93 protein-coding genes, 1 tRNA gene, 1 pseudogene and 2 riboswitches (1 of these 97 only partly in view) are annotated in these 115,343 nt (G+C 45.3%); of the genes and pseudogenes, 11 read left to right on the forward strand and 84 right to left on the reverse strand.

The genetic code is table 11. The features are described 5' to 3' along the window. Positions 1-116: 116 nt before the first annotated feature. Positions 117-1,475 (reverse strand): MATE family efflux transporter, encoded by a 1,359-nt coding sequence (locus AC4OGX_RS06550; RefSeq protein ID WP_493329261.1) that lies wholly within the window; start codon positions 1,473-1,475, stop codon positions 117-119. Further along, positions 1,468-1,905: a MarR family winged helix-turn-helix transcriptional regulator gene (locus AC4OGX_RS06555; RefSeq protein ID WP_493329263.1), complete on the reverse strand. Its 438-nt coding sequence runs from the start codon at positions 1,903-1,905 to the stop codon at positions 1,468-1,470. The genes AC4OGX_RS06550 and AC4OGX_RS06555 overlap by 8 nt, the downstream gene beginning before the upstream one ends. A 375-nt stretch (positions 1,906-2,280) precedes the next feature. Here AC4OGX_RS06555 and AC4OGX_RS06560 point away from each other — a divergent pair, with 375 nt between their 5' ends. After that, entirely contained in the window at positions 2,281-2,766 is a 486-nt protein-coding gene (locus AC4OGX_RS06560) for a hypothetical protein (RefSeq protein ID WP_493329265.1), read from the forward strand. A 104-nt stretch (positions 2,767-2,870) separates the two neighbouring features. Here AC4OGX_RS06560 and AC4OGX_RS06565 read toward each other — a convergent pair whose 3' ends face one another. Genes AC4OGX_RS06565 through AC4OGX_RS06575 form a run of 3 tightly spaced genes read right to left on the reverse strand, consistent with a single transcriptional unit; the run spans position 2,871 to position 5,072 of the window. Beyond that, positions 2,871-3,284 carry a cytidine deaminase gene (locus AC4OGX_RS06565; RefSeq protein ID WP_493329268.1) on the reverse strand — a complete coding sequence of 138 codons (414 nt, stop codon included), beginning with the start codon at positions 3,282-3,284 and terminating at the stop codon, positions 2,871-2,873. A 38-nt stretch (positions 3,285-3,322) separates the two neighbouring features. Beyond that, complete coding sequence (udp, locus tag AC4OGX_RS06570; RefSeq protein WP_493329270.1) at positions 3,323-4,120, reverse strand: uridine phosphorylase; 798 nt, start codon at positions 4,118-4,120, stop codon at positions 3,323-3,325. Positions 4,121-4,133: 13 nt separating this feature from the next. Beyond that, on the reverse strand, positions 4,134-5,072 hold the full coding sequence (locus tag AC4OGX_RS06575) for a ketopantoate reductase family protein (protein ID WP_493329272.1): 939 nt from the start codon (positions 5,070-5,072) through the stop codon (positions 4,134-4,136). Positions 5,073-5,365: 293 nt separating this feature from the next. Here AC4OGX_RS06575 and AC4OGX_RS06580 point away from each other — a divergent pair, with 293 nt between their 5' ends. Continuing rightward, complete coding sequence (locus AC4OGX_RS06580) at positions 5,366-5,986, forward strand: TlpA disulfide reductase family protein (RefSeq protein WP_493329274.1); 621 nt, start codon at positions 5,366-5,368, stop codon at positions 5,984-5,986. A gap of 145 nt (positions 5,987-6,131) precedes the next feature. Here the strand turns inward: AC4OGX_RS06580 and AC4OGX_RS06585 are convergent, their stop codons facing one another. From AC4OGX_RS06585 to AC4OGX_RS06645, 13 genes are all read right to left on the reverse strand, one after another. Beyond that, a complete protein-coding gene (locus AC4OGX_RS06585) occupies positions 6,132-8,039 on the reverse strand; it encodes a molybdopterin biosynthesis protein (protein WP_493329275.1) in 1,908 nt (635 codons plus the stop codon). Positions 8,040-8,068: 29 nt separating this feature from the next. Then, positions 8,069-9,301, reverse strand: coding sequence for a molybdopterin molybdotransferase MoeA (locus tag AC4OGX_RS06590; protein WP_493329277.1), 1,233 nt, complete (start codon positions 9,299-9,301; stop codon positions 8,069-8,071). After that, positions 9,298-9,903: an ATP-binding cassette domain-containing protein gene (locus AC4OGX_RS06595; RefSeq protein WP_493329279.1), complete on the reverse strand. Its 606-nt coding sequence runs from the start codon at positions 9,901-9,903 to the stop codon at positions 9,298-9,300. The genes AC4OGX_RS06590 and AC4OGX_RS06595 overlap by 4 nt, the downstream gene beginning before the upstream one ends. Beyond that, positions 9,890-10,573 (reverse strand): ABC transporter permease, encoded by a 684-nt coding sequence (locus tag AC4OGX_RS06600; RefSeq protein WP_493329281.1) that lies wholly within the window; start codon positions 10,571-10,573, stop codon positions 9,890-9,892. The genes AC4OGX_RS06595 and AC4OGX_RS06600 overlap by 14 nt, the downstream gene beginning before the upstream one ends. A 17-nt stretch (positions 10,574-10,590) precedes the next feature. Next, positions 10,591-11,514, reverse strand: a complete 924-nt coding sequence (locus AC4OGX_RS06605) for an ABC transporter substrate-binding protein (protein ID WP_493329283.1) — start codon at positions 11,512-11,514, stop codon at positions 10,591-10,593. A 124-nt stretch (positions 11,515-11,638) separates the two neighbouring features. Then, a riboswitch (molybdenum cofactor riboswitch) is annotated at positions 11,639-11,761 on the reverse strand. Positions 11,762-11,910: 149 nt separating this feature from the next. After that, positions 11,911-12,657, reverse strand: a complete 747-nt coding sequence (locus tag AC4OGX_RS06610; RefSeq protein WP_493329285.1) for a 2Fe-2S iron-sulfur cluster-binding protein — start codon at positions 12,655-12,657, stop codon at positions 11,911-11,913. Then, entirely contained in the window at positions 12,654-14,474 is a 1,821-nt protein-coding gene (locus AC4OGX_RS06615) for an NADH-ubiquinone oxidoreductase-F iron-sulfur binding region domain-containing protein (protein ID WP_493329286.1), read from the reverse strand. The genes AC4OGX_RS06610 and AC4OGX_RS06615 overlap by 4 nt, the downstream gene beginning before the upstream one ends. Continuing rightward, entirely contained in the window at positions 14,475-14,948 is a 474-nt protein-coding gene (locus AC4OGX_RS06620; protein WP_493329287.1) for an NADH-quinone oxidoreductase subunit NuoE family protein, read from the reverse strand. Between the two features lie 13 nt (positions 14,949-14,961). Continuing rightward, the gene (locus tag AC4OGX_RS06625) at positions 14,962-15,237 is read right to left on the reverse strand and encodes a MoaD family protein (protein ID WP_493329288.1); all 276 of its coding nucleotides are present in this window, start codon (positions 15,235-15,237) and stop codon (positions 14,962-14,964) included. Between the two features lie 56 nt (positions 15,238-15,293). After that, positions 15,294-17,096, reverse strand: coding sequence for an aldehyde ferredoxin oxidoreductase family protein (locus AC4OGX_RS06630; RefSeq protein WP_493329289.1), 1,803 nt, complete (start codon positions 17,094-17,096; stop codon positions 15,294-15,296). Beyond that, positions 17,093-17,572 carry a 4Fe-4S dicluster domain-containing protein gene (locus AC4OGX_RS06635; protein ID WP_493329291.1) on the reverse strand — a complete coding sequence of 160 codons (480 nt, stop codon included), beginning with the start codon at positions 17,570-17,572 and terminating at the stop codon, positions 17,093-17,095. The genes AC4OGX_RS06630 and AC4OGX_RS06635 overlap by 4 nt, the downstream gene beginning before the upstream one ends. 43 nt (positions 17,573-17,615) lie before the next feature. After that, positions 17,616-17,747: riboswitch (molybdenum cofactor riboswitch) on the reverse strand. Between the two features lie 100 nt (positions 17,748-17,847). After that, positions 17,848-19,080 carry a ThiF family adenylyltransferase gene (locus tag AC4OGX_RS06640; protein WP_493329293.1) on the reverse strand — a complete coding sequence of 411 codons (1,233 nt, stop codon included), beginning with the start codon at positions 19,078-19,080 and terminating at the stop codon, positions 17,848-17,850. Between the two features lie 76 nt (positions 19,081-19,156). Next, positions 19,157-19,462 carry a cysteine-rich small domain-containing protein gene (locus AC4OGX_RS06645; protein ID WP_493329294.1) on the reverse strand — a complete coding sequence of 102 codons (306 nt, stop codon included), beginning with the start codon at positions 19,460-19,462 and terminating at the stop codon, positions 19,157-19,159. Positions 19,463-19,662: 200 nt separating this feature from the next. On the opposite strand from AC4OGX_RS06645, the gene AC4OGX_RS06650 reads away from it, so the two are divergent. Next, entirely contained in the window at positions 19,663-20,595 is a 933-nt protein-coding gene (locus AC4OGX_RS06650) for an alpha/beta fold hydrolase (protein WP_493329296.1), read from the forward strand. A gap of 225 nt (positions 20,596-20,820) precedes the next feature. Here the strand turns inward: AC4OGX_RS06650 and AC4OGX_RS06655 are convergent, their stop codons facing one another. From AC4OGX_RS06655 to AC4OGX_RS06720, 14 genes are all read right to left on the reverse strand, one after another. Next, positions 20,821-22,083, reverse strand: coding sequence for an L-lactate MFS transporter (locus AC4OGX_RS06655; protein ID WP_493329298.1), 1,263 nt, complete (start codon positions 22,081-22,083; stop codon positions 20,821-20,823). 378 nt (positions 22,084-22,461) lie between these two features. Next, positions 22,462-23,022: a hypothetical protein gene (locus tag AC4OGX_RS06660; protein WP_493329299.1), complete on the reverse strand. Its 561-nt coding sequence runs from the start codon at positions 23,020-23,022 to the stop codon at positions 22,462-22,464. A 204-nt stretch (positions 23,023-23,226) separates the two neighbouring features. After that, complete coding sequence (locus AC4OGX_RS06665) at positions 23,227-24,660, reverse strand: 6-phospho-beta-glucosidase (RefSeq protein ID WP_493329301.1); 1,434 nt, start codon at positions 24,658-24,660, stop codon at positions 23,227-23,229. Between the two features lie 11 nt (positions 24,661-24,671). Then, a complete protein-coding gene (locus AC4OGX_RS06670; RefSeq protein WP_493329302.1) occupies positions 24,672-26,579 on the reverse strand; it encodes a beta-glucoside-specific PTS transporter subunit IIABC in 1,908 nt (635 codons plus the stop codon). Positions 26,580-26,900: 321 nt separating this feature from the next. Continuing rightward, complete coding sequence (locus AC4OGX_RS06675; RefSeq protein ID WP_493329303.1) at positions 26,901-27,308, reverse strand: type II toxin-antitoxin system VapC family toxin; 408 nt, start codon at positions 27,306-27,308, stop codon at positions 26,901-26,903. Then, positions 27,292-27,534, reverse strand: coding sequence for a type II toxin-antitoxin system Phd/YefM family antitoxin (locus AC4OGX_RS06680; RefSeq protein ID WP_493329304.1), 243 nt, complete (start codon positions 27,532-27,534; stop codon positions 27,292-27,294). Before AC4OGX_RS06680 ends, AC4OGX_RS06675 begins: the two co-directional genes overlap by 17 nt. Before the next feature lie 113 nt (positions 27,535-27,647). Continuing rightward, positions 27,648-28,358 (reverse strand): MurR/RpiR family transcriptional regulator, encoded by a 711-nt coding sequence (locus tag AC4OGX_RS06685; RefSeq protein ID WP_493329305.1) that lies wholly within the window; start codon positions 28,356-28,358, stop codon positions 27,648-27,650. Continuing rightward, positions 28,340-28,798 (reverse strand): aconitase X swivel domain-containing protein, encoded by a 459-nt coding sequence (locus tag AC4OGX_RS06690; RefSeq protein ID WP_493329306.1) that lies wholly within the window; start codon positions 28,796-28,798, stop codon positions 28,340-28,342. Before AC4OGX_RS06690 ends, AC4OGX_RS06685 begins: the two co-directional genes overlap by 19 nt. Before the next feature lie 18 nt (positions 28,799-28,816). After that, the gene (locus tag AC4OGX_RS06695) at positions 28,817-30,094 is read right to left on the reverse strand and encodes an aconitase X (protein WP_493329307.1); all 1,278 of its coding nucleotides are present in this window, start codon (positions 30,092-30,094) and stop codon (positions 28,817-28,819) included. A gap of 16 nt (positions 30,095-30,110) precedes the next feature. After that, the gene (locus tag AC4OGX_RS06700) at positions 30,111-32,165 is read right to left on the reverse strand and encodes an oxidoreductase (protein WP_493329308.1); all 2,055 of its coding nucleotides are present in this window, start codon (positions 32,163-32,165) and stop codon (positions 30,111-30,113) included. A 253-nt stretch (positions 32,166-32,418) separates the two neighbouring features. Then, positions 32,419-43,911, reverse strand: coding sequence for a SpaA isopeptide-forming pilin-related protein (locus AC4OGX_RS06705; protein ID WP_493329310.1), 11,493 nt, complete (start codon positions 43,909-43,911; stop codon positions 32,419-32,421). Between the two features lie 261 nt (positions 43,912-44,172). Then, the gene (locus AC4OGX_RS06710) at positions 44,173-45,489 is read right to left on the reverse strand and encodes a GHKL domain-containing protein (RefSeq protein ID WP_493329312.1); all 1,317 of its coding nucleotides are present in this window, start codon (positions 45,487-45,489) and stop codon (positions 44,173-44,175) included. Beyond that, complete coding sequence (locus AC4OGX_RS06715; protein ID WP_493329314.1) at positions 45,489-46,229, reverse strand: LytR/AlgR family response regulator transcription factor; 741 nt, start codon at positions 46,227-46,229, stop codon at positions 45,489-45,491. The genes AC4OGX_RS06710 and AC4OGX_RS06715 overlap by 1 nt, the downstream gene beginning before the upstream one ends. A 380-nt stretch (positions 46,230-46,609) precedes the next feature. Next, positions 46,610-46,969 carry a hypothetical protein gene (locus AC4OGX_RS06720; protein WP_493329316.1) on the reverse strand — a complete coding sequence of 120 codons (360 nt, stop codon included), beginning with the start codon at positions 46,967-46,969 and terminating at the stop codon, positions 46,610-46,612. 104 nt (positions 46,970-47,073) lie between these two features. Between AC4OGX_RS06720 and AC4OGX_RS06725 the strand changes: the two genes are divergently transcribed. Beyond that, positions 47,074-47,337, forward strand: coding sequence for a helix-turn-helix domain-containing protein (locus tag AC4OGX_RS06725; protein WP_493329317.1), 264 nt, complete (start codon positions 47,074-47,076; stop codon positions 47,335-47,337). A 27-nt stretch (positions 47,338-47,364) separates the two neighbouring features. On the opposite strand, the gene AC4OGX_RS06730 is transcribed toward AC4OGX_RS06725, so the two are convergent. From AC4OGX_RS06730 to AC4OGX_RS06750, 5 genes are all read right to left on the reverse strand, one after another. Next, a complete protein-coding gene (locus AC4OGX_RS06730; protein ID WP_493329319.1) occupies positions 47,365-48,978 on the reverse strand; it encodes an AAA family ATPase in 1,614 nt (537 codons plus the stop codon). Positions 48,979-49,100: 122 nt separating this feature from the next. Then, positions 49,101-51,842: a glycoside hydrolase family 78 protein gene (locus AC4OGX_RS06735; protein ID WP_493329321.1), complete on the reverse strand. Its 2,742-nt coding sequence runs from the start codon at positions 51,840-51,842 to the stop codon at positions 49,101-49,103. A gap of 102 nt (positions 51,843-51,944) precedes the next feature. Then, entirely contained in the window at positions 51,945-53,510 is a 1,566-nt protein-coding gene (locus AC4OGX_RS06740) for a DUF5060 domain-containing protein (RefSeq protein ID WP_493329322.1), read from the reverse strand. Positions 53,511-53,591: 81 nt separating this feature from the next. Then, a complete protein-coding gene (locus AC4OGX_RS06745) occupies positions 53,592-55,865 on the reverse strand; it encodes a glycoside hydrolase family 3 C-terminal domain-containing protein (protein WP_493329323.1) in 2,274 nt (757 codons plus the stop codon). Positions 55,866-55,906: 41 nt separating this feature from the next. Beyond that, entirely contained in the window at positions 55,907-57,295 is a 1,389-nt protein-coding gene (locus tag AC4OGX_RS06750; protein WP_493329324.1) for an MFS transporter, read from the reverse strand. A 376-nt stretch (positions 57,296-57,671) separates the two neighbouring features. On the opposite strand from AC4OGX_RS06750, the gene AC4OGX_RS06755 reads away from it, so the two are divergent. Beyond that, positions 57,672-58,634, forward strand: a complete 963-nt coding sequence (locus AC4OGX_RS06755) for a helix-turn-helix domain-containing protein (protein WP_493329325.1) — start codon at positions 57,672-57,674, stop codon at positions 58,632-58,634. A 485-nt stretch (positions 58,635-59,119) separates the two neighbouring features. Here AC4OGX_RS06755 and AC4OGX_RS06760 read toward each other — a convergent pair whose 3' ends face one another. The 15 genes and pseudogenes from AC4OGX_RS06760 to rpsB all read right to left on the reverse strand — a co-directional run bounded on the left by AC4OGX_RS06760 (position 59,120) and on the right by rpsB (position 76,377). Continuing rightward, positions 59,120-59,377, reverse strand: coding sequence for a hypothetical protein (locus AC4OGX_RS06760; protein WP_493329327.1), 258 nt, complete (start codon positions 59,375-59,377; stop codon positions 59,120-59,122). 321 nt (positions 59,378-59,698) lie between these two features. Continuing rightward, positions 59,699-62,119 (reverse strand): NB-ARC domain-containing protein, encoded by a 2,421-nt coding sequence (locus tag AC4OGX_RS06765; protein WP_493329328.1) that lies wholly within the window; start codon positions 62,117-62,119, stop codon positions 59,699-59,701. Between the two features lie 10 nt (positions 62,120-62,129). After that, the gene (locus AC4OGX_RS06770) at positions 62,130-62,480 is read right to left on the reverse strand and encodes a hypothetical protein (RefSeq protein WP_493329329.1); all 351 of its coding nucleotides are present in this window, start codon (positions 62,478-62,480) and stop codon (positions 62,130-62,132) included. Between the two features lie 65 nt (positions 62,481-62,545). Continuing rightward, positions 62,546-64,228 (reverse strand): annotated as a pseudogene (locus AC4OGX_RS06775) (AAA family ATPase). 572 nt (positions 64,229-64,800) lie between these two features. Further along, a complete protein-coding gene (locus AC4OGX_RS06780) occupies positions 64,801-66,735 on the reverse strand; it encodes a P-loop NTPase fold protein (RefSeq protein ID WP_493329331.1) in 1,935 nt (644 codons plus the stop codon). A 139-nt stretch (positions 66,736-66,874) separates the two neighbouring features. Then, a complete protein-coding gene (locus AC4OGX_RS06785; RefSeq protein ID WP_493329332.1) occupies positions 66,875-67,774 on the reverse strand; it encodes a tyrosine-type recombinase/integrase in 900 nt (299 codons plus the stop codon). Positions 67,775-67,815: 41 nt separating this feature from the next. Continuing rightward, the gene (locus AC4OGX_RS06790; RefSeq protein ID WP_493329333.1) at positions 67,816-68,124 is read right to left on the reverse strand and encodes a hypothetical protein; all 309 of its coding nucleotides are present in this window, start codon (positions 68,122-68,124) and stop codon (positions 67,816-67,818) included. A 103-nt stretch (positions 68,125-68,227) separates the two neighbouring features. Continuing rightward, complete coding sequence (locus AC4OGX_RS06795; RefSeq protein ID WP_493329334.1) at positions 68,228-68,413, reverse strand: helix-turn-helix domain-containing protein; 186 nt, start codon at positions 68,411-68,413, stop codon at positions 68,228-68,230. A gap of 32 nt (positions 68,414-68,445) precedes the next feature. Beyond that, the gene (locus tag AC4OGX_RS06800; RefSeq protein ID WP_493329336.1) at positions 68,446-68,958 is read right to left on the reverse strand and encodes a type II toxin-antitoxin system PemK/MazF family toxin; all 513 of its coding nucleotides are present in this window, start codon (positions 68,956-68,958) and stop codon (positions 68,446-68,448) included. Positions 68,959-69,023: 65 nt separating this feature from the next. Continuing rightward, positions 69,024-70,703: a thioester domain-containing protein gene (locus AC4OGX_RS06805; protein ID WP_493329337.1), complete on the reverse strand. Its 1,680-nt coding sequence runs from the start codon at positions 70,701-70,703 to the stop codon at positions 69,024-69,026. A 208-nt stretch (positions 70,704-70,911) separates the two neighbouring features. Next, positions 70,912-71,874, reverse strand: coding sequence for a ParB/RepB/Spo0J family partition protein (locus tag AC4OGX_RS06810; RefSeq protein ID WP_493329338.1), 963 nt, complete (start codon positions 71,872-71,874; stop codon positions 70,912-70,914). Further along, positions 71,828-72,673, reverse strand: a complete 846-nt coding sequence (locus AC4OGX_RS06815; protein ID WP_493329339.1) for a ParA family protein — start codon at positions 72,671-72,673, stop codon at positions 71,828-71,830. The genes AC4OGX_RS06810 and AC4OGX_RS06815 overlap by 47 nt, the downstream gene beginning before the upstream one ends. A 128-nt stretch (positions 72,674-72,801) precedes the next feature. Then, entirely contained in the window at positions 72,802-73,953 is a 1,152-nt protein-coding gene (locus tag AC4OGX_RS06820) for a hypothetical protein (protein WP_493329340.1), read from the reverse strand. Between the two features lie 574 nt (positions 73,954-74,527). Then, positions 74,528-75,448, reverse strand: coding sequence for a translation elongation factor Ts (gene tsf / locus AC4OGX_RS06825; RefSeq protein ID WP_493329341.1), 921 nt, complete (start codon positions 75,446-75,448; stop codon positions 74,528-74,530). Between the two features lie 173 nt (positions 75,449-75,621). Then, complete coding sequence (gene rpsB / locus AC4OGX_RS06830) at positions 75,622-76,377, reverse strand: 30S ribosomal protein S2 (protein ID WP_493329342.1); 756 nt, start codon at positions 76,375-76,377, stop codon at positions 75,622-75,624. A 358-nt stretch (positions 76,378-76,735) separates the two neighbouring features. Between rpsB and AC4OGX_RS06835 the strand changes: the two genes are divergently transcribed. Further along, the gene (locus AC4OGX_RS06835) at positions 76,736-77,104 is read left to right on the forward strand and encodes a VOC family protein (protein ID WP_493329344.1); all 369 of its coding nucleotides are present in this window, start codon (positions 76,736-76,738) and stop codon (positions 77,102-77,104) included. Positions 77,105-77,210: 106 nt separating this feature from the next. Here the strand turns inward: AC4OGX_RS06835 and AC4OGX_RS06840 are convergent, their stop codons facing one another. The 14 genes from AC4OGX_RS06840 to argS form a co-directional block, all read right to left on the reverse strand. Continuing rightward, complete coding sequence (locus AC4OGX_RS06840; RefSeq protein ID WP_493329346.1) at positions 77,211-78,371, reverse strand: C40 family peptidase; 1,161 nt, start codon at positions 78,369-78,371, stop codon at positions 77,211-77,213. 235 nt (positions 78,372-78,606) lie between these two features. Then, positions 78,607-79,788, reverse strand: a complete 1,182-nt coding sequence (locus AC4OGX_RS06845) for a coiled-coil domain-containing protein (protein WP_493329348.1) — start codon at positions 79,786-79,788, stop codon at positions 78,607-78,609. Positions 79,789-80,250: 462 nt separating this feature from the next. Further along, positions 80,251-84,687, reverse strand: a complete 4,437-nt coding sequence (locus AC4OGX_RS06850) for a hypothetical protein (protein WP_493329349.1) — start codon at positions 84,685-84,687, stop codon at positions 80,251-80,253. Next, positions 84,684-85,361 carry a hypothetical protein gene (locus tag AC4OGX_RS06855; protein WP_493329350.1) on the reverse strand — a complete coding sequence of 226 codons (678 nt, stop codon included), beginning with the start codon at positions 85,359-85,361 and terminating at the stop codon, positions 84,684-84,686. Before AC4OGX_RS06855 ends, AC4OGX_RS06850 begins: the two co-directional genes overlap by 4 nt. A 32-nt stretch (positions 85,362-85,393) precedes the next feature. Then, positions 85,394-85,726 (reverse strand): hypothetical protein, encoded by a 333-nt coding sequence (locus AC4OGX_RS06860; RefSeq protein ID WP_493329352.1) that lies wholly within the window; start codon positions 85,724-85,726, stop codon positions 85,394-85,396. 11 nt (positions 85,727-85,737) lie between these two features. Beyond that, entirely contained in the window at positions 85,738-86,211 is a 474-nt protein-coding gene (locus AC4OGX_RS06865; RefSeq protein WP_493329353.1) for a hypothetical protein, read from the reverse strand. A 20-nt stretch (positions 86,212-86,231) separates the two neighbouring features. Then, positions 86,232-86,399 (reverse strand): hypothetical protein, encoded by a 168-nt coding sequence (locus tag AC4OGX_RS06870; RefSeq protein ID WP_493329355.1) that lies wholly within the window; start codon positions 86,397-86,399, stop codon positions 86,232-86,234. 169 nt (positions 86,400-86,568) lie between these two features. After that, a complete protein-coding gene (locus tag AC4OGX_RS06875) occupies positions 86,569-88,074 on the reverse strand; it encodes a hypothetical protein (protein WP_493329357.1) in 1,506 nt (501 codons plus the stop codon). A 28-nt stretch (positions 88,075-88,102) separates the two neighbouring features. Beyond that, a complete protein-coding gene (locus AC4OGX_RS06880) occupies positions 88,103-89,161 on the reverse strand; it encodes an ATPase, T2SS/T4P/T4SS family (RefSeq protein ID WP_493329358.1) in 1,059 nt (352 codons plus the stop codon). Between the two features lie 18 nt (positions 89,162-89,179). Beyond that, the gene (locus tag AC4OGX_RS06885; RefSeq protein WP_493329360.1) at positions 89,180-89,350 is read right to left on the reverse strand and encodes a hypothetical protein; all 171 of its coding nucleotides are present in this window, start codon (positions 89,348-89,350) and stop codon (positions 89,180-89,182) included. Positions 89,351-89,453: 103 nt separating this feature from the next. Beyond that, complete coding sequence (locus AC4OGX_RS06890; protein ID WP_493329361.1) at positions 89,454-89,693, reverse strand: hypothetical protein; 240 nt, start codon at positions 89,691-89,693, stop codon at positions 89,454-89,456. Positions 89,694-90,134: 441 nt separating this feature from the next. Further along, a complete protein-coding gene (locus AC4OGX_RS06895; protein ID WP_493329362.1) occupies positions 90,135-91,067 on the reverse strand; it encodes a CPBP family intramembrane glutamic endopeptidase in 933 nt (310 codons plus the stop codon). Next, entirely contained in the window at positions 91,060-92,232 is a 1,173-nt protein-coding gene (locus tag AC4OGX_RS06900) for an alanyl-tRNA editing protein (RefSeq protein WP_493329364.1), read from the reverse strand. Before AC4OGX_RS06900 ends, AC4OGX_RS06895 begins: the two co-directional genes overlap by 8 nt. Positions 92,233-92,241: 9 nt before the next feature. After that, on the reverse strand, positions 92,242-94,008 hold the full coding sequence (gene argS / locus AC4OGX_RS06905) for an arginine--tRNA ligase (protein ID WP_493329366.1): 1,767 nt from the start codon (positions 94,006-94,008) through the stop codon (positions 92,242-92,244). Positions 94,009-94,177: 169 nt separating this feature from the next. Between argS and AC4OGX_RS06910 the strand changes: the two genes are divergently transcribed. The 4 genes from AC4OGX_RS06910 to AC4OGX_RS06925 all read left to right on the forward strand — a co-directional run bounded on the left by AC4OGX_RS06910 (position 94,178) and on the right by AC4OGX_RS06925 (position 97,038). After that, positions 94,178-95,092: a deoxyribonuclease IV gene (locus tag AC4OGX_RS06910; protein WP_493329367.1), complete on the forward strand. Its 915-nt coding sequence runs from the start codon at positions 94,178-94,180 to the stop codon at positions 95,090-95,092. An 81-nt stretch (positions 95,093-95,173) separates the two neighbouring features. Next, the gene (locus AC4OGX_RS06915; RefSeq protein ID WP_493329368.1) at positions 95,174-95,542 is read left to right on the forward strand and encodes a GntR family transcriptional regulator; all 369 of its coding nucleotides are present in this window, start codon (positions 95,174-95,176) and stop codon (positions 95,540-95,542) included. Beyond that, entirely contained in the window at positions 95,543-96,241 is a 699-nt protein-coding gene (locus AC4OGX_RS06920; RefSeq protein ID WP_493329369.1) for an ABC transporter ATP-binding protein, read from the forward strand. Next, positions 96,235-97,038, forward strand: a complete 804-nt coding sequence (locus AC4OGX_RS06925) for a hypothetical protein (protein WP_493329370.1) — start codon at positions 96,235-96,237, stop codon at positions 97,036-97,038. Before AC4OGX_RS06920 ends, AC4OGX_RS06925 begins: the two co-directional genes overlap by 7 nt. A gap of 140 nt (positions 97,039-97,178) precedes the next feature. On the opposite strand, the gene AC4OGX_RS06930 is transcribed toward AC4OGX_RS06925, so the two are convergent. The 17 genes from AC4OGX_RS06930 to AC4OGX_RS07010 form a co-directional block, all read right to left on the reverse strand. Further along, entirely contained in the window at positions 97,179-97,511 is a 333-nt protein-coding gene (locus AC4OGX_RS06930; RefSeq protein WP_493329372.1) for a branched-chain amino acid transporter permease, read from the reverse strand. Next, entirely contained in the window at positions 97,502-98,212 is a 711-nt protein-coding gene (locus AC4OGX_RS06935) for an AzlC family ABC transporter permease (protein WP_493329484.1), read from the reverse strand. Before AC4OGX_RS06935 ends, AC4OGX_RS06930 begins: the two co-directional genes overlap by 10 nt. Before the next feature lie 102 nt (positions 98,213-98,314). Further along, positions 98,315-98,386 (reverse strand) — tRNA-Arg (locus AC4OGX_RS06940). Between the two features lie 211 nt (positions 98,387-98,597). Further along, positions 98,598-99,419, reverse strand: a complete 822-nt coding sequence (locus AC4OGX_RS06945; protein WP_493329374.1) for a hypothetical protein — start codon at positions 99,417-99,419, stop codon at positions 98,598-98,600. 16 nt (positions 99,420-99,435) lie between these two features. Next, positions 99,436-100,443, reverse strand: a complete 1,008-nt coding sequence (locus tag AC4OGX_RS06950; RefSeq protein ID WP_493329376.1) for a DUF5688 family protein — start codon at positions 100,441-100,443, stop codon at positions 99,436-99,438. Positions 100,444-100,753: 310 nt separating this feature from the next. Next, on the reverse strand, positions 100,754-101,311 hold the full coding sequence (efp, locus tag AC4OGX_RS06955) for an elongation factor P (RefSeq protein WP_216243810.1): 558 nt from the start codon (positions 101,309-101,311) through the stop codon (positions 100,754-100,756). Positions 101,312-101,403: 92 nt separating this feature from the next. Continuing rightward, complete coding sequence (locus AC4OGX_RS06960; RefSeq protein ID WP_493329378.1) at positions 101,404-101,916, reverse strand: YqeG family HAD IIIA-type phosphatase; 513 nt, start codon at positions 101,914-101,916, stop codon at positions 101,404-101,406. Further along, positions 101,916-102,701: a shikimate kinase gene (locus AC4OGX_RS06965; protein WP_493329379.1), complete on the reverse strand. Its 786-nt coding sequence runs from the start codon at positions 102,699-102,701 to the stop codon at positions 101,916-101,918. Before AC4OGX_RS06965 ends, AC4OGX_RS06960 begins: the two co-directional genes overlap by 1 nt. A 105-nt stretch (positions 102,702-102,806) precedes the next feature. Beyond that, positions 102,807-103,493 (reverse strand): peptidoglycan recognition protein family protein, encoded by a 687-nt coding sequence (locus AC4OGX_RS06970; RefSeq protein ID WP_493329380.1) that lies wholly within the window; start codon positions 103,491-103,493, stop codon positions 102,807-102,809. Positions 103,494-103,711: 218 nt separating this feature from the next. Beyond that, entirely contained in the window at positions 103,712-105,166 is a 1,455-nt protein-coding gene (gene guaB, locus AC4OGX_RS06975; RefSeq protein WP_493329381.1) for an IMP dehydrogenase, read from the reverse strand. A 521-nt stretch (positions 105,167-105,687) separates the two neighbouring features. Further along, positions 105,688-107,313, reverse strand: a complete 1,626-nt coding sequence (gene groL / locus AC4OGX_RS06980) for a chaperonin GroEL (protein WP_493329383.1) — start codon at positions 107,311-107,313, stop codon at positions 105,688-105,690. 76 nt (positions 107,314-107,389) lie between these two features. Next, a complete protein-coding gene (locus AC4OGX_RS06985; RefSeq protein WP_216243840.1) occupies positions 107,390-107,677 on the reverse strand; it encodes a co-chaperone GroES in 288 nt (95 codons plus the stop codon). A 132-nt stretch (positions 107,678-107,809) separates the two neighbouring features. Further along, a complete protein-coding gene (locus AC4OGX_RS06990; protein WP_493329385.1) occupies positions 107,810-108,136 on the reverse strand; it encodes a hypothetical protein in 327 nt (108 codons plus the stop codon). An 83-nt stretch (positions 108,137-108,219) separates the two neighbouring features. After that, positions 108,220-108,999 carry a GTP-sensing pleiotropic transcriptional regulator CodY gene (codY, locus tag AC4OGX_RS06995; RefSeq protein WP_493329387.1) on the reverse strand — a complete coding sequence of 260 codons (780 nt, stop codon included), beginning with the start codon at positions 108,997-108,999 and terminating at the stop codon, positions 108,220-108,222. Positions 109,000-109,114: 115 nt separating this feature from the next. Further along, positions 109,115-111,187 carry a type I DNA topoisomerase gene (topA, locus tag AC4OGX_RS07000; protein WP_493329388.1) on the reverse strand — a complete coding sequence of 691 codons (2,073 nt, stop codon included), beginning with the start codon at positions 111,185-111,187 and terminating at the stop codon, positions 109,115-109,117. Between the two features lie 56 nt (positions 111,188-111,243). Further along, positions 111,244-112,329 (reverse strand): DNA-processing protein DprA, encoded by a 1,086-nt coding sequence (gene dprA / locus AC4OGX_RS07005; RefSeq protein WP_493329390.1) that lies wholly within the window; start codon positions 112,327-112,329, stop codon positions 111,244-111,246. Between the two features lie 5 nt (positions 112,330-112,334). Further along, positions 112,335-113,867: a YifB family Mg chelatase-like AAA ATPase gene (locus AC4OGX_RS07010; protein WP_493329392.1), complete on the reverse strand. Its 1,533-nt coding sequence runs from the start codon at positions 113,865-113,867 to the stop codon at positions 112,335-112,337. Between the two features lie 296 nt (positions 113,868-114,163). Between AC4OGX_RS07010 and sigK the strand changes: the two genes are divergently transcribed. Further along, positions 114,164-114,781, forward strand: a complete 618-nt coding sequence (gene sigK, locus AC4OGX_RS07015; RefSeq protein ID WP_493329394.1) for an RNA polymerase sporulation sigma factor SigK — start codon at positions 114,164-114,166, stop codon at positions 114,779-114,781. Positions 114,782-114,950: 169 nt separating this feature from the next. Here sigK and AC4OGX_RS07020 read toward each other — a convergent pair whose 3' ends face one another. Beyond that, positions 114,951-115,343, reverse strand: the 3' end of a protein-coding gene (locus AC4OGX_RS07020; protein ID WP_493329395.1) for a peptidase U32 family protein. Its footprint extends 834 nt past the window's final position; the window shows 393 of its 1,227 coding nt (coding positions 835-1,227); its start codon lies beyond the right edge, outside the window; its stop codon occupies positions 114,951-114,953.

Raw genomic sequence — 115,343 nt, forward strand, 5'->3', positions numbered from 1 at the left:
GTCCCTCCATCGATGTGATACAACGTGTACAATGAAAATCCCCCTGAGATATATCTTATCCTATCCAGGGGAATTCTACAATCTGAAAATAACTCCAGATCACCATATTATAACGTTTACTTATCCAGAAGACGCTTTGCCTTCCATTTTCCGCTTTTAATACGCAGAAATGAGAAGATGGCACCCACGCCCCAGCCAATCGGTATAGACCACCAGATGGCACTGGACCCGATAAAGTGAGCCAGCAGATATGCGATAGCCACACGCACAAACAGGTTGGAGATGGAGCTTAGCATGAATGCCCCCATATCTCCTGCCCCGCGGAGCAGACCGTTTCCCACAAACATGAAGCCCATCAGAACATAAAATACTGATACTGTTTTCATGTATTTCAGACCATACGCCATGGCACTGCCTGCAGATCCTGCATTCAGGAAAAGCCCCAGCAGATTCGGACCGAATAAAAAGATGATCACTGTAATGATCACGGAAAAGATCAGAACCATAAACAGGCTTGCTTTATATCCTTCTGTGACCCGCTCATCTTTTCCAGCTCCGATATTCTGCGCCGTATAACTGGACATGGCATTGGAAAAGTTCATATTCGGCATCATTGCCAGAGTATCGATCTTGGTAGCCGCCGTATAACCTGCCACAAACACCTTTCCATAAGAATTAACCAGTCCCTGCATCAGCATCATGCTCAGTGAGACAATGGACTGCTGGATCATAGACGGAACCCCCACCTTCGCGATCCGCTTTGCCGCTGCCATCTCGAACAGTCCTGGTTTTACATCTGCATAGATTGGTTCGTTTTCCATTCTTCCGATTCTTCGATACAGGACAAAGAACGAGATCACCGCACACATTCCCTGCGCGATCAGGGTTGCCCAGGCCACGCCTGCGACCCCCATATGAAAACGGATGACAAATAAAAGATCCAGTCCGATATTCGTCAGTGCAGAGACCATCAGGAATTTCAGCGGTGTATTACTGTCACCAAGTGCATTATAGATACCGTTTAGAGTATTATACAAAAACAGGAATACCGCTCCGCCAAAATAGATCCGCAGATAGGTCAGTGAATCTGCCATGATATCCGGGTCTGTCCCCAGGATTTTTAAGAGTGGGGAAGAAATCAGCTCTCCCACCCCCATGATCAACAGGCCGATCACACCTAACGCGATCAGAGCCGTGGAAATGGTCGTCTTCATCTCCTTGATCTGTCCTGCACCGAACAATTGGGAGATGACGACCGTACAGCCCATGGACAGCCCTGCTGCGACTGCTACCGCCAAGAATACCACCGGGAAGGAAGAGCCTACTGCTGCCAGAGCATCCTCACCCACGAATTTCCCCACGACCATCGAATCCACCATATTATAAAGCTGCTGGAACAGATTTCCCAGCACCATCGGCAGCGCAAAGAAAAACAAGAGCTTCAAGGGTCTGCCCTCTGTAAGATTTTTAACCATTCTTTCTTCCTCCATTCTCTTTCTTGTAATCCTGTACATTTTGAGAGATTCTTTTTATAAACTCATGATTCAGTCTCTTTTCTTCTTCTGTAAATCCCTGGTAACAAATCTGATTCCAGGCCTCATAGATCTCACAGATCTTACCATACATCCCGTCCCCCTTCTCCGTCAAAGAGACAAGCTTTTTGCGGCGGTTCTGGTCATTCGTATTTCTGCATGCCAGCCCCTTCGCCTCTAACATGGAAATCGCCCTCGCAATGCGCCCTTTATCCAGATCCAGACAAGTCCCCAGCTCCTCCTGACTGCAGCAGCGGTCCTTTAACAGACCAATCAGCCGCCCCTCCAGAGGGCTAAGTCCAAACTGCTCCAGCTCACTTCGTATGTAGGAAAGTTCTCCCCGCCTGATAATACTTACATAATGATTCTTCATGCTTACTCCTTCTATCTGTGTTAAATTTTCAATTCTATTGCTTCGGATTCTTAATTATAGACTTTCAATAACAGATTCCTTACAGAATAGCTGCAGATCTTGATTGTTGTAAAATACAACAGTTGCCAAACACAACTATTATATGTATATTTTCATCTCATGTCAAGAAAAGGAAGGAAAAATCCCCACATGTACCGGTGCCTTTTGCAGTGAACACGCAGCTCTCTATGGATTTTTATGGATTACGGAAATTAAAAGAACAAAAAGAGCTCATTTTGTGCTATAATATATAAATAAGCTACGTTTGGTTACTCTTTCGCAGTAACAACGCAGCTTATTCCTTTTTAGTCATTCTATAGAAAGTAAAGGTGAAGAATGTATCAGATCAATGAAATTGTAGTTTATGAAAATGGCGACCTGTACCAGATTAAAGATATCGGCATTCCTGATTTTATCACATCAGACCGAAAGTACTATACTTTAGAATCCATCGAGAATTCTAAAAATGTGGTTTATGTCACACTTGCCCACGAGTCCAAGCTCCGCCGGGTCATTTCGAAAGAAACGGCCAAATGCTGTCTGGCGAAGCTCCCTGGCCTGGAAGGACAGTACAATCCGAATGCAAAGCTGCGTGATAAGGAATATCTGGATGTCTTAAAGAACGGCTGCTGCCTCACAAGACTTAAGATGTTCAAAGGCATACTGCTGGAAAAAGACCGGCGTATCAAAAATGGAAAGCACCTCTGTGTCAGCGATGACAGATACCTCCAGAAGGTAACTAAGCTCATCGATTATGAATTTTCAGTGGCGCTTGACATCCCGATCAGGGAACTGCATGCCCGGATTGCTGATGCTATTTAACACGTAGACCAGGATCGTGTACTCCAGACTTTGTACATAAAGATTCCGTATATAAAAATACCGGTACAGGGCAGAAATCACCTGCCCTGCATCGGTATTTTTTATTACGCAAGATCTGCCGGTCCAAATCCCATCGGAAATAACTCCGCCAGGGTAAAAATCTCGTAATGTTCTAAACTGTCCGCCAGAATCACTTTAAATTCTGCCGGATCACAGAATTCTGTCATGACCTGCCTGCATACACCGCAGGGCGCCGTAAATCCAGACAGTACTCCGTCCTTCCCCCCGACGATGCAGATCGCCTCAAACTCCTTCACCCCTTCACTCACAGCCTTGAAAAATGCGGTCCTCTCCGCACAGTTGCTGGGCGTGTATGCCGCATTTTCTATATTGCAGCCCTGGTAAACACTCCCGTTCTTCGCAAGCAGCGCAGCTCCCACTTTAAACCCGGAGTACGGGGCATAAGCCTTTAGCATCGCTTCCACCGCCTGGCGGATCAATTCTTCTGTCTGCAGCATCCTGCATCCCCCTTTCTTCCTGGTATCCTGCCAGCTCCTTATTTACTTTGGTCTGCCGCCTGTGCCTCATCCATTTTGATCAGCTCTCTTACCGCCTCTACTGCCACGCGGATCGCCGCATCCGTATCATGCACGACCGGGTTTTCCATCCCCCGCTTCGCCCGTTCCTGATTTGCCAGAACAAGAAGTACGGAGCCTGCACGTACCTTTAAGCTGCTTGCCACGATAAACAGAGCCGCTGACTCCATCTCTGAGGCCTTGCATCCTAGTTTTACCCATGCATCCCATTTGTCAAGCAGCTCATATCCCACCGGCTTCGTCTCCGGTGAATGCTGTCCATAGAAGGAATCCTTGCACTGGACTACTCCCACATGATACGGCATAGAAAGCTTCTTTGCTGCCTTTACAAGTGCATTCGTAACGCCAAAATCCGGTACCGCCGGGAATTCGATCGGCGCATATTCCTTACTGGTCCCCTCCGCCCGGATGGCTCCATTGGCGATCACCAGATCCCCGCTTTGCACCTCAATATCCATCCCGCCGCTGGTTCCGATCCTAATAAAGGTGTCGGCCCCTGACATGACCAGCTCCTCCACGGCGATGGATGCTGATGGTCCGCCGATCCCGGTAGATGTCACGCTCACCTTCACTCCATCCAGGGTCCCTGTATAGGTCACATATTCTCTGCTGTCTGCCATCAGTACCGGTGAATCCAGATATCTGGCAATCAGTGCACATCTTTTGGGGTCTCCCGGCAGGATGACATATCTGCCCACATCCCCTCTGCCGACCTGGATATGATACTGCTTTCCTTCATTTTCCGAGTAATTGATCATACGTCTTAGCTCCTTATCTTCTTTTCTGCGCCGCCTCGTTCTTCTCCTCAAGCACCCTGACTGCCTGCAAAAATACCCAGCATACAGGGGTCTCGATTCCCAGCTCTTTTCCCATTCTCACCATGCTTCCTGCAAACATCTCGATCTCCGTTTTCTTCTTTGCCTCCAGATCCTGCAGGGTGGACGGCTTATTCTCATACGGGATCCTGCAGATCGTCTCATACTGCTTACGCATCTGCTCCTCTGTGATGATGATCCCCTTTGCCTGTGCTACTGCCTGGACCTCCTTCATCGCTGCCCAGCGGATCTCATTGGCCGGTTCGCTGTCCCGAAACATCCCGAACGGGATCCCCAGCATTGCACAGGTCAAATTCTCGCCTACGTTGCACATGTACTTGAACCAAAGCCCCCACATCATATCCTTCTCCACTTTATAGGGAATATCGCAGTATTCCATCAGATCGCTGACTGCCCGGACCCGTTCTGTCAGTGTCTCGTTCTTTGCCTCACCAAAATAAAGCTTTCCCCAGTAAGGATCGAAATCAGCCCTGCCATTCTTCATGACAATGGACATCCTCATATAGGAATACAGGACATGATCCCAGCCATAGACTGCTGCGACACGCTCCTCACTGTCCACACCATTCATAACACATAGGATCTGCGTCTTCTCTCCCACAAACTCCCGGATATCCTCGATCGCCTGATCCAGCCCCATATCTTTTACCGCCATGATGACCAGATCCTTCGGTGTACCATCCTTAGGCGCACAGATAGGAAACCGGTAATTCTCCCCGTTGACAGTCACACCCTTAGTTTCCAGACGTTCCTTTCTCCTGCCCTGTGCGATCACACAAAAATTTTCTCTTCCCAGATGTTCTTCCAGACGGGGTGCAAAAAATACCCCCATTGCTCCAAGCCCGATTAATGCAACACTTTTCATTTCCATCATGATCTGCCTCCTTCGCCTGACTGATGATACCTTTATTAGGCTTAATTAGTATTTTCAATTTGTATGTATTATATCACGAATACAAGACTCGTGGAAGATTCCTGCTGATCCTTTTACACCATTTCTATATCATACGTCTTATCTGTATGGTTCATAGAATGATCTATGAATATCCCCTTTAGGTAAAACTTTTTCTACAAATTTCCTTAATTTCCTTGACATACCATTCTGTAACTGTTATCATTACAGTATAAACTGTACACATAGTAATTACAGAAAGAGGTGAACCCTTCATGAAGAAAAAACCGGCCTTTTTAGCAGCACTGTTGATCGCAGCATTATCACTGACTGCCTGCGGCAATCGTCCAAAAGCAGAGGACACTGCAAAGACTAAGCCGTCGCAGGAAACAAAACTCAAGACTGCCGCCGCCCCAGATTCAGATACTACCTTTGAGAATTTTAAAATCATGAAATCTGATGGAACCGGAACAGAATTGACCAATCTCCTCCAGGATGCAGAGCTGACCGTGATCAACATCTGGGACCCATCCTGTGAATCCTGTAAGGATGAGATGAAAGCTTTTTCCACAATTTCCGGTCAATATTTTGGAAAAGGAGTTCAGATCGTAGGAGTGATCCGGGGCATTACGCAGAAACGAGACAAGGATGCCCTTGCAGTCATCGCAGAGACTGATGCCAACTATGTCCATCTGTTAGACACTAAAGAGCTGGACCAGCAAATACTCAGCAAATATCCCGAAACACCTACTACCCTGTTCTTAAACCGTGACGGACAGCTGGTTGCAGATCCTTATACCGGTGTCAAAGACCAGGCATTCTGGGAGAAAGAGATTGAAAAATATCACAGTCAGGTCTGCGAAAACGACCATCCCGCAGACTGCGCCACGGGATGAACGCCCTGGTAGCAGCAGGCTGCTGCTTTTACAACAAAAACTGCGTCCGAAAAAAGCTTTCTATCGGACGCAGTTTTTCATTCAGACAATTCTGTTACTTTCCACAGAGTGTCACCCCTTTTGCTGCAAATATCACGTCCGGCTCCTACAGCAGTACGATCTTCCCCGTACTCTCAAGGCTGTATCCTCCGGCTGCTTCTGCCTTTTCGCGAAACTCGCTGCTTTTTAACACTTCCAGGAACTCTTTGACTTCCAAAAGCTCTAAAGACTCTCTGCGGACGGCGAAGTCATATTCCTCTTCCCCCACAGGGATAAAGTCAAGATCCATCGCACGGGCCGCCGAGCAGACTCCCATTCCGGCATCCGCCCCGCCGCTTTTTACCAGCGCGGCCACAGCCATATGGGTTGCTGCCTCCTTGTCATAACCGTCAATCTCTTCCGGTCGGATTCCCGCGGTCTTTAGCTTGTAGTCAAGCAGCACTCTGGTCCCGGCTCCCCGCTGGCGGTTGACATAGGTGACCCGGGTCAAGTCTTCGATTCCCCGGATTCCTTTCGGATTCCCCTTTTGGACCAGGATCCCCTGGATACGCTTCACACCCTTGATCAACGCCATCTCCTGTCCCTGGAAAAGCTTCTGAAGATAGGAAATATTATAGATCCCCGTTTCCTCATCGAGAAGATGAGTCGGTGCGATATGCGTCTCCCCCCGCTTTAATGCCATCAGTCCGGCCATACTTCCCACATGGGTGCTGGATAAGAAGCTTCCCGGATAGGAAAGCGGCATCAGATCTGCCAGGAAGTCCAGAATCAGGTCATGGCTTCCAATGGACACTACTGTATGCTCGATCTCTTCCAGGCTTCGGTATAATTCGACTTCCACCGTCTCCCCGGCCTCGATCCCTTCACTGTTTTGTCCGATGATGCAGAATCCGTCCGCCCGCACCAGACTCATAGCTGCTCCTGCACCTCTTGCCAGCGGAGAGGCGATCAGTTTGTCACCGACCTTCCCCACCTTGACCCGGACATATTCCTGATGCTTTAAGGAAGACACCAGCCGCTTGGAAAGGACCGCCTCCACAGTATGCCCGGCAGGACTTCGTTCTCCCGACATCAGATCCATGACCGGCCTGACAAAATTCTCAAAGTCGATATATGCAGATACCGGATATCCCGGAAGGCCTATGACAGGCTTGCCCTCGACGATGGCTAAAATCACAGGCTTGCCCGGCTTGATCGCAACGCCGTGGACTAAGACCTCACCCATTTCCCTTAAAATATGAACCGTATAATCCTCTGTTCCCGCACTGGATCCGGCATTCACCACCACGATATCGTTTTCAGAGAGTGCCTCCCGGATGGCAGACTTGATCTTCTCATAATCATCCTCCACCGGAGGATAGCGATGCGGGATTCCGCCGTAGGTCACAGCCATGGCCGCAAACATCCGGCTGTTGGACTCGATGATATCGCCCTCCTTCGGGCTCTGATCCGGCTCAATGATCTCCGTTCCTGTGGGGATCAGTCCGATCCTTGGCTTTTTCACGACCTCCACATTAAGGATCCCGCCGCTTAATAACACGCCGATATCGATGGGACGGATCTTATGACCTCCGGGGAGCAGCATCTCTCCTGCCACGATATCCTCGCCGATGGGCCGCACGTGCTGCCATCCGCCCGCCGCCTCCAATATCTGCACCCGGTCCTCATCCACCTCCAGCAGATCCTCTGCCATGATCACCGCATCATAAGGAGGACGGACCGGATCCCCTGTATCTACGATCTGAAAATCCGTGCCTTTTACAAGAGTGAGCGGATTTTCCTGTGAGGCGCCTTTCGTCTGTCTGGATACCACTGCGATCCCGTCCATGGCTGCCGCATTAAACAGAGGAGAACAGCATCTGGCATAGACCGCCTTTGCCGTCATCCGTCCGAGAGAATCCTCCACAGGCAGAACCTCTGTCTTTTGTACCGCAAGCTTTTGTACCGCCTCCCTGTACAGCTTTTGCGCCTCATTCACCGGTATCGTTTTTAAGTATAAATTGCGTTTTCCCATAAACTCCTCCTTCGGGTCATGTAGCTTATCTAGATTTCAAATACAGACACCTGCTCGCCCTTTTTTAATCCTTCTTTATTCTCCTCGATCAGGATATACCCGTCCGCCCTGGACAGCGTACTGATCAGACCGGAGCGGCCGAACACCGGATACGCCACAAGCTTTCCTTCTTCCTCTCTCTTTAACTGCACCAGCTGACAGGTCAGTTTACCCGGTGCAGCGGGAAGGTTGGTGGAGATCTCTGCGGTCCACGGATAGGGTTCCTTTTCTCCGGTCACCGCACGCCACAGCCAGCCCACCAGCAGTTCAAAGACCAGCATGGCAGCCGTGGGATGTCCCGGCAGTCCCGCCAGAAGGGTCTTTGTTGTCCTGTCATATCCGAGAATGGTAGGCTTTCCCGGCTTTAGGGCAAGCCCGTGGGTAAATGCACCTTCACTGGCAAGTTCGTCGATGACGGAATTGGTCTCATCCTTTTTCCCCTGGGAGCTTCCCCCGGAAACAACGACGATATCACTGTCTTTCATGGCCCTTGCGGCACTTTTCAGCAAAAGAGCACGTTCATCCTTTAGCACCTCATGGCCTGCCACACAAAAGCCCAGTTTTTCTGCCATGGCATAAAGCCCGTAGGTGTTGATATCCCTCACCTGCCCCATCTTTGGGGTCTGTCCGGGCGCTGTCAGCTCATCTCCTGTGGAAAGGATGGTAATCCTCCAGGGACGGTAGACATTTACCCGGGTGATCCCTAAAGAAGCCAGGACGCCGATGGCGGGCGGGGTAAGCCTCGTGCCCTTTGTAAGAACCTTCTCCCCTTGTTTCATGTCATCTCCGGCCTCCACGATGTTGGCCCCTGCCGCTACACACTGGTAGACTGCCGCCTCGGTATCAGAAAACAATTCGCAGTACTCCACCATCACGACACCGTCGGCCCCCTCAGGGATCATGCCTCCGGTGGGTACATACACACAGGTCCCCGGTGTAACAGGCACGTCCGCCGCCTTCCCCATTTCCACCTCGCCGATGACCTTTAAAAAGACTGGGATACTCTCTCCCGCGCCCCCTGTGTCCGCCGAACACACCGCGTAGCCGTCCACCGAGGATCTCCTGAAAAACGGTACATTTTCTCCTGCACAGATATCCTGGGCCAGCACAAACCCTCCCGCATCCAGAAGCTCTTTTTCCATGATCTTTGGCACCGGATCTCCCATGGCCCTTAAAATCTTCCGGCGGGCCTCCTCCACCGTATCTACATTCAGCAATTTCATGATTTTACAAACCTTCCTTTTTCCATATAGTGGATCTCATCACAGATCTGATAAATATGATCCAGCTGATGATTCACGATCAGCCACGTAACAGGCTCCTTTTTCTGCACTTCCAGGATCATTTCTTCAAATAGTTTTTCGCTTTCCGGGTCCAGATTGGATAATGTCTCATCTACCATGATCAGTTTCGGACGGAAGATCAGCGCCCGCAGAAATGACAGCTTCTGCCGCTCCCCGCTGGAGAGAGACTTCGCATACTGCTTCTTCTGGCTCAGAAGTCCGGCCTTTTCAAGCAGCCCGTCGATCTGCTGTTCATCCGGCCGGATCTTTCGGATGGTAAGAGGGTAGATCAGGTTCTGGTAGACCGATGTGTCCATTAGATAAGGTCTCTGCAGCATCATGGTGATTTCCCGCATGTTCAGCCCTTCATAATCGATACTGCCGCGGTCCGGTTTCCATATTCCTGCCGCCGTTTTTAAAAATACCGTCTTTCCGCAGCCATTCGGACCGACGATCCCATGAATTTTCCCCGGCTCTATATATAAGTCGTCCACTTCCAAACGGAACTTTCCGACCGTCTTTTCCAAATTAGTAATTCTCATCCTGCTCCTCCTCTTTCTGGAGCATGTCGCAGACCCACTGCAAGACGAATGCCATCACTAGAAGGAGAACTCCAAGCGCGACCCCCTCTGTAAAGATCCCCTGGCTTTTTAAAAGCGAGATCGTTGTGGTCATAGTCCGCGTCCTGCCCTTGATATTGCCGCCCACCAGCATGACCGCCCCCACTTCACTGATGGAACGGCCGAATCCGGTCACCATGCAGAAGTAGATCTCCCGCCTCATCTCACGGATCGTAAGGAGTGCCGTCTGAAAACGGCTGGCCCCCATCGTCACAGCAAAGATACGGATGCCCGGCGCCGATTTTCTGGCATAAGAATAGATCATCCCGCAAATGATCGGAGTGATGATCAGCGTCTGTGCGATCACCATCCCCTTCATGGTAAACAGAAGAGACAGAGGGCCTAAGGGCCCCCTGCGCATGATCAGGAGATATACCACCAGACCTACGACCACCGGAGGCACTCCCATCAATGTCCGGTTGATCCTCACGATCACCTTCTTCCCCGAAAACTGGAACTTCTCAAGCAGAAGCCCCAGCATGATCCCCAGTACAGATGATATTGCGGTAGAACAGACTGCCATCGTAAATGTCACCTTGACGGCACTTATAATTCCCGGATCTGATATCACACTTTTCAGCCACTCTATCATCCGCCTTTTCCTCCTGTCTATGAATCAGTTCCCGCGTTCGGCGTAAATAATGCCTGTCCATATTCATCGATTCCATATTCCCCGATCAGTTTCTGTATCTTGTCAGAGCAGATCCATTTGATAAAATCGTTCGCTCCCTCGTTATTTACTTCCGGATATTTCTCCGGATTCACAGCGATCACGCCATACTGGTTCAGCAGATTCTTATCTCCTTCGCAGACAATGTCAAGCTCACTCTTAAGTGTGGCATCCTTGCTCTGTTTTAACCAGGTACCCCTGTCAGTCAGGCAGTAAGCCTTCTGCTCGTCTGCCATGGTAATGGTAGCGCCCATGCCCTGTCCGGATTCGATATAATTCGGGTCTGCGGACGGGTCAAGCTCCAGTGCCGCCCAGATCTTCTTTTCCTTCTTATCTGTGCCGGAATCGTCTCCTCTGGATACGAACGGAAGCTGGTCGTTGATGATCTGGGTAAATACCGCATTGATATCATCGGTCTTTGCGATCGGCTCCTTTGGCCCGATGACGATAAAATCATTGTACATCACCGGAAATCTCTCGACTCCAAAGCCGTTTGCGAGGAATTCCTCCTCGCTGGACTTTGCATGAACGAGCACCACATCTACGTCCCCGTTCTCTCCCATCTTTAAGGCCTCTCCTGTCCCTACGGCGCTCCATTCTAAGTCCCATCCGGTATCCTCTTTAAAGATCGGCTTTAGATAATCCAGAAGCCCCGTATCCTCCGTGCTTGTGGTAGTTGCCATCATCAGTTTACCCTTGTCACTGCCCTCATCTTTCGCAGTGTCCTTCGCTGCATCCTTTTGGGTATCGTCTGGTGCCTCTGTCTTCGTATCTTCCTTTTTCTCCTCTTTCGGGCCGCCGCATGCGACGAGTCCAACTCCCATTGCCATTACGAGCATTACTGCCAAAACTTTTTTCTTCATAAATTTTTCCTCCTTTTCAGCACTGTTTATTACATAATCCTGCCATCCTTTTGATCGGAAATAGAGTGTTCTATTCCACAAAAAAATGGCCTCTGAAAAAGAAGACCACGCAAAATATACCTGATAAATTTTCTGCGGATATTCTTTTCAAATACGGAAGGCGCCCTCTTTTCAAAAAGCACCCATTGGCCTGCTGTCATGACTACACCGCCGCTTTAGACAGCCAGGCTCGAATTCCTGCAACCGATATGTAATTTTCAAGTCTGCTGTGATATATTTAAAATGCCGCCGGCCTTATTTACACCTCCCTTCTTACATTTCCCGGCAGCGTTTTAGTCTCTGACCGCTCTTATCTTCAATGAATCGCTCTCCTATCTTCTATGTGCCTTACAGATCTTACCGGGTCCCATAGGTATGCGCCAGCACATCCGCCATGTCTTTCTTTTTGCACTCCGGGCAGAGCTCCTTTGGCTCCTCGCCAGAGCGGGCCGCAGCATATTCGATTTCTTCCCTTGTGCCTACCACTGCATCGCATTCCTGACAGTGTACCAGTTCAAACTCCCGTCCCCAGATCCTTCTCTTATCAGGGCCGTCCTCAAAAGCGATGGCATTCGTCGGACAGACCTTCACGCAGCTTAAGCAGCCGATGCAGGCGCTGCTTGGCTCATCATAGGGAGTCGATATCTTCTTCGAAGTTCCCCTCATGACTGTGGAGATGGCTCCGGTTCCCAGGCTTGCACAGGCTCTTGCACAGAGTCCGCACATGATACACTTTTCTCCTTCAATGGGCTGAAAACGGCTGCCATCCATGGCTCCATAGTGGCTGCATAAAGCCGCGATCTCTGCACTCTGTGGTGCTCTTTTCGCCAGCAGCATCAGGACCGCACCCCGGTCCTTTTTCACCCGTTCGCTGTCCGTATAGACTTCACAGGGACGTTCCACAGGATATACGCAGGATACCACGATCTTACTTCTTCCCTTTTCCACAACTTCTACCAGACATACCCTGCAGCATCCCTGCTCCGAAAGCCCGGGATGATGGCACAGCGTGGGGATATAAAATCCATTTCTTCTGGCAACTTCAAGAAGAAATTCTCCTTTTTCACAGGTACAGACTTTACCGTTGATCGTAATCTCTATCATGCCTGCTGCCCCCTTTCTGCGGTATCATTTCTTCCCAGGGTCACAACCGCATCAAACTTACATGCCTCCCTGCAGCTTCCGCAGGCGATACACTTCGCCTGATCGATGACATGTACTTCTTTCTTATTCCCACTGATCGCATCCGCAGGACATCCTCTTGCACACATGTCACAGCCGATACATTTATCAGACAGGATCGCGAATCTGGTCAGCTCCTTGCACACACCTGCCGGACATCTCTTCTCACGGATATGTGCCTCATACTCCTCCCTGAAATACTGGATCGTAGTCAGTACCGGATTGGCCGCGGTTTTTCCGAGACTGCACAGGGACGCATCCTGCATCGCATGGCCTAAATCCTCCAGAAGTTCGATGTCTCCTTCCCTTCCTCTGCCTTCGCAGATATCGGTCAGGATCTCCAGCATTCTTCTTAAGCCCTCACGGCACGGGGTGCACTTTCCGCAGCTTTCCTCACACAGGAAATTAGTATAATACCGGGCAACCTCCACCATACAGCTTCTGTCATCCATAACGATCATACCGCCGGATCCCATCATGGCCCCATACTCTGCCAGAGAATCAAAATCTACCTCCAGATCCAGCATGGATTCCGGGATACAACCCCCTGACGGACCGCCTGTCTGTACCGCCTTAAAGGCACGGTTGTTTAAAATTCCGCCGCCGATATCATAGATCAGGTGGCGCAGCGTGCTTCCCATGGGCACCTCAACAAGCCCGGTCCTTTTGACCTTTCCTACCAGGGCAAATACCTTTGTCCCGCTGCTGCCCCTGGTTCCGAGCTGTGCAAACTTCTCCCCGCCGTCTCTGATGATGACCGGGATATTTGCCAGCGTCTCCACATTGTTTAAAACAGTGGGCTGGTTCCACAATCCTCTCTGCACGGAACGGATATACTTAGCCCTCGGCTCTCCTACCCGGCCCTCGATGGACGCCATCAGTGCCGTGGACTCCCCACAGACGAATGCACCGCCGCCCCGGACTACCGTAAGCTTTAGCTTATGCGCGGATCCCATAACCGACTCTCCGATGATTCCCCTTGCTTCGGCATCCCGGATCGCCTTCTTAATGTGCTTCACTGCCAGATCATACTCGTCACGGATATAGAAAAAGCCTTCCTCGGCGCCTACCGCCACTGCCGCGATCGCTAACCCTTCTATCACACAGTGGGGATCTCCTTCCAGAATGGAACGGTCCATAAAGGCTCCCGGATCGCCCTCATCTCCATTGCATGCTACATATTTCGGGAAGGTCTCATAAGAAGCCGCGGTCCGCCACTTTCTTCCTGCCGGGAATCCTGCTCCGCCTCTTCCGCGCAGCCCTGACTTCTCGACTTCTGTGATGATCTCATCGGCTGACATGGACACCGCCTTTTTCAGTGCCTCATATCCTCCTTCCCTTAGATAATCTTCAATATTCTCCGGGTCGATCCGTCCGATATGTCTAAGCGCCACCTTTTCCTGGTGGGCATAGAAAGGATTCTCCTCCTGGGAGCGTACCCTTGTCCCGGTATCATCCTTATACATCAGGCGAGGGATCTCCTCCCCGCCAATCACCGTCTTTTCTATGATCTCCCGGGCATCCTCAGGTTTTACCTTATAATATACCAGATTATCCGGCAGGATCTTTACAATGGGACCATTCTCACAGAACCCGTTGCATCCGGTCGTCTTCACGTCCGCGATGATCTGAGCAGCCGCACATTTCTCACAGGCGGCCTCATTTAACGCCTCCACAACCTTCATACTGCCATTCGCCCGGCACCCGGTACCACAGCATATCAGAATCTGCTTCTCCATCTATGCAGCACCACCTTTCCGGACATCATTTAAAATCTCTTTTAGTTTCTCAAGCGTTACCTTTCCATAATACACGTCATCCACCACCAGCACCGGTGCCAGCGCACAGGAGCCCAGGCAGTTCACCGTCTCGAAGGAGAAAAATCCGTCCTCTGTCGTCTCACCCGGCCCGATGCCCAGTTCTCTTCTCACCCCGTCGATCAGAGTAGATGCCCCCCTGATATGACAGGCCGTACCGTCACAGCATTTGATGATATGTTCGCCTTTGGGTACCAGACTAAGCGCCTTATAAAAAGTAGCCATGGCATATAAGGCAGACACCGGACAGCCCAGATACCCTGCAAGCGCTTCCATACCCTCTCTCGGCACATACTGGTAAGTCCTCTGCATATCCTGCATAATTGCCAGCGCATGTCTCTGGCTGCATTCATAAGAATGAATGATCTTCTCGATACTCTCTATGGATACTTCCACAATTCCACCACCTTTACCCGCCTGCAACAACAGGGAAAATCGATACTACATCATCCGGAAGAAGCTTTGCATGGATTCCTCCCAGATGTGCCACATGCCTTCCGTTGACCAGAATAATGATCTCTTCTCCCAGTTCCTCCCCGTCAGGCGTAAGCATTTTTTTCCTCAGCTTATCTCCATAGACATCACACAGGGAATGAGCCAGATGATATAGATCCTCCTCATATGGAAAATCGGTCGTCTTGCAGCCGGTATAATCTCTGAGATAAGCAAAAAACTTGATCTGCATTGCTTCCTCTCCTTTTTTATACGGCAGAAGATCACTCCTCTGCCGCATTCATGTTCTTATAAACCTAATTCCTGTTCCTTTTCCGGGGTCGGAATACCTTCGGCATCCCAGCCTCTTACCTGGTAATATTCTGCCAGCATGGTATAAAGATCGTTGACCTTGCCCTTTGCAGGCCCTTCCGGCAGTTCTTCTCTTAACAGTCTCGGCGGCAGCGTATCCTTCTCCACTCCGGCAGCGATGTTAAATTTTTTCTCCAGATTCCATACACGCTCACCCTTTAACAGGATATCCGCATCCGATTCATCACTTCCGACTGCCTCACGGTATTGTGCAGCCACCTCCGGAAGTCCGATCGCAAATGAGGTGAACAGACAGATTCCTACAGAATCGATCAGTGCCGTCAGATCCTGGAATACCTTCAGCATGGATGCCTTGCCTTCTGTTACCAGCGGATCCATCTTAACAGGAAGTCCCAGTACCTCCGGTGAGGTCATATATCCGCGCACATGGCAGCCGCCACGGTTGGAGGTTGCATACTCCAGTCCGATTCCCTGCATTGCACGCCCGTCATATGCCGGCATCTCCTGTTTCTTTACAGACATAGAGAGTTCCGGATGGCCATACCTTTCTGCCAGACGGTAGGATCCCATCGCAAGCTGGGAACCGAATCCCTCGTTCTTTCCTGTCATCTCTGCCAGCTTCACCATGGTCGGTGCATCGCCGAAACGGATCGGGATCCCGCCGGTATCTTCCTCTGTCAGATAGCCTGCTTCGAATAATTCCATGGCACAGGCAATGGTCGCACCCAGTGTGATCGGGTCAAATCCATACTCATTACAGATGAAGTTTGCCTTACATACTGCTTCCAGATCGTCGATTCCGCAGTCTGCACCAAAGGACCAGCCTGCCTCATACTCCGGTCCTTCCCCTCTGGACTTGAACGGTCCGTCCGGGATATCTACCACACGTCCGCAGCCGATACAGCAGCCGAAGCAGCCCTTGTTGCGGATCAGATACTTCTCTGCCAGTGCCTCTCCTGAGATATTGTCTGCATCTGCATATACAGATCCGTCACGTCCGTTGTTCTTCGGAAGTGCACCGGATTCATTGATAATGTTGACCAGGATCTCTGTTCCATATGCTCCAAGTCCTTCTCCGGTAACCGGATGTGCTTTTAAGACCTTTCTCGCATTTTCGATGGCATCCATGAAGCCCTCCGGCCTTGCAACATAGATGGACTTCGTTCCTTTCACAGCAACTGCTTTGAGCTTCTTACTTCCCATCACAGCGCCCATTCCGCCTCTGCCTGCCGCGCGGTGCTTATCATTCATAACGCCCGCATACAGACATAAATTCTCGCCTGTCGGTCCGATACAGGAAATCCTGAAAGACGGACCACAGATCTGATTCAGTTCATCTGTCGTATCATATACGGTCCTGCCCCACAGTTCATCCGCATCCCGAAGCTCTACCACATCATCGTTGATATACAGATAAACCGGATGGTCACTCACTCCTTCAAAAATAATCCCGTCATATCCGGCAAACTTAAGCTCCGGTCCGAAATGCCCGCCGGAATTGGCTGCGCCTATGGTTCCGGTAAGCGGAGCTTTCGCTACGACTTCAAAACGTCCGCTGCAGGAAGCTGCTGTTCCGGTAAGCGGTCCTGTCATAAAGATCAGCTTGTTGTCCGGTCCCAGCGGATCGATCCCCGGATCTACCTCATCGCAGAAATACTTCGTTCCCAGTCCTCTTGCGCCAACATAATCCTTCGCTGACTGCATATTCAGCGGTTCCTTTTTCACGGTACCGTCTGATAAATTCACTCTGATGATCTGTCCCATATATCCGTACATCATGCTTTTGCCTCCTCTCCGAATACATCCTTAAAGTGGTCGGCAACTGCACGCTTCCTGTCGATTCCCTCTTCCGGATCTTCATAGGTAATCGCCCCTGTCGGACAGAACTTCGCGCATTTCGGGTCTCCGCCGCACAAGTCACACTTATGTACCTGCCTTCTCTCCGTATTAAATCCAATGTTGCCGAGAGGACATGCATTCATACACATCTTGCATCCGATGCATTTATCCTGGTTGATCACAACTGCATCCTTGTCATCCCTGGAGATCGCACCTACCGGACAGACATCCAGGCAGCACGGGTTCTCACACTGCATGCACATCACCGGAATACAGATGGCTGCCTCCTCATACGCCATGATGCTGACGTTGGCAAACCTCGGATTAAATGCTCCATTGTGCCCAAAGGAGCAGACCAGTTCGCAGGTTCTGCATCCCAGGCATTTCTCGGGCTTGATCAATAACTGTTTCCCCATTAGCCAATACCTCCTTCATTAAAAAAATCCATTACTATGCCGGCCGGCATAATAATGGACTCCTTTGCAATCAGGCAGGCAGCACCGTTACCCGTGCTACCCATTGGTCCCGCTTTCCCGTATGCTTATCGGCCTTCATACGTCAGAAACCCGGGACTCGGAGTTGATTTACTTGTTCTTGTAAATATTATAGTATAAGTTGCCCAAAAATACCAGATAATTTTTGAAATTTTTGTAAATTTTTATATTTCATGTTAAATTATGTTAATTTTTTATCAAATTGTCCTTCTTGTCTGACCGCATACCGGACATTCTGGATTCCGAAATGCCGGGATCTCCTCCACAGTGCCATATATTCCGTCATAACTCAGTATACTGCTGCCCTTTCGTTTCTGTCCTGTGAGATAAGCGACCGCCCTTCCTGCCTCCAATGCACCGACGATCATCGTGGTCGTCCCCATGGAGCTGCTGACATGCTCCGGCTCCTTTCCCTCGGGGTTTAGACAGGCCAGGCAGGGATCGTCTTCCCCTGTTACAGCGGTTATAGTGCCATAATATCCGTCAATGGCTCCGTCGATGAGAGGTTTATGAAGCTCTGCCGCGATCCGGTTGATCATCAGACGCGTCTTTACCCGGTCCACCGCACAGATCACCAGGTCAAAATCTATAAGGATCCTGGGACCATTCTCCTGTGTCAAACGCTCCTCCCAGACCTGTACCTCAAGATCCGGCCGGAATCTCTTAAGCCACGCACCTGCACAGGCGGCCTTCTTCTTCCCAATGTCCGCCGGGGTATACAGATACTGACGGTTTAAATTCGTTAATTCTATCACATCTGCGTCCATCACGCCGATACGGCCCACCCCTGCCTCTGCAAGCGCGGTGAGTACAGGACTGCCCAGCCCTCCTGCACCGACCACCAGAACGGAGGACTCCTTTAGGCGCTCCTGGGCTTCTCTTCCCATGCCCGGCACCATCATCTGCCTTGTGTATCGCTCCCAGACGTAGTCAGAAACATTCCGATCCTTCATTCTATCAGCATCCCCCTCCTCTTTACGGACATCAGAATCCCTGGTCACCACTTTTTCCAAAAGATCACCTGTATGGATTTCTCCCCCCTCAAGAGCAGATGCATAGAAACAGGATTCCTTAAGCAGGCAGTCCATCCCCTTTTGGCGGCGCCTGCATTCATCGAAGCATAGACCTTTTCTGCCTGTGACCTGAAGAACTGCGCTGCCTATACTGATCCGATCCCCGACCTCCAGTTTCATCTGTCCTTCCATAACCAGATTTGCCTTAAATCTCGGAAAACAAAGCCCCTTTATCTCCTCCGTTTCCAAAAAACGGCAGGCCTCCTCCGTCATGATGCTGATCTGCTTACTCTCATCCATACAGTGCAGATCCCCGGCGATGCCTCTGTTTTTTATAACTCGGACCGTCTCTGTCTGCCTGCCTGGTTTCTTCTTTTCTTCAAAAATCTGTAATCTGCTTATCCTGGCTGTACCCATTTTATGCACCTCCATCTTATATTATGAGCCTTTGATGTTCTCACGGTGATACTTCTTTGTGTAAATGACAACGTGGTCACCGTTTTTTGATATCCCTGCGTTCCCGCATGGCAACTTCCTTGATCTCCTGATATTTTCCTGTTACATACCCATAGTTCTCCCTCCTATGCGGCAGAAGACAGTTTGTACAATCCTTTACGCCTTTTTCCGTATACTGAAAATTACCTCCGCATCTGTCGCCCAGTGCATATAACGGACAGTAACAGAACAGGCAGTTAAAATTTTCGGGGTCACTCGTTTTGTGACAGGGAAAATACTCACATTCCCTGTGACTGAAGAAGGAATATTTCTTTTCCTTCCAGGTTTGATTTTCCTGACTCATACTATCATACTCCTTTGAAAGCATCCTGCTTATTGGATCCTCTGTTTTGTTCTCGTTTGTTTTTACTATAGCACTTGGGGGAACGTAGTGCAATTACTGCCAATCTCAAGATTCTATTCGAGATTCTATTTGACACTGCCTGCCCTACCCCCTACAATGAAAGTAATATAAATCTTATCCTAAAAAACGGAGGTGCTATTATGTTACATGAGGTTAGTTTCCCATCCTACAACAAACGAGATGAAGTCCAGGGCTGGATCTATGTTCCCGCTTCCAAACCAAAGGGAATCGTCCAGATCATCCACGGCTTTGGTGAGCATTCCAGAAGGTATCTGCACATGATCGTCAGTTTCATGGAGGCCGGTTATATCGTTGCCGCCGATGACCATGTGGGGCACGGCAAAACCGCCATGGTGAATGATGCATGGGGTGACTGGGGCGATACCGGATTCCACACAATGATGGAGGACGAACATACTTTGAAAGAACTGGTATGCGGGAAATATCCAGGGCTTCCATATTTTCTGTTCGGACACAGTATGGGGTCTTTTATTACCAGGGACTACGCTGCTAAATATGGGGAGGAGCTTGCCGGGATCACGATCTGCGGAACTACGGGCACCTTCCGCGGGGCAAAAGAGACGGCAGAGCTTTTAAAGAAGATCTGTGAGGAAGGGCACGGTTTGGAATCTAATCCTGAATTTACCGGTGCATTGATGGGCTGGATGTGTGAACGCTGTGGAGAAGTTACGATCGGAAATGAATGGATCTGCGCAGATCCATATGTACAGCGTGACCATGCAGAGGATCCCTTCGATGCTTTCACCAGGCCAGCCAGCAACCGCTCTCTGTATGATTTCACACAGATGATGGAGGCGATCAAAGGCACGCAGTGGGCCGAAAAAGTACCGAAAGCACTTCCGATCTACAATATCGGCGGGGACCAGGATCCGGTCGGAGAATATGGAAAGGGAATCTATGAAGTCTCAAACTGGCTGTGTGAGACCGGGCATCAGGTTACAACAAAAGTGTATTCCGGTTATCGTCATGAAATACATAACTATGCTGCCATAAAGAATGAGGTAGAGGCCGGGATCATTGAATTTATGGATGGAGTGCTTGATCAATCATGATCATAGCTTTCAACTTCCTCCACATGATCTAAGGGGGCACCTGACCGTGCCTCCTCCTAAAGCTCAAACAATAGAAAGCACGCTTACGCGAACTTTCTATTGTCATGAATAAAAAGTAACCGGGAATTGACAGTGCAAAACCCGGTTGCTTTTTTATTTTCCATTATGATCTGTTCCGTTCCAGAGTAAAAAAACTGATCCGTTTTTTTCACCGGCACAACTTTCTCATCTGTCATGCCGGTTCAATCTCCGGTACACTCCTGACAATACCAGGCCGGCCACTACCAGTCCCAGTGCGATCAGGAACGCCCTGTGGTAGCTTAGATCTGCTGCATACACTTTGCTTACCAGTGTCGGCCCGATATAACCTGCTGCCGCAAATCCGATGAACATGATCCCATAGTTCACACTGTTATTTTTTGCACCAAACTGGTCCGCCGTGAATCCTGGATATACCCCCATGAAAGAGCCAAAGCAAAGTCCGATAATGGAAATGCCGATATAGAATTTCAGAACGTCTCCTTCCCCTGAAAAGAGAAGTAAAAGTAATCCAAACGCTGCAAGAACCAGCATTACGGTAAGTGTGTTAATTCTCCCGATAATGTCCGATACAAATCCTGCCATTACCCGCCCTGCCGCGTTGAACAATGCAAGGACAGATACAGCGATCGTCGCAGAGGCAACCGGCATTCCAATCATATTCTGAGCGATCGGCGATGCCTGTGAGATGGTCATCATGCCGAAAACAGCCCCGCTTGTCATCATAATGATCATTACATAAAAGATAGGATCTGCAAGCATCTGTTTCCAGTTTTTATCCCTTGTCTCAACTGCAGCTGTATACTCTGCCTGTACAGGCTCAAAACCGGCCGGCATAAAGCCTTCCGGGCACTGCACGATAAAGAATGCCCCAATACACACGATCAGTAAAAATGCGACGCCAAAAATCTGAAAGGTATTTGTTACCCCCATTTTTTCAATGAATACATTTGCAATCGGAGGGATCAACACCGAACTGATCCCGTAGGATGCTGTTGCAATTCCACCGATCAGACCTCTTTTATCGGGAAAAAACTTTACAGAATTGCTGATCGTACATCCATAGACAAGTCCCATTCCAAGTCCGCAGCCAAGTCCATATCCCACCAGGAGCATTCCCCTGCCAGAGGCCAGGCCTGACAGGAACATACCTGATCCAAATAAGATCCCGCCGGCAAAAATAACCCACTTAGGTCCAAATTTATCATTAAAAAATCCACCGGAAATCAGTGTCACAGGTCCAACTGAATTGGCTACGGTAAAAACAATAGCCAGATCACCTGCTGTTACCGCCTTTGCCCCGATCTGTGTTAAATATTCTGCCATAGGTGTTGAAAAAACACTCCATGCATAGAGCGAACCAATGCAAAGATTGATCAGACAGCTTGCAATCAGAACACTCCATCTTTTTTTCGTCAATCGATCTCTCATCTCTTTTGTTAACTGCATACTTTTTCTCCCTCATTTTCCATTATTCTAATCATGGAACCATTTTTCTTCATTTTGATATTCATTATTTATTATATAAATTCTAAAAGTAAAGTTCCATGTGCATACAGTTAAAAAATCATGCGGATTCCTGTACCTCATTTGTGCAGTTGCATAAAAAAGAAGCCGATCAATGCTGATATTTATTCTCCAAAGACAGATAAGGCGGACACCCACGGTCCGCTCTTATGCTAATCCGAGTTTTTCTGCCGCTTTTTTATCATGCTGAGAATAATGATCGCAGCGATGATTCCCAAAGTGATTTTATGACTCAGCAAAAAGGTAAGGATCAATATAAATATCAAAAAGAAAAATAACAGTAAAAATAAAATTTTCATATCATTCCCCCACTTTCAATGACAGACTTCCTGTAAAGTTATCGCCTTCTATAACTATAAAATTATCTCCCGGGGACATCGTAAACTCGTAGACATCACTCCCATTTACTTCTGCAATTGTATGTATCTCTTTATCCCCGGAAATAATATGCTCTTTTGGACTGCCCAGCCAGTATAACGCTGCCTTACCGGATCGGATCGTAAGTGAGTACGTTACTTTCAAGGCATTTCCCTGCTCACGATCTACAGAAGTACCGCCGAAAAGATATTCCGTTCCATGAAACTGATGATACTCAGCTTCATAATTTCCAACGTAATCATCTGCGCCAAGTTCCCGTTTTCCTGCCAGATCCTGATCTTTTGTGATCGAATATCTGCTGATTGATCCGGCCCAGTCATTGAGTTCCTCCCTGAAACCTTCTTTCAATTCTTCCAGCTCACTTTTTATCCCGTCTTCGTGATCTTCCAGTTCCCTGATCAGCCCGCTGCCCAGCTCTGAGCATCCGGTAAGACATGTGATCAGCAGCAGCATAAGTGAGAATACCGAAATCCATTTACGCATGTTCATCCCTCCTGACCGTCTGCTTCATTTATATACACCATCCTTTCCTGATCCTTATTTTGACTGTATTATATATGGCTGTTTGATTGAAATCAACAAATGTGACATATCGTAAATAATTAAATAAACGACTCCCCGGCTGCAGCAAAATCAGGGCCGGCGCACTAACGTAAATTAGTACACCGGCCCCTTCACTTCTGCTTTTTATTCCAGTTCTTCTCCATTCGTCTCGATCACTTTTTTATACCAATAAAACGATTTTTTCCGCAGCCTCTTTAGGCTTCCCTTTCCTTCGTTATCCCGGTCCACATAGATGAAGCCATATCGTTTCTTCATCTCTCCGGTGGTAAAGGACACGCAGTCGATGCATCCCCATGGAGTATACCCCATCAAGTCCACACCATCTTCAATGACTGCTTTCTTCATTTCTTCGATGTGGGCTTTTAAATATTCGATGCGGTAATCGTCACGGATGCTTCCATCCTCTTCTACTTGATCGATCGCACCAAAGCCATTTTCTACGATGAACAGTGGAATCTGATAACGCTCATATAACAGGTTCAGTGCATAACGAAGTCCCACCGGATCGATCTGCCAGCCCCAGTCGCTTGCTTTTACATAAGGGTTGGGCACGCTTCCCGGAAAACCATCGACTCCATTGCCCTCTGCCGCGGCATCTGCCTTTACAGCATTTGTCATATAATAGCTGAGACCAACATAATCTACGGTTCCTTCCCGGAGTATCCTTTCATCCTCCGGCTCCATTTCCACATGGATCCCCTTTCGCTCCCACTCCGGCCACACATAAGAAGGATATCTGCCTCTTACATGGACATCCCCGAAAAGAAATCGATCGTGCATCGCTTCCACGGAAAACATCATGTCGTCCGGGTTACAGGAATAGGGATACAGCGGCACACATGCCATCATACAGCCGATCTTAAAATCAGGATCGATCTTATGTCCCTCCTTCACCACCAGTGCGCTTGCGACTAATTCGTGGTGTACGACCTGATACATGCACTCCTCCGGGTTCGGCTCCTGATTGAAGATCACCCCGGAACAGGTGTAGCCGAATAACGGATATTTATAGTTCTTCTGGTTATTGATCTCATTAAATGTCATCCAGTATTTTACTTTCTTCTGATACCGCTTCATAACCGTAAGAGAATAGTTCACAAAAAAATCGATTACCTTACGGTTCTTCCATCCGCCGTACTCTTTTACCAGATGGTATGGCATCTCGAAGTGAGACAGTGTCACAACCGGCTGGATCTGGTATTTTAACAGCTCATCAAACAGATCGTCATAGAACTTTAACCCCTCTTCATTGGGCAATTCCTCATCTCCATTCGGGAAGATCCTGGTCCATGCGATGGAGGTGCGGAAACACTTGAACCCCATCTCTGCCAGCAGCTTGATATCCTCTTTGTAATGTCCGTAAAAATCGGATGCCTCATGATTCGGATAATAGTATCCGTCCAGAACGCCGTCCGTTATTTTACGGTCCACTCCATGTGCCCCTGCAGTCAGTACGTCCGCGATGCTCACGCCTTTTTTGCCTTTGTTCCATCCGCCCTCGACCTGGTGGGCGGCAACAGCACCGCCCCACATAAAATCGTCTGGTAATGTACGCATAAGTTTCCCTCCTACATTGCTCTGATCACAGTGTCAGACAGTGCCTCATGCCTGCCTTCTGCGATTTCAATCTTTTTGTCAGCGTCCGTCAGAATGTAAATGACCGTGCTGTCATATCCGGCTTTTTCAATTTCGTCTTTGTCAAATTCCACAAGCAGATCTCCCTTTTTCACGGCATCCCCCTGCTTCACATAGACCGTAAAACCCTGTCCGTTTAATTTCACTGTGTCAATCCCAATATGGATCAGGAATTCATTCCCGTCTGCATCGGTCAGCCCCACGGCATGTCCGGTAGGGAAAACAGCTTCTGCTGTTCCGTCAAAGGGTGCATATACTTTTCCCTCTTCTGCCTGGATCCCGACGCCCTTTCCCATGGCTTCGGATGCAAAGGCTTCGTCCCTGACATTTTTTACCGGGATCACGATTCCTGTAACCGGAGAAACAAATTCAAAGACTTCACCCGCTTTTCTCTCTGCCGGATGCTCCGCCATGACAGGTTCTGCCTGATCTTCCACAATCACAGATTCTGCCGTTTCTGCCGGATTCTTCTCTGTCACAGAGTCTGCTTCCTCTTCTTTGAATCCGACGATATATGTCAATACAGCTCCTAACACAAATGCCACTACAATAGAAATTAAAAGTCCGATGAACTGTGTCATATGCCCTGCCTTAAAATATGCCGGAAGTGTGGCGATCCCAGGCATATTATAGCCCCAGGATACCGCATGGAACGCGCCGCCGATGGCTCCGCCTGCCGCACCTGCAATACAGCCGCAGATCATCGGCTTTTTCAGCCTCAAGTTTACACCGTAGATCGCCGGCTCTGTGATTCCAAACAGTCCGGTCAGTGCCGCGGATGCTGACACACCTTTCATTTCCTTATCCTTTGTTTTTAAGAATACCCCCAGTGCCGCTCCGGCCTGTGAAAATACGGCTGCTGCCTGTAAGCCGGTAAAGGTATCATATCCGAGGGCTGCATAGTTTCCAACGGTAACCGGTGTGATCCCCCAGTGTACGCCGAAGATCACCAGCACCTCCCAGAGACCACCGACCACAATTCCGGCCACGATCGGGCTGAGATCGTAAAGTGTATTGTAGATTCCTCCGATCGCGCCGCCGATCGTATTTCCAATGGGGCCGAATGCCAGCAGCGTAAGTGGAACCATGATGGCGATCGTGAACATCGGTGTGAACAGGTTTCTTACAACCAGGGGCAGACGTTTCTCAAAAAACCGCTCCACATAAGATGCTGCCCAGACCGCTAAAATGATCGGTATAACCGAGGATGTGTAGCTTAAGAGCTGTACCGGAAGCCCCAGAAACCGGATCGAATCCCCTGCATTGACCATGGCGATATAATCCGGTGAGACCAGTGCACATGCAATGACCACTGCGATAAATGTATTCATGCCGAATTTCTTCGATGCAGTCACAGCGATCAATACCGGAAGGAATGTGAACGCCGTCCAGGAAATAAAATTCAGGATCTGATAAGTTCCTCCTGTCGTGTCGATGGCGTTCACTGCCACCAGGATACCCAGGATTCCCTGCAGGATACCGCAGGCTGCCAGGGTATAAAGGAATGGGGCGAAAATAGCCGAGATCACATCTACGATCCTGCTGAATACCCCGGCTTTTTGTCCGCCCTTATCTTTTGCATCTTCATCGATGGTCACCAGCTGTGTCACAAATCCATATGCATCCTTCACGTGATTTCCGATCACCACCTGGAACTGGCCCCCGGCCTGTACTGTCGTGATGACACCTGCAATCTTTGCGACCTTATCCTTATCCACGACCGACTCGTCTTTTAAAATGAATCGCAGTCTTGTCGCACAGTGCGTAACATTGGTAATGTTTTCATTTCCGCCAAGCTCTTTTACTAATTCACCCGCTGTTTTGCGATAGTCAATAGCCATCTCATCTCTCTCCTTTTTCGTTCAAGTTTTTTTTCTGAGGGCATTGTAGCATTTTTATTTTTCCATATCTACAAAATATCCGATCCTGTAACATGTACGAGATAGAAAGAATTTGTTCCATTTCTGGTACAGGGTGTGTCTGGAAAACTAATCTATATCTTACCTATATTCCCGGCTTTTATGTAAAACAATAGAAATCATGCCTGCGCGAACTTTCTATTGTCATAAATGATACAGGGCAGTGTGGTCCAAATGACTCACACTGCCCCGCATGGAGTAGTCTGTTATATTCTCTCTTCTCTTTACTGTGAATCTGTTGGTTCATATCCTTTCGATCAGCTCAGACGGAGTAAATGCAACCACTTTGCTCCTGATAAAATCTCTCACATTTCTTGTAATAATATAATCCGCATGTATCCGCTCTGCAGTTACGCTCTGCACCGCATCTTCAAAATCATCCCAGTTTAATTCTGCGGCACGTAAAAGATCAGAAGCATTAAAATCCGCAAATTCAAAGATTAAAGACAACGCATGTAAAGTTTCCTCTATCTTCTCTGGATCAAGTTCCTTCCTCATGATGTAGACCAAATTAGCAAATGTCAATGCAGAAACATAACCTTTCGCTTTTTCTGTCTCACACAATTTCCAGATAACCGAAGAAGCCTGTACAAACGGTTCACGGTTTTGAAGAACATCCAACAGTATATTTGCATCAATCAATAGCTTCATACTTTTCCTTCAGCCTTTCCGCTTTCGCTTCATCCAGATCATAGCTGTTTTTCAAAATACCTGTTAATGAATCCGTCAAGTAAGACACCGTCGCATCTTTCGGAATAAAACGCCCTACCTCCCGGCCATTTTTTGTCACAATGACCTCCTGACCGGACATCACAAGATTCAGGTATCTGCCAAAATTGTTTTGCATTTCTGTTGCAGTTGCCGTTGCAGTAATCATATGAACACCTCCTTTAGCTAATTTTAGTGTATCAGATTTTAGCCATTTTATCAAGAAAACTACATTTTTTTATCTTCCCCTGTTCGAACAAATGTTACAGTTCACACGCGCCATTACAGCCGTCTTCCAATTGCTTCTATCAGATAAATCACAGGAACCTGCGTAGTCATATTTACATGGTTTCCAATATCCGCTTCCATCACGTAATAGGAAAGATTAAAATCCGATATCTTCGCGAGTGTCGAAGAATTTCTGTTTGTGATACTGATGATCTTACATTGATTCTGCTTAAACCGGTTTACCATCTCTATGACCTGTTCTGTTTCCCCGGATACAGACAGTGCGATCACAACCAGATCGTCCACTCCTCCCAGTACAGGAAAGTATGGATCCTCAATATACTGGCTGAATTTCCCAAGATTCGAGAAATACCTGGCGCCATACTTTCCCAGGATCCCGGATGTTCCAAGTCCTATAAAGATCACCTGCTTCGCTGCCCTGACAATGTCAGCCGCCTCATATACCGCGTTTTGAAAGGACGTAGTCCCTGCCTTATCAAAATATTCCTGCAGCTCCTGAAGGTCTTCCACATTCTGATGTCTGGCCTCTTCTTCCACATACATCTTGAACCTTACTTTGAACTCTGAATATCCATCAAAGCCGGCCTTCTTACAGAAACGCATCACTGTAGATGCAGACACATGGACTGCATCGGCTAATTCACGCACGGTCATATAGACAACCGTCTGCTTATGTTTCATGATGTAATCGTACACCAGCATTTCCAGATCATTCAATGACTTTATCACTTCATAACCAAACATTCTACCTCCACAATCCCTCCCTCTTTCACAGTAACCTTCATTCCATCCTTCACATATTGAAGGAATTCTTCCCCTAAAGAATCCACCACCGGCATCTTCACACCTTCCAGCCACACATCCGCTAAGATTGCACCGGCCCCGGCCAGGGAATCGATCGGTTCAGAAAACAGCATGCATGCGGGCTGCCGTTTCATGGAACAAGCACAGTACAGCACCAGCCCCCCTGTCGTAGAACCAATTGTTCTGGGCAGGCACAAGGCCTTCCCTGCCATCTGCTTTCCATACAGATCCGGGTTATTCTGATCCCCGCAGGTTGCCTTCTTATCCCCGAACTGCAGTGCCTTTTGAAACGAAGCCAGCGTATTCAAGCCTCCATGGGAAACCAGCGCCTGCGCTGTCACATTCCCCGGAGTAACAACTCTTCCTTGAAATTCTTTCATCGTATCCTCCCCCCTTACTTACCTTGTTATCTGTTCCAGAATCTCATCATCTGTATAATATCTGGCACTTGTATATGTCCGCAGCTTATTACTGGATGTGATAACCGGCATGCTCGTACTTAACGGATTATTCATATACATTAAAGGACAGATATAAGAGACGATCACACCGCTCTTCTTAAGCCTTGACGCGTAGGGCGTCTCCCCAAACCTTTTCAGCACAGCCGGAGCGGCAGTAAATACTGTAGGGATCGTTACCTTCTCATTTCCTGTTTTTTTCAAAGCCTGCTCTACCTTTTCGGTCCAGCTGATCAATTGATTCAGGCTCATATGCGGACAGCCCATAAAACACAGCTTCGGCCTGGCATCTTTCTTTTTCCAGATCACCGGATAGCTGTCATAGACACGCTTAAGCTCCTCATCGTCGATCACATAGACCTTCGGATTCTCTTTCAAAAGGCCTCTCTTTTGCTGCACCGCCTCCGGTGTGATTCCTTCCACGTGATACAATCCTACCGCACCGTTTGAAGCTGTGGCTGCCCCGAAATCCTTCAAATATGTGCGTGCATCCTCGTCAAGAGTCCCAAGCCACTTATCTAAGCCCACAATATATGGTACATCCTCCATGACCTTCATTCCGATGGCGGAACCCAGCAGCTGTGCCTCCGGCTTCTTCGTAGTTTTGATTTCCACGATCCACGATGCCTTTCGTCCCTCATCGGTGAGTAGTCCGAAATATGGTACATATCCCACGACAGAACCCATCAGATCAATGATTCCCGAATTCCGGTTACATCTTGCCCCCAGCACAGAGTTCGCATAGACAACAGCGGATGACTCTGACCAGGAAAGAACATCCCCCTGTTTGGGAGTATTCCCCACCTCGTCCATATAGCAGGTGCACGTAAATGCATCCTTTTCAAGCAGTCCTAACTTTTTTAGCTGGTCTTCATAAAACTCCTGCCTGGTGTACATAAAATGATCAAACACAAAATTCTGTAAAAAAGAACTCGGCACATTCTTATCCAGAGGCCGCGGGTCTGCGGTAAATTTCTGAATTGAGCCGCACCCGGCATCGATCAGCTGTTCCATCAGGTCATACACCGGACCCAGTGCTTTTAATCCAAAGGAGGTGACCAGATGATTATACTCACTGGTAATCGGCACCAAAGACTCTGCGCCGAATAATTCCCCATAACGGATGACCGTCTCCATCACCTTCGACATAACCTCGCCTTTACTGCCATTTCGGATCGCGTTCTGCTCATCCGACAGTTTCATTTTAACCTCTCCCATACTCTTTGGCCTCCCTTTAGATTTTCATTGCCGCCTCATATGCGCTCCAGACCACAGTCCTTAGGTTGCCCACCTTTTTGCAGTCTCCCACCAGATAAGTATTCTTTCTTTGATCCACCAATGGAGTGGAAATATATCCTGCGGAACTAATGACAGAATCGCATGGTATTTCCATCTCTTTTCCATCCTTCGTCTGGCAGATGATGGCCCCCTCTTTTACCTCCTTCAATGTAGTTTCCAGATAAACCGGAATCTCATGGAGTGCAAACCACTCACGTAGATAAGAACTGTTAGACAGGCAGACCCCTTTCTGGGAAATCAGGTCGTCCTTCATCTCTATAATAACCGGTTTCTTCCCTTTTAATGCCAGCTCGTATGCGATCTCGCTTCCGGTCAGCCCGCCGCCGATCACAGCCACAGTCTCACCGACCTTGGCGCCGTTTAGATAATCACACGCCTCGATCATCAGCTCATGTCCAGGCACGCCTTTCAAAAGCCGCGGCGCTGCACCGGTTGCAACGATCACCGGCTCATGTCCGAACTGACCTGTATCATGAATATCATCATGCAGATGGATCTCGATGTCAAGCAGGTCCATCTGACGAACATACCATGCAAGCAGGTCTCTTAGTTTATCCTTATAAGACTCCGCACTCGCCGGAATAAAGGTACCGCCTAAAACACCGCTCTTTTCATGGATGACCGGCTCATGTCCCCGAAGCTTTAAGACTCTGGCCGCCTCCATGCCGCCGATGCCGCCCCCGATGATATGTACCTTTTTCGGTGAGGAGGTCTTCTGAATGTAGTGCTTGTCCCACTGCATCGTCTCCGCATTTACCGCACACCGTGAAAGGTGCAGGCTGTCCGAAAGATCCTGGTCATTCGGCACGCCCTTATAATGACACATATTGAAACAGCCGTTATGGCAGAGGATACAGGGTCTGATATCCTCCTCTTTTCCCTCCAGCATCTTCGTGACCCATTCCTGATCCGCAAGGAACTGACGGGCGAATCCTGCACCATCAAGCTTCCCCGCCGCAATTGAATCGGCAGCCACACGCGGATCCATCCGTCCTGCGCAGACAACCGGGATATCCACGAACTTCCGAATATGCTCCACATCCTCTAAGTTACAATTCTCCGGCATATAGATCGGCGGATGCGCCCAGTACCATGCGTCATATGTACCATTGTCGCAGTTGAGCATGTCATAGCCTGCATCCTGGAGATATTTTGCCGCCTTCTCAGACTCCTTCATATCTCTTCCTGCTTCCGTAAAATCTTCTCCCGGCAGCGCTCCTTCCCGGAACCCTTTGGTCATGGAACGGACGCTGTATCTTAAAGATACCGGGAAGTCTTTTCCGCATTCTTTCTTGATCGCCTGCACGATCTCCACCGGGAAGCGGTACCTGTTTTCAAAAGAGCCTCCATACTGGTCTGTGCGGTGGTTCACGTATTTCAGAGTAAACTGATCCAGCAGATACCCCTCATGCACGGCATGGATCTCCACGCCGTCTACACCTGCATCCTTAAGAAGCCTTGCACACTTCGCAAATGCGGCTACATACTCCTGGATCTCCTCCACAGTCAGCTCCCGGGAGGGAACCTTGTCGGACCAGCGGTTCGGCGACGGACTTGCCGTTGCCGTGATCTTGTCCAGATCCATGAACGGCTTGGAAACCACGCGCAGGAGCTTGTTTGTGTAAAGAGTCTCCATCATCGTGCTGATCGTAAAGGATCGTCCGAATCCTGCGGTCAGCTGGACAAACAGCTTTGCGCCTGTCTTGTGGAACTTAGGAAGCCAGGCCTTTAAATCCTCATACATCTTCTTGTTCTTATACAGCCACTGTCCGAACATAGGGTTGTAGACCGGCTGGCACCCCGGCAGCACCAATCCGGCATTGTTCTTAGCCACCTCCATGATAAATCGGGCGCCCTTCTCGTCAAAATGGTGCTTCTCCATCCATCCTAACAGGTTTGTTCCTCCCATAGAAGTTAGCACGATCCGGTTCTTGATCTCACAATTTCCGATCTTCCATGGGGTAAATAGTGGTTCCAGTCTTGCATCCATTCTCATTCCTCCTTGATATGCGCTTGTTTTTCCGTGTCTTAGCACGAAGATCATGTTAGGTATATTGTACCATAAATACTAAGCTCGTAAAATACCTCGCTAAGGATTCAGGTATATGTCTTCGTAGGCTCGAAAATACCTCACCAACTGCGAGCATTATGCCATAAATAAGAAAAAAGTGCCCTATCTTTTAGCATTTATAGCCAAAAAGGGACATAAGCCATCATCATTGCTTACGTCCCTTTTTCACTCTTTATTTCCGTTTCTTCTTATAAACCGCCGCTGCTGTGATCACCACTGCTGCCATCAGCAGCATGAGGATGTATCCCCAGATATTTGCATAATCTCCTGTCTTAACTTTATTGACAAGCTTCTTTACCGGAGTATCCTGTTTGTCTTTCTTCTCATCCGCACCTGGCTTCCTGTCTGGTTCCTCTTTCTTAGGTATCTTCTTATCGATCATCTCAACCTGGATCACCTTGTTCTCATTCGGTCCCACAGCTTCCGCCGGGATGGTGAATTCCACCGGCTTAGCGATCTCGTATCCTTTTGGTGCCTCAGTCTCAATCAAACGGTAAATCTCTCCGCTTACGAGTTTCCCGTAAGAAGTATATGGCTGGTCTGCCCGGGAGGTCCAGGATTCGATGACATTTCCTTCCCTGTCCTGCACTTCAAGGCTGGCGCCTTCAAGCAGGCTGCCCTGCTCATCCTTCTTGGAGAATTCTACCTCTACCTGAGGCTCCCTCCAGACGATCTTCCCGGTCTTAGGATCTACCATGGTCGTACCTTCTCCATCATCATATGACTGGATCACCGCATCCCCGTTCTCCATTTTAAACCGGATCGTCAATGGTTTACCGGATACATAAGAGCCATCCGGCGCGATCAGCTCACGGACCTGATATTCGGTATCCATCAGGACTCCGGTAAATCTCAGGATTCCCTTCTCGTCTGTCACAGCCTGTGCGATCTGTATCCATTCCTCCTTACCGGACTCTTCTGTCTGTGTTTCTTCGTCCTGTATTCCTTCGGCTCTTGCCGCTCCTAACATACCTTTCACATCAGAAACCCGTTTAAACAGACCGTATGTTGATCCCGGCAGTTTCCGGTCCGGATTCTTTTCATCTACCTTTTCGATTACGATATCCGTACGCTCCACATCATTGACCACTGTATTATTCGCCGCCTCTGATCCGTCCGACAGCTTTAATCCGGCAAACTGGCCGTTTTTATCGAGTATTGCCATATAGATCTTTTCGTCCAGCTTGTAATGTGCTTCGACAGCCTCCTTCGGAAGTAGAGTCTCTCTGATATAATAGGTTCCGACCGGTAACTTCTTAAATATTACCTCGCCGTTTGTATCACTGACTGCCTCTGCCACTTTGGAGTCTTCTAAGGCTTCCGGGTCTGTATAGGCTGTAAATGTCACACCTTCCATGATTTGGGCCGCATCCGGCGACGGTGCGCCGATGACCGGATCAGAACAGCTTTCGTTATAAATTCCCACCTTTGAGAACCGGATCTTAGTCTGTGTATTTGTGATCACACCCTGATCCACACGCAGCACGATCTCGGACTCATATCTTCCGATGGTAAATTCATACTTCGTATCATTGGTCACGTAACCATTAAGCGGGGAGGTTTCTTCGATATAGTATTCTCCCCATAACAGTCCGCTGATGTTAAGCTCACCTGTTTCACCCGGCTGTTCGTTCCACTCCTCACTGGCTGTCCTGCTGTAATTCTTTCCGGTGAAGAATTCTCCTTCTTTCTGGAAATTGTTTTCTTCATCCTTCCTAAAAAGTGTAAAACCTACATCGTCCAGCTTTTCTTCATCCAGTCCGTCCTGCTTAGTCAGTGTCAGTGTTCCCGTCTTGCGTTCGTTGGCGACAACATTCTTCGTTGTATCTGCCTCTAACATGACTGACGCTTCGGTCTGATCATCTACCGTAAATTCCTTCACATATACTGGCTTCTCGCCGGATGCATCCACATATCCGTTCGGAGCTTTGATCTCGGCAAGACGATAAGTGCCCTTCCTCGTAATCGTAAACGCTGCGGTTCCTTCCGTGTCAGTGGCTGCCTCCCAGGCAGGTTCGTTCACTTCATTACCCTTTCCGTCTTTGATCCGTGTCAGGCTGAATACTGCGCCTGAGAGTGCTCTTTGATCTTCCTGATCCTGCTTCTGAACCTTGAGTTCTCTGAGATAGACCTCATTTTCTGCCTTGACGGTCTTGATATCCGGCTGGCTTATCACATCACCGTCTGCTTTCCCTTCGATGGTAAATGGAATCGGTGCTGTATCCAGCTGATATTCGTCCGGTGTACTCATTTCTTTCAGATAATATCTGCCATAACCAAGGCCGTCTTTCAGCATCCTGGTCGCATCGTCCTTTCGCCGGATCATTGAATCCTTCGAACTCCATGTTCCGTCCGCTCCAGTTGTGATTCCTTCTGCCAGAAGCACATCTGCCTGCGACACAGCTTCTCCTGTCTGCTGATACAGGGCAAATACCGCATCCTTCACTGCACTATTGGTTCCGGCCTGATTCTTCACCAGTGTAAATGCTCCCACAACCGCATCATCTGTCATAGTGATGGTATTTTTGTTTACGGTTCCCTGATTATTCATGATCTGGATCGTGTCATCACTCTTTAACTCAAACTGAATTGGTTCTGCTGTCACATATCCTGTCGGTGTTTTTGTTTCTTTTATCCAGTAAATACCTGTCGGAAGACCGCGCAGTGTATATGTCTTGTCTGCTTCACTGATCCATTTTAGTTTCACTTTGTTTAACTCAACAAGCTTTCCGGCCTCTCCCTGGTCATCACTGTAGATGCCAAGCTCTGCGCCCGGCAGTAACTGACCGCTTACATCTACCTTTTTGATGCTTAGGCTGGTCCTGTCATTTCTAATCTCCAGTGTCTGTCCGGTCTCATCTAATGTCAGCCGGCCTGCAAGCTCTGTATTTTCTGTATCTAATCTCTCCTTCACAATTCTGCCGTCCCGGCTTAAATGGATCTTCACTGGTGCTTTGAGCGCCACATATGGGGATGCATGTTCTGTCTTTTCGGTCAGCAGATAGCTCTGACCTGCCTCTAAAACACTTGCCAGCTCCGCTGTTTTACTGCCTTTACTATCTATTACCTCTAACACACCGTCTGCGTTTGATCTCAGGCTCCATGACTGCCCTAAACTGCTCATGTCTTTCGTCAATGTGAACCCAATTCCCTGAATCTTCTGACCTGCATCATCCTTCTTGACGATCCGGATTGTCAATGCCTGATCCACGACCGGATATGGCTGGTCAGCCGTCACCACGGTATCTCCCACTTTTACAACACCATCTTCGTCCACAGCAATCTCGAAATCCTCTGCATAACAATATCCTGCCAACGCTTTTTCTTCATGTATGGTATACCTATTTCCATGCTTTAACTGGTTGGAAAGCTTCGCAGTTCCATCCGCACCCGTGGTAAGCGTTAAAACGTTTTTATCTGCATCCATAAAAGAGCTTCCGTTCTTGGGGGTTATGGTAAACTCTACCCCTTCCTGTGCTTCCCCGGATTCTGCTGTCTTCTTTAAGGAGAATACGATTGGCTCATCCTTTAATTGAACTACAACTGCCTGATCCTTTTCCTTTACGATACGGTAGCCGGTAGCCTCCCATGCGCTCTGGTCTGCTTCTGATATCGTACCATCCTGATTCACGATAAACCGGACAGAAGATTTCTCCCGGATATACCCCTGAGGAGCTTTTGTCTCTGTCAATGTGTAGATCTGTCCCTGAGCAAGATTCATTCCTGTTGTGTTCAGCATCTTATTCAACGATTCTGTAAATGAAATGTCTTCCCCTGTGCTGGTCACGGTCAGTTTTCCGGGAGCTGTCTCAAGCACTCCATCCCTGACAAACGTTCCCTCTAATTCGAAGACAGCCCCTTCTAATGGATGATCGGATTCATCTACTTTACGAAGCTTGATCTCAAGCGGTTCATCCTCATAGATCAGCGTCTGCTTCTCATTGTCGTCAGGATCTAACCTGGCCGGACAATTTTCTGGCGGAGATATGATCTGAACCTCTCCCTTTTCGTTAAACCGGATCTGAACATCTGCGCCTGCTAGGAATCCGGCGGGAGCACTTTCCTCATGAAGCGTATAGGTCTCCCCTGCCAGGAATGCCCTCTCAAGATTTGCCTGTTCCAGCGTTTTTACTGCGTCTGTCTGATTCTTATCGTCCTTAAACTTTCCTCTTACTGTAAACTTGGCTCCGTTTAGATCCACCTTCGTATCCGCAGCCCTTTTCCTGATCTCAAGGCTCACTGGAGTTTCCTTTAGTGTGATCCTGACATCACGGCTTTTTGATACTCCAACCTCTATTGAATCCGTATCACCCTCGCAGATCTTCTGTGCTTTCTCATAGCCTTCCGGTACTGTTGTTTCTTCAATATCATACTTCCCAGTCAGTATCCGATAATCCGGTTTTTCTTCTGTCCCCGCATTATAAAGATAATTGGCCTCTATACCGCCTTTCATCTCTTTTACTTCTATACGGTCAGATATAGTGTCAGGTACTGGTGCCAGCGTATATCTTCCATCTCCGGAATCTTTCAAAATAGCAGCGGCTTTCCCCTGATTCTTCCCTTCTGTCTCTTTCAGCAGGAATTCGGCACCCTCTATCGTGATACTCTCATCCTTTGCATCCACTTTGGTCAGTGTGATATTACCGCGGCTGTAAGCATTTACAAACAGCTTGTCCTTGTTTCGCTCCTCTTTGTCTGCGACTACCAGATCTGCATCCGTAGAATTTTTCTCTCTCCATACATAGAAGGTATCTCCCTGACTGGCCTTTGTTCCCTTGACGGCTGCTGCCAGGCCTGTGCCAGAAACGATATCAAACCCATCCGGTGCGGCTGTTTCCCTGATGGTATAGTCCTGTCCTACCCAGAGATGCTTAGAGACCCCCGGGTCACGTGCATCCTGGTATGCCCCTTCTGCATCCGCCTCAAATTGCCCTTTGCTGTTCGTCTCTAAAGTGAGATATGGTGTCCCTTTCACCTCACTGCCTTCATAAATCTCAAATCTGGCACCTTCCAACGCTTTTTTCATCCCCTGCTCGTTCTCTTCTGCTTCCAATTTTCCGGCGGTATTTTCATTACCTGCCACTTTTTGAACCTGGATGAAAAAATGCTGAAGATTATTAACGATAGGATAGCTTCCGTCTGTCTCTGCCTTTACCTGTGTCCAACGCCCTGCCATGATCGGCGTAAAGCCATCATAATGGTCTTTCTGTAATTCACCGTCAAAATTCTGTGTCATATTCACTGAAACCGCTTCTGAAGCGTCGTCTGTGATGGAGATGTGGATCGCTGGTTTCCCATAATTATCCTGAAGATTCCCTCCTAACGTGTTTTCCACAAGCAGATAGTCACCATAAGGTAATTTCTCTAACTTCAAAATTCCATTTTCATCTGTTGCAGGTGTTGTTATCGCATCTGTCTGAGATGTTTTTGTCAACGGCTGATATTGATAATACTTATCCGCTGTACCTGCATCCACTTCTAAGCCTGCACCATCCGTTTGGATCGCCTGACTATTACGGCGGTAAATGAAAAATTCTTTTCCTGCCAGCGGATTCCCGTCCTGATCTTTTTTACTGAATTTGACGGAATAAGCATTCAGGCTGTTCTTAACTTCGCCCTGCTGTGCATCCGCGCCCGTCACAGTGTAAGAGAAGCTTTTGTTATCTGAACTCACGTTCAAATCCGTACGTTTGATTTCGATCGGTTCGATCGTTTTATAACCGCTCGGAGTATCCGTTTCTTTTAATACATAATCACCATACTCTACATTTTCAAATCGAACCGCCCCATCATTCCCGGAAACAGCTGTATATGTAGGTGCCTCCGCAGTCTTGGTCCCGATCTTACGGTATAATCCGAATTGGGCCCCTGGTAAGACTGAGGTGCTGGAATTAAATGCGTCAAGTCCCACTGCTTTTGCATCTGTCAGCTTTGTAAAAGAAATCGTTCCCTCAACAGCAGTATTCGAATATACATCATTCTGGATAAAATCCGGTATATCCGCTGCAAAATCCATCTTCTGGTACTCGGCCACTGCTTTTTTTCCGTAATATGTGGTCTCATTGTCGGTTCCCAGAATCGTTTCTTTGTCCTCTGTCTCCTTTACGATCACCTTCACGGCATCCCTCTTTATATATCCCGTTACTTTTGCTTCAAAGTTCCCGTTATTTAAAGTCCCCTCTGTTAAAGTATATTCTCCGACCGGAACATCTGTAAACTCAACTTTCCCGCCTGCGCCTGATGTCACAGTCTTAACGAAAGTGTCATTTTCTTTCCCTGCTATTTTGGTACTTTTCAGCTGGAATGCGACACCGCTCAGATCTTCTGCATTCGAGTTCGGATTCGTTCCTTCTTTTGGGCTGTCTTCATATTGGATCTGTTTCCTGAAGGAAAAGCTGCCCAGCAAATAACCATTTCTGATCTCCTGTTTTCCTGATCTACTTTCTGTCCCCAGCTCTGTATTATGATTTGGATTCCCTTTGATCTCATACTCATAGTCTCCTGAATCATTGATCGTCACTGTCAGCTGGTATTCTGCTTCGATGGAGAAATTCTCAGGAGATGCTGCCTCTGTCAGTTTATAGTTCCCTGGATCCAGATTCTGAATCGTAAAGTTCCCTGAGGCATCATTGGCTACATACTGCGTTTTCACCTTATCCTCTAGATTCCCAGCCGGAGTGATCTTAAACACAACGCTGCCTGCTGCAGGAATCCCTCCATAGGTATAGGCTGCTTTCCCCGTATTGTCATAGGTGATACCGTCGGCCGTCTTCTTTCCGAAAGTAAAGCTGCTGTCCAGCGGCTTATCCTTCAATGTCAGTGCCGCTGTTGTCTCTTTCGAGTCGCTTGACGCGGCTTTACGCACAAAATAATTAGAATCCAGGCTTAATTCTTCTTCCTTCCCTGCCGTTTCCTGAATCTTTGTAAAACCAGAATAGTCTATGGTCCCTTCTGAGTATATGATATATACTGGTTCTGTCACTTTGTAACCGGAAGGTGCTTTCGTTTCCTCCAATTTATAGATCAATGGCTCGTCAGTACTTGACTTTGCTTTGATATTTAAGAACAGCGCATCGCCGTCCTCTTTGGTCGTCCTGATTTTGTTATATCTGCCTGTCTCTGCTTTCAGCTTGATCGACTTCCCGACAGTATCCGCATCAAATGTATATGCTGTCAGCTGAAAGTCTGCGTCCTGCAGTAAAAGCTTTGCATCCGGAACATTCAGATCCACACTGTTACTGCTCGCCTTTGTCATTGTTATTTTCGGACGTGTGCTCTTAGTCACCATATGATCCGCGTCAAAATCTCCGCCATAACCACCGTCACTGGTGTCGCTTTCGTCATATACCCCGTCGTTCTTATTTTTCAGGTACACCTTGTTCTCGATGAGCTTCCCTGTCGGTGCGCCTGCCAGCAGCTCCGTCGTAAATGTAATACGATAGGTGCTGTGATCTGCTGCTCCCTCCGGGATATAAAATGCAAATCCTCTTACATCCGGCAGATCTCCTTTTTGTGCCCCCGGAGCTATCGTACGCAGATCCGGATCTGGCACCGTCTGGGCCTGAGGATCTTCCGCCACATTCCCGGCATCATCAAGGCTGACCTTTTCTACTTTAATAGAATCCATGTCTAATTCATGAATATCAGGCCTTCCGGGTGTCTGAGAATTTGCGGTCATATCCTCCACCAGATGCATTCCGCTGATATCAGCCTTGTCCACGTTCATCAGGACTGTCCATGTGATCGTCCCCTCATCCTTATGATATACACCGGATTTTCCGACATTCATATGACCGACTTTATGCTCTGCCGTATCCATTGCATTCGAGATACTCTGTCCATAAATTTCCCCGTCCAGCTGTACCGTATTTATAACACTTCCATCCCTGGCCTTACCATCCTCACCGATCAGGTTGTCTTTTATCCACTCATCAGTCACATCGCTTTCAAAGGTAAATGTGTAAGTCTCTTCGATTGGATTCTTAAACTGAATGGTGGTCTTCTCTCCCAAGACCGTACTTGGCAAAGCTGTCTGAGGACCACTGATCACTGCTGCCCACTGATCTTTCGCCAAAGACTGACCATCCTTCTTGATATCTGTGAGCTCTGACCACTGTATGCCAACAGGCAGCGTATCTGTGATCTTAGCATCTTTGATGGGCAGCCTGTTTGGGTTTATCTTGATCTGCCATTTCAGCTTATGCGTCTTATAGTTGTAGCTTCCCACAGCTGTCTTATCGATCAATCGGTTGGGGATCTGAATCGTTCCCTGTGCAGTATCCTCAAATGGTTTCTCATTTAATACCGCCTGGATCCTGGCCCCATTCTTAATTTCCTTTCCATCTGTCTGCTCAGCCAGATATTGGGGATCTTTCAATTTCAGCTGAAAGTCAAGGACACAATAATAATGTGTGGCCATCCCATTTTCCCAGGACACCAGATCGCCGAGTGAAATCTTGACTGTTTTTCTGCCTGCATTTTCCGAGATCATATAGGTTCCGGGAAACAGATCACTTTCACTTTTCACCTTTTTCAGTACAGCAGGAGAACCGCTCTCCTCCGTCAGCGTCGTCTGGTTATATTTTCTTATATTGATCGTAAGATCACTGTCTGCATTCAGATCATACTCATTAAGCAGCTCATCTTCTATCATTACATTTTTCAGACTGGCACCATACCGGTTGACATCCAGCCGCCACCTAAGCTCCTGGGTCTTCTCATTATAAGACACCGCTTTCTTAGTCATGGCTTTTACATTGGAGGTTCCCGTCTTATCCCATGTGATGTTTTCCGGGAGAGCTGGTCCGGGTCCCACACCGCCTTTATTATGCCAAAGCAATGCGGCCCTGTTTGTAATCTCAGGATTCAGGTTCTCATCTGCCTGAACCCTCAGCAGATACTCATCCACACTAAGGCCATGCAGGTTTAAGCCGGTAAAATATTTCACCTTTAGTGCCTGCTGCTTCTCCCTTCCGGTCCATCCGTCTGATGAATCAAAAGGAAGCACCAGAACAGCCATCTGCTTAAACTCTGGTTCATCGGGTGTATCCGCTTCACTTACATAAAACGGATTCTGATCTTTCGTATCATAAAGATAGTAAAACGGACCTGTAATTCCCTTGTCCTTAATAAATTCTTTCAGTCCTTCTGCAGTCAGATCTTCCCATGCCGGTCCGCCGGCTGCCGCCGTGATGTCTCCGCTCTTATAAACAGTATCTTTGTTCTGTGTATGAACCGTGATCCCTCTGTCAAAGTCATACTGATGGTCTGTCCAGCAGAGTGTATCCAGCAGATATCCGTACTCCAGATAAGGAAGCTGTGTGTTTGCGGTGATCGTCCACAAATACCTTGTTCCGTTTAGCTGCTCTTCCTGCCCCTGTTTGCTCAGGAAAGTGAACTTCATATTTGTAGTTACTTCATCTGAAACCTTCAGAGGCTCCGGCTTATCCTTTTCCCTTAGCTCTGCTTTATTCCTGAAATCCTCGTCAATCCCGCCGGCCTGGATCACCTTTCCATATTTGTCATCATTAAGCTTTGCTGTAAGTGTAAACTCAGCCTCTGTAACAGCATTGCTCTTGTCTGCCTTTAAAGCCTCGAACCGGTATGTAAATGTCCGGGTGGCTGCATCATATGTATAGCCGTCCGGCGCAGTCAGTTCCTTTCCGCCATAGGTGACCTTTTTCAGTTCCATTCCATCCGGCAGTGTATCTGTTACCAAAAGAGAATTCAGTGTCTTATCCTTGTTCAGTGCCGACACTTTTACGGTATAAGTGATCTCCGAATTGGCAACACGTATGGGTGCTTCTTTTTCTATCTGATAATTCTGATCTTCTGTGTTTCCGGTCTCATCGTCGATCTTTCCTGCTGACTGGTGCATCAGTTCCCCATGGTCCCCGAATGCTACGTCGATGGGATCATCGCTCACCGCATTGTCATTTAACTTCGCCTCCATACTGATGGAAGCGGCAATATCATCATAGTAATAGCAGGAGCCGTCAAAATGAAAGATTACGATCCCCTCCTTCACTGTGACCTCTCCACAGTGTGTACCGGCAGCGTCTACAAGATCTATGGGGTCGCTTTTGGAGTACTCTCTGAAATCCCCGCCCAGATCATATCTGTATTCCAGTACGGTAAGCTCGCCATTCTCCTCAAGCTGATTCAGATAGGCAGTCATTTTCTCCTCATATTCGCTGTCTGACATATTTCCCTGTACCGGATAATCCGTACGGTTCCTGATCTCATTTTCCAAAACTGAATAGAGAAAGTCCTCATCCAGGCTCATTACGAACTTGAAACCAACCCTAAGATCATCTGCTGTCTGGTAGCCGCCGTTCTTGTTCTTCACAGTTACCTTCACCTGATAAAAGCCTTCTGGAAGATCTGCCTGATGAAATGTATAGCCAAAGGAATGCCCTCCCGCGTAATTCTGCTCTGTACTTTCCCCCTCGCTGGTAAAGAAGCTGACGATACTGCGGTAGAAACGCTTGAAAATATTATCGTCCTTCTCTGCTGATTCCTTTTCTCCGCTGTCCTGCTTTCCTTTCGCATCCGCGCTGCCAAGTGTTTCCTCCTTCCCGGTATCATCTTTCTTTGCTTCTTCTTTTTTGGATTCTTCTTTTTTGGATTCTTCTTTCTTTAATCCTTCCGACTGGATGGTCCCGGATTTATCTGGATTCTTATTCCCGTTTTGCTCCTTATCCCCGTTCTCAGGCTCGTTCTTAGACTGATCAGCTTTTGTCTGTTCCTCTTTATCTTCCTCTGCCTTCTTTGGGAGCTGTACCAGCGTCTTTGCTCCCTCCTGAAAGGTCAGCTCACAGTCTGTTCCTTCTGATGTGAGCTTTTCCTGCTTCCACTGAAATGGAAGGACTGCCACACCAAACAGGTTCCCGGATGCCGGGATCCCGGTCACTGTAAACGTCACCACGTTATCCCTGACCGTGTAAGTCCCGAAATTCTCGGTATCCCTGATTTCTGACGGTTCTGCCTCATATGACTGACGGCTGCACACGGAAGCTGCCGAAGGTTCACCTGTATCTGTCAGCGTCATATACTCTCTTGGGACATAGAAGGAAAAGGTATCTCCCGCCTTCAATTGCTCCGTCATTCCTGCCTGATCAAATGCAAAACGTACAAAGAGCTGCTGTGAGCTTATGGCATCTGCTGTAAGCATCGAAAGGTCCAGCCTGCTCTCTATACTTTTCACTGTAAACGACTGTCCGTCATTGTCCTGATATACGATCTTATCCGGGGAAAGCTGAAAAACATCTTTTCTCTGGGTCCAGTCGATCGGATCTCTCCGCTCTGGATCTGCGCTGCCTCCCTCGGCCTGGCTCTGTCCGGATTCACTGACCTGTTCCTGTGCTTCCTTACTTTCCGGCTCTGCCGGCAGTTCTTCCCGGGGCTGCCCGTCCGGCTCCTTCCCTTGCTCTGTCAAAACCGGCTCCTTAAAAGGCTGCTCCAGATCCGGCTCTTTTCCCGGCTCCCTGCTTCCTGCTGCTTCGGACTGATCCGGCAGCGCCTCTTCCCCGGCCGGATCTGCCATGCTTTCTGTCTGGCCCTGCGTCTTCTCGTCTTTAGCGTCACTGGCCCAAACCACATTCCCCATTCCTGTCTGCATAAGCATCGTCATGATCAGGATAAAAGGCACTATCCGTTTTTTCATCTTTTTGTAGTACTTATTAAACATTTGTCTCCTCCCTCTCGATGATTATCTAAAAAATTGTGAAATTCCTCACGATATGTAAATTATATCATGCACAAAGAATTCTCTATTTCCACCTTTTCTCAAAAATAAACCATTTTTTCGCATCGTGGAAAAGGATATCTTTAAGCATCAAAAAAACGGGCTGCACCACCGCAGCCCGCCAGCTTTATTGATTATTCTTCTTTTCATTCATGTCATTATCGTATGATGCAGTCTGGATTAAAGGTTCTCGTCTAACCTGCTTTTATCCTGCACCAGAAGCCTGACAGATACGGTCTCCTCTTCCATATCATAATCGAATATGGCGTGATTCTTCCTTGCAAATGCCATCACACTCTTTAGGCCGTACCCATGCCCCTTTTCCTCCTTCGCAACCGGAAGCCCTGTATCCGTAGATATCTCAAGCGTTCCTGTATAGCTGTTCCTGACCTCCACTATTATCTGCCCTTTGATGCCGTGCATCGTTATCGCCGCCCAGCGTTTGTCCTGTTCCGGCACCTTCATCGCCCCATATACGGCATTCTCCAACAAGTTTGACACTACCGTGGCAAATTCAAACTCGTTGACAGAAAGATGCTGGGGCACCTCGATATCAATGTCCAGTCTGACCCTCTCCCGCTCGGCAATGGCATCACAGTGAGTGATCACTCCATTGACCGCCAGGTTATCGCAGTAACGTTTCGGTGTGATTTCCAGAACCTTTTGATCCATCAGCTTAAGTACCTTGTTCACTTCCTCAATATTCCCCGCAGCAGCATAGGCCTGGATCTGTCTGAAATAGTGCCGCAGGTCGTGGCGGAACAGTGCTGTCTCGGATTCCTGGTCACGCAGACGGTCTGCCTCCTGCTTTAGCCTGGCTGCATATGTTTCCAGATACCCATTATCTCTTTCTATCTCTCCTGTTTTAAACTGATGTGCAACCCCTGCCAGGATAATAAAGTAGGAGGTCTCTAAAAGAATCAGCAGGATCATAACTCCCAGCAGATTTCTGTAATTATCGCCATTCCATACGCTTTGGGGCCAGATCGTCAAGGCATAGGTCACCAGCCAGAAGAGTAAGGGAATGAGACACAGCACACCCCAGAAGCTCCAATTTCCCTGCATCAGCCAGAGCCAGTTTGCACGGCTGAAACGGATCAGAGTAAAAATGACCATACTATGTACCAAGATCTGGCAGCCAAGAGAAACGGCAATATTCCTTGTCGCTATATATGCCACGATCCCGATTGTATTTCCCACAATCAGCACGACTGCCGTTGTCAGGCCGGAAAAAAGGGCACGAAAATCTTTATATTTACACAGCCTGAATACAGACCCTTGTAAGATGACTGCACCAAAGAATGCCTGCAGGATCTGTGTGATGTCCTGCTTTATCACAAAGTACTGCATATAATCCAGAAAAGTACACCCCACGTAGATTTCAGCCATGATTATGATTCTTCGTTTTAATGGGACATCTGCAGGAACAAAGAAGTAAATAAAGATCTGCATGAACACCATAGATACCTGGGCACGCAGAAATGATAGTAAGTACATTATCCCCTGACTCCCTTCTGTGACAGGTATTTCAGGTAACGCTTCTTTGTCGCAGCTGCCCTGTTCCTACTGATGAATATCTGCCTTCCATTATCCAGAAGCAATATCCCACCCTGTATCGCCTGTATATACTTCATGTTTACAAAAAAAGACTTATGCGGCTGCAGAAAATCCGGATGCTCATTCAACGGATGGATACTGTCTTCAAATGTTTTTCGGTTATATGTTCCTACGATCTGTGTTCCGTCCTTTAACACATAGACTGCACACCTGGACACATTTTCGATGTAAATGATATCGTTCACCTTTACTGTGATCAATCCATTTTTCGCATTCACATTCACCTTTTGGATCGTATTTCTCTCAACAGCCTGTTTGGCCACAGCCATCGCCTCCTCCAATGCCTCCGGCCCGATCGGCTTCTCCAGATACCGAAGGGCATGGATACCATAAGCATCAAAAGCAAACTCCTTGGAAGAAGTGGTATAGATGATCTCCGCTTCTTCATCCGACTTGCGGATCACCCGGCCCAGTTCGATCCCGTTGATCTTCGGCATCAGGATATCCAGTACAAAAATATCAAAACTTTTTTCCTCCAACCGGCTTTTCAGCTTTTCTGATGAGAGAAAGAGCTCAATATTCCCTTCCGTATCCTGGTTATTTTTCAAAAATCCTGTCACGTACTGACCAAGCAGCTTCAAATCTGCTTCTTCATTATCACATATCGCAATCTCAAGCATCACCGTGCCTCCTGAGTTTTATCCCCCTCAAATCCGTGATTCTGAATAAATCAAGCAGATTTTGTTAATCAAAACTTATGATCTGTCAAAATTTGACGGAATTGGTTGTTCATATTCTACCATAAGGAAAATCCTTCTGTAAACAATTTGGGGCAGAAAGATTTTGTTAGTCAGTGAAGGATTCTGATTTACCCGCTCCTTTGATCCGCTGCTCACGCTTGGTTATGGAATCTGTATCAGTAACAAAAACGGCTCTGCATGCTAAAATAGTAACAAAAATGAACTTTCATTCTATTATTCTGGTAAATGGACTTTTCTGCTCTCTGCAGGTTCCCGGGGATCCCTAAATTTTATCCGATGAGATACAGCCGGAATATATCCTACTCTGCCTCTTTCTTTCCCTCCTTCAGCAATTTCCCGATATTTTTGCAGTCCTTTGTAAGGCCAAGGTTACTCAGCATTTCAATCCCGTCCAGAAAGCCCTGACAATAGGATCTCTGCCGCTTTAAAAAATGAACATGCTCTACAATCGCCATATATTTTTCAAGATACTCTTTCTTTGACTGTTCTAGTTCTGACAAATATTTATTAAATTCCTGATCTGCCTCTCTTTGCTGTAAGACAGCCTGCTGCACATCTTTTGATTCCACTATGTACTCCCTTTCCTTATCGATCTCTTTCATAGTTATTTCCACCTTTCTCTTACCGTAAGTATCTGCAGACAGATCCAGATTCATCATTCAAAAAATCTTTTCGATACTTCATCTTTAGAAGTATATTAACAATTTTATTCCGTAAAATCAATAATAAATACTTCATCTTTAGAAAGTCTAAGGGGATTTCAATGAAAATTTACTGGAACAAAGAAACGAATTCAAAAAATATTATAGGGAAACGAGTAAAAGAATTGCGGATAGAACATCACCTTTCACAGAGGACCCTGGCTGAACAGCTGCAGCTTCGCGGGTATGATTTCAGTGATCTCACGGTTCTGAGAATTGAACAAGGCACACGGTTCGTACCTGATTATGAAGTTGTTGCAATTGCAGATTTTTTCAATGTATCTTTAGATTATCTGGTGGGGCGGACAGAGAAAAATAAGCAGTGATCCGGGGTAATCACGGATCACTGCTTGCTATGATAATACTTCTACTTGACAGGTATGCCGTTTTGCACTCTTGCTATAGCTGATTCCTACTGCCAGGATTCTTCCTGTATATCCCGGCTCTTCGCCTATCTTACCGAGAAATTTCAGTGCATATCTTTTATCTTTAATCTGTTGGATAGCTTCTGCCGGGGTACGATCGATTTTTAATTCAAGAATCATACAATCCGCACCTTTGTCCGCCTCCGGATAGAAAATAAAATCTACATATCCCTTACCAGCCTTATCCTCCCGCTCAATCCGGTAAAAATCTCTGGCTGACAAGTATACAAGATTCACTACCGCCGTCAGTTCTGTTTCGTTATTATAGCTGAGAAGAGGCACCTTTGTATCGTGGGCAAGCTCCAGAATCTCTGCCATCGTTTCCGTATCGCCTGCTAAAGTAGCACGAAGCATGCGGTCAGACTCTTTTGCCAACCGGTGTATATACCCCAAAGATGGTTCTTTTCTCAACATATCCGAGAATTTGTCCAGCAGTTCCCTATTGGGAATTGAGACTTTTCCATCCTTATAAGTCAGAAAGCCATACACAACCATAGCAGAAAAGATCTCTTCTTTTGTCTGCAAATTCATGGATGTCGCCGCATATTCCCATATTCTGACCGGAACAGCCATTCCTGCCGCCATCAATGCCAGGTCATCACGGACAGCTGCTACATTATGCTCAATGTAATAATAGATTTCATCATAAGGACCTGCACTGGTCCAATAATTCCCAAAGTTATTATTTTTCAGCGCTGTAACAACAGACCGTGGATTGTACAGCCTCTTGCCGGATTTAGAATAATACCCGTCATACCAGCTCTGTAACCCCTCCCTTGTCAGGCAGGGTTTGGCTGTATAGGAGAGGTATCTGTCAAACAACATATCCACCTCTTCTTCTGTGAAACCAAAATACTGAGAAAACTTTTCTTCCGTTGCCATGGTATACTCCAGAAACATATTCAGCTCTGAACCGCTTGAATATTTTGCGATTGGAAGTATCCCTGTCATATAGGTAAAGACCACATAAGGCATATCTTTTAGTAAGTTCTGCAGGAAGGAAAGATAGGATTCTTTGTCCTCATCCGTGACAAAATTCTGATGAAAGATATAATCCCACTCATCCAGAATAAAAATAAACTTTGAATCATCCCTGTTATTAAGTGATAAAAGGATGTCCCAAACGGCCTCGGAATCATCCACCTCAGCATCCGGATATGCATCTTTTATATCCTTTATCAGAATCCTTTCGATGCGTTCAATATAATCACTGTATGAGCTGCATCTTCTCGGCTGTTTATTAAAAGATATATGAATAACCGGGTATTGGTTCAGGTACTGCTTATAAATTTTATGATCTGCAATCCGTAATTGTTTAAAAACACCCTCTGCATCACAACCCTTTGAAAAAAAGGAAGAGATCAGATTCGCCATGACCGTTTTTCCAAAACGCCTGGGCCTTGTGATGCAGATTTGATTGCCGCCCTGTTCAACTAATGGAATGATTTCTTCTAATATCTCTGATTTATCCACGAAATATGGCTGCTCTGTATCTATTTTGAACAGATGAAACGCCGTCCTGCTGTTTAAATAAATGCCCATGATCCACTCTCACTTTCTTCTGCGTTCTGCAGTTCACAAATTATCGGATAAAACTCTTTTATAATTATAGCAGATATCCAATCCGAATCAAACTACAGATTTTCGACAAGCGCGTACGTTTCCTATTCCCGGCTTTTTTTATTCAGCGCGTCGATCACTGTACAATACAGTGCCCCCGACCCGTTTGTCACCGCAATCAGCTCCGATATCGTCATGCCATACGCTGACTTGACCAATGGATCATCCATCCTCCCCGGCACCAGCCGTTCAAACATCTCACGCCCCAGCGGATCCGCAACCAGTTCCCCGAGCGTGGACTCCATCGTATATTTGTCAAAATCGAGATATATCTGTGTCGGATACTCATAATGATAGCAGCCGGATCCCACCTCCAGTTCCTCGCCGCGCTCCGGCAGACAGATCACCGCCGTCGTATTCGCCGGAATTCGGACATCCACACGGATTAATCCGTTTCTGCAGCTCCATGCGCTCCGGATCGTTCCGTAAACGGATTCATATTCGGCAGATACCTCTGTTATTCCTTTGGTGAGCATCGGCTGAATCCGGATCTTTTTGTATCCGGGTTCCTCGCTTTGGATACCCGCCGCCTTTTCGTACAGCCAGCTGCCGATCGATCCGTACGCATAGTGGTTCAGCGAATTCATGCCGGACTGGTCGAAGTCCCCGTTCTCCAGAATCGAATTCCAGCGCTCCCAGATCGTGGTGGCGCCTTTCTTCACCGCGTAAAGCCAGCCCGGAAAATCCTCTTTCATAAAGATCTCGTCCGCCAGCTCATGCAGACCGTTCTCTGACAGGCAGTGGCACAGATACGGCGTCCCCACGAAGCCCGTTGTCAGGTGATTGTGGTGTGCACGTATGTTCTGCGTCAGCGTATTCAAAATCCGTCCCCGGTGCTGTGGTTTCACCAGATCAAAATGCAGCATCAGCACGCATGCCGTCTGCGTCTCACTGACCAGCCTGCCGCTTTGGGTGACGTACTCCCGGTTAATCGCATCAACGATCTCTTCCAGCAGACGGCCATACTTGCTTTCCTCGGCCTCATATCCCAGCACCGCCGCGGCATCCCGCACAATCCTGGCAGAATATGCGTAATACGCGTTTGCCACCAGATATTTGTCCGTCCCGCCGGTCCGGTCCGTGCTCCCCGATTCGATATCCAGAGCCAGCCAATCGCCGTACTGATATCCGGTCTGCCACAGACCATTTTCGGACACTCTGGCATGGATATAATCCACCCACCGCTTCATCATCGGAAACTGCTCCGCGAGCATCTCCCTGTCTCCGTAAACTTGGTACAGCGTCCAGGGGATGATCGCTGCCGCGTCACTCCAGCCCGCTGCTCCCTCCTGGTCTCCCATGATATTCGGCACCACATGGGGCACTCCCCACTCCTCTGTCATCTCGGCCTCCATATCGCGCAGCCATTTTTTGAAAAATGCAGCCGTGTCAAAATTGTAGGAAGCGGTTCCTGAAAAGACCTGTGCATCACCGGTCCAGCCAAGCCGCTCATCCCTCTGCGGACAGTCGGTCGGGATATCGAGGAAATTACTGCGCTGGCTCCACAAAATGTTGTGCTGCAGCTGATTGACGAGCGCGTTGTCGCAGCAAAAACTTCCGGTCGGCTCCATGTCCGTGTGCAGGGCACAGGCCGTAAACTGTTCGGCTGCGGCACTCTTCGCCCCCTCCACACAGATATACCGAAATCCGTGGAAGGTAAAGTGCGGCATGACCGTCATCCCTGCCTGTTTATCCCCGTACAGATAAGTGTCGGTACAGCCGGCCTTTCGAAGATTTTCCGTATAAAAATTTCCGTCCTTATCAAGCGTCTCCGCATGCCGGATCACCAGTTTCCCGTCGTCAGTCTGCGGCAGCCGGATTTCTACAACCCCCGCCATGTTTTGCCCGAAATCAAACACGAGCTCTCCCTTTGGGGTGATGATTTTCTCCGGCATGGAAAAGCGCTCCGTCACGCGGACCGGCTCCGACTCCTGCGCCACGATCTGTCCGATCTCTCCGTTTTTTTCAAACAGGACTGCTTTGCCGATGATTTCTTTTTCCACGGTAAAATCCTGCGTCTCCCCGTGATAGATCTCGGAAAAGCGGATCGGTCCGGTCTCCACATCCCAGTCTGTGTCCGTTCCCAGGAACTCTGTCTGTCCGTCCCCGTACTCGATACGGATCATCGCCAGTACTGCCGTCCGGTCTCCGTAGTGGTCCGGCTTGTCCTCAAAGCCCAGCTTTCCTTTGTACCAGCCGTTTCCGACGGTAATCTCAATGCGATTCTCCTTTGTCAAAAGATTAGTAATGTCGTACGTCTGGTACTGAATCCGGTGATGATATGATGTCCAGCCCGGAGCCATGTACTGATCCCCCGCTTTCTGTCCGTTCACACGGGCCTCATATACACCGCAGGCTGTCACATACAGCCTCGCGCTCTGCACCTTTTTTGCAGAGGAAAACGTTCGGATAAATACCGGGCAGGCGCTCTCTTCTTTCTCCAGCCCGTGCGTAATCCATCTGGCTCTCCAGTTTTCCTCTCCCATCAAACCTGTTTCAAAGCCTGCCTGCTCCTGCGCCAGCTCCCCGTAGTTATCCAAAACGCTGACCTGCACCTGATAGGCGGTCATCGGCCTTAGCGCCTCACCCTCATAGGGCACCAGCACGGACCGGTCCGTCTTTACGAAGCCGCTGTCCCAGACCAGCTTTCCTCTGCTTCTCACCTGAATTTGGTATCCCTTCTGCACCACATTCTGCCTGTCGCTCTCCAGTTTCCAGGAAAAGCGGATTTTTCCGTCTATCCCAAGAGGGTTCTTTCTGTTCTCAATCTTCAAATCCCGGATCATGCTCTGTCCTCACTTTCTTCGTATCCGATATGCGTTTTTTCGCACTGTTTTCTCAATCAATTCGTAATATCACAACTGTCCCCGCACACAGAACATCCGTCTTTACTGCTCTGCCAAAGCTAACACAGCCATATTCTCATGCCCGGGCAGCTTCACAACATATTTGCCGCTGACGCCCATAGCCACAACGGTGTCAGTCATGTTCCAGACGTCCAGCACCCGGATGGTATAGGTCCGGTCGGACGGCAGCTCCAGTGTATCCCTGGTCAGCGGACGCGTATCATGGAAGTGCAGATAGCAGTCTGTTCCGATATGGGCATGCCAAACCATTTCCGATGCACAAAAGCCCTTTGCATCCTCCCCGCAGTCTATAAATGCCTGAATCATACGAAGCAGGCTGTCGGCTCCCTGGTTGTCTAAGGCTGCACGGCGAAGACCCTCCAGTACATTTTCCCGCTCCTTTTCATCCATGGTCATCAACGGCAGAAGCCGCTCCATAAAGGCGGGTTCACCCTCCAGACGGCCTGGCAGCGATTCCACAATTCTGCGACAGAAAGCGATGCGCTCCGGACTCTCGCCCTTTAAGGTGCCCCCCTTCGCCCACCAGAGCACATCGTCGTCGCTGTAGAAGGTCTCGCCGTGCGTGCAGTAAGCCCCGCAGCAGACCGTCCGCCAGAAGCGCCTGGTCATCTCCGCTCCGGTGATGGAGCCCCAGAACGGCTCGATATCCCCCTCGTAGGCGCACTCATCCAGCATCACAGGCTTTCCAAACTGTTTGATCCATGTTTTCAGCTTATACAGCTCCTTGGACTGGATGGAAGCATGAGTGATTTGTGGCCGTCCGGCATCCCAGACTTTAAAAATATTATGGCAGGACAGCAGGTGTCCGTACGGATCCCGGGAGGCTGCAAACGACTCGATCTCATACCACTTATCCAGGCTTCTGTGCGTCAGTTCATATTCATTAGCCAGACTCCACCAGATGTTGGGGAAAGCACTGAGACGGCGGATCAGATATTCCAGATACTGCTTATCCTTTTCCGGCCCCATACCGTCGAATCCCCATCGGTCGTACGGATGGAACAGGATCAGATCCACCTGAATCCCCATATCTCCAAGCCGGGCAATATGGCGGTCCAGGGCATCCCAAAACGGATAATTTGGCCTCGTTGTATCCCAGGAGCCGTCTTCTGCCTGCTCAAAGGCATAGTATGGCGGATCATTCTGGTTAAATTCATAGCTCTTGGGGAACACACACATCCGGATCTTGTTAAATGGCGCCGTTGAAAGTGTGTACATGGTCTGTTCAATCAGCTCATCCGGCTGCGAAATCAACGCATAGACCGTCGTCCCAAAGGGATGGAAAAGTGCTCCGTCCTCATACCTAAACGCGGTTCCGTCCGCCTGCACCATCCCATGAGCATCCGGCGCGGCCGCGGCGCATTCCCCGCTCCCCAGCGCCTCAACGATGCCGGAGACGCTCCAGCGGTAAGTACCGGTGCCCTTCGGCAGAAACCTGACCTTGTAGACACCACCTCCACAGTAAAAGCCAGGAACCTTCTTTGTCTCTCCGCCCCCGGTGAACTCCACCCACAGATCCGCCGCATGGCAATTTTCCTCCGGCTCGGGGCCGTTAAATGTCAATTCAAACATCTCATACTGTCTCATACTAATTTCCCTCCATCTAGATTTTACAAAAAAGGCTGATCTAAACCATTTGGGATTCTGCCTTTTTGATTCTGCCGCCGGTTACCTGGCCAGCTTTTCATTGAGCATTTTCACGAAAGCCTGCAGCTGCTCTGCCGTCATCACACGGAAGCTGACCAGGGACTTGAGCGGCATGCCGAACATCATGGCATTGCTGGCCTTGGCATCCGACTGGCTCTTCGTTTCCACAGCCTCCTTACGGCTGTCACCGGACTGAATCCTGCGGATCATTTCCCCGATAATCTCACCGGTTACCGGATTGTTCCAAAGCTCGCCGATCGTAGTGGATATCGTAACGGTCAGCGGCAGCACCTTTTCTGTCGTAAAGCTGATCTCGCCGCGCAGACGAATGTCATCGCTGGCATGCCCGATCAGAAGGCCATACTTTCCGCTGGGTGCGTACCAGTCCTTTAAATCCACGTTATAGTAGGACAGAGACCGCGCGTTAATCGTCATCTTCGCCGTCTTTGTCTCACCCGGTGCGAGGAAAATCTTAGTAAAGCTCTTCAGTTCCTTGACCGGACGGCCAAAGGTACCGTTCTGATCACTGATATACAGCTGTACCACCTCTTTTCCTGCCACCGCGCCGGTATTTGTCACATCCACAGACACCTCCACTGTATCATGATCGCCGAAATGATCCATCGAACAGCGCAGATTAGAGTAGGCGAACTCCGTGTAGGAAAGACCGTGCCCGAATGCCCATCGCACCGGCTGTTTCTTCGCCTCGTAGTAGCGGTAACCTACATAAACACCCTCCGTGTAATATACCTTTTTCCCGTCACCATGGAAATTAAGGTAGCTCGGATTATCCTCAAGGCGCAATGGGAAGGTCTCTGCCAGACGTCCGCAGGGATTGGCTTCGCCCCACAGAAGTGCATCTGCCGCCTCACCAACGCCCTGGCCGCCCAGATACATTTCCAAAACAGCAGCCACGCGGTCCGCCCACGGGCATTCAACCGGACTGCCGTTATGAAGTACTACGACGGTATTAGGCTGCGCGGCTGCCACCGCCTCGATCACCTTGTTCTGACAATCCGGCATCGCCATTGTATCGCGGTCGTAGCCTTCCGACTCGAAGATATCCGGCAGGCCTGCAAAGATCACAGCCACATCTGCCGCAGCAGCTGCTGCCACCGCTTTGTTCAGCTCGTCCATATCCAGCTCATCCACATTTCCGGAGAACCCTTTTATATACGTTACATCACGACCCTTTTCCTGTGCACTTGTGAGTGCTGCGGATAGATGGCTGGAATTGATATGGCTGGAGCCGCCGCCCTGATAGCGCGGATTGTGGGCATACTCTCCGATATAGACCACCTTCTGCCCTCTTGTTAAGGGCAGGACGCCGTTGTTCTCAAGCAGCACGGCGCACTCCTTTTCCACCTCGACTGCCTTTTTATGGTCTGCCTCACGGTCATAGACGGCCTCCGGATGCCGGTGGTCCACATAGGAAAACAAAACGTTCAGCACACGCTCCACGCCCCGGTTAACCAGTGTCTCATCGAGCCGCCCCTCACGCACCGCCTGCACAATCAGCGCATCATTTTCACCGTTGCTTCCCGGCATTTCCAGATCCAGTCCGGCTTCTATGCCCTTCACCCGGTCTGCCACTGCTCCCCAGTCGGTGACAACACAGCCCTCAAATCCCCATTCCTCCCGCAGGATCTCCGTCAGCAGCCGCTTATTTTCCGCGGAAAACGTGCCGTTGACCTTATTGTAGCTGCACATGACAGTCTTCGGCTGTGCTTCTTTGACGGCAGTCTCAAAACCGGCCAGATAGATCTCCCTAAGCGTCCGTTCGTCCACCTCTGATGAGCAGCTCATGCGGTTGTACTCCTGATTATTAGCCGCAAAATGCTTCAGGCTCGTGCCGACATCCCACTTCTGAACACCGCGTATGTGTGCCGCAGCCATCTTGCCCGCCAGGTACGGATCCTCAGAAAAGTATTCAAAGCTGCGTCCGCACAATGGGTTTCTCTTGATATTGACACCCGGACCCAAAAGGACGCTCAAGTTCTCCGCCTGACACTCCTCGCCCAGCGTCTCGCCCATTTTTTCGATCAGCTCCACATCAAAGCTGGATGCCGTGGCGCAGGCCGCCGGGAAACAAGTTGCTAATATACTTTCCCCCAATCCCAGATGATCACCTGCCCCGTTCTGCTTGCGCAGCCCATGAGGGCCGTCGGAGAGCATCACGGCAGGGATCCCCAGCCGCCCGACAGCCTTTGTATGCCAGAAATCCGAACCGGAGCACAGCCCGGCCTTTTCCTCCAGTGTCATCTCTGAGATCATTTTTTTGATATCACGTTCCATGTTTTGTTTTCCTCCCTAGTCAAGTAATTTCGTTTTTCTCCTTAATCAAGTGGGTTCCTTTTCTCTGCCAGATCCTTCTGAATCTGCGGCATAAGATCCCCTAGTTTCCACATCATAGCCAACACAATGCCTCCAACGAGCAGAATCACCGGCAGCCAGTTATAAAGGAAAACAATCGCACCGTTTGCGGCTGCGCTTTGAACTTCCTTCAGTCCGTTATATCCGGCTAATCCCATAAACAGACCGGTCACTCCGCTGGCGATAGCCGGACCTATCTTTTGAGCGAAGCCGACAAAGAGATTCAGCGGACCCTCCAGCCTGATTCCGTTCTTCCACTCACCGTAATCCATGGTTTCCGCGCAATATGCCGCAATCATCATGGAGAGTGGCATAGCGCCCACCATAAATAAGGCACTTCCTACTACAAGTGTTGTGATGTTTGTCTGCCCGAAAGCACGAATCAGGATACCAATCATGCTCAATACCATGCCGCCCCGGAGTATCCCGGCCGTACCGAATTTGCGGGAGAGAAGAGGGAAAAGCAGAATGATGACCGGGGTCAGGACATTTGCGAATGCCGGCAGCGACTGCAGCCCAATATTCCCTACGATATACTTAAAATAATACGTGGTCACAACCGTCATATTGGAAATAAAAGTAGTGATAAACGCCAGGCCCGTAAGGACCCAGATATATTTATTCTTAAAAATCAGACGGATCATTTCGATAATGCTCAAATCTCTGGAATTTTTGATCTTATGGCCATCCTTATCCTGCTTATACCCTTCATCCACCACGACCTCTTTAATAAATACAAAACGCAGAAGACCAAGCAGGGCCATAGGAACTGCCATCACAACGGCGATTTTCGTCCATCCGGACGCGGTCGTTCCGATCGTATTGATGATCTGCGGAAAGATGATATTGAATACAATCGCAACAATCATAACCAGAGAGCCGTTTACGGAGAGCAGCTGAATCTGGTGATCGTGGTTTGGAAACGCACGTACCAGATAAACCGCCTCATCTCCGCCGATAAAGGTATAACAAATCGAGTTAGCCAGGAAAAACATAAAGAATATGTAAACACATTTTGCCGTTGTTCCCATCGATGTCGGAACCGAAAACAAAAGTACTGTAAATATCCACAGACCGACTACAAACAATTCATATGGCCGCGCTTTCCCCCATCTGGTATGCGTCTTCTCGATGATGAACCCGACAAACATATCTGTGATGCCGTCAAACACCTTTGAAAACAGCAATAGCGTACCGACAACCGTAGCAGACAGCCCCAGCATGTCAGTGCAGTAATACGTCAGATACCCTACCAGGATGGTATTCATAGACAGAGAAATCGCGCGCGACGACCAGGCAAGCGGTTTCCAAAATGGCATCTTGTCTTTTTTTGCTGTTACTTTTTCTTTCATAGTAATCTCCTTTCAAGTGTCTGATACGACACTTTCATATCATTTATCACAAATTATACTCTAATAGAAATTTGTCTCAGTATAAATTCATGCTTATATATTGGTAATTATTGCTCTGTCTTTGGTGTCTCGAACTTTTCTGGCCCGGCGGATCCCGGCCGGGTTATCCATCCAGCCCGCCCGTCCAGCTCCCTGTACAGCCCGTCTAGCTCCCGCTTTAGCTGATTAGCATTCGGAATCTGCTAATAGTCGATTATTGCTCAATAATATTTGTTGTGATACAATAGGTTATATTATAAAAGAAGCATTATCAATATAGCTTCCTGCTTATGTATTGGTAATTATTGCTTATATTAAAGACAAGGAGTGATATGTAATGTTTGAGAATATCCGTTTTATGAGAGCATATCCGTTTCTGGATCTAAAATCCGACGAACTCCCGCGGCGAACAGGTCATTCGGAGGTTCTGCGCGACAAAGATGAACTGCGCGACATTGATTTTTATATCCGTGGTAAGGTTCTCGCTATGGAATCGGTTCCCATGCGTCCGGAAAGCAGGCTGCACTATCTGTATCTGCAGAATTTTTCCTATATGATCACCGATTCCTCGTATTATTCCAGACAGACCAATTATCATTCCTATCAGCTTCTCTATACCTACAGCGGAACCGCTGAAATGACATACATGGACAAAACCTGGCAGCTGATTCCCGGCTCTCTCTTCTTCTGCGACTGTACAAAACCGCGCGCGATTCGGTGTACAAGCGACTCCTGGGAGTCCTCCGATCTGCATTTTCACGGAGGTAATTCGGATCTTTTCTTCCGAGATTATTTTGAACAGCGGCCGCCCATATTTACGATTCCGAACCAGGCACTGTTTCAGAACAAGCTTGAAACTGTCCTGAAATATCATTCCGGGATTTCCATGCATCACGAATGGCAGGTTTCCTCAGCCCTGGAAGACCTCCTGTTATTCATCCTGTCAGTCGATGAGTCTTACTCCCACAACATTCCGGATTACATCCAGTATCTGATCGTTTATATCCAAAATAATTACAGCCGTCCTTTGACAGTGGACGAACTGGTTGAATTCGTAGGCTTAAGTAAATATCACCTCTCCCGGCAGTTTCGCAAATATACCGGCTATTCTCCTTACGCTTATATCACAGAAACCCGCCTGGAGCACGCGAAATCCATGCTGATCAATACATCCCTTCCGGCCTCCAAAATCGCGATTCTATCCGGTTTTTCTGATGAAGTAAATTTTGCCAAGCTGTTTAAGCAAAAGACGAACCTGACACCCGGTGAGTTTCGTAACGGCCGGGCTCCTGTGCTGTGAACGGGCTTGCATCCAGCGAGGAAGCCCCTCCGGATATTTTTTTGTTGGGATTCTGGTAATCACGCAGCAATAAGACAAAAATAGGCTCCGAAAACCTTATAACCACAAGAAATGCTCGTGTTTATAAGGCTTTCAGAGCCTATAAATTATTAATCTGGATTTAATTAAGAAATTCTCTTACTGTCCCATCTGTTTTGTGAACTTTCCCTTTTTTGCTTCCCGGTCACATACCCCCGGAACTATGTATTTCACTGGCATTGCAGTGATTTATGACTGTTCTAGCCCAGCGGCTTTTCAACCATATCCCCCAAATTATATTTTGGTGGAAAATTCATTTTGTTTTCTAAAATTTCCGATTTATATTTTTGAAATTTTGGGGAAAGCTATTTCCCATTTGGGGGAATTTGGGGTAAGGTTCTTCCCCCAAATTTCTAATCTTTTTCCTATTTAGGTATTTTTATTATTTCTACCTTCTAATAACTTTATTATTTCTGTGTAATACTCTCTTTTTCCCTGCCTGTCCATATATAATATATAGGAAACTCCATAAAAGTCTTCTGTTCTTCCAGCTCCATATTTTCAAAAATTCTCTTTACCTTCCTATTGTTTTCCAACAAAATATATGCTCCTAACATTACAGATGGATTATTTTTTCTTCTCTGTGCAATATTTTCTGAAATATCTAATTCTTCGTCTGACAGCTTACGGATACTATAATAACATTGATAAACATTCAAAACCACTTAGTCAGCATCATTATCTTCATCTATAAGCCATATGCTAATCCTTAATGCAGACTGAATAAGAGCCTAAATCCAATACACCACTTTTACTTGTAAAGCAATCATTCGTGATCAAATCTTTTAAAATATCTCGCTGTTTCAATACTTGGTATTTCTTCAAAGAAGCGATAACTAATAATAAAACTATCTTTATTGTTTTCTCTTTTATATTCCAAAATTATTCTTAAGAATAATTCAATGTCTTTTCTCCTAGCTTCTCTCTAATTCGCATTAAATAACACCAAAAGTCTTTCTGGGTATAATTATCTTATTCTAAATTAATCAGTCTCCTAAAGCCGTTTCATCTATCATTGAAGGTATTTTGCTTAAAATTTTTATGCTTTCTTTATAGTAGTAGGAGGTTGGAATCATTCTCTTATTAATAGATTTCAACAGATACTCTTTCGCTTTCATTTTTTCATCTAGTTTATAATATGTCTCGCCCATAAGTGCATAAATCAATTGTTCTGCAATATGTCCTCCTTCAAAGCTTTTTAAGATATCTATTACTTTTTCTCCCATTAAAATCATTTTATTTGGATAGAATTCTTTAAGAGAACACATAACATTAACCAAAGTAGATATTGAATATACTTTAGTAGTATTACTCATTATAATTTCGTAAATCTTTAATGGTAACTCATGATTTTCTGTGACCATTGCAAGACAGACAATAGAGTCACAATATCCGTCACATACAGAGCTTACCATTTTATAAATGTTTGCTGCTTTTAAATAAAACACTGCAGCAATATCCCATAACCGTTTTTCAGCCCGGTAGATATGACCCATTCCAAGTAAAGCATTTGCTATTGCCAAGTTATCCTCATTATAACAACGGTACTTGCCAAGTAATGCACAAAATTCATAATAGATAGCATCTTCATATTGGCTATTTAAAATTAACGAGTCAGCATAGTTTGTATAAGTAGTATTTCTCCAAGGGCTATGTTTAATGATTCCACATTCATCATATAATTGTATTACTTTTCGATATGTATTTATACTACCACATATATCTCCAGTATCATATAGCAGTAAAGAGTAATCGGAATAAAGATTTGCAATTTGATGCTTTTGTGATTCATTTACGTTATTTGAGATTTCTATTGCTTCTCGCAGTTTTTCTAATGCTTCCTCATTATTTTTCAAATGGGCAAAATGCATACCAACCGTTTTTTTAATAATCATTTTCTGAAAATAATAATTTGGAGAACAATCATTATTAATGGAATCTATAAGAGATTCCGCACGCTGAGCCATTTTTAGTGCCGTAGGAATATCAGATTCCATACTATAGATTTTAGAATAATTATTGTAAAGTTCTGCCAAAATTAATTTGCTTTTGTCAGCATCATCTTGATAACATGAAATAATAATATCTAAAAGCCCCTTTGATAAATCATATTTACCAACTTCCTTAAATACCAAAGCGGCTTCTTTTACAGATAAATGACGGCAGAACATACAATCTTCTTTTTTGAGCCTAATAATATTATAGATATAATCTGCATATTTAACACAATTTACTGTATCAATTTGCGGTCCTACCTGTAACTTTCTTTCTAAATCTGCCATTAATAGTTCACATTGATGAAACGCAATAGAATTGTATTCACTAATACAGCTACTTATAATTTCATGCATATAAACTTCTCGATTTTCACAAGTTACCCATCCTTTATTTGATAGTACTACTATAGTATTTGTGCATGAAAATGGCACCCAACACTTCAAATCTGATAATAATATTTTTGAAAAAGGAGGTAAAATACTCAGCAACTGAGCCATAGTCTTTTCCTCATCTGTTAAGACCGCCAACTCATATACTTTACTAATCTGTGAAGAAATATCCTCATTTATAAATCGATTATTCCAATCAGAGTTGGCTTGTAAATTCAACTCTTTTAGCTGATAATTCTGTGCTTTTAGATCATCCCAAAATTCACTAATGCTTTTATTTGTATAACAAATAGACTTAGAAATCAACTCAATCGCTAATGTATATCTTTGAGATCTGTTTATAATATCCTCAATTATTAAATCTTCTTCAAACGTCAATGCGTCCTTAAGGAAATAATTTTCTTTAAATATCCTTTTACATTCCTCTTTACTCGGCGGATTTAGTCTATAGACAGGTATTCCCACAGGTTGACACCTGGAAGTTATAAGAATATCCGCATTTGTCAATTTAAAAATCTCAAATAAATCTCCTGAGTCGATTGAATTGAAGTTATCAACTATTATTAATATATTTCCTTTCAAATTGGATAAAAACTGAAAGATTTTCTCATACTTTTCATCTTCTGTATTTTTCTCTGAAAAGTTAAAATTTACAGTAAATAATGAAGAGATAAGAGATTCTGCCCAGCTACCCTTAAATTCAATCCATGCAATATGCTTATATTTGCTTTCATAATCAAAATATATCTTCTTCGCTAACGCCGTTTTCCCTATTCCCCCTACTCCGTTAATAAATACTTTGTGATTTTTTAATAGGCTTTCAATAATTTCATCTTCCTCATCATTTCTTCCCACAAAACATGAATTTTTTATTGGCGCTGATGATAGTTTCTTTTGAAAAGTGCTGGCATCTATTGTAATATTTTGGTATGCATTTATAGTCGCATTATCTGCCGCATAATTAACTTGACTTCCAATAGGAATATTTAGAACCAAACTATCTGTGGTATCCTCTTTCATAATGTATCTCCTAATGGATAAATGGTTTAATATAGTCCACTAATTTCTGTAAACTATTTGCCAAAGCAGGTATCCCATTTGCAATCGTAAGCATTGGAGCTATCAAAGTAACACAATTTCTTAATCTACTCACTTTGGGCTCTGGTTTCATCAATTCATCCTTTGCCATATCTACAACATCTCTAATCTTATCTGCCTCTTTTTTCTCTATATCTGATAGATTTTCCATGATTTCCTTTAAAATAATATCCAATCTATTGCTACCACCATTATTTTGTGTTGCACAAATTGTTCCATTATCTCTTGCATAATTAATCTGTCCGCCGCTCATATTAAATGTAATGTTTTTATCTTCCATCATTTTTCTATCTCCTCTACTTGTTTGTCATAAACCATACATCCTTACTACATTCATTTTCACTATATTCATCCAATTAGAACTCTCTTTCCTTCAAATCCAAAGCCATATTTTCTAATCCTATCTTCTCTAATCCCGTCTATCATTAAGGCTAATTTATAATTCTTATCTTCTATCTGCTTTAAAGCTGCTTTCACTGTATCCTCCAGACTCTCTTCGTCATCAGGGTCATAGACCTTGAATTCCAAGATAATCGCATAGTCCGCTTTTTTCCGTGGCTTTAACATCACATCATATCTTCCAAACCCGCTTTCCCGATTAGATGTAATCACATACCGATCAGCCAGTTCCACCATAAGCCCTAATACAAATCCGTGGTAGAAACGTTCCGGCTCCGATCCTAACGGACGGTTGCCGGTATCAAAATAGCTGAAGGTGGTCAAGGCAATCCGGTTCATATAAACATTCATCTCCTTCGTATTGCCTTGTAATAATGCTTTGATAAATCCATTGTATTCCTTTACTGACTGCCCAAACCAATCTCGTATCATCTTTTCAAATGTAATACGGACTTCCTTATTGGTCAAACTCAGTTCATATTCCTCTATTCCAAATTCCTCATTGAACCGATAGCTGTCTGCTTTCAGATATCCACTTGCCAGAAGCAGGCTCCACACAGCGCTCTCGCTATACTCCAACTGGCTAAAAACAATCTGCTCATCAATGGTTGTGCAGAGTTTCCGTCCTTTTAAAAGATCCTCCATGGTTTCTTTTACAGCCGGACTCCCCTTCTGGATCAGCTTTCCCACTAAGCTGTTGCTGCTGGTATTCGCCCAATAGCTGGATAATCTTTGTGTTTTAAGATAGTTGGTAATAGACCAGGGATTATAAATATCCCTTTCCTTACCAAAAACAAAACCATCATACCAGGCCTTCACCGACTCTTTTTGCGCAGACAAGCCATATTCCTCCAACGCATTCCATACCTCCCGCTGTGTAAATCCAAAGCAGTCTTCATAAGCATCGGATGTTGTTGTTATCACCGTCAGATTATTTAGATCAGAAAAGACAGATTCTCTGCTGATCCTTGTAATTCCAGTCATGATAGCTCGAAAAAGATATGGGTTCGTTTTAAAAGTTGAATTAAAAAGACTTCGCATAAAGACAGCCATTTCATTCCGGTATCCGTTCACATAAGCTTCCTGCATAGGCGTATCATACTCATCCAGAAAAATGATCACCTTCTTTCCATAGTAACGGGAAAGATAAAGGGATAGCATCTTTAACGAAAGAGTAATCATACTGTTTCCCGGATCGGCAAAAATCTTACGAAAGTCTTCCTTTTCATCTTCTCCCAGAACATCACTGTCCAACAAAAAACGATACTTTCCAAAAACCATTTTTATAATCTGACAGATTTTTTCTCTTGCTGCGGGAAACGTTACTTCTTTCACATCAGCAAAGCTAAGAGCAATCACCGGATAAGTCCCCTGAAGTTCCTGATACGTTTTATCATTCCATATAGAGAAGCCTTCAAATATCTTCCCTTGTCCTTTATGTTCTACAGAGAAAAAACGCTCCAGCATACTCATATTCAGCGTTTTTCCAAAACGGCGGGGACGGACAATCAAAGTAACCACATCCTGATTTTCCCACTACTCCCGAATGAACTCTGTCTTGTCCACATAAAAACAGCCACTTGCGATTAACTCGGTAAAATCCTGATGTCCGATACCAATTATTCTTGTCATAATTGCTTATGCCCCCCTTTCCTCTATACATAGTATAACAAGTTTTCCTAAGCACTTCAACGTTAAACAAGCATATATACAGAACTTTCATGCTCCAAAGGTAAAATATTCTATTAACAAATGATCCTTAATAACCGCAAAAAAGCTGGGAATTATGATTGCTATGGCCTCCAGCTTTTAAGGGAACTAAATGACATCAAAGTATATTGTGTACCAACTAATCTTATAAGTTATGAACCTCTCTTTAGAACGCAAAAACCCCTGAAAATGCCCATTCTATGGGATTTTCAGGGGTTCGTGAATCAATTTCATTCAAAAGTTTACTGTCCCATCTGTTTTGCGAACTCTTGAATTCTGAAGCTATCACCCTATTACCAGATATGTCCATAAATACTGGACATATTATGTATTTTCGTATATTACCACACTTCTCAAATCTCTGCATCCCCAATTTTTCTTTTTGGGGGAGAAAGTTACTTCCATTTTACTACATCTAGCCTTCGATTTTTTGAATTTGGGGGCATGGAATGTTCCATTTGGGGGAAGATTATTATTCCCCCAACTTATTCCAATTAACTTCTATATATAGGTCTTTCTATTAATTTTAAATATTCCTGCAATTTTTCCTCTAAATTATTTAACGCTATTTTCTTTGTCTTCTTGTCTCCACATATTAATTTTACATCAAGTTTTTCCAATATGCTTCTTAGATTCGGAATATCATTCTTAAAAAATTCATTTAAATTTGAAAAACAATACACCGTCTTTATACCTGACATAAAATTATATATATGCGCTGTCTTAGCATTCTGCAATTGGATAATAAATTTATCTGGATCGATATAATAAAAAAACTTATTATCTGTAATATATACTTGGTTATTATCTTGACATTTCTCCCTAAAATCTTTATCCCAAGACTCTTTGTTACACAAAAAACTGTTGTCTTCTTTCTTGTCTTTGCTTTCTTTTTTATCAAGAATTTCAAATAAAGGTTGAACAATTCCAACATATTTTTTAACAAACTCTTCATCGTCACTCAAAACTTCCAAATTACGTCGTTCAAACTCTCCATCATATGTTTGTATTTTTTTAGCCATTAAATCCACAAAATCTTTGTATTCAAAGCATTTAAAATTTTGATATTCCATTTGCATAAGAGTGACTATCATATCTTTAAAATATCTTGGTTCATATTTCAGATCTTTTAATTCTGTCAAAATTTCATAAAGTATTTCCTTTATTTCATTATCTTCTAACTCCCACCATGGATGTAACTTTCCATATGCTAATGAATTTTCCAATTCTTTTGACTCATCATATAATTTTTGTTCACTTACTATTTTCAATATAGTATCAACAATTTCTTTTTCATTCAATCTACACTGTAACAAATAATCATCTACAAATTTATATCCATATACTTGGTCATTAAAAATATTTTTTTTGTCATAATGAACTATTCCTGATCTAACAGAACTGTTTTCCCAACAATATGGTGCTTTCCCAGATTTTATTCTGATTGAAGAAATCACAATATACTTCAACACGCTTTCAAGCTCTCGTTCTATATACCTATGCTCTTCAAATTTAATCGAATCAATAATATTAAAAATTTTTTCAAATGCAATCAAACTAAAAATCAGCGTGCGAATATTATAATGTTTTTGTTCATCAAACATATTTACTATTTTCTGTTTGTTTTTAAGTAAATACTCTTTACTTTTATTTTCTTTTATATAAGCATCTATTACTGATACAAACACATCTGCCATATTAGGTTGATAATAGATTGTTAAACCAATCAGTTTTTCCCTAACTTTTTTGTATAAAGCATCCTCATTAAAAAGCTGTTCTGTTCTCTTTATTAACTGTTCCTTTGTATAAACTATGGCTTTATCTTTTTCCTTTTTATCCCCTTCTTCCAAATTCAATTTATCATTTAATACTATCTGATATTTGTTTGAAATATCTTTAGAAAAATTCATTTTCCCAATTTCATTTTGATTGGCTACCAAAATAATTTTTATATCATTATGTTCAACTAAATTATTGATTACTCCAAGTGTTTGATTAATTTCTATCTCACATCGTTCTAAGTCATCAAAAATAACCACTGTACTCTTTAGTTCCTTCACATCAGATAACTTCGGTAAATCTTGTTTTTCTATATTAAAATATTTCATCCCCGCCGCAAACAATTTTGAGGTAACTAAAATTCCTTTTTCTGCTACCTTACCATTTACTTCGCCCAATCTCTCTTCCATAATTTTACCAAACATGGAAGAGTAAATTTCATCTAATATCTGTTCCGCTGAGGACACACCATATAATGAAATGTAATAAATTTTTTTATCTGGCAAATTATTTTTCAAACTTTCCAAAAGCTTCTCTTTAACAAAAAAAGTTTTTCCTGATCCCCATTCACCATCTATCAAAACAGCTTGCTTATATCTATCATCCTTTACGTAATCTTCTATAATCTTAATAACGTCTTCATCCTTCATTCCTTTTTCTCCTTCAAAACATATTATAAAGATCTTTTTATCCTCTAAGTTTCACACTTTTTATTGTATTTTTCTTATAGATTTAAATTTAGTATATCAAAAAATCCCGCCTTATAAAAGACAGGATTCTTTCTATTCTTTAACAATGACTTCGTGCTGTAATTTTTTTTACACAAATATCACCTCCACATAATTCTGCTGGTTTCTGTGTCTTTGCCACACCAAACTTCTTAATTTCTTCTTCCATTTTATTATCAAGCACATGAGTGTATATATTCAATGTGATACTAATACTGGAATGTCCCAGTAGTGTCTGAACTACTTTCGGTTCCATTTTGTTCTCAAAACATCTTGTCGCAAACGTATGACGGAGTGTATGCGGGTGGAAGTCTCTCACTTCCCTAGGTAAGCGGTTTTCTTGCACAGCAGATACCGCCTCATTTTGACGACGTCTTTTAATTACCTTTTTAATTTCCTTTTCCACAATGTACCGAGTACAAGGACTTCCCATTCCAGTCGTAAAAACCAAATCACTAAATTCCTCTTTGCCACGCCACCGTTTCCCCAACTCCTTTTTTAACTGAATTTGTTTTTCTCTTTGCAAGTTCAATATTTCTTCCATTTCGCCTAAAAATGGAATTTGCCTTGTGGAATTTACTGTTTTTGGTGTAACAAGCATTTCCTTTTTTACACCGTCACAATAACTACAACTCAAAGAACGCTTTATAAATATGACTTTTTTACCAAAATCTATGTCTCTCCATTTAAGTCCCCCTAACTCTCCTACCCGTACTCCTGTTAGACACATGAAATAAAACATTTCCTTATACCAGGAATCCTCTACTTCATCTAAAAATAAATTTTGTTCTTCTTGTGTTAACGCAATTTCTTCTTTGGATCGCTTATAAGTCCACGGTACTTCAACAATTAAACAAGGGTTTAAAGAAATCAACTGACTGCCTACAGCAAAATCCATACACTCTCTTAGCCTTCCCAATGCCTCCCTCATACAACTGTTTGACATTCCTGTTTGTTCCATAGTATTCAAAGCCTTTTGAACATCCATCGGTCTTATATCTTTTATTTTTTTGTTCCCAAATAAAATCCAAAGGTTCTCTTAAAATTATTTTTCATCGGACTTATACTTGTTTCCTTTACTTTATGAGATTTCACTTGTGTAAACCAGTCCTCAAACCACTCATTTAACGTGATGCAAATTTTACGATACTCAATATGGTTTCTTGCTTGCTCTTTTGCAGTTTCAAACTCTTTAATAAGTTCATCCAGATTACTTCCGTAAAGATGAATCTTAGTCCCATTAACCATTGCCCTCGCTTCATAGGTTCCCTTATTTTCTCGTATTCCTTTTGGTAAACTTCTTTTTGCCATTTGATACAACCTCCTATCTTAACATCATTAAGTGCAATATCAACTTAGCATTACTCTTCAAATAACTCAAAGGTGCAAAAATCTATATCAAACCCTTGACTTTTCAAGTAATCTTCACTTGTGCAAGTAACCATTTATCCAGTAACTCTTTATGAGCATAACTGCGGTTTCCTATCTTTACAACAAACACATTTTGATTGATTTTCATCAGTTCCCTTACCTTTGTCTTTCCAATATTCAAGTACAATGCTGTTTCCTCAATATTCAGTAATATCTTTTGATTATCCATTCAGTCATCACATCCTTTAGATATTTTTTTAATCACTTTCTTCCTATATAATAGTCAAAACCTCCCCTCATATTGCAGAACATACAAATCTCTTTCTCTCTCTGCTCCAGATTTACTCGCCGGATATAATAATCCGGCACATAGTAAAAATGTCCGGCACATACCGGACACAAACTCAATATTATTGGTTTTTCTGTTACTTTTGGTAATCCCATACTGAGTCGAAGTGCTCTATTGATTTTATTCATCATTCCTTGCCCCAATGTACTGATATAATCATCTAACCTCTGTTTATCCACTGTCCGTAACTGTTCCAGTAATACTACTGAATTTTTCTCCAATCTCACTATTCCATTTATTGGAACATGTGTTGGCAATTTCACCTTTGTTTTACTCGTAATTGCTGCCACAATAACAGTAGGACTGAATTCATTTCCTGTATTGTTTTGAATGACCAGCACCGGACGAAAACCGCCCTGCTCACTTCCAATAACGGGATTCAAATCTGCATAAAAAATGTCTCCTCTTCTAATTTTACCTTCCATAATTAACCTCCTTAATATCCATGACTACAAAAGGCAGTATTAAAATCTGCCTATGCGGTTATGTATCAGCCTATTTGTCCTCGACACATTTCAATTTTATCATTGGTAAGCGTTCCCAACTGTACAGTGACAGAATCTTTATAGATTGTCACCTCAAACTTCAAAAGATTCATGCTCTCATTTGTCTCACACCTCTGCTCTTCAACCACATAGGTATCATAAAGCAATGCCCCCTTACTATCATCTACCTGTGCTGTTCCAAACCAGATACCATCCGCAGAAGATTTTCCCTGATTGGTATTTTGAGAATGCTTTACCCACTCCGAAGAGGTGCTTGCATATCCGTTCTTATCCGTAACAATCGTATGGCTCTCTCCAGTTGTTTTTGAAGTAATGGAAAAAGGTACATTTGCAAGACGGTTTAATTCTCCGTCTGCCACTTTTACAAACTCTAAGTCTCCACGAAAAATTTGTTCCGGAACACTCGCTGCGTTATAGCAGGAAACAGTTTCTTCTGTTCCTTCTCCTGTGATTTTTTGTACAAATATTTCCTCGTTTGCCAAATATCCTTCCGGTGCTTTTTTTTCCCGAATTGTAATAGTTCCTAAAGGCAGACAAGGTGTTGTACCGTCCAACTGATAATAAAAATCATCCCCAGAAATAAGATAATCTTTTGTGAATTTCACTTTTCCGTCTTTATCTGTCTTAAATACCCACGTTTTCACCGGCTGTTTTCCGCTTTCCTCTGGATTGCTGTCCATTTGTTCTGTAAAGAACTTTAGTGTAAATTCTGCATGTTCCAAAGACGCAGTCCCTTGTGCCTTTGCCTCTCCTGTCTCAGCGTCCATTTTCTGCAATACAATATTCATCGGTTGATTCTGTGGAACTTCCTGCACTTTTACAGTAGCGGTCACTTCCGATTCCACCGTTACATCATAAGACTTTGTATCAATAGCATATCCAGCACTCGCTTCGATCTCACGGATGGTATAACTACCTGTTTCCAAATCTCCGGACTTTGCATACCCTTCGGCATTTGTTGTAAGGACTGCCACCTGTGAATCCCCCTGATATATTCCATACTTCGCACCTTTCAGGCTGTAATTTCCGTTTCCATCAGAAACCTGTCCGTTTACGGTGCTTTTGTATAATTCAATCCACCCATACGGTTTCTCATACCAACTTCCTGCAATGGTCTGGTGATTATCTGCCGGAAGAATAAATGCCCGGAATCTTTTTGGAGGATTCGCCAGGGAATTGATTACATCAACCACTTCTTTTGCTTTTGCTATAAAATTTGCCGGAGCGCCATAAAATGCACCGCCTCCCTCATTGTAATTATCATAAATATAGGCTAACGCCAGATGTCCAACCACATAAGCATTGGTATCCGACCAACCATGAAAGCACTGATCTCTTGTAATCGTCTCATAGCCATATCCACCATTGAGATAATACAAAGCCTTTCGAATCGGGGAATCATTTGGCAGCAAATTGTAACTATACGTTCCGGCTTCCGGTGTTTTCTTCAACGGTTCCAGACAATATGCTGTGTTCGTACCGTCAAAAGTCATTCTCGTTGTAAAATAATCTCCATAAGGAATTGTTTCTCCTGAATTAAAATTAAGCGTTCCATCTGCCGCAAATACAGTAGTTGCCGACGTACCAAATGCAGTCAGCACGGGTACAAGACTGAGCATAAATGCCAATACCCTTCTGCTTTTCCTTTTCAATCTCTGAATCATAGATTTCATTCCTTTCATAAAAAAATCCCTGCGTTGTGCAGGGTGTATAATAAGTTTCAATTTGTGGAAAAGTGGATAGCCACGCTCCCCTCTTTGTGTTTTCGGCTGGTAAACTGCTGGTAATCTTGAGGGGGTAGGGTGTGGGAAGGGGGAGAAAAGAAAAAAGGCTTTCCACGAAAGGGCATACTTTCCCCTACGGTGGCAAGCCTTATCTTTCCCGACTACGTTCCCGCTTTCGATACATTTCCAACGCCTTGATAATCGTATCTTCCACTTGTTTTACAGACGTCCCCGGTGGAAAAAATTTGCTGATACGCTCTTTCGGCATACGGAATTGCTCTTTTTGATTTCCCTTTTCCTCTGAAAGTATGGAAAATATCACATCTTCGCTTAATCTTCCCTGCTCCGAAAACTGCCGCATTTTGATTGCCTGTGCATGACTTGGTGTGCAATCCTCCGATTCAATGGTTTCATACAATGCGGTCTGCTCTTCTTCCGGCAAGTACGACAACTCTACTGCCGGACGCAAGGCAATCTGCAACATACTTTTGTCTTTCAGGACAGAGTTATCCACTAATTCAAGTAATTCCGGGATAAGATTGGTTAAACGGATATACTTTCTTATTTGTTCATGACTTTCTCCCGTTTGTTCTGCTAAAACTTGTCTTGAAGATTTCCGTTCTGACTTCTGCAACACCGTTGCAGAGGTTAAATCTGTACGAAATCCTTGTTGCTTTTTCATTGCGCCAAGTTTCATTTTATAGGCAAAGGCTTTCTCTGACGGTAAGATAGTTTCTCTTTGCAGATTGGAGTCAACCATAAGAATAGTAGCCTCTTCGTCCGATAGTTCACGGACAATACACGGTATATCTCTCTTTTCCGCCATTTCACTTGCATATTTTCTCCGGTGTCCGGCTACCATTTCATAACCGCCCTCTGGCTTTGTTCTAACAAGTGCGGGGGAAAGTACACCATACTGTCTTATACTTTCCACCAGGTTCTGCATTTCCTCGTCCATTCTCACCTTGAACGGGTGGTCTGGAAAATCACTAATTTCCTCAATCGCAATCTCCATCACCATTTCACGCTTTACCTCATCTCGCTCTTCCTGTGTACTGAATAAATCATCTGCTGAGGGAAGATTTAGATTGATTCCTCTGCCTTTCGCCATCTTTCACCACCTCCTTCGTAAAGGCTTGATATGCCCTTGCAACTGTACCGTCTTTGTCATAACTGTAAATACTTTTCCCTGATGCACTTGTTTCTGCAGCCTTGATTGCAACCGGAATCACGGTCTGATACACTTTAATAAATCTCCCATAGTTATCTTTCAGACTGCTTTCTGTGGCTCGTGCCAGATTGGTACGCATATCTGCCAGAGTAAGCAACACACCGTCCACTCTCAATGAGGGATTGATTTGACGCTGTACCTTCTTAATGGTCTGGATTAACTGTGTCATACCTTTTAAGGGCAGGTAATGAGCCTGAACAGGTACAATCACACTGTCAGCCGCCGCTAAAGCGTTAATAGTCAACATTCCCAAACTCGGCATACAGTCAATGAGAATATAATCATATTGCTTTCTCAACGACTCCAGACAAGTTTTCATCGTAGTCTCCCGGCTCATGGCATTTACAAGCAACATTTCCATACCAGATAATTCAATGTTTGCGGGGAGAAGGTCAACACCTTCCTCATGGTGCAAAATCCCCCCTCCTGTCTCCATTGGTCTGTCCCGGATAATATTTTCCATGTGCATTGTGAGTGTAACCGAAAGATTGTCTTGGTCTGCCCACCCTAAAGAAGTGGTCAAATCACCTTGCGGATCAGCGTCTACCAGAAGTACCCGTTTTCCCGCATTTGCCAGTCCAACACCTAAATTGACTGTTGTGGTTGTCTTTCCAGTGCCGCCCTTCTGATTTGCAATGGCAATCACTTTACATTTTGATGACATACTCTGTGAGTGCATTACGGATTCCTCCTTTCCTGAAAAATTTAATAGCCACTCCTTTGTGGGGAATGGCTATGTACGAAAATTTAGGCATTAAAAAACCGACTGATTTTCATGGTGAAAACCAATCGGCTATGTACGTCTTACTATTTACATTTCTTCTGCAATTCTGATTCATGTAGTTCCAATTTACCAATTATATCTTGTATTTTATCATGACATTCTATACTATACCTATTCTTTTCTTCGTATTCTTCACTTATCGGAATATCATCAGATTCTTCCAATTTTTCATAAAGTTCCACAATAGATATGTATAAGTTCCGATCATTGATAATAACAAAATCTCCGTTGTTCTCGTTCCAACGTCTGTTTTGAAATTCATAAGTATGTTTTCTAATCGTATTTTTTAATGCATTATACTTATAATATCGCTCACACAAATCATACAATTTTTTCTCCATTCCTTCTGGTCTTTCAAACGCTCTGTAGTATAAATCAAATGCATCTTGATCAAAGCAATCTTCCTTCACAACATCTGGACTAATTTCAAAGATTACTAACTTTTTATACAAAGCCTCTACATCTTCTTTTGTTTTATTTGATTTTTCATTAAAAGTTTTGATGCTTTCATAGATGTACTTTGTTATATCAAAATTCCGACCTTTATTCTCTACTTTTTCAAACACACCTTCTATCAACTGTCGTTCCATTGAAGATTGTAATTCTGAAAATTCTTTATAGATATTCCGGTCTTTCAATTTTTTACATTTCTCAATATTTTGTTCTTTTTCTTCCATTAATTGCGAGATTTTTATTTTCCTTTTTTCATCAAAAAAATCATTCGAATATCTTTTGCACTCTAAATCACTAATCTCAGAATCAATTTCTTCCAAGCGCTGTGCCAATAAGTATATTTCTGTTGGTTTGTCAAAAACAAATCCCGTACTATACATATAACTTGTTTTGATCATCTGCAATTTATCTAAAAGATCAAGCAAAAAAGTTTTCATAAATACTAATGGAAATTGAAGTTCCTTTTCTAACTGATTCTTTTCAGCAATAGAAGATATAAATTTATTTATCTGAAAATCATTTTCCTTTAATTCTCTTCGTATCAATTCGATTTGAACATACAATCTATTATTTTCTTTTTTACGTATAGTTCTTTCTGCTAAATAGTATGAAATCCACGCTGCCATTATTGGTACAACTACTCCAACCAACAAATCACTCAACGGAATTTCCCTGATAAAATTAATTATCATATTCCATAATGCTACCACTTTTTCTTGCATTCATTTTCCCTCTTTATCTCTATCCTTCCCATTACGAATTTTTATCACAAAAAGTCACAAATTCCATTTGTTCGTCTAGTATCATCCAGTCCGTTTCTTGTTCTCTAGTCCGTAAAATCCGTACTAATCGGCACTTAAAAGCACCAAAAATCACTCATTTTACCGTGAAAACATTCTAACTAACAAAATACTCTGTCAAATATTTATTTTTACCTTTTCCAACATTATAAATCATCCCACATCTTTCATCAATCCATATTTTTCATGCGATAACTTATGATAATTTGGGGGAAGATACGCAATTTTATGTTCAAATTTGGGGGATAGCGTTATCCCCCAAAAAAAGATGGCACGCAAACTTTACTTCTTTCTTCGGAAGAAAGAGGCAAACTTTAAAACAGCAGTTGGGGGAAGGCTTTCCCCCAACTCTTCCCCCAAAAATCCCCCAACTTTGACGATAAAATACGGTAATTTATGATATAATTATGAACCTTCCGAAAGAACGCAAAAAACCCCTGAAAATGCCCGTTTTACGGGATTTTCAAGGGTTCTAAAAATCTTTTTGCTTATAAGTCTACTGTCCCATCTGTGCAGCCACTTCTGCTGCAAAGTCTTCCTGTTTCTTTTCAAGACCTTCTCCTGTCTCGAAACGAACGAATCTCTTCACTGTTACGTTAGCATTGTTCTCTTTTGCTACCTTCTCTACATACTTAGCAACAGTCAGATCACTGTCCTGAACATATGTCTGGTCTAACAGGCATACTTCTTTCAGCTCTTTGTTCAGACGTCCGATGATCATCTTCTCAATGATGTTCTCCGGTTTCTCCGGGTTTTCCTTCTTAGCCTGAGCTAACAGGATCTCTTTCTCATGATCCATGTATTCCTGGGATACTTCTGCACGGGATACATACTTTGGATACATAGCTGCAACCTGCATAGCTACGTTCTTTAAGCATGTCTTGATGTCTTCGTTTACAACATCTGCATCAGCTTCTACCAGAACACCGATACGTCCACCGCCGTGGATGTAGGATACTACACATCCGTCTGTTACAACTTTCTCAAATCTTCTGATGTTTAAGTTCTCACCGATTACTGCAACTTTTTCTACTAATGCATCTTTTACAGTCTTAGTTGTATCTTCTGCCCATGCCTCAGCCATGAAAGCATCCATATCCGCTGCATCGGAGTCTGCTGCCTGATTAGCAACTGCTTCTACAAAGCTCTGGAACTCTGCGTTCTTAGCAACAAAGTCTGTCTCAGAGTTAACCTCTACGATAGCTGCAACCTTGTCATCTTTTACAACTGTCTTAACGATACCTTCTGCTGCAATTCTTCCAGCCTTCTTCTCAGCTTTAGCCTGTCCGTTCTTTCTCAGGAATTCGATCGCTGCATCCATATCTCCGTTAGTCTCTGTCAGAGCTTTCTTGCAGTCCATCATTCCTGCGCCTGTCATTTCTCTTAATTCTTTCACCATTCCTGCTGTGATTGCCATGATTCTTTCCTCCATTATTTGTTATTTGTTACGCTTATAAACTCATCTTTGCCCTAATAGGCTATTATCTTACATGAATCCTATCACTTTTTATGATATGGGAAATAAAGTTTCCTATATCATAAAAATGCTTCAACCTGTGATCCACAGGCTGAAGCATCTCAAGTCCGTAATTACTCTGCTTCTACAGTCTCTTCAGCTACTGCTTCTTCTGCAGCTTCTTCATAATATACTTCTTCGCCTGCTGCTCCCTGATTAGCTTCGATCACTGCGTCAGCCATCTTGGAAACGATTAATTTAACGGCTCTGATAGCATCATCATTACCTGGGATCACATAATCCAGTTCTTCCGGATCACAGTTTGTATCACAGATACCGATCAACGGGATTCCCAATGTGTGAGCTTCCTGAACACAGATTCTTTCTTTCTTAGGATCTACGATGAAGATCGCATCCGGGACTCTCTTCATTTCTTTGATTCCGCCCAGGTTCTTCTCTAATTTAGCCCATTCTTTCTTCAGTTCAATTACTTCCTTCTTTGGAAGTACATCGAATGTTCCGTCTTCGGCCATTCTTTCAATATCTTTTAAACGCTGAACTCTGCTCTGGATTGTCTTGAAGTTAGTCAGCATACCGCCGAGCCATCTCTCGTTAACATAGAACATTCCGCAGCGCTCTGCTTCTGTCTTGATTGCATCCTGTGCCTGTTTCTTTGTTCCAACAAACAGGATCGTTCCGCCGTTAGCAGCGATATCTGCTACAGCCTGGTAAGCATCGTCAACCATTCCTACAGATTTCTGTAAGTCGATGATGTAGATACCATTTCTCTCTGTGTAGATGTATGGAGCCATCTTAGGGTTCCATCTTCTTGTCTGATGTCCAAAATGAACACCTGCTTCTAAAAGTTGTTTCATTGAAATAACGCTCATGTTTCTTTCCTCCGTTTGGTTTTTCACTTCCGCATGCTTTTATGCTTCCTTGAGACCGGCCTGTTCTCAACTGACTTTATCTAACAGACTTAGGCACCGTCAAAGATATCCGCATACGTGTTTTTTTGCAACGGTTGTAGTATATCATAGAAAATACTGGAATGCAAGGCTTTTTATGTTGTATCTTGTAGATTGTACCATGCCGGTATTTTACGCTGGTATCTTATACTATTTCTTGTCTGTAACTCTTTCGTATGTTATTCTTAACATATCCTCTTTCGCTCTCCATTCTGATGCATTTTCTGGACAGGGAAAAGATGGATACCTTGATAAAATATCTAAAACTGGAGGTAAACGTATGAAATTTACATTTGCACATAACAATTTGAATGTCTTTGATCTGGAAAAATCTCTTGCTTTCTATAAGGAAGCACTTGGCTTGGAGATCACCAAAACCAAAGATGCCGAAGATGGCAGCTTTACTTTAGTGTACCTGGGGGACGGAGTAACGAGTCATCTGCTGGAGCTCACCTGGATCCGAGACATGAAGCGTCATTATGAGCTGGGAGACAATGAAATCCATCTTGCATTCCATGTGGATGATTTTGACGCTGCTTTTAAAAAGCATAAGGAAATGGGCTGTGTCTGCTTTGAGAACCCAGCGATGGGAATTTATTTCATTGAGGATCCGGATGGCTACTGGCTCGAGATCGTTCCTGGTAACTAAACAAAAAAATCAAACTGCAAAACATCCCGTGGAAACACCAATCTCATAATGCTGGTGTTACCACGGGATGTTTACTTTTTCTTTATCAACCTGACTTCTCTAACTCTTACCAGTATCTTACATATGCAGAAGCACGTACTGAGCTGACGCAGATGGTCGTTCCCGGCTGCTGTGCCTCGATCATCTGACCGTTACCTATGTAAATCGCTACATGACCTGGTGTCCATGCAATATCTCCCGGCTGCGGATCACTTACCTGCATTCCGCCGGCAAGCTGCTGTGAATCAACACGTCCGATAGAAATACCTGCCTGTGCATGACACCACTGTGTCAGTCCTGAACAATCCAGTCCCACATACGGGGTTGTTCCGCCCCATACATAAGGTACTCCGATCTGTGACCATGCCGCACTTACGATCGTCTGTGCTGCCCCCACATTTCCTGTACTGCTTCCACCACCGCTCGGTTCTTCTGGTGCCGGTGTACTTGGTGTCTCTGGCGCAGGAGCCGGAGTATTCGGTGCAGGTTCTGACGGATTATCTGTCACTGTTTCGCCGCCCCCATTACCACTTGGAGTATTGGTGTTCTCCTGCTGCTTCGCTTCTTCCTTCTTCGCTGCTTCCTGAGCTGCTTTCTCTCTTGCAGCCTGTTCTTCTGCTGCTTTTCTTGCTGCTTCCTGAATCTGTGCATCAAGGTTAGCGACCTCTGCACTCTTGCTTTCGATTGTTGTATTCAATTCTGTCTGCTGTGCTTCATACTCTGTCTGCATGTCCTCCAGCTTGTTCATGTCTTCTTCCAATGACGCCTTCAGATCCTTAACTTCTGTCACAGTTTCAACATACTCTTCCAGCATCTGACGGTCATAACTATGTACCTTCTGTGCATAGTCAGCCTGGTTCAGCATCTCTGCGATGCTTCCGGAATTCAAGATCCGTTCAACAGCTGAACCATCACCTTCTTCATACATATACTTAATTCGAAGCTTCATATCCTCGTATTGCTGCTTCTCTTTTTCTTCTGCTTCCTTTAACTGCTTCTCAGCTTTTGTAATCTCTTCACCCTTTGTGATCAACTGATTCTGCAGATCTGTCATCTTGGACATCAGTTCTGACAATTGGGACTGCAGGCTGTTCACTTCACTCTGCGCTGCATTCTTCTGTGCTTCTAGGCTTGACGTATTAGACGGTGCCGCAAAAACAGGTACAGCCATCATGGAACATGTCAGAGCCGTAGCCACAAGCATATTGCATACTTTTTTAAACTTCATAAATTCACCCATCCTTATCTTATTATTATCTATGTCCCCACATATATGTCATACTATACAATATTCTACCGCATTTTTCAACAGGATTTCATAAAAAATCTTTTAACATTAATTTCCATGTTATATTTTTCGCCAAATCTTCTATCACCTTTCAGCATTTCCAAGCATTTTACTAAAAAAGGATTTCCTGGTTCTTAATACCAGAAAATCCTCTTTACTTTTCTCTTATTTCATCTTAATAACGAACATAGATCATACCGCCCTGTACCGGTCCGACAATAACACCAATACCATAGTCTGCTGCATGGATCATCTGTCCTCCGCCTATGTAGATACCGCAATGGGATGCATTAACACATACATCTCCTGGCTGTGGTTCGCTCACCTGAGGCCATGCCAGGAATGTAAAGGTCGTTCCCAGGCGGGAATAGCTGCCTGTCAGACAATAGCTGACAAATCCGGAACAGTCAAAGGATCCCGGTGCACATGCCCCCCAAGAGTACTCTGCATTACCAACCCAGCTGTAAGCCCTGTCTACTACCGCATTACCTGTGGAAGCATTGTAATTCGGTTCTGGTGCCGGTGCCGGAGTGTTGTTATTATCCGGTGTTTCCGGTTCCTGTGGAGTATCAGGTGTCGGCTGCTGGTCAGGTGTATTATTGTTCGTATTGCCACTATCTGTACTGTCATTATTCGTAGAACCGCTATCTGAAGAATTATTATTGTTATTCTGGCCTGCTTTTGCGGCCTCCTCTTTTTTCTTCTTCTCTGCCGCAGCTGCCTGACGCTTCTGCTCTTCCAGTGCAGCCCTTGCTGCTTCCTGGATCATGGAGTCTAAATTTTCTACTTCGGCCAGCTTGCCGTTAAGCATCGTTGAAAGCTCATCTGACTGGGACTTATATTCCCCTTCCAGATTCTGAAGCTTGGTCATATCACTTTCCAGTGTAGACTTTAATGTCTCTACTTCTTTTACTGTCTCTGCATATTCCTGCAGCATACTTCTGTCATAAGAATGGATCTTCTGTACATATTCAGCCTGACTGAGCACCTCTGCGATCGTTCCAGAACCAAGGATCCTTTCCAACGCAGAACCGTCACCCTCTTCGTACATGTATTTAATGCGGAGCTTCATATCCTCGTATTGCTGTGCTTCCTTCTCCTCAGCAGCTACGAGATCCTCCTTTGCCTGGGAGATCTCCTGGCCTTTCGTGACCATCTGCCCTTCAAGTTCATTCATCTTCCCCATCAAAGTATTGAGCTGAGACTGTAAGGCATTTGCCTCGTTCTGTGCCGCTGCCTTTTTCTCCTGAAGTGATGACTGACTATTGTTTGATGGTGCTGCATATACCGGAGTTACTGCTAATGAACATGTCAAAATAGCCGCAATTAACATACTATGTACTTTTCTGAATTTCATTTTACCACCTATTCCCTATCCCTATGTATTTATGGTCAGTCCTGTTACAAAACGCGGTTTTTCCTTTATTTTCCAAATTTTTAGGAAATAGTAAGGAAGAAAGGCGAATCATATACGGACATTTTAATCTTTGCACTACACTTAATCATTATAAAAGAACTCCTTACTTTTTGCAACATGTTTTTAACATTTTTGTTAATTTTTATGTAACATTTTAGGTTTTCCTGCTTGCATCACAGCCCTATATGGCCCTCTAAGATAAAAGCGGCCGCAGACTGCCATAAATGAATGATATACCGCTGTATCCAGAGTATTAAAAAATCCGTAGAAAGCCCCTTTTTGAGCGATCTACGGATTTTTACTGCTAAAAACGGATCTGATGTCTGCCCCAAATGAGAGATCCAGTTTCAACGAAAAAGTGCAACAACCTTTTAACAATTATGTAATGTTTAGAAATTATCCTTACTTTTTCTTATCTCCAAATCTGTAAGCAAATTCTGTAAGCGCGTTTTCTTCCCTGCTATTACCTATTCCATGCTCCTTCACGTATTTTTTCACTTCCTCGACATCTTTACGGCTGAATGTCCATGTTTCTTCACAAGCCTTTTCTTCCTGCCATGCTGCAGTGATCGTCTCTTTATATTCTGGATCCTGGTACCATCTGGAATCTGCATGCAAACCTCCGTTTTGATTATCCCTGCCATCCAGATTCTGCTCATAATGATCCTGGTTGATGAACCGCACGTACCTTGGATCTTCCGGTTTTGCCACCTCTCCATCCTTTATTACATGAACTGTACACTGCCGGAAGGTTTCTTTTCCTTCTCCCTCCGGGCCCATACTGTCCTTCACTGCATAGGTGACTACAACATACCCGGAATCTTCAAAGGATTTAAAATCTTCCTCATGGAAGTGAAGGAGCTCTATCTTATCCTTGAGTGTCCCCGGATACAATTCATCCTCTTCTTTATCAGAAACTGTTATCCTGCCTTCCTTTACTGCATCCTCCAAAAGTGTTTTCTTAGTTACGGTCCCGCCTCTTGCTTCTTCTAATGTAAAATACCGATCCTCAGCCTGAATTTCAGGAAATTCATTATATCTCACATTCACGGTCCATACATAGCTGGTCTTGTTTCCAAAGCTATCCGTCACATTATAGGTGATCTTATGCACCACTGGAGAATCTTCCTCTGCCATCTGCATAAACCACGTATCCAGCTGGTAATCCTGCGGCATATCGTCCTTCCACTGATTTTTCTTCCCTTTCTGTCTATCACCATCTGCCAGCTTTCCGTCGGCATATTCTACCTGAGTGATCTTGATCTGACTGGTAAGACTACCGTCCTCTCGGTCCTTGGCTGTTACGTTTGAAAGAAGCATCTCCTTCGTAACCTCGGTACCTTCATAAAATTCTAATACTCCGGCTGCTGCGATCGCCGGAAATTCATCCCATGCAGCATACAGCCTGATTTCCTGTACAGCCGCCCCACTGGAAAACTTTTCTCCCTGCTGCTCGGCCGCCAGGTTTAAAAGCTGTTCAAATGTCAGTCTGTTGGTCTGCGTCTCTGGAAATCTGACTTTTTTTGCCGAAACTTCCGGCTTGATATCCCATCCGGCAAAGGCAGCATGATCCCCTTTAAACTTGGTGAATTCTGCATTTTTGCGGATCGTATAGCCCTGATTTGCCATACAGTCTTTTAAAGTTACATACTCTGCCCGTTCTTCTCCCGGTACATTCCGATTACCAACATAGGTTACCTTTATCTTCGTTCCCCACACAGCATACAAGGTGATTTTTCTATTAATAGAAGCATTCACTTCATTTCCCGGCTGATATTCTGCCTTATCAGCATCTGCATTTTCTGACCAGCCCCTGAATTTCAGATGAGGGGCTGACGGCGTCAATGCCGGCAGGCGTGCAGGCTCATACCAATACTTTTCTAGATCAGCAGGTATATTCTGTACGGTTCCATCATAGTTTTTGTTAAAATGAACCGTATATCCTGTGCTCAGTACAATATCCTGATCTGCTGCTTTAGACTGCTGTACCTGGTAGTCCCCCGGGCGCAGGCGATAGACTCCATTTGCTGTCAGATTGAACTTTTGAAAGCAAGTGCTTCCCATTTTTTTGTCATACAGGCACTCTGCGGCCTTTCTTCCATTCGCATAATTACTTGGAGTCAGCACTGCAGCAGGCTGTGCATTCAACTTTCCTGTTACCGAAACAAATTTTCCGGCACAGAGGAAAACATCATTCTCTGTACTCACAGCTCCGTTTCCACTCATATTCATAGCAGCCCCATTATGATATACACCTTTTCCCGCTTTTGCCGTATTACTCTTCACCGTTCCCCCACTGAGATTCATTCTGCCTCCCGGCAGGATACAGATTCCTCCTCCCACATTGGATGCCCGGTTTCCTGTCACGCTTCCGCCGGATTTCGTAAGCGTCCCGCTGTTTAATATCCCGCCTCCATTCTCTGCCGTGTTGGAATAGATCTCACCACCGCTGAGATTCAATGTGCTTTTATTCACAATACCGGATGCAGCGTTCGCATAGATCCTGCCTCCGGTGACGGCTGCTGTTCCGCCGTTTACCGCGACACCTGTCCTTCCATTATTATGAATCTCCACTGAACCGCCGATCGTCATCTGACGCCCCTTTGTATAGACTCCATCCAGCTTATTGCTGTATATATTTCCGGCACTGATCTGAATAGCTCCCTGGCCGTTTGAATTTTCCACTCCATACTCATTATCATGGATCACCCCTCCAGTCATAACAAAAGTACAGCTTCCTTCTCCTACATGAATCCCGCTTTTCCGATTGCCGTATATCTCACCTCCCATAAGACGGATGGTCTGTTCAGACTGGACGCCGTTGTAGCTGTTTCCATAAATCTTCCCCCCGTAAATATTGACATGTCCCATTGCCGCAATTCCATTAGATGCATTCCCATAGATCCACGCACCATCATAGAGATTTGTTGTCCCATATGCATTCCAGACCCCATTACCCAATGCATTGGTAAGTCTGACGCCGCTCTTTAGATTCACGGTTCCGGCATGAGTGCTCAATACACCTGACCCTCCTTTTTTACATGCATCTAATGTGAGCGTATATCCTTCATTGCCCCCCAGTGTCCATGTGGGACTCCCTCTGCCCGTCGGTGTACAGATAATACCGGCAGGTTCAATATGTGTCTCCCTGAATGATACCTTGACATTTTGTTCCTCAGGATAGGCCGAAAACGATTTCTCCGTGACTATATGTGTTGCTTCGCAGTTCCTTATTACATACAGAGTTCCTCCGCTGGGCATGGCATCAAATGCACTGTTAAAGGTGGTAAAATATCTGCTCCCTACTCTTACAACAGCATTTGTCTTAAGCGGTGCCTTCGTTGCTCCTGGTGCTGCCGCGCCTTTTCCCGTCAAGATGATCTGCAATGCCTCAATACGTTTGGATATATTGACCGTACCTGCCGTCTGTCCGTTCTTAGCCCAGTCGAGCCATCCGTAGGATTCACAGTATGCCCTGTAATATAAATCATAACTTCCTGCGCTCTGTCCTGTAAGTTTCATCCGCACAGCTTCCATTCTGAGCGACTGACCGGTCGTACCTGCTGTGGCTCCATTGGCCGCCCAGTTCATCCAGCCTTTTGACTGGACATGTGCCTGATAAGTGATTCCCAGATTGGCATTTCCCGTCACTTTCACCTGCAGTGCTTCCACCCGTTTCTGACTACCTGCTGTTCCGGATGAGCCGCCGTTGCTGCTCCATCCCTGCCAGCCCGTAGTCTGACAGGAAGCACGGTAGGTCACTCCAGCCCCGGATGCGGATGCCAATGCCGGCAGATTATTCCCAGGAACAGCCTTTGCGGCTGCCCTCTCCTTTTTCTGTCTTTCGTCCAGCCCCTCTTTTGCTTTGCTTTCCGGATCTTCCAAACTCTCCAAATCCTCTTCTTTGGCAGTCTCATCACCTGTATCGTCCGCCTCTATGCCATACACAAGGTACAAAAAATGAGATGCTTCGCTTAACGCCTGCTGAACATGTTCTTCCCCTGCATGCTCCACCGCTTCCAGCAGGTGTATCAGCTCTGCCATATCCTGTCCCGATGTCCTGGTTTGAAATTCTATATAGCTGTCAAAATCAGATATCTGATCCTTTTCTGCCTGAGACTGCTCTTTGGGCTGCCTGTTTGCTTCTAATACAACCTGCTTAAATATACGGAATGCATTTTCTTCCCATAGCTTGGCCTTTTGTTCATATGTCTGTCCATTTTCAGTTTGTTGGATCTCTGCATGTTCATCCTCTGCGGATCTGCCTTCTTCTGCCTGTCCGCCCTCTGTCTCCTCATTTTCTTCGTTCCCACTTTCTGCATGTTGATTATCCGTCCCTCCATTTTCTATTATACTGCCTGTAATACTGCTGCTCATCACCGCCTGCACTCTTTTAGACAGCTCCTGATAAAACTCCAGACTTCTGCCTATCTCCATCTGCATCCATTCTTTCAGATCCGAAAGACCAGCTTCTTTGTCCTTTGCCACAGGGTATCCCTGTGCAGCTCCGTCCACAATACTATATCTATATAAGATCAATATCTGATATAGCTCTTCTTCGGTCCGTTCATCCAAAAAAGCGGCCTTAACGTCCTCATCGCCAGTCTCCAATATCTCCCCGATATCTTCTCTCTCAAGCAGACGGCATATCATTTCTTTAAAATTCCCGGTACACCAAAACTGATCCATATCTTCACTGATCTCAGAGGAACTATCCTGTTGTGTGTCCGCTATTCGGATAGTATCATTTTCCTGCGCTCTTACATCCACAGAAAAGAGCATGGTAAAAAATATCACTGCTGCTGCAAAAAGATAAAAATTCCTAAGCTTCTTTTTCATAAATGCCCCTCCTGTCGATAAACCGCCTGCAGTTCAATATTGTCTCTTACACAGACTGTATGGATATTCTCTTCTCCATAGAGGTTTCCGATGCCATTCACCGGCTTTACCATCCTCCACCCACAAAAAACATACCCCTCCTTTGCCATCTCTGCTTTCGGCAGCACTGACGCTGTCAGATAGTCCCCGCCGTGTACGCTGGCCTGCTTTAGGACATATTCCTTTTCCTCTCCGTCTTCATGTTCCTTTCGCATTGCCAGAAAAGAAACCTTGTAAAAAACTTCCTCCTCTTCTTTTAAATCTTCCAGTATCACTGTCTTGCGCGAAGATACCCTGCCAGATCCAATGACCTGACGGTATGCAGCCGATGCCCTGACATCCAGAAGTCCCTTCTTAACATCAACATCCAATATCTCTATCGTATATTCTGAATCACTGGATGTCTTCATTAAAAATCCCTGGATAAAATCTGCCGTAAACTCTTTTGCTCCATTCTCCTTTTCTATATGATAGACCGGATTGATCGTCAATATTTTCATAGACTGCTCCATTGCCGCCCCCAGACTGTTATCCAGTTCATTCTGCCGGGCTGTCCTGTTCTCTGACGTTTGAATGGCTATTCCCGAAAATATCAGGATGATCACCATAAAAAAGCCGATGACAGCATTTTTCATATCTGCCCCTTCTCCTTCCTGTACTTTGCAGGTTATCGTGCGTAACCTACGATCTCATGTTCCAGAAATAAATCCAGGATAGGAATGGTATAGTCATAATTTAGTGTTATTTTGGCATATTTTCCGCTCCCTGAGCTTACCAGCGGTTCAATCCGCAGGCTGGTATACCCATTTTCCACTGCCTTTTCTTCGCAGTTTTGTATGACCACATCTGAGAAATCGCCCGCCTCAACTTCTGCCATTACGGCTGAATGATAGTTCTGCGCCTTCTGCGTATTTAAAGATGCCGTTATATATGCTGTGCTGAGCACTGCCATAAAAGCGATCATAATCATTCCGATCATCGTCTCAACCGCGCCCTTCATGCTTCCTCCTTTCAGTCCACAATAAAACGGTATGTTTTTTCACTGGCTTTTACACTGCCAAGATATGTCTCTTTCGCTCTGTAGATCACCTGATATGTCCCTTTTTCCTCCGGCAGGAAACGTTTTACGGCCGTTTCCGGGGTAATATCTTTTCCCGACGGGTCTACTACTTTTATAATAGAAAGCTCAACCTTCTCCCCATCCTCATTTTCTGCCTTGATCTGAAACATCTCTGCATCCAATAGATTATACTCAGTCCCCCGCTTTAGTTTTTTCGTCTTTACGGATAATTCAGGCACCGTCCTCGAAGCAATCGCTTCTGCGGTCTCAAATGCATCCTCATGCCCTACCTGCTCCACAGGCTTTGCCTGACCCAGCAGTCCTAAAAATCCATGTTCCCCTTTGCCAAATAGAAACATGACTAGCGAGCAGAGAAGCACAGACAGAATGATCACTTTACCATACTCACCGATTACAGCCTTCAAACGCCCCGCCTCCTTTCCTTTTATCCATGACACATAGAACCGATGCTTTCTGCAAAAATCTTCGCCAGCTGATATAAACCTCCGTTTCTATCCAACAGCTCTGCCATGATCCCCAAGAACATCAATCCCATGAAACAGGCCAGTATAATCCCACCGTATTCCTCTATAAATTCCTTTATCAGTACCACTTCCTATCCTTGTATATCATCTCAATCTATTACTCTATTCCTTACACACCCGTCTCACACATCATCCGCAGGATCTCCCACAGCCCTGACATGACCGCATATCCCGTAAGTGAGATAGCGATGATCCCTCCATATTCCTCTAAAAACTCTTTCACAGTTCTCCCTCCTCTCAGGCCACATTGTTGACTGCCGACAGGATATAAACCACAACCAGAGCCAGATCTGCCAGCATTTTGATCACACCTGTGATCATAGGCAGTAAAACCAGAAAACCGACTCCGGCGATCTCATCCTCCGCCCTGAGCCGTTCCGCCTTATCCGTCATGGCGGCATTCCTTTCTACTAAAGGACCGATCTGCCCTCCTATATCAGCTGCACCGAATTCTGCCATCGAATACAATACTTTCATTGCTGATGTGACGTCTGGAAGTTTCACCGGCTGCATGAAACCAAGATAGGGCTGCACAGAATCCGGCTCTCGTTCTACTGCCTCTATAAGCCCGCCCAGCTGCTCTTTCAGGACCTTAGGTGCACCTTCCACTGATTTCGCCAGTGATACATGCACATTGTCTGTCTGAAGCTTTAAGGACATGCTGAGAAGCCATTGCGGAAACGCCTTTTCAACAGCTCTGGTCAGATGTTTTAATGACACCTTGTACCGCCTTGCAGGCTGGGTTCCTATCAGGACCGCAAAAATACAGATCACGCCTGCGGCCCACACATTCCCCTTGAGACCAAAGAATATCATAAGCGGGACCAGCAGCAGTGACGCATATAAAGCTTTCCGTCTATCCCGCTGCGAATGCCCGTGCATGACATACTCATACTGCCTTTTCACCTCCTCGTACTCCATACCCTCCTCACTCAAGATCAAGCTCTTTGACAGCTTCTTTTGAGCAGCGTACCAGATCAACAGATTCAGCAGGATCGTCAGTGTTGTAACTGCCTGGGATACCGGATGATCCGTTATAGTAAATTCCTTCGGAAGCATAAACACAGTCATCCCACATATTAAAAATGATAATCCGATCCCAATCGTAATCTTGACCTTGACATTTTTCTTTTCCCTTTGCAGTTCATATACCCGGTCGATCCATAATTTCCTGTCATGAAGCAGTATATCTGCAGAAGTCCCAAAATCTCCGCCCACCTCTTCTGCTTCGATCAAAAAGTCATGGATCTTATATAATCTGGCGCATCCATATTCTCTTTCAATAAAAGCAAAGGCTTCCCTGTACAGATGAACGTCCGCCTCAGCACTGCGGATGTACTCTACTGCATCTGATATAGCATCATACAGCCTGCTCTCTCCTTTCCTGAACAAAACCTGTGTATCCTCTAATGCATTCAGAATCTTTGCCCTGCGTTTAAAGGAATACAAAATCTGTTCCATATACGCTGTGATGTCCTCAAATCGTTTCTGCTCATACATATTCCGGTATTCCATGATAAAGATCCCCGGAACAAAGCAGGCTGTCACCAGACATACGGCGATGATGCAGGGCATCTTTAACCGAAACACATATGCCAGCGCTGCTATACCTCCTGAAATTCCCAGAAAACATCCCAGATACTTCTTCAAAGAAAATTGATACCCAAGCTTATGCAGCTCTCGTTTTGCATATCTGGGATCTAAATACCGGTACACCTTCTTCTTTCTTCCACCTCTATTCATTCCTGTCTCCGTAACCCTTCCTGTATTCTTACCCTTGATTCTTTATCTGTATACTGCCGAAGGGATCCACTATATTCTCCAGCCTGAATTTCTTCCTGAGGTTGTCAGGTATCTCCTGTGAAACAAACGTTCCTCCCTCAGCGATCAGCCTCATAACATTAGATTCACCCACACGGTCAAACAGACAGATCTGATCAATGTATCTGACCACTTCCTTACTCGGTGTCACCCTCTTCCTGAGTAATATCCCTACATTCAAAAAACTGTAAATATCATTTTCCAGTCTGGACGCCGCATAACTGTCCTGCATCATATTCTGTATCCGGTCGGGTATCTTCCTCGTATCATCCGTATGCAGAGTCGTCAGTCCATGAAGCCCGGTTGAAAAACATTCCAATAAGTATTTCACTTCCATCGATCTTGCCTCCGAGAGCAGAACCCACTGTGGATTCTGCCTCAGCGCCGTCTTGATAGCCTTCGTGTAGGAAAAGAGCTCATCATCTACCTTTAACTCCACACAGTTTGCTCCCGGATTGATCTCCCTGTAATGAATCTCCAGATTGTCCTCGATCGTCATCACCTTTTCCTCTTTTGGAATATACTGTGTCAAAAACTTAAGCAGTTCCGTCTTTCCTGCACCCGGGCGGCCGCAAAAGACCATATTCATCCTGGCCCTCATGCAGTTTATCAAGAATTCCAGAACTTCCCGCGAACAGTATTGCTCCCTCAGCATCCTCTTCTCTGTCAGCCTCATTACAGCCGGAGTCTTGCGGATGGAAACTGCATATCCGGTATTTGTGGCACTCGGATGTATGATCGATATCCTCAGTACATCTGTCTCTGCCTCCAGAACGTTATTAAACTTATTGATCTGCTGACTGACCACATTAGAAACCCGGATACTGAACTGGCTGACAAACTCTTCGGATAACTGCAGCGGCACTTTATAGATACCATGCCTTAAATGCTCCACCCACACATCTGCCCCATTATAGTTTATATCTGTGATCTCATCGTCCAGTACATACTTTAAAAACGGGCCAAAACTTTCTTCCTTTAGATTCCATGCATCCTTTGAAACCTTCACCGATCAACCACCTGCCATCTATAACCCGGTAACAGCCGCAGTTGTCCCCAGTGCGGTCGTCAATTTTCCCACTGCCTCAGTGATCCCCAGTTTTATACTGTTTCCAAGCGGCGTTGCTGCCACTACAATAATCATGATCACAATTGCTGCTACAACAATAATCCCATACTCTTCCATAAATGTTTTCATATTCATCCTCCTGTAAAATCATAAACTCACCATAGGTCTGCTCAAATATACTCTTTTACTTCTATTGTTCTTATTTTCCTAACCTAGCAAAACACCATAACAATCAATACGCATCACCACCTTTCCGCCCAATAGACAGCCATCCCTGTAATAAAACAGACTGTCTATTAAGATGCTGACGCCCGGCTAAAAGATAAAGGCGCTTTATAAGATACTCCCCTGGCTTTGTAACATCAGGCCAAGGCAGACTCCCATCTTTAAAAACTTGAATATCTTTGGAGAACCTCCAAAAAAGAATTGCTATAAGATCATGAAATATCATGATAAAAATCCATCTCATCATAGACTCAAACTGACTGCGTAATCATTGATCACTTCCTTTGGCATGCACTCGAAAACAGCCTCCGGACAAACACTGTACATTCAACCCGACGCTTATCTATCCGCAGATTTCAGCATTAAATACATAGCTTGCTATACAAAAATCTTGTACACAAATAACGCTGCAGGATAATAAGCTAAAAACAAATCACTTCATAAATAATAAAAGGGAAAAAATAAAGATTCCCAGATCCCTGATAGATATATAAAAGATAAATCCCCGATACAGACCCAACCATGTCTGTGCTATTAGACTACTCTCAACTCACACAAAAGTCAAGCATATTTTTTCCATGTCACTCCTTAGTCCTGTCATAATGATCCTATAAGACGATTCAGGGGAGGTCTCCTTAACAGAAGCCTCCCCATCTCGTATAAATCACATTTTCATATAATCAATGTCCTACCGGAACATATCCGGAGTATGCTGATTTTCCTGCGGTATCTCTATTCCTTCCGGCTTTTCATCGATCCGCTGTATCAAAACAAACATCACAGATCCCACGAATGCGCATGCCACAGTCACGATTCCCAGCCGGGAAGCTTTACCCAAAAGCCAGTCAAAAACACCTGTATTTGTCATGATCAGAGAGGTCATGTTTGCTACGATATGAAGCAGGACCGGTGCCTTGAAGGAACCGAATTTTTCATAAACATAGGCAAGCAGAAATCCCAGTATAAACGTATATAGGAACTGTACCATATTCCCATGAGTCAGACTGAACAGAACTGTCGAATATAATGCGGCTGACAAAAACTTACTGCGCTCCCTATATCTCTGGAACAAAACTCCCCGGAACATCAATTCCTCTGTCAATGGAATGATGATTCCCAGACACAGATACTGTACTGGAACACTGGCAGAGTAAAAAACTTCAGAGGTCTCTTGATATTCCGCGCTTGCAAATGCAAGATTTGTCATAACTGCCAGACAGTTCAAACCAATACAGATTGCAGCCCCCAGCCCGATGATCTCCAGATATCTCCACGATTCTGCTTTTTTATTCACTGGAAGCTTAAGCGTACGTTCCCTTTTCCTGTCTGCATGAAATAAATATGCCGTTAACGGAATCGTACATAAAGCTGCCGCCGCCATTATCTCCACCTGATATTTCATAACCAGGTTAAGCATTGTTTCATACTGCTGTAATATTAGCTCTGTTGCCTGCTCCTGTGTCTGCACCCCTGCTTCTGCCATATTCCTCATGAATTCACCAAAATGAGGAAGCATGACAACAAGCCCTGCAAAGGTACTTGCCGCAAACTCGATCAGCCAATACAAAAGAATAGGGCCGCATACTCTCCAGAACTGCTTTGCCCCCGGATTCTTATTCATTCGTTGTTTCCCTCACTTTCTTCTGTATCCACTCCCTCACATCGCATTCTTTTCCTTTCAGAGAGCCCTGTACCATCTCTGGTTTACCGCCTCCCCTTCCGGAAAACATCTCATTCAACCCTTTCGCCAATGGACGCATATCCGCTGTCTTACTGCCGATCACATAACGGTATTCTTCCCGTCCTGTTTCCAAAAAGACGGCACAGCCGGTCTTTCCCTCTGCTAGGACAAGATTCATCAGGACCCTGGGGCCATCGCCTTCCAGTTCCCTTTCAAACAGACAGACAAACGTCTCTTCTTTCGGGATTTCCTTTGCCCTGTATTCCAACACTTTCTTCTGGTTTTCGGATAGTTTTCCCTTGAGCTTTCCCTGCTCTTCCTTCAAGTGCTCTACAGCCTTTGATACCTCATTCTCCTTTGCACACAGAAGGGCGGAAATATGTTTCACATGCCGTTCCTTTTCCTGGTAATCCATAAGTGCACGGAATCCGCAGAGCATGGTCACCCGGACACCGCCCTTATAACGCTGTACATTGGTCAGCTTGATCAGCCCGATCTCTCCGGTATTCTCTACGTGAGGCGCGCAGCAGGCACATACGTCGTACCCTGGTATGGTCACGATCCGGACCTGTCCCTCGATCTCGATCTTGCTGCGGTATTCCAATGTCTCCAGCACTTCTTTCGAAGGATAGGAGACCTCTACCCTCAGATTTTTAAAAACTACCTCGTTCGCCGCCCACTCAAGCTCTTTTAATTCTTCCCTGGTAATCTCGCCGTTAAAGTCCATCGTACAGTCTTCACTGCCAAGATGGAACCCCACATTACGATAACCGAATCCTGCATGGACCAGCCCTGAAACAATATGCTCCCCGGTGTGCTGCTGCATCTTCATAAAACGCAGCTCCCAGTCAATGATGCCCTCCACTTCGGTATCCACATCGAGCGGCCCCTCTGTCAGATGATATACAATACCATCTCTTTCATGAACATCCAGCACCCTTATATTTCCCAGCAGTCCGGTATCTGCATACTGCCCGCCGCCTTCTGGAAAAAAGGCAGTCCTGTCAAGGACCACCTCATATTCATTCCCTTTCGGCTGACACATCCGGACACGGGCTGTAAACGCTTTCATATGACTGTCCTGATAAAATAACTTTTCTGTCATAACCTTTTATTACATCCTTTCAGGTGCTTCAAAACCAAGCAGATCTATACAGGTCTCCAAGATTTCCTTCACCAGCTTTAACAGTGCAATATACCCTGCCCTCACCTCTTCATCTTCCTCTGTCAGGATTTTGGTTTCGTGATAGAACTTGTTGAACGCATTTGCCAGGTCGTAAATATAAGCACACAGCTTATGCGGCGCTGTCTCTGTATAAACCGCATCGATCACATCATTAAACTTCGCAGCTTCCAGCATCAATGTCTTCTCGCAGTCGTTTTCCGCCTTCCTGACAGAAAGTCCGTCAAGTTTTCCACCGTTTTCCTGATGCTTATTCAAAATAGACTTGATACGCACGATCGTATACAGGATATACGGTCCTGTATTTCCTTCAAAGGAGGTAAATCTGTCAACATCAAACACATAATCCTTGGAGGCCTGGTTGGACAGATCTCCATATTTAATCGCAGCGAGTCCGACAGTTTTAGCCGTCTTAAGTGCCTCTTCTTCTGTCACTGTGCGGTTGTCCATGATCTTTTGATACATTTCTTCATTGATCTCGCGGATCAGGTTTTCCAGACGCATGACACCGCCTTCTCTTGTCTTAAAAGGCTTGCCGTCCCTGCCGTTCATGGTGCCGAATCCAAGGAATTGCAGATCCACCTCAGGACGGACGATCCCGGTCTTTTTCGCGCATCGGAACACCTGCACAAAATGCAGCTCCTGGCGCTTATCCACCACATAAATGATCTCATCTGGCTTATATAATGCTTCCCTCTCCACCAAAGTGGCAAGATCTGTTGTATCATACAGGGCTGCCCCGTCAGATTTCAGGATCATACACGGCGGAACTTCCTTTTTATCCTCCTCTTCCTGGACGTCTACCACAAGCGCGCCCTCATCATAGTGGGCATACCCTTCATTTTTAAGCATCTCGACCATATCAGGGATGTACTTCTGGGCATCCGCCTCCCCTTTCCAGAGGTCAAATTCTACATTCAGATTCTGATAGTTCTTCTTTAAATCTGTCACCGAAACGTTCATAATATGGTTCCAGATGGCGCGGTAGCCGCGGTGTCCGTTCTGGAGCAGGAATGTGGCATTTAACGCCTCTTCACGGTAATCATCATGCTCCTTGGCATAAGCGCTGGCTGTCGGATAGATCTCTTCCAGTTCACCGATGGTAAATGGAGCCTCCTTTGGATACTCCCCTTCAAAGGCATCGTCGAAATAAGCAAGCTTTGGCTTTCTTTTCTTCAATTCTGTGATGATCAGCCCCATCTGATATCCCCAGTCGCCTAAATGGATGTCTCCGATCACCTCATTGCCCTTAAAACGAATGATACGCTTGATGCTCTCTCCGATGATCGCAGAACGAAGATGTCCTACATGGAGCGGCTTCGCCACATTCGGTCCGCCGTAATCGATCATAACCGTCTTAGGTTCTGCCTCCTTCTCCACCCCCAGGTCCGGATCAGCTGCCATTTCATTTAAAAATCCGGCTGCAAAGGATGGATCTACTTTCAGATTGATGAATCCCGGATTCACAGCCTCTGCCAGTTCAAAACAGCTTACGTCCTTTAAGCCTGCCACAACATCGTTCGCGATCATGATCGGGGCCTTTTTATAGGTCTTAGCTGCCGCCATCGCGCCATTGCATTGGTATTCACACAGATCCGGTCTGTTGGACAGTGTCACCTTCGCAAACGCTTCATCATAACCTGCTGCCTGAAATGCTTTTTTCATTTCTATGGTAATAAGTTCCAATAATGTATTCACTTTTATCTCACGCTCCGTTCTTTTTTTCTTCCATTTCGATATTCTATCATGTATAATCAGGAAGTACAAGTATTAATCATAGAAGTTTTCCCGTATTTACGGGCTTTGTTACTGTCCACTGACAGTGAACAGTGGGGTTTTGAAAAGAGATAGAAAGGCAGGATCTAATATGAAAATAGGATCACATGTCGGAATGAGCGGCAAAGAAATGCTGCTTGGTTCTGCAAAAGAAGCTGTCTCATATGGGGCAGATACATTTATGTTTTACACCGGGGCGCCGCAGAACACACGGCGCAAAGAAATCAGCGAACTGAACATCGGCCCGGCCTGGGATTATATGAAAGAACACGGGATTGATGAGATCATCGTCCATGCCCCTTACATCATCAATCTGGGGAACGCCGTCAAGCCGGAAACCTTCGAGCTGGCCGTAGAATTTCTCGATAAGGAGATCCAGCGGACCATCGCCTGCAAAAGTCATGTCCTGATCCTCCATCCCGGCGCTCATGTAGGAGAAGGCACAGACACCGGCACCGCACAGATCATCAAAGGCCTGAATGAAGTGCTGACCAAGGATACGGACTGTCTGATCGCACTGGAGACTATGGCCGGAAAAGGTTCCGAAGTGGGACGCACCTTTGAGGAGCTTGCCCGGATCTATGACGGCGTCACTCATAATGAAAAGCTGCGCGTCTGCTTTGACACATGCCACACCAGTGACAGCGGCTATGATATCATCCACCACTTTGATGATGTGATCGCGGACTTTGACCGGATCCTTGGAAAGGATCAGATTGCCGTCTTTCATATCAATGACAGCAAAAATGTGCCCGGAGCATCCAAAGACCGCCATGCGAATATTGGGTTCGGAGAGATCGGCTTTGAGGCATTGAACCGGATCGTCCATCACAAAGATTTTGAGGATGTTCCGAAAATATTGGAGACCCCTTATGTTCCCTCTCCAACAAAAGATAAGAAATCCTACGCACCTTATAGATATGAAATCGAGATGCTGAAAAAAGGTGTCTTTGACCCTGATCTACTGAACAGGATCATTGACGAGAATGAAAAGAAAAGGGGCTGACACTTGACATCTGTCCGGCCTCATTGTATGATTGTACTATACAGTTAGTACAGTCTTAGAATAGAAAAAGAGGTGACTGAGATGCCATGGGATTTAGATAATGATCGTCCCATTTACCTGCAGCTTATGGAACGTATCCAGCAGGATATCATTGCAGGTGTCTACAAGCCGGGAGATAAGCTCCCATCCGTCCGTGATCTGGCATTGGATGCCGCCGTGAATCCCAATACCATGCAGAAAGCGCTCTCGGAACTTGAGCGCAGCGGTCTGGTTTATTCCCAGCGTACAAGCGGCCGGTTTATCACGGAGGACGAAAAGATGCTCAAGAATATGAAACTGGAATTAGCATCCGAGCATATTCATCAGTTCCTGGAGAAGATGGAGCTGCTGGGATTCGAAGATGAAGAGACATTAGAATTGATTCAGAAAGCATTAAAGGGGGATAAGTAGATGAAACCACTTCTGGAATGTCAGGGATTGACGAAAAAGTACAATAACTTCTATGCCCTTTCCAACCTGGACCTGACTCTGGAAAGAGGCCAGATCGTCGGCCTGCTCGGCCCTAACGGCAGCGGTAAGACGACACTGATCAAGCTGATCAACGGGCTGTTAGTCCCCACTGGCGGCCGTGTGATGATAGGCAGCATGGCCCCCGGGGTCAAGACAAAAAAGATGATTTCCTATCTTCCTGAACGCAGCAGTGTCAGCGGACATATGCGCGTAAGCGATATTACTTCCTATTTCGCTGACTTTTATGATAATTTCAGCATAGAACGGGCTAATGCCATGTTCAAAGATTTGGAGATCGACACACATGCCAGACTCCATACGCTTTCAAAAGGAACAAAGGAAAAGGTACAGCTCATCCTGGTCATGAGCAGGGATGCGGAATTGTATATACTGGATGAACCGATCGGCGGAGTTGATCCTGCCGCGCGGGATTACATTTTACATACCATTCTGACGAATTATAATGAGAATGCAACCATCCTGATATCTACGCATTTGATTACAGATATTGAGAATGTGTTGGACCGGGTTTTGTTCCTCCAGAACGGACATCTCACATTGAATGAGACCGTAGATGACATCCGTACAAAATGGGGAAAATCTGTCGATACATTATTCAGGGAGGTATTCAAATGTTAGGGAAACTCATTAAATATGACTTAAAATACGGAGTGCGTATCTTTATCATCCTCCATGTGATTTTGATTGCTGTCTGCACACTGGGACGGTTTTTCTACATGGAAAAGATTAGCTTTAACGCGCCGGCCAATACGATCATCCCTTCTTTAATCGTATTCTGCTCAGTTTTGATTCTTTTATTTACCGCTGTGTGCTTCGGCATGACTGCTCTGATTGCGGTTCGTTTTTACAAGAATCTTTTTACGGATGAAGGCTACTTAACCTGGACGCTTCCTGCCACAGCTACCCAGCATCTGTGGGCAAAGATCATCTCCGGGGTCATCTGGGAGACAGGCAATCTTCTGCTGTGCTCATTGGGCCTGTGGATCCTGGTCAGCGGTGATAATGTGACGACAGCTTACGCAGCCATTTCTTCCGAGGTTACCGTGTCCTTAGGCATGCCGATCAGCCAGTTTGGCATCACCGGTCTGCTGTACGGGATACTCGGCACTATAGGCAGTGTGATCTTCATCTATCTCTGCATCGGTGTCGGACAGCTTTTCCCGGGGCACCGGGTTTTATGCTCCATCGTTATGTACGTGATCCTTTCAGCAGTAACTCAGATGATCACATTTGCATTGATGTTTGCATTCCATATTGCACCTGGATCTACAAATTACGTTCTCATGACAGGTACCAGTGCCACATATTATATGATGACCTCATTCCGGATATCCGCGATCATGTCTGTACTTTTAATCATCGTAGGATATATCGGCATTCACTACATCATGAACAAAAAGGTAAACTTAAATTAGCATTGTTTTATCATGTCTCTATATTTAAAAAGCTCACAGATCGATCTGTTCAGAAAACCAGATTTATCTGTGAGCTTTTTCTATACTGTTTCCTCATAGCCTCTTTTGCTGCTTCTTGGCAGGAGACTTCTATGATAAGCTTAAAATACAGCCTGGACAAGAAACATATATAAAACAGTTCCTGCACCGATACTCAGAAGATTATTCCTTTTCCAGACATGAAGAATCACGACTGTCAAAACAGCAATCAATTCCGGGATCCCATGCGGAGCAGCCATCACAGGCGTATCTTTTAAACAGTACACGACCAGCATGCCAATGACTGCAGGTGTCAGCACCTTCCCTAAATATTCTATCGTCTTAGGGATCGGCTTCCCCTTGGGAAAAATCAGAAACGGAACCGCTCTTGTTGCAAAGGTGGTGACCGCGACTGCAAGTATGATCAGCAGGGAGGTCGTTATACTTACTGGCATACTTCCACCTCCCTTTCTTTTTCTAATCTCTTTCTTGTAGCAAATAGAACCATAATACTCATCATCATTGTCGGGAACACAAAATTACCGCTGCCGAAAATCTGAAGACAAAGTACCGCGCATACAATACCGATCACTGCCGGAACACGGTTCTTCGCATCCATCCATTGTTCCACGAAAATCACAACGAACAGTGCTGTCATCGCAAATTCTATTCCTTCTGCATTAAACGGAAGTACACTTTTCAGAATCCCGCCTATTGCTGAGCCAATGATCCAATAGCTCTGGTCCATCAAAGCGATCGCAAATAAGAACTTATCCTCTTCCACGCCCTCAGGCACTTTGGTAGTGCACAGAAGAGAGTACGTCTCATCCGTCAGTCCAAAAATCATATACCATCGCTTCTTCCCCATCTTATGAAACTTATCCAAAAGGGAAAGTCCATAGAACACATGCCGTATATTGACCATAAGAGTCATAAAGATCACCTGCACAAAAGATATCCCCGGTACAAAAAAATTCACCGCCAGATATTGTCCGGAGCCGGCATAAACGAGCAGACTCATCAAAACAGCCCACCAGGCCGAGTACCCTTTTTCTGCATACATCACTCCAAAAGCGATCCCTATGAACAAGTATCCCGTCAGAACCGGGATCGTATAGGGAAACGCTTTTTTAAACGCTGTCTTATATCCTGTCATCTTTCCCATTCCCTCTTATGTCGATCTCATATCCTACATTATCTTTTCTAATACATATCTGTACTTTGCCCTCTCTTTATCCGTTCCAGGGCATAAAAAATACACGTCTGGGCGGAGTCGAACCGCCGCACATGCCTCCGGAGGGCATTGCTCTATCCACTGAGCTACAGACGCATAATCTGGTGCGATCCTGCTGTACAAGAGATATCCCTCAACAGAACGCCTTATAATCCTAGCACAATTTTTGAAAAAAGTAAAGAGTAAAACATAAAAAGAATTCTCGGTGCACAAAAGAATTGTCCGAAAGGCAGTTCAATAAATAGGCATTATTAAAGGGAAGGACATCAGATGCCCCTCCCTCATAATAATTTTTCTCAAACGATCCCTAAGCAGTTCCAGCCAATATACGGCTATGTTCAGAGACCACCTCTTTCAGCATACTGATGTCCGACTTCATCGTTTCATGCTCCTCATTTCCTAACCTGTAGCGCTCATATGTAGAAGTATAACAAGATTCAATATTTTGCAGCCTCGGTATGATGATATTTTCAAGGCTTAATTCAATCCCCTTAATCCGTGGAGAAATCTCAGTTCTTAAGGCATCTTCTACGCCGTTGATCCTACTGCTAAGCACTTCCACACTCGTCTCGACCACATCAATTCTGCCTCCTAAATTAGCCTCTACTTTATCAAGCCGTTCTCCCAGCAACTCTATTTTATTCAGCCCTTCTTCTAATCTTTCCTCTACCGTGTCAAGCCGCTCTCCTAGCACTTCTACTTTCGCCTCTACCGTGTCAAGCCGTTCTCCTAGCACTTCTACTTTCGACTCTACCACGACAAGCTGCTCCCCTAGCGCTTCTACTTTCGACTCTACCGCGACAAGCCGTTCCCCTAGCGCTTCTACTTTCGACTCTACTGCGACAAGCTGCTCTCCTAGCGCTTCTACCTTCGACTCTACCGCGACAAGCCGTTCCCCTAGCGCTTCTACTTTCGACTCTACCGCGACAAGCCGTTCCCCTAGCGCTTCTACTTTCGACTCTACCACGACAAGCCGTTCCCCCAGAATTTCCACGCTGCTTCTTACTTCCTCTAGCCCTTTCTCCAGCGACGCCAAGATAGGCATTAGTTTTTGATCTAATAATTTTGAAAATACATTCAATAATTCCTGTTCTGTCATGATCTGCACCTCCTGTATTAAGCTTATCATAGCTTTCTATGAAAAACTATCTACCTGTACCATAATAGTCCTCCTGCTCCCCGAACCGGATCTCCCCCGTTCTATACGCAATGGATTCCTGCATCTGCCATCCTAGCTTCTTTTTCATCATCAGACGTTTCTTTTTACGCTCATAAAAATATGCATGGTCACTTAAGACTTCTTCCGGTTCTACCTGTGTCTCATTAATCTCCGCAACCATCTCGTCCATTTCATCCGGGTCTAAAGCCTTAGAATCCGGAACAATAATAACCTCATGAACGCTGCTGGGCAGAATATAATAATCCTCCCTCAGTATATCACCGATCAATTCTAATACATGTGGATACATTATACAGGCTGCTCCATAATTTCTGGGTGGATTGGTCAGTACATACATGACATCCCTTTTATCTTTTCTTACCTCCTCCAGAAGATTCTCCGCCTCGTCCTCTTCTGTAACTTCTAACATCTGCTCGAGTGCATACTGCATTGTAAAAAATTCCGCAGGCAGCAGTTTTTTTACATTCTGTACTGCGTCCAAAAACAGATCATTCTTGGAAATTCCCCACTTTTTCATATGTTCAGCGCAGATCTGGATCGTTGCCGTTCCCCTCTTCTCCATGTCTAAAAGCACATAGAAAACAATCGCCAGATCTAAAACCGCTATGTAAGGAGCCTGTTCGAGCAGTACTTTATTTTTTGAACAATGAATCAGTTTAAATACAACTCTATCCTGAATTTCTTCATATTTCTCAAATTTTCTGCTGTCCCAGACTTCTTCCGGCCTCACACACTCATAAAAATCCAAGATTTCTTTGATCAGCCTTTCCAAAGGCTCCCCTCTTAAAAACCGGACATAAAATCCCTCCAGATAGATTGTTGGAGCCGCATGAAATCCCTGCGTCTCGATCAAAATGCCTTTCTTTTCCCTGCCGTTATTCTTAACAGCAGTATATATACTTGCTCTGATCCCCTCCTTTAACTTCTTGTTCAATTCTTTTTCAACAGCGTACAAAAAATCCTGATATCCCATAAATCTCCTCTCTAATTGACCCACTGTACGCTCATCATAAAAATTGAGAAAGCTGGCACGAAAAATGCCGAGATAAATTGATTTGAAATATATTATGTAAGATGATTATATACGATTGGAAGACAAAACACAACTACTTTTCCTATAAATTATTTCTGCAGGATTCCCTGCATAAATGTCCCCCTATCTCTTCAAAAGTATAAAAAGTTTTGCATCCCGCCGGAAGAGCTTTTTATGATACAGGGATAGGTATTTCCATAAAAATAAGCAGGAAAACCGATCTGTTTTCCTGCTTATGATCATCAAATGCTTATACACGTGACAGGTATTCACCTGTTCTTGTGTCGATCTTCAATACATCTCCCTGCTCTACGAACAGCGGAACCATTACTACTGCGCCAGTCTCTACTGTAGCAGGCTTTGTTGCTCCCTGAGCTGTATCACCCTTGAATCCCGGCTCTGTCTCTGTAATTGCCAGCTCTACGAACAGAGGCGGCTCAACTGAGAATACGTTTCCATTGTGAGAACAGATCTTAACGACCTCATTCTCTTTTACAAACTTTAAAGCATCGCCAACTACTTCTGAGTTCAATGCGATCTGGTCGTATGTCTCTACATCCATGAAGTTGAATAGATCGCCATCCTGATAGAGATACTGCATATCTTTTCTGTCGATACGAGCCTGTTCAAATTTTTCTGTAGGTCTGAATGTTTTTTCTACGGCACCACCGCTGATTATATTTTTTAATTTTGTTCTTACAAATGCTGCACCTTTTCCTGGTTTTACGTGCTGGAATTCCATAATCTGGTAAATATTTCCGTCAATTTCAACGGTTAAGCCATTTTTAAAATCTCCTGCTGAAATCATTGTAATCCTCCTTCAATCGCGCAATTTATGCACATACCTAATTTACACTGTTTATAATTTTATAATAGATTCTTCTATTTTTCAACCTTTTTTTACTTAGATAGCTGTTTCTTTTGCTTCTTTTTATAAAAATACAGCACGATCCGCTCTAAATAGCGTTTTAAAACGATTTGAATCTCCTCTTTTGGGTGGATGGGTTTCACCAGAATATTATGGACCCCGGTTCTTTTTGCTCCCCATACATCAGTAAAAAGCTGGTCCCCAACAAAAACCGTATTGCTCAAGTCGGTACCCATGATCTCCATCGCCTTTTTATAATTTTTTGTGGAAGGCTTATGGGCATTGTAAATATAATTGGTCCCAATCTCTTCATTGAACATCTTCACACGTGCTTCCTGATTATTGGATATCAAACAGGATGAAAATCCAATCTCCCGAAGCCGCACAAACAGCTTCTTCGCCCGCTCATCTGCCGGCGCACCATGCGGTACGAGCGTATTATCAATATCAAAGATTACGCCCCGGTACCCTTCCTCATACAATTTTTCAAATGGGATGACATATGTAGACATCCTATAATCATCCGGGAAAAATTTATCAAACATTATTCTGCATCCAACTCCATTAGTTTAGAAATCAATTCTTCACAGACCTGCAAAACCGACTTATCATCCGTCTGGATCACAATATCTGCCGCTGCTTCATATTTTTCACGGCGCTTCTCCATCAGCTCCGCAATATATTCTACATTATTATTGCCATTTAGTACCGGCCTGTCATCACTGTCCTTCACCCGTTCATATACCGTCTGCGGACTGGCAGTCAGAAGTACGACTCTGCCGTTCTTTTTCATCTCAGCAATATTTTCTTCGCGCATTGCAGCGCCGCCCCCGCAGGAGATGATCGTATTTTTCTTTGACTGCAATTCGATCAGAAGTTTTGTCTCCAGTTCCCTGAAATATTCTTCGCCATATGTTGCAAAAATATCCGGGATACTCATCTCTTCCCTGTTCGAGATCTCCTGGTCCATCTCGACGATATTCATTGCAAACATGGTACTGAGGTAATCGGAAACCGTCGACTTGCCCGCCCCCATGAATCCGATCAGCACGATATTATAGGAAAACAGCCCTCTCGCCTGGATTCGCTTACTGTTGCGCACGATTCTGCGGAACACATCGTGAATCTCCTCCTGATACTTATTCCCTTCCAGCTTCTCCTTGAGCCTGCGCTCCTGCTTCGCCTCCTGTGCCGGCTGCAGAATAGGCATACCATACTCTTCTTTATATGCCATGATCTTTTCCACGATCGCATTGCGTTCTACCAATGCATCGATGATCTTGTCATCACAAAGAGCAAGCTGCTCACGGTACATCTCTAAATCATTCATTTTTTACTGTCCACCTTTTATCCCTTATTCCTAAATAAATACATTATATTATATCAATTTTCCACAGCGATAGCAAGGGGATTCACAGACTATCTGTTTTACGCTTCATCGGTCTCTTTCTATGGCTGCCTTTACATCTCCTTTAAAGAGTTCCCAGGCTTTTTCGTCTTCCACAAAATACTTCGGGCAGATCTTCCCGGTGACATCATAATGCCGGATCACATCATCCTGTGTCAGCCCGAACTTCTTACAGAGCCATGCTGTCAGCTGCACGAGAGATGCATAAGTCTCGTCCGTAAACTTGCCGGTCTCGTCCGGATGGCAGCATTCGATCGATACTGTATCATGGTTTCTGCTGTTCGATGCATAGGCCAGCTCCCATGTCGGCACACATTGGATGATCTCTCCCTCCATCCCGATCACAAAATGACTGCTCACAGAGGTCTCGTGGCTGTCCTTTAGACCTTGGAAATAATCCCTGTTATTCTGTGCTGTGCTCCCCGGATTAGCCGTATAATGCACCACGATTCCTGTGATCGGGTCCGATTCGATCCCCGGCCTCGAATACTCATTCACATCCAATAGCTGAACATCAATCTCTGGCTTAGACGCATCTACTTTAAGCCCTGTATTTGCCTTATTCTTATTCCCCCCGGCCACACAGGAATAGATCCCCAGAATGATCGTCAATATGACCAGCGCCAAAATGCCGCCATAAATATACATAGATTTTTTATCCTGCTTTAACTTCTTTATAAAAGAAGCAAATCTGCGTCTTCGTTTTCTCTTCATCTGTACATCCCCATTACACAATCTTTTACTATTTTAGCATAGAAAATGAAGTTAAAGTTAAATAATTCATGATAATTTTATTAATTTTATTTTCTTTGTCATAAAAAGGAAACAAAAAAACTGCTGCAAAATGACCCATTTCATCAAGATATATCTCCTATGCAGGGAATGAAATATCCTTAAAATGAACGTTCATTTTACAGCAGTTTTTCTATTCTTTACTCATCTACACTATAGTTAGGTGCTTCTTTTGTAATATGGATGTCATGCGGATGACTTTCCTTCAAGGAAGCGGCAGAGATCTTTACAAACTGTCCGTTCTGCTTTAAATCTTCAATCGTAGGTGTTCCGCAGTATCCCATACCTGAACGCAGGCCACCCATCAGCTGGAATACAGTATCTTCAACGGTTCCTTTATAAGCCACACGTCCTTCTACGCCTTCCGGAACCAGTTTCTTTGCATCTGCCTGGAAATATCTGTCCTTGCTTCCATTTTCCATTGCAGAGATAGATCCCATTCCACGGTATACCTTATATTTTCTTCCCTGATATAACTCAAATGTTCCCGGGCTTTCATCACATCCAGCGAAGATACTTCCCATCATACATACATTGGCACCGGCTGCAATGGCTTTTGTCATATCTCCTGAATATTTGATTCCCCCATCAGCAATGATCGGGATTCCATATTCCTTTGCCACCTCATAGCAGTTCATAACTGCTGTGATCTGAGGTACACCAATACCTGCTACAACACGTGTCGTACAGATAGATCCCGGTCCGATACCAACCTTAACTGCATCTACACCTGCCTCGATCAGCGCCTTTGCTGCCTCCCCTGTTGCAACATTTCCCGCAATTACCTGAAGATCCGGATATTTTTCCTTCACCATACGGACTGTACGAAGCACATTTGCAGAATGTCCATGGGCAGAATCCATAACAACTACATCCACCTTAGCTTCCACAAGCGCAGCCACACGCTCCAGGCAGTTTGCTGTGATACCGATCGCTGCGCCGCAGAGCAGACGTCCCTGTGAATCCTTTGCGGATAAAGGATACTTGATCTGCTTCTCAATATCCTTGATCGTGATCAGCCCCTTCAAGTTGCCTTCATCATCTACGATCGGAAGCTTTTCCTTTCTGGCCTTGGCAAGAATCTTCTTCGCTTCCTCCAGTGTGATGCCCTCCTTTGCTGTAATCAGACCTTCGGAAGTCATAGACTCTTTTATCTTCTTAGAGAAATCTTCTTCGAACTTCAAATCACGGTTTGTAATAATTCCTACCAGTCTTCTGCCCTCTGTGATCGGCACACCTGAAATGCGGAACTTCGCCATCAAGTTGTTAGCATCCTCCAGAGTATGTTCAGGTGACAAATAAAAAGGATCTGTGATTACCCCATTCTCAGATCTTTTTACTTTATCAACCTCTTCTGCCTGCTGCTCAATAGACATATTTTTATGAATAATACCAATACCGCCCTGACGCGCCATGGCGATAGCCATCCGGTGCTCAGTAACCGTATCCATCCCAGCACTCATCATTGGGATATTCAGTCGTATACTCTTTGTCAAATTTGTTGAAAGATCAACCTGGTTTGGAATCACCTCTGAGTATGCCGGAACTAAAAGCACGTCATCAAATGTAATACCCTCTCCAATAATTTTACCCATGATTTAACATCCTCCATTCTTCCTCTAATAGTATTTGAATATTTTAACTGATATAGTACAAAACTTCACAGAAGTTGTCAAGGCATTCCTGCCTCATAACTCAAAAATTAGTCCTGATTTATATTAAACTCCATTATTAAGCTGTCCTTATAATCAAATTTAAACCTTCCCCCTCCCGTTAAAAAAGGAGACTTTCCAACTGGCTGAGCCAAGATAAGCAGGATTGAGATCTGTCCTCTTTACGTGGTAAGGTCTTTCAACATCTTTAAAGCGTACGACTAGATATTCTTATTGAAAAAGATGCGCTCAGAAGGGATGAAATTTGATCCGCAAGATCAAATTTCAGGACAAGCTAAGCCGGGAAAATATCAATTTTCCCGGCTTATTTGTCTGTGCCCTTCTGAGCGCATCTTTTTCTATTAGAACTTCTTCGTTAAGCGGTTCGGATGTTGAAAGCCTTACCATGGGGAGAGAACATATCTCAATCCTGCTTATCGTCCCCAACCTGCCCAAAAGCCTTCTTACATCATTCCCATTCCGCCTGCGCCGCCTGCCGGCATTGCTGGTGTATCTTCTTTGATCGTAGATACTACGGATTCAGTTGTCAGTAATGTTGAAGCTACACTTGTTGCATTTTGTAATGCGCTTCTTGTTACCTTTGCCGGATCCAGGATTCCTTCCTGTACCATATCTACATATTCTTCTTTATATGCGTCAAATCCTACGCCTGGCTCAGATTCTCTTACTTTGTTGATGATAACTGCGCCTTCCAGTCCGGCATTTGTTGCGATGTGGTACAACGGTGCTTCCAGGGCTTTTAATACCACTTTTGCTCCTGTCTTCTCATCACCTTCCAGTGTATCTGCAAGCATAGCAACCTCTTTTGCTGCATGGATATATGCAGAACCGCCTCCTGCGATGATTCCTTCTTCAACAGCTGCTCTTGTAGCGTTCAAAGCATCTTCCATACGAAGCTTTGCTTCCTTCATCTCAGTCTCTGTTGCAGCACCTACACGGATCACTGCTACGCCGCCTGCCAGTTTAGCAAGTCTTTCCTGTAATTTCTCTTTATCAAATTCAGATGTTGTCTCTTCGATTCCTTTTTTGATCTGAGCAACTCTGTCTTCGATTGCTTTCTTATCTCCGCAGCCATCTACGATCACTGTGTTTTCCTTCTGAACCTTAACAGATTTTGCACGTCCAAGCTGATCCAGTGTTGCTTCTTTTAAGTCCATTCCAAGCTCTTCTGAGATCACCTGTCCGCCTGTCAGGATTGCGATATCCTGCAGCATCTCTTTTCTTCTGTCGCCATATCCAGGTGCTTTTACAGCTACTACGTTGAATGTTCCACGCAGCTTATTAACGATCAATGTTGTCAGTGCTTCACCTTCAATGTCCTCAGCGATGATCAGAAGTCTTGCTCCGGACTGAACGATCTGCTCTAACAGAGGAAGGATCTCCTGAATGTTAGAAATCTTCTTATCTGTGATCAGGATGTATGGTTCATCCAGATTTGCTTCCATTTTCTCCATGTCTGTTGCCATGTATGCGGAGATATATCCACGGTCAAACTGCATACCTTCTACCAGATCAAGCTCTGTCAGCATTGTCTTGGACTCTTCGATCGTGATAACACCATCGTTGGAAACCTTCTCCATTGCGTCTGCTACCATCTGTCCTACGGAATCGTCTCCTGAGGATACAGCTGCAACTCTTGCGATCTGCTCTTTATCTTTTACCTTGCTGCTCATCTTAGCGATCGCTTCAACGGCAACATCTGTAGCTTTCTTCATACCTTTACGAAGAACGATCGGGTTAGCGCCTGCTTCCAGGTTCTTCATTCCTTCATGGACCATAGCCTGTGCAAGAACAGTAGCTGTTGTTGTACCATCACCTGCCACATCATTTGTCTTGGAAGCAACTTCTTTGATCAGCTGTGCTCCCATGTTCTCGAATCCGTCTTCCAGCTCGATCTCTTTTGCGATAGTCACACCGTCGTTAGTGATAAGCGGTGCACCGAATGATTTGTCAAGTACTACGTTTCTTCCTTTTGGTCCTAATGTTACTCTTACTGTATCAGCCAGCTTGTTCACACCTTTTTCTAATGCTGCTCTGGCTTCTGATCCGTATTTGATTTCCTTTGCCATGTCTGTCACTCCTCTTTCATATTCTTATCTGAATCTATTATTCTCTGAATACGTTACTTTATAAATGTTATTAACCTTACTCTTCTACGATTGCTAAAATGTCGCTCTGTTTTACGATGATGAATTCCTCTTTATCGAGTTCTACATCTGTACCTGCATATTTGGAGTAGATGACTTTATCCCCAACCTTAACCTGCATCGTTACTTCTTTTCCATCTATATTTCCACCAGGTCCAACTGCGATAACTTCTGCTTCCTGTGGCTTCTCTTTAGCCTGGCCCGGAAGTACGATACCTGATTTTGTTGTCTCTTCTGCTTCTAATTGTTTTAATACAATCTTGTCACCCAATGGTACTAATTTCATAGTAATTCCTCCTTAATTTTTGTTTTTATTAGCACTCATTTCTTTCGAGTGCTAACCTCATGAATATAAAATAGCACTCTGTTTCCAATTTGTCAACAGACTTTCTCATTTTTTATATTTAGTTTATAAACGTTATTTTCTCTTAACAGGACGCTTCACACCCGAGACGTTATAAAAACCATTTTTAATCTTAAATACGATCATGTTGCCATACTCGCATTGATAGCGCTCCTTCACGATTCCCGTACAATACAAAAGTTCTTTCTTAGTGGAAATATAACATTGATACTTGGCATCCAGTGAGATCACAGTCAGATCATCCTCCTTTAGCAGCAAGTATATGTAATCTTCTTCCAAATCATACTTAAAAACCTGGCAATGATGTGATGTATCATCAAAAATACCATCCGCCGAAATCACGCTCTCCATCTGTAAATCTACCGGGTTCCCTTCATACATTTTTTCATGCCTCCTTCATTTTAAGAAAGGGCATCAGCTGCCTGACGCCCTCTTACAATTCCCATTATCGTGAAAATCATCTTTTATATACGTTCTTTTTTAATCTTCTCTAATTCTGTGAATACATAATCATTCAGAACTTTGATATAAGTTCCTTTCATTCCTGAAGAACGTGATTCAATGACTCCTGCACTCTCAAACTTTCTCAGTGCATTGACGATCACGGACCTTGTGATCCCGACGCGGTCTGCGATCTTACTTGCAACGAGGATTCCCTCTGTCCCATCTAGTTCTTCGAAAATATGGATGATCGCTTCCAGCTCTGAGAATGATAATGTGCTGATCGCGGACTGAACAATATGCTCTTTCCTGGTCTCCTCTGCACTTTCCTCATTCACAGAACGAAGCATCTCAAGTCCTACTACTGCTGTACCATATTCACTTAAGATAATATCATCAATCTCATATACGGAATCCTGCTTATAAATAAACAGTGTTCCGAGACGCTCTCCCGCGATATCGATCGGTGTGATGATCGCCTGATAGCCTTTGACTGCATCTGCTGAAAAACCTAACGTCTCCAGATTGACATTTTCTTTTGTTGATAAAATGCTTAAAAGACGTTCATTGAGCATTTCATCGATGTGTGAACCAACTGCTTCAGTGATCAGTTCTTTGATCCCGTCCACCTGGCTGCATTTGCTGACTCCCAGGATCTTCCCTTTTTTACTTACTACAAGGACATTGGAGTTCAGAATCTCCGTAAGGACAGCACAAATATCATTAAAGACTACCTTACTGGAATTGTTGTTATGCAGTAACTTGTTAATCTTTCTTGTCTTATCCAATAACTGTACGCTCATCGATTTCCTCCAATTCTAATTGTATATACAAATCTTTTCAATTTACTCGATACTGTTATGTTATCATACAACTTTTGAAATATCAACGTAATTTATCTAATTCTTTTCTAAATTTCTAATTCTTTTTCAAATTTCGGACATATCCGCATTTTTCGTCCGCACAAACCAGCTTATTTCCCTTTTCTAACATATAGTTTCCGCATTCCGGACACTTCTCTTTTGACGGTCTCTGCCAGGACATAAATTCGCATTCCGGATTATCCTCACAGCCATAATATTTTCTTCCCTTTTTCGTCTTGCGGATCACAACCTCTTTTCCACACAGAGGGCAGGGAACCCCGATCTTCTCCAGGTATGGCTTGGTATTCTTACATTCCGGGAATCCCGGACAGGCCAGGAACTTCCCGTGAGGTCCGTATTTGACAACCATGTTGCGGCCACATTCCTCACAGATCACATCCGTGACCTCATCCTCGATCTTAACACTCTCTAACTCTTTTTCTGCAATCTGCACAGCCTCTTCCAGATCAGGATAGAAGTTCCTGATGACTTCCTTCCATGCGACTTTGCCTTCCTCCACCATATCCAGAAGCCCTTCCATATTCGCGGTAAAGTTCTCATCCACGATACTTGGGAAGGATTGTTTCATAATATTATTGACAACTTCACCAATTTCCGTGATATACAGATTCTTGGCCTCTTTTGTGATGTAGCGGCGCCCCAGAATTGTTGAAATTGTCGGTGCATAAGTACTTGGACGTCCAATTCCCAATTCTTCCAATGTCTTGACCAGTGTCGCCTCTGTAAAGTGTGCCGGCGGCTGTGTGAAATGCTGCTTTGTATCAAAGCTCTCTTTCTTAAGCTCCGTATCCAGGCTCAGTCCGTTGACTAAAACATTGCTCTCTTCCTTCTCTTCGTCTGCCTCAGTATAGACACTCCTAAACCCATCAAAGACGATCTTGGAGGTAGCCACAGTAAACCGATAGCTTCCCGCGGAAATCTTGACAGAGATCGTTTCATACTTTGCAGGCTGCATTCTGCTTGCCACAAAACGCTTCCAGATCAGCTGGTATAAACGGAGCTGGTCCCTGGAAAGGGATTCCTTTAAGGAAGCAGGTGTCCTGCTGATATCAGTAGGACGGATGGCTTCATGGGCATCCTGAATCTTCTTTTCCGTCTTCTTTGCGGCAGTACCCGCTGCTACATACTCTTTTCCATACTGCGCTTCGATATACTGCCTTGCATTTTCGTCTGCTTCTTCGGAAATTCTTGTGGAATCGGTACGCAGATATGTGATCACACCGACGGTGCCGTTCCCCTTGATGTCAATCCCTTCATACAGCTGCTGCGCGATACGCATGGTCTTCTGGGTTCCGAAGTTCAGTACCTTGGCTGCTTCCTGCTGCAGGGTACTGGTTGTAAACGGCAGAGGTGCCTTACGGATGCGCTCTCCCTTCCTGACATCTGCTACCTGATATTCTTCATTTTCAATCTCTTTTACGATCTCATCCAGCTGCTCCTTGGAGCTGATCGTGATCTTCTGATTCTCGGTCCCATAGAACTTTGCTGTCAAAGGGCGCTTTTCTCCTTTGACATGAAGGATCGCATCCAGGGTCCAGTACTCCTCCGGTATGAATGCATCGATCTCCGCTTCCCGGTCTGCGATCAGACGCAGTGCAACAGACTGCACTCTTCCGGCACTTAAACCTCTCTTTACCTTTGCCCACAGTACAGGGCTGATGCGGTATCCTACCATTCTGTCCAGGATACGGCGTGCCTGCTGCGCATCTACCAGGTTCATATCAATTCCCCTGGGTGCTTTTAGGGATGCCTTCACTGCATTTTTCGTGATCTCGTTGAAGGTGATTCGGCGCATTTTCTTATCATCCAGTTTCAGCGCAGTCGCTAAATGCCAGGATATCGCCTCCCCTTCGCGGTCGGGGTCAGTTGCGAGATATACTTTATCGGCTTTCTTTGCCTCTTTGCGCAGGTTTGCAAGGATGTCGCCCTTTCCCCGAATTGTGATATACTTCGGCTCGTAGTCGTGTTCCACATCTATTCCAAGCTGGCTCTTTGGCAGGTCACGGACATGTCCGTTTGATGCCGCAACAGAATAGCTGCTCCCCAGGAACTTCTTAATCGTCTTCACCTTAGCGGGTGACTCCACAATAACCAGATAATGTGCCATAAAAATTCTTTCCTCCACCTGTTCCGGCAGCCTGTATTAAGAGCGGCCGGACATATCTACTCTTTCAGCTTTACATAATAATTCTTTGATACTTCTCTTATATATCCCTTTAATTCCAATGAAACCAGGACCTCCATGACCTCATTTGCGCTTAATAAGGTTTCTTCGATCAGCTGGCTTACATTCCTGGGATACAAACCAAGCAAACTATACACCATATTTTCTGTAGTTTCAAGCACTTTTTTATTTTTGTCTGTTTTTAACATTTCAAAACCACCCGAAATCTGTAGTTCCTCCAGCAGCATTTCCGGGGATAAAAGAATTCCCGCCCCCTGCCGGATCAGATGATTACAGCCCTGACTCAAGCTGCTGTTCACAGGCCCGGGAAGGGCGTAAACATCCCTTCCCTGCTCCAGTGCCATGTCTGCTGTGATCAGCGAACCGCTCTTTTGTCTTGCCTCCATGACCAGCACTACATCGGACAATCCGCTGATGATCCGGTTGCGTCTCGGGAAATTCTGCGGAACAGGCGGCGTTCCCGGGACAAATTCCGACAGGATTCCGCCTCCGTGCTCTAAGATGTCATGGTACAGACCAGTATGTTCTTTTGGGTAACAGATATCCACACCGCACCCCAGGACCGAAAAGGTCCGGCCGGCTCCCATAAGCGCCCCCCGCTGGCTGGCCCCGTCAATTCCCCGGGCCAGCCCGCTGACGATCTGTACCCCGCAGGCGGCAAGCTTCTCACCGAACTCCAGCGCATATTTTTCCCCATACGCCGTACATTTTCTGGCCCCTACGATGGCGGCGGTCTTCCGATCCTCCTCCGGCAGTTTTCCTTTGACATAAACAGCATAGGGCGGTGAAGGGATTTCCCTCAATTTTTTGGGATACAGCTCAAAAAAGTACGGAATAAAGCGGATCGCATCTCTTTTCAGCTCCTCATACCGTTCCTCCAGATCCGTTGTTTTTTGTGCCTGTCTGATAATATGGACATCTTCTTCATTTAAGAACTTCTGCTGTCTTAATTTTGTTTCTTCTATATAAAAGATATGCTTTCCGGTCCCCAGCTGCTCCCGCAAAAGATACTTCTTGCGATCCGTTACATGAGGAATGGAAGCAAACCAATATTCGTATTTCATATCCGTCACCTCCCCCAGTATTTCTTATCCATTGTCCGATAACCGATGGCCTCTTTGATATGCTTTTCTCTGATTCTGTCTGCCCCCTCCAGATCAGCAATCGTCCTGGCAACCTTCAAAATCTTATGATAAGTCCTGGCAGTCAGCCGGAGTGAGGCAAAAGCCTGTTCCATCAGCAGATTTTCTTTCCTGCCCAGGCTGCAGTAAGTATCCAGCTCCTTTACGTCGAGCATAGCATTGGAAATGATAGCGGTGCCTGCATACCGCTGGTTCTGGATTTCCCTGGCAAGGCACACTCTTTCCCGGATCTGCGCCGAGCTTTCCTGCTTTTTACTGCTTTTCAATGCCTTGTATTTTACCTTGGGTGCCTCCACACAGATGTCCATACGGTCCAGGAAGGGCTGGCTGATCTTCCCCAGATAGTTCTGGATCTGCCCCGGTGTACAGGTGCATCTCTCGAAATCCGGGTAGCATCCGCAGGGACAGGGATTCATGGCCGAGACAAGCATAAAATTGGCCGGAAATATGTAATTGCCGCATGATCTTGAGATCCTGATCTGGTGCTCCTCCAGGGGCTGTCGCAGCACCTCCAGAACGGCCTTCTGAAATTCCGGCAGTTCATCCAAAAACAGGACCCCGCCGTGGGCCAGGCTGATCTCTCCTGGTGCGGGAATCAGGCCGCCCCCGATCAATGCCGCTTTGGTTGCCGTATGATGCACACTGCGAAACGGCCTTTGTCTGATCAAAGGAGCTTCTTTATCAACCAGTCCCATTATGCTGTAAACCTTGGTGATCTCCATACTCTCTTCCATAGTCATCGGAGGGAAGATACTGGGGATACGTTTCGCCACCATGGATTTCCCGCTTCCTGGAGGCCCTACAAGCAAAAGATTATGTCCTCCTGCCACAGCAACCTCTGCTGCCCTCTTGACAGCCTCCTGGCCCTGGACATCGCTGTAATCAAGCATTTGAGCATCCTTCTCACAGGCCTTTTCCACCGGATGCGGCTGCGCTTCTATCTTTTTACTGCCAGCTAAAAAACAAAATGCCTCCCCTAAACTTCTCACTCCAATGACCTGTATCCCATCGACGAGCGCGCCCTCCGGTGCATTTGCCAAGGGAACCATACAGATAGGGATCCCTGCATTTCTTGCCTCCAAAACGACGGGCAGGATTCCCGGAACCTTCTGCACACATCCATCCAGGCTCAATTCCCCGATCAGCAGCATTTTCCCAACACTTTCCTGACTTAGCTGTCCCAGGGAAACCAGGATGGACACCGCGATGGGAAGATCAAATGCTGCTCCTCTCTTACGCATTGTGGCGGGTGACAGGTTAATAACGGTCTTCTTGGCCGGAAAATCCAGGCCGGAATTGCGGATCGCGGTCCGCACCCGCTCCGCGGCCTCCTTCACCTCTGACGAAAGATATCCTACCATATGAAACGCAGGAAGCCCATTGCTCACATCTGCCTCCACATGGATAAACTCGACCTTAAGCCCCTGTATGGATGCTGATAAAACTGTGCTAAAACTCATTCACACACTCCTCTCTAAAGTATGAACTGAAAATAAAAAGTAAATAAAACTGAATTGAAATTATGACCGAAACGGTCAGATTTCAGATCTGCTGAACCGGAAAATGGAAATTTCCAGAACTGATAGGACTATCATATTCCTTCTTCCCATAGATGTCAATTCCGAATTTCTGAAAACTTTCATGAGATTCTAAAAAAAGAATAAACTAAGCCCTCCCTGTCCTTCTTTCCTGTGGAAAAGCACAATTTCGCAAGCTTTCACATAGACTATATCAAATGTGCTAAGAGGTGCTGTTCTTGAAATCTTTTCCCAATCCCCTCACGCCATCGGAAGAAAAATATTACATGCAAAAATATACAGAGGGCGACCTTCAGGCAAAACATGTCTTAATCGAACGAAATCTGCGGCTCGTTGCACATGTCATCAAAAAATATCAATATCTGGACGAAGACCCCGAAGATCTTATTTCCATAGGAACCATCGGCCTGATCAAGGCCGTTGTGACTTTTAATCCTGATAAAGGGAACCGCCTTGCCGCCTATGCATCGAAATGTGTTGAAAATGAAATTTTAATGTATTTACGTGCCAAGAAGAAAACAAACAAAGAAATCTCACTGTACGAGCCTATCGGTACTGACCGGGAGGGAAACGAGATCAAGCTGTACGATATCATTGAAACACAAGACGAGGATGTGCCGGAGAAAATACATCTAAAGGAAAACATACAAAAGCTTTATGAAAAGGTGGAGAATGAGCTTTCGGACAGGGAACGGCTGGTGCTTAAGATGCGGTATGGACTTTATAACGGAGAGGAATATACGCAAAAAGAGATTGCGCGTCAGATGGGGATATCACGGTCTTATGTATCCCGAATCGAAAAAAGTGCGATCGAGAAGCTGCGGGAATTTTTTTAGCGGATGGGACGCCAAGTCCAAGAGGCACTGTGTCGGATGTCCAAGCAGGAGGGGGTGGGGCGAAGGACTTGGCTGGGTGCATCCGGCAGGGAGGTCCCGCGGCTTTCTTTGGAAAGCGCGGGAAGTGCAATGGGATGTTTACTGGCAGAATTAATATTAATGATATAAGCTAGTCCTCGCGTCTTCTTAGGATGTCGTATGGTTCGGCCTTCTGATCCAATGCGATGTACAGGACTTGTTTGGGGTGCGGAGCACTATCCTGGGACTCGCCTTCTTCGTTTAGGATTTTTAGAACTTTGGTTTCGATATTTTCACCGTTTGGCTTCATGATTTCGATGGTTTCGCCTACGGTGAATTTGTTTCTTTGTTCTATGCGGTAGAGATCTTCTTTTTCTTCGCCTATGATCCCTAAGTAGGTGTATTCTTTGACGTAGGTGTTGCTGTCGTAGATCTGAGTAGTCTCGTCGGGTTTACCAAAGAAGAAGCCGGTAGTGAACTGACGGTAGGTACAATTGGATATCTGCTCAAGGTACCAGGGAATGTTTTTCTGGTAGAGGGCAGG

The sequence above is a fragment of the Faecalicatena sp. genome, assembly GCF_058819085.1.

Coding starts and splice junctions, on each gene's coding strand:
- AC4OGX_RS06665 (WP_493329301.1), bottom strand. CDS start 24,660: ATGCGTACATTACCAGACGATTTTATGTGGGGCGGTGCTGTTGCCGCC.
- codY (WP_493329387.1), bottom strand. CDS start 108,999: ATGAGCGTACAGTTATTGGATAAGACAAGAAAGATTAACAAGTTACTG.
- AC4OGX_RS06735 (WP_493329321.1), bottom strand. CDS start 51,842: ATGATCCGGGATTTGAAGATTGAGAACAGAAAGAACCCTCTTGGGATA.
- AC4OGX_RS06745 (WP_493329323.1), bottom strand. CDS start 55,865: ATGGAACGTGATATCAAAAAAATGATCTCAGAGATGACACTGGAGGAA.
- AC4OGX_RS06915 (WP_493329368.1), top strand. CDS start 95,174: ATGCCATGGGATTTAGATAATGATCGTCCCATTTACCTGCAGCTTATG.
- rpsB (WP_493329342.1), bottom strand. CDS start 76,377: ATGAGCGTTATTTCAATGAAACAACTTTTAGAAGCAGGTGTTCATTTT.
- AC4OGX_RS06555 (WP_493329263.1), bottom strand. CDS start 1,905: ATGAAGAATCATTATGTAAGTATTATCAGGCGGGGAGAACTTTCCTAC.
- AC4OGX_RS06845 (WP_493329348.1), bottom strand. CDS start 79,788: ATGAAATTCAGAAAAGTACATAGTATGTTAATTGCGGCTATTTTGACA.
- AC4OGX_RS06580 (WP_493329274.1), top strand. CDS start 5,366: ATGAAGAAAAAACCGGCCTTTTTAGCAGCACTGTTGATCGCAGCATTA.
- AC4OGX_RS06575 (WP_493329272.1), bottom strand. CDS start 5,072: ATGATGGAAATGAAAAGTGTTGCATTAATCGGGCTTGGAGCAATGGGG.
- AC4OGX_RS06945 (WP_493329374.1), bottom strand. CDS start 99,419: ATGATAAGCTTAATACAGGAGGTGCAGATCATGACAGAACAGGAATTA.
- AC4OGX_RS06710 (WP_493329312.1), bottom strand. CDS start 45,489: ATGTACTTACTATCATTTCTGCGTGCCCAGGTATCTATGGTGTTCATG.
- AC4OGX_RS06895 (WP_493329362.1), bottom strand. CDS start 91,067: ATGAATAAGAATCCGGGGGCAAAGCAGTTCTGGAGAGTATGCGGCCCT.
- guaB (WP_493329381.1), bottom strand. CDS start 105,166: ATGGGTAAAATTATTGGAGAGGGTATTACATTTGATGACGTGCTTTTA.
- AC4OGX_RS06670 (WP_493329302.1), bottom strand. CDS start 26,579: ATGGCTATTGACTATCGCAAAACAGCGGGTGAATTAGTAAAAGAGCTT.
- AC4OGX_RS06645 (WP_493329294.1), bottom strand. CDS start 19,462: ATGAGTCAGGAAAATCAAACCTGGAAGGAAAAGAAATATTCCTTCTTC.
- AC4OGX_RS06725 (WP_493329317.1), top strand. CDS start 47,074: ATGAAAATTTACTGGAACAAAGAAACGAATTCAAAAAATATTATAGGG.
- AC4OGX_RS07010 (WP_493329392.1), bottom strand. CDS start 113,867: ATGAGTTTTAGCACAGTTTTATCAGCATCCATACAGGGGCTTAAGGTC.
- AC4OGX_RS06900 (WP_493329364.1), bottom strand. CDS start 92,232: ATGACAGAAAAGTTATTTTATCAGGACAGTCATATGAAAGCGTTTACA.
- AC4OGX_RS06740 (WP_493329322.1), bottom strand. CDS start 53,510: ATGAGACAGTATGAGATGTTTGAATTGACATTTAACGGCCCCGAGCCG.
- AC4OGX_RS06795 (WP_493329334.1), bottom strand. CDS start 68,413: ATGGATAATCAAAAGATATTACTGAATATTGAGGAAACAGCATTGTAC.
- AC4OGX_RS06850 (WP_493329349.1), bottom strand. CDS start 84,687: ATGAAAAAGAAGCTTAGGAATTTTTATCTTTTTGCAGCAGCAGTGATA.
- AC4OGX_RS06705 (WP_493329310.1), bottom strand. CDS start 43,911: ATGAAAAAACGGATAGTGCCTTTTATCCTGATCATGACGATGCTTATG.
- AC4OGX_RS06820 (WP_493329340.1), bottom strand. CDS start 73,953: ATGCAAGAAAAAGTGGTAGCATTATGGAATATGATAATTAATTTTATC.
- dprA (WP_493329390.1), bottom strand. CDS start 112,329: ATGAAATACGAATATTGGTTTGCTTCCATTCCTCATGTAACGGATCGC.
- AC4OGX_RS06680 (WP_493329304.1), bottom strand. CDS start 27,534: ATGATTACTGCAACGGCAACTGCAACAGAAATGCAAAACAATTTTGGC.
- AC4OGX_RS06565 (WP_493329268.1), bottom strand. CDS start 3,284: ATGCTGCAGACAGAAGAATTGATCCGCCAGGCGGTGGAAGCGATGCTA.
- AC4OGX_RS06950 (WP_493329376.1), bottom strand. CDS start 100,443: ATGGGATATCAGGATTTTTTGTACGCTGTTGAAAAAGAATTGAACAAG.
- AC4OGX_RS06700 (WP_493329308.1), bottom strand. CDS start 32,165: ATGGATGCAAGACTGGAACCACTATTTACCCCATGGAAGATCGGAAAT.
- efp (WP_216243810.1), bottom strand. CDS start 101,311: ATGATTTCAGCAGGAGATTTTAAAAATGGCTTAACCGTTGAAATTGAC.
- AC4OGX_RS06875 (WP_493329357.1), bottom strand. CDS start 88,074: ATGAATAGAGGTGGAAGAAAGAAGAAGGTGTACCGGTATTTAGATCCC.
- udp (WP_493329270.1), bottom strand. CDS start 4,120: ATGATCAATTACTCGGAAAATGAAGGAAAGCAGTATCATATCCAGGTC.
- AC4OGX_RS06810 (WP_493329338.1), bottom strand. CDS start 71,874: ATGGCGAAAGGCAGAGGAATCAATCTAAATCTTCCCTCAGCAGATGAT.
- AC4OGX_RS06770 (WP_493329329.1), bottom strand. CDS start 62,480: ATGATGGAAGATAAAAACATTACATTTAATATGAGCGGCGGACAGATT.
- AC4OGX_RS06730 (WP_493329319.1), bottom strand. CDS start 48,978: ATGGGCATTTATTTAAACAGCAGGACGGCGTTTCATCTGTTCAAAATA.
- AC4OGX_RS06785 (WP_493329332.1), bottom strand. CDS start 67,774: ATGGAACAAACAGGAATGTCAAACAGTTGTATGAGGGAGGCATTGGGA.
- AC4OGX_RS06630 (WP_493329289.1), bottom strand. CDS start 17,096: ATGATGTACGGATATATGGGACAGATCATCAGAGTGAATTTATCAGAC.
- AC4OGX_RS06750 (WP_493329324.1), bottom strand. CDS start 57,295: ATGAAAGAAAAAGTAACAGCAAAAAAAGACAAGATGCCATTTTGGAAA.
- AC4OGX_RS06930 (WP_493329372.1), bottom strand. CDS start 97,511: ATGCCAGTAAGTATAACGACCTCCCTGCTGATCATACTTGCAGTCGCG.
- AC4OGX_RS06655 (WP_493329298.1), bottom strand. CDS start 22,083: ATGCAGTTAACAAAAGAGATGAGAGATCGATTGACGAAAAAAAGATGG.
- AC4OGX_RS06560 (WP_493329265.1), top strand. CDS start 2,281: ATGTATCAGATCAATGAAATTGTAGTTTATGAAAATGGCGACCTGTAC.
- AC4OGX_RS06690 (WP_493329306.1), bottom strand. CDS start 28,798: ATGAAAGAATTTCAAGGAAGAGTTGTTACTCCGGGGAATGTGACAGCG.
- AC4OGX_RS06855 (WP_493329350.1), bottom strand. CDS start 85,361: ATGAAAAATGCTGTCATCGGCTTTTTTATGGTGATCATCCTGATATTT.
- AC4OGX_RS06990 (WP_493329385.1), bottom strand. CDS start 108,136: ATGTATGAAGGGAACCCGGTAGATTTACAGATGGAGAGCGTGATTTCG.
- AC4OGX_RS06835 (WP_493329344.1), top strand. CDS start 76,736: ATGAAATTTACATTTGCACATAACAATTTGAATGTCTTTGATCTGGAA.
- AC4OGX_RS06590 (WP_493329277.1), bottom strand. CDS start 9,301: ATGAAATTGCTGAATGTAGATACGGTGGAGGAGGCCCGCCGGAAGATT.
- topA (WP_493329388.1), bottom strand. CDS start 111,187: ATGGCACATTATCTGGTTATTGTGGAGTCACCCGCTAAGGTGAAGACG.
- AC4OGX_RS06890 (WP_493329361.1), bottom strand. CDS start 89,693: ATGATGAGATGGATTTTTATCATGATATTTCATGATCTTATAGCAATT.
- AC4OGX_RS06605 (WP_493329283.1), bottom strand. CDS start 11,514: ATGAAGAAAAAAGTTTTGGCAGTAATGCTCGTAATGGCAATGGGAGTT.
- AC4OGX_RS06920 (WP_493329369.1), top strand. CDS start 95,543: ATGAAACCACTTCTGGAATGTCAGGGATTGACGAAAAAGTACAATAAC.
- AC4OGX_RS06815 (WP_493329339.1), bottom strand. CDS start 72,673: ATGCACTCACAGAGTATGTCATCAAAATGTAAAGTGATTGCCATTGCA.
- AC4OGX_RS06695 (WP_493329307.1), bottom strand. CDS start 30,094: ATGGGAGAGGTTAAAATGAAACTGTCGGATGAGCAGAACGCGATCCGA.
- AC4OGX_RS06885 (WP_493329360.1), bottom strand. CDS start 89,350: ATGAAAACATTTATGGAAGAGTATGGGATTATTGTTGTAGCAGCAATT.
- AC4OGX_RS06925 (WP_493329370.1), top strand. CDS start 96,235: ATGTTAGGGAAACTCATTAAATATGACTTAAAATACGGAGTGCGTATC.
- AC4OGX_RS06610 (WP_493329285.1), bottom strand. CDS start 12,657: ATGATAGAGATTACGATCAACGGTAAAGTCTGTACCTGTGAAAAAGGA.
- AC4OGX_RS06985 (WP_216243840.1), bottom strand. CDS start 107,677: ATGAAATTAGTACCATTGGGTGACAAGATTGTATTAAAACAATTAGAA.
- AC4OGX_RS06805 (WP_493329337.1), bottom strand. CDS start 70,703: ATGATTCAGAGATTGAAAAGGAAAAGCAGAAGGGTATTGGCATTTATG.
- AC4OGX_RS06595 (WP_493329279.1), bottom strand. CDS start 9,903: ATGAGAATTACTAATTTGGAAAAGACGGTCGGAAAGTTCCGTTTGGAA.
- AC4OGX_RS06675 (WP_493329303.1), bottom strand. CDS start 27,308: ATGAAGCTATTGATTGATGCAAATATACTGTTGGATGTTCTTCAAAAC.
- AC4OGX_RS06840 (WP_493329346.1), bottom strand. CDS start 78,371: ATGAAGTTTAAAAAAGTATGCAATATGCTTGTGGCTACGGCTCTGACA.
- AC4OGX_RS06860 (WP_493329352.1), bottom strand. CDS start 85,726: ATGAAGGGCGCGGTTGAGACGATGATCGGAATGATTATGATCGCTTTT.
- AC4OGX_RS06660 (WP_493329299.1), bottom strand. CDS start 23,022: ATGCGTAAATGGATTTCGGTATTCTCACTTATGCTGCTGCTGATCACA.
- AC4OGX_RS06635 (WP_493329291.1), bottom strand. CDS start 17,572: ATGGGGAAACAGTTATTGATCAAGCCCGAGAAATGCCTGGGATGCAGA.
- AC4OGX_RS06970 (WP_493329380.1), bottom strand. CDS start 103,493: ATGAAGAGAAAACGAAGACGCAGATTTGCTTCTTTTATAAAGAAGTTA.
- AC4OGX_RS06715 (WP_493329314.1), bottom strand. CDS start 46,229: ATGCTTGAGATTGCGATATGTGATAATGAAGAAGCAGATTTGAAGCTG.
- AC4OGX_RS06685 (WP_493329305.1), bottom strand. CDS start 28,358: ATGTTTGGTTATGAAGTGATAAAGTCATTGAATGATCTGGAAATGCTG.
- AC4OGX_RS06790 (WP_493329333.1), bottom strand. CDS start 68,124: ATGGCAAAAAGAAGTTTACCAAAAGGAATACGAGAAAATAAGGGAACC.
- AC4OGX_RS06960 (WP_493329378.1), bottom strand. CDS start 101,916: ATGTTTGATAAATTTTTCCCGGATGATTATAGGATGTCTACATATGTC.
- AC4OGX_RS06650 (WP_493329296.1), top strand. CDS start 19,663: ATGTTACATGAGGTTAGTTTCCCATCCTACAACAAACGAGATGAAGTC.
- AC4OGX_RS06755 (WP_493329325.1), top strand. CDS start 57,672: ATGTTTGAGAATATCCGTTTTATGAGAGCATATCCGTTTCTGGATCTA.
- AC4OGX_RS06720 (WP_493329316.1), bottom strand. CDS start 46,969: ATGATGAATCTGGATCTGTCTGCAGATACTTACGGTAAGAGAAAGGTG.
- tsf (WP_493329341.1), bottom strand. CDS start 75,448: ATGGCAATCACAGCAGGAATGGTGAAAGAATTAAGAGAAATGACAGGC.
- AC4OGX_RS06585 (WP_493329275.1), bottom strand. CDS start 8,039: ATGGGAAAACGCAATTTATACTTAAAAACGATACCGGTGAATGAGGCG.
- groL (WP_493329383.1), bottom strand. CDS start 107,313: ATGGCAAAGGAAATCAAATACGGATCAGAAGCCAGAGCAGCATTAGAA.
- AC4OGX_RS06800 (WP_493329336.1), bottom strand. CDS start 68,958: ATGGAAGGTAAAATTAGAAGAGGAGACATTTTTTATGCAGATTTGAAT.
- AC4OGX_RS06640 (WP_493329293.1), bottom strand. CDS start 19,080: ATGGGTACAGCCAGGATAAGCAGATTACAGATTTTTGAAGAAAAGAAG.
- AC4OGX_RS06600 (WP_493329281.1), bottom strand. CDS start 10,573: ATGATAGAGTGGCTGAAAAGTGTGATATCAGATCCGGGAATTATAAGT.
- AC4OGX_RS06910 (WP_493329367.1), top strand. CDS start 94,178: ATGAAAATAGGATCACATGTCGGAATGAGCGGCAAAGAAATGCTGCTT.
- AC4OGX_RS06965 (WP_493329379.1), bottom strand. CDS start 102,701: ATGAATGATTTAGAGATGTACCGTGAGCAGCTTGCTCTTTGTGATGAC.
- AC4OGX_RS06780 (WP_493329331.1), bottom strand. CDS start 66,735: ATGAAGGATGAAGACGTTATTAAGATTATAGAAGATTACGTAAAGGAT.
- AC4OGX_RS06765 (WP_493329328.1), bottom strand. CDS start 62,119: ATGAAAGAGGATACCACAGATAGTTTGGTTCTAAATATTCCTATTGGA.
- AC4OGX_RS06625 (WP_493329288.1), bottom strand. CDS start 15,237: ATGCAGATCAAGTTTTTTGCTTATCTCAGAGATTATACCGGCTGCAAG.
- AC4OGX_RS06615 (WP_493329286.1), bottom strand. CDS start 14,474: ATGGAGAAGCAGATTCTGATATGCTGTGGTACCGGGTGCCGGGCGAAT.
- AC4OGX_RS06550 (WP_493329261.1), bottom strand. CDS start 1,475: ATGGTTAAAAATCTTACAGAGGGCAGACCCTTGAAGCTCTTGTTTTTC.
- AC4OGX_RS06935 (WP_493329484.1), bottom strand. CDS start 98,212: ATGACAGGATATAAGACAGCGTTTAAAAAAGCGTTTCCCTATACGATC.